The following is a 115343-nucleotide window of genomic DNA, read 5'->3' on the forward strand; positions in this document are numbered from 1 at the left end:
GCGCCACGGTGAAGCCCTGGATGACCGTGGGCAGGAGCTCCCACGAGCCCCAGGGGGCCGCGAGCTGGGACTCGCCGCGGATTTCGTCCGAGGTGGTGTTCGCCAGCCGTACAACCAGAGACGTGCGGTCGCCGGGGCGGAGGGAGAGCGACTCCGTGACGGCGGTGACGGACAGGCCGGTCGCGCGGCCCTCGGTGGCCTGGGTCCCGTTGAACGCGTCGCGCATGTTCGGGACGGCGCCCTCGACGGGCAGCTCCGGCACCTCGCCCAGCGCGACCGTGGCGACGTCCTCCACCAGCTGGTCGCCCACCGAGGTGCGGGCCGAGACGAAGTACAGGCCCTGGCCGGGGGCGGGTGTGACGGTGACGGGGAAGCGGAGGTGGCCGCCGGGTTCGAGACGGAAGGCGCGCTGGGCGGGCGTGGCGCTCCAGCCGTCCGGGACACGGATGTCCACCACGCCCTCGTGCGGCGCGTCGACGAGGTGGGACGACACCACGACCGTCACCTCGACGGTCCCCTGTGCGGCCGCCCCCTGTGCGGCCGCGACGGGTGTGACGAGACCGGGCGTGACGAGACCGGGCGTGACGGCGATCGACACCGGGAGGTAGCCGAGCGGCGCGGGCCCCTTGTTGTGCAGCCAGTAGCGGCTGTAGACGGGCTGGGCCTGCTCGGCCGTGGCGCCCAGGTCGGGGCGTGCGGGCCGCGGCGGGGCGGGGGCGAGGTAGGTGGCGACCTCGGCCCCGGCCAGGTCGAGCGTGGTCACCGGGTCGCCGGGCCGTTCCAGCAGGTCGGCGTGGATGAGGCCGCCGAGGTCCAGTACCGGAGACTTGATCGTGGCCCGCGAACCGAGCCCGGTCGACTCCACGAGCCGGATGGTGACGCCGTCGGTGGGCGCCAGAGCGCCGGTGGGGGACAGGCCGTGGGCGTGCGGGTTGCCGGTGGCTTTGATGGTGCCGAGCAGGACGTCCCGGGCGGGCTCCACCCGCAGGAGCGAGTGCACCTGGGGCAACGTCCCGTCGGCGGCCGGTGCGACCTCTCGCGCCAGCATCGGCGTGATGAACTCCTGTCCCGCCGCCGGCAGGCGCAGCGCCCGCCAGTCGCCGTCCCCGCCGGCCAGCGCGTACGAGAACTCGTGCGTCCAGTGCTGCACCTGGAACCCCGCCCCATCAGGCCCGGTACGCCGAGGCGGATCCAGCCAGACCCCCGACGGCCACCCGGTACAGGACCGCATGAGCGACAGATGCAACGCCCCACCGGAATCCACCGCGAACCCCGGCAAACCATACGTGAGCAGCGCGACCGTACGAGACTCCAGCACCTCCTCGCCCACCGGGCAAACGGCGGAGATCACGGCATCCGCCAGATCCGCGACCAGCTCCTCCACCGGTCCGGCGACGATGAGCGCGGGCAGCGCGCGTACGTCACGCAGGTCGGCGCTGGGCTGCCACACCTCGGCCAGCGGTCGTTCGGCGGGTACCCAGACCAGCGGCGCCCCCGACTTGAGCGCGTCGAGGAAGGCCGGGTCGCTGCGGTCGAGGAGCTCGGCGGCCAGCGGGTTGGTGTCCGGGCCGCCCAGGATGATGCGTACGTCCGGCAGGTTCGAGTCGACGTCCAGCCAGCCGTACCGGGAGCCGGAGGCGGACGAGGTCGTGGCGGTCACACCCGCGCGGGCCAGCGCCACCACCAGCGAACGGGCCCCGGGCGCGTCCTCCAGAGTGGGCACCACCACCTCGGCGACCCCCAGCGCCCGCGCGCCCGCCTCACCCAGGTCCACCCTGGCCGTGGCCGACAGTCCGAACCAGGTGTTGGCCGGGTTGTCGAGCGTCCACGGGTGCTCGGCGGTGTCGACCTCGGGCTGCGCGAACCCGCGCCCCACCACGGCGCCCGCCACGTCGGAGACCGGTAGCGCGCCCGCCACCTGCGCCGGGAAGCGGACCCGGAGCAGCCGGTCGGCGCCGGTGTAGTCGAGCACGCGGGTGGTGAACTCGACCCGGTCCGAGCCGGTCCAGAGCGTGACGATCTGCTCATAGGACACCTCGCCCACCTGGCCGGTGATGGTCAGGCGCTGTCCGAGGGGACTCTGCGAGGCGTGTACGGCCACTGCGGCGGCCTCGCCGGAGCCGGTGGCGTGACCGGTCGGCAGCAGGTGCCACGGCCCTTCGCCCATGTCCGGGTGCGTGGGGTATTCGTCGTACAGCCGCAGCTCGTTCCCGAGCCCCGACAGCAGCTCGCGGCCCGAGGCGCGATCGAACACCGACTCCAGACCGCCGCCGCGCGCCGGATCGGCGACGACCCGCCACCGGTCATTCGAGATGGCGGTCCCGGGCAGCGGCTGCCAGGTGTCGGCCACCCCCTCGACGATCCGGTACGTTCGCCAGCCCATCGACGGCACGTCCTTGGCCAGGAAGACCAGCGTGCCGTCCTCCTCGATCGCCGGGATCTCGCCTTCCACCCGCTCACCGGGCGCCAGCCGTACCCGCACCAGCCCGTCACGCGCGAACGGCAGCGTGTTGGTGACCACGACGCTGCGGCCGTCGAGCGAGATCTGGCCGAGCAGCGCGTCCAGCGCGCGGTCGCGGGCGCCGGCGGCCAGGTCGTGCGCCTCGCGCCAGCCCGTCAGCAGGTCGATGTAGACCTGGTCCGACTCGGAGCCGGTGATCCCGTCGTGATGCGCCCCGTACGCCAGCTGCCGCCACACCTTGTCCAGCGCGGTGTGCGGATAACCGCCCAGCCCCAGCAGCGACGCGAACGCCGACAGCCGCTCGGCGTCGAGCGCCGCCACCTCGGCCGCGCGCTGGGCCTGCTTGGTGTCGATGTACGAGACGTCTTTGCCGGTGTAGATGGGGTTCATATCCCGGGTCTGCGGGCTAAATGCCGATATTTCCCCGCGCACCGCGTCGAGGAAGTCCCGTGGCGTGCCGCAGACGAACCGGGGCCAGATGTAACGGGCCGCCCAGGTCCGGTGGATGTCGGTGACCCACTTGTTCGGCGGGGTGTAGTCGGTGCCGACGGGCAGCAGGATGTTCCGGGTCGCGGCCACCGGCTTGAGCGAGCGATAGAGCTCGTACGTCGCCCGCGTCGCCTCCTCCAGCGACGGCGAGGAGTCCATCCACCAGCCCGCCGAGTAGTGGGCGGGCATGTAGTGCGTCAGCACGCCCTGTCCCGACGGCGAGATCCACTCGAACTCGCTCGGGAACTGCATCAGGGAGGCGTCGTTCTTGGCCTCCCTGAAGTTCTTGCTGATCGGCCCCCACTGGTGGAAGGGCCCCCGGGCCCACGCGCTGCCGGTCAGCCCGGCCGCCGCCAGGTATCCGGGGAACTGCGGGTCGTGCCCGAACACGTCGAGCTGCCAGGCCGTACGCGGGTCGCCGCCGAGGATGTCGCGCTGGTAGCCGATGCCGTACACGATGTTGCGGATGGTGCTCTCGGCGCCGGTCAGGTTCGTGTTCGGCTCGTTGTACGTCCCGCCGAGAAGCTCCACCCGGCCCTCGTCGAGCAGCGCGCGCAGGTCGGCGCGGCGCTCGGGGTGGGTGTCGAAGAACGGCTTGAGATAGTCGATCTCGGCCAGCACGAACCGGTAGTCGGGATCGCGCAACGCCAGCTCGATATGCGCCTCGACCAGCGCGAACGCGTTGTGCTCCCACAGCGGCCGGGTCGTTGCGTCGACCGAGAGCAGCTCCCAGGGGCTGGTGTAGGCGGCCTGCGTGTTCCACCAGACAGGGTCGTAGTGGAAGTGCGACACCATGTACATCGTCCAGCCCGGCTCCTCGGCCGTGACCTCGACGTCGAGCGCCGCCTCGCCGAAGGTGACGGTGCAGGGCACCACGCTCCCGTACGGCACGCTGACCTCCAGCGGCACCTCGACGGTGACCGGGCCCACTCCCGGCGGCACGCTCACGGGCGCCGCGCAGGACACCCCGGGTCCGCGAACGTCGAGCGGCGTCTCCTGCCCATCCGGCTCCAGCGTGACCTTGAGCACCTGGTGCGGACGCTCCGCCGTGCCGACGAACAGGTCGGTCGACTCTGCGGACAGCAAGTGAGCAGGCAAGACGACTCCTTAGTGGGCACATAGGCGGTGACGTCACCATATGCCGTTCCAAGATCCATGACAACGATGTCATCACCGCTCCCAGCGAACTCATGGATCTCATGGAAGGATTGGCAGACATGAGCGCAGTGAAACTCGACGGCAAGGCGACCGCGGCCAGGATCAAGGCCGACCTCACGACGCGGGTGACCGCGCTCAGAGAGCGTGGCATCACCCCCGGTCTCGGCACCGTGCTGGTCGGCGACGACCCCGGCAGCCAGATCTATGTGGCGGGCAAGCACCGCGACTGTGCCGAGGTCGGCATCGCCTCCATTCGCGTGGACCTCCCGGCCGACGCCACCCAGGCCGAGGTCGAGGCGGCCATCGACGAGCTCAACGCCTCGCCGGAGTGCACCGGCTACATCGTCCAGCTCCCGCTGCCCCGTCACCTCGACACGATGGCGCTGCTGGAGCGCATGGACCCGGCCAAGGACGCCGACGGCCTGCACCCGGTCAACCTGGGCCGCCTGGTCCACATGGTCGACGCGCCGCTGCCCTGCACGCCGCACGGCATCGTGCTGCTCCTCCAGGAGTACGGCGTGCCGATCAAGGGCGCCGAGGTGGCCGTGGTCGGACGCGGCATCACGGTGGGCCGCTCGCTCGGCCTGCTACTGACCCGGCGCAGCGAGAACGCCACGGTCACCCTCTGCCACACCGGCACCCGCGACTTGGCCGCGCACGTCCGCCACGCCGACATCGTGGTGGCCGCCGCCGGGGTGCCCGGCCTCATCACCCCGGCCATGGTCAAGCCGGGCGCGGCCGTGCTCGACGTGGGCGTCTCGCGGGTGGACGGCAAGATCGCCGGCGACGTGGCGGCCGAGGTGGCGGAGGTGGCGGGCTTCCTGACCCCCAACCCCGGCGGCGTCGGCCCGATGACCCGCGCCCTCCTGCTCTCCAACGTGGTCGAGGCCGCCGAACGCGCCTGACCGGCGTTCTTCTTGCGGCCTTCTTACGGCTGGAAGTCGGGGTCCACGGCGACGGTCACCTCAAGCAGCAGGGGCTCCTCGCGGTCCACGAGCGTGGGCATCACCTCGTCGAGCACCGCCGCGAGCTCCTCCGCCGTGTCCACCCGCCTGGCCGCGCAGCCCAGCGACCGGGCCATCCCGCCCACGCTGACCTCGGTGAACGCGGGCCACGGTGCCTTGCCGCCCGCCTTGTCGGCCAGCCGGTCCATGATCGCGTACCGGCCGTTGGCGAGGACCACGAACAGCGCGCCCACCCGGTAGTGGGCCGCGCTCCACAGCGCGTGCACCCCGTACAGCGCCGACCCGTCGCCCACCACCGCGACCACCGGCCGGTCGGGCAGCGACATCCGCAGGCCGACCGCCGCGGGCACGCCGAACCCCAGCCCGCCCATGGCGGCCGACACGAAGCCCAGCGGGTTACGGGCCGGAACCAACCGGTGCAGGTCCGGGCGCGACGACGGCGTCTCCTCGACGAGCACCGCATCGGCGGGCAGCCGCCTGGCGAGCTGGTGCAGGACGTGCGCGGCTCGCAGAACCTCCCCTTCCGGGGGCAACTCGGGCCCATCGGGCGCGGGCCGCGGCGGAGCGGGCCTGGCGGGCACGAGTACGGCCAGCCGCTCACAGACGGCGGCCGGGGCGGCGAGATAGGCCAGGTCGGCCGGACTGCGGTGCGCTTCGGCCGGGTCATCGGTGACCAGCGCGACAGTGGTACCGGGCTCGACCAACGGACCGGAGTCGAACGGGTACTGACGGAAGACCGGGGCACCCACGGCGAGCACCACGTCGTGCGCCACCAGCGCCGCGCGCAGCCGGCCGCGATCGGCGGGCAGCACCCCGGCGTACTGCGGATGGTCCTGCGGGAAGCCCGCCATGGCGCCGAACGACTCCTGCCAGACCGGACACCCCAGCCGCTCAGCAAGCGCCACTACCGCCGCCCACCCCGCCTCCCGAACACCTGCGCCCGCGACGATCGCCGGAGAGCGGGCCTCGGACAGCAGCGCGGCCAGGGGTGCGAGCGATTCGTCCGACACGGCCGCCGGCCGCAGCAGCCGCGTCGGCGCCGCGATCGTCTCGTCCTCGAACGGCGCCGCCCAGTCGTCCAACGGCACCACCACCAGCGCGGGCCCCCGGAACGTGACCGCCTCGTGGTAGGCCCGCGCCACGGCACCCGGCACATCCTGCGCCCGCACCGGTTGGTCGACCCACACCGGATAGTCCCCGGCCAGCCCCGCCAGCCGCCCGGTCAGGAACGGCTCCAACGCCAAATGGCGACGATCCTGCTGCCCGACCAGGATCACCAGCGGCACCTGATTGGCCCGCGCGGTGGCGATCGCACCGACCGCGTTGCCCAGGCCCGCCGCGGTGTGCAGCACGGCCAGCGCCGGCGCCCCGTGCCCGATCGCCCACCCGGTGGCCATGCCGACCACCGACCCTTCATGCAGGGCCAGCACGAACCGCAGGTCGTTGGGCAACCCGGTCAGCAGCGCGACCTCGGTCGAGCCCGGATTGCAGAAGATCGTGGTCAGCCCGAACCGCCGCAGCACCTCGAACGTGGCCTCTCGAACCGTGCTCACCGCGCTCACCGTGCCCGCCTGAGTCCGCCCACCGTGTGTCTCACAGCGCCCGGCCGAGCCTGCTCCCCGCCCATGATCACCGTGAGTGACGACGATAGCACGATCACCCGTTATCCCAGGTAGACCGTCGTTCTCGTCCTCCCGGAGGGGTGTCTCTGCCTTTCTCCTCCGGAGGGGGCGCCCTCCCTGGGGACCCCAGCCATGACAGACCGTCTTCCTCTCCCCCGAAGGGGGTATCCCTCTCCAAGGACCCCAACCACCACGGATCGTCACAAGGATCGAGACGGTCGTGTGACGGACCCCCAGGGGGCCATTACCGGCGCCGGTAGCGGTCCGTAGCCTCCTTCGTGGCGCGGATCGCGGCGTCGGCCGTGTCGTACGTCCGCTGCGCCAACCCGACGAAGATGCAGTCGACGATCAGGAGCTGGCTGATCCGGCTGGCCAGCGCCCCAGGCCGGAACGCGGTCTCCCGACCCGCCGACACCAGCGTGTAGTCGGCCAGCCCGGCCAGCGACGACCGCGGATTGTTGGTGATCGCGACCACCAGCGCCCCCGCCTCCGCGGCTGTGCGGGCCGGGTCCAGTACGTCCGGCGTCTCGCCGCCGCAGCTGATCGCCACCACCACGTCGCCCGCCCGCAGCAGGGCCGCACTGGTCAGCGCCAGGTGGGCGTCGCTGAAGGGGTGGCTGGACAGGCCGATCCGCAGCAGCTTCTGGGACATGTCGGCCGCCACGAGCCCGGAGGCCGCCACGCCGTACACGTCCACCCGCCGGGCCCTCGCGATGGCCGTGACGACTTCCCCGAGCGGCTCGGGGTCGAGTTGGGCCGCCGTGTCGGCCAGCGCTTCCGACTCGGCCCGCGCCACCTTGGCGATGACGTCGGTGAGCGGGTCGTCGGGGCCGAGGTCACCGGGCACCAGCCGTTCGGGCTCCTTGGCCACGGCGGCGGCCAGGGCGAAGCGCATCTGCGAGTAGCCGGCGAAACCGAGCGCCCTGGCAGTGCGTACGATCGTCGCCTCGCTCGTCCCGGACACCCCGCTGAACTCGGTGATCGTGCTTCGAACGACCACGCCGGGGTCGGCGAGGATGATGCGCGCGATGGCCTGCGCGGCCGGCGTCAGAGACGGCAGCACCGCACGGACGGCGGCCACGGGGTTGGCCGGCTCGTTCATCCGCCCGCCCAGACCGTCGACAGACGCAGGTGGCCCGGTCACCGGGTCAGCCATTCGGCCGCCGCCTGCGCCGAGACGCGCGAGATGCCGTGCGTGACCAGGTGCGCCGCCCCGTCGGGCGTGCCAGGAATGCCGGTGTCCACGACGATCACCTCCGGCCGCACCTGTACGGCCCGCGCCACCGTCTCCCGTACCCACGGATAACGGGCGGCGTCGTGCACCACGAGCACGACCGGCCGATCGTCGAACGGCGGCAGCTCACCCTCCGGCTCCATCTGGATCCGCGTGGTCCCCGGCAGCAGCGTGCTGAGCGCCGCCGTGATGCCGGTCGGCGTCGAGGGGTCCACCGCCTTGTTGAAGCGCGTGTTGACCTCCACGACTAGCGGCGGCCGGGTCAAGGTGGCCGTCCCCGTCACGGTCAGCGCGGCCTTGGCGGCCTCCAGGCCCACGCCCTCGTCGACGTCGGCACGGGCCTTGTCGCGCAGCGCCGACTGCCGGGCGTACCAGTCGGACAGCGCGAGGACCCGGGCGGCGGCCTCAGCCAGGCGCTCCTCCGGGAGCGCGCCCGCATGAACGGCGGCCACGATCGCGTCGCGGATGTCGTGCAGGCTCCGCTCGGTCGACAGGCCCACGCAGATGGCGTCGACACCCGCGCCGAGCGCGCGGACCGCGATCTCCCCGGGCTCGAACATCGCGGCCACCGCCCGCATCTCGATCGCGTCGGTGACCAGCATCCCGTCGAAGCCGAGCTCGCCCCTGAGGAGCTCGGTCATGACGGTACGGCTGAGCGTCGCGGGCATCGACGGGTCGAGAGCGGGGACGAGTAGATGGCCCGACATGACCGAGCGCACCCCGGCCGCGATCGCGGCTCTGAACGGCGGCAGGTCCCGCTCGTCGATCAGTTCGCGCGAGGCGTGTACGGTCGGCAGCGCCAGGTGTGAGTCCGTGACCGTGTCACCGTGGCCGGGGAAGTGCTTGGCGCAGGCGGCGACCCCGGCACCCTGTACCCCGTTGACGTAGGCCACGGTGTGGCGGGAGACCAGGTCGGCGGTCGGGCCGAACGAGCGTACGCCGATCACCGGGTTGGCGGGGTTGGCGTTGACGTCGGCGGACGGCGCGTAGTTGAGCGTGATGTCGGCTTCGGCGAGCATCCGGCCGATCTGGCGGCCCACGCGCTCCGTCAGGGCCACGTCGTCCACCACGCCGAGCGCCCGGTTGCCCGGGAAGGAACTGCCGGAGGCGACCTCCAGACGGGTGACCGCCCCGCCCTCCTCGTCGATCGCGACGACGGCGCCCGGGTTCTCGGCGCGAAACCGCTGGACGAGCTGCTGCCCGGGGTTGTTGCGGGCGAACAGCACCAGGCCGCCGAGTCCTTCGCCGAGCGCCCTGAGCAACCAGTCGGGAGCCGACGTGCCTTCGTAGCCTGGCTGGAGCACTGTCATCGCTAGTCGGTACAGGTCAGGGGACATGCGGCATTTTCCTTCACGATTGTTGAATTGAAGGTAATTTTCTGTCATCGTCGCCCTCGACACAACCACTTCCGAGAGGCCAAACCCCCCATGCCCAGCCGAAGGACGTTACTGAAGGGCCTCGCCCTCGCCGCTGCCGCCTCCGTCGTACCGCTTCCCGCCTTCGCCGCAGACTACGTCCCACCGCTGCGTCAGATGCGCGGCATGTGGATCGCCTCCGTGGTCAACATCAACTGGCCCTCCAAGACCGGGCTGACCGTCGAACAGCAGAAGGCCGAATACCTCGCCTGGCTGGACCTGGCCGTGCAGCGCAAGCTGAACTCCGTCTTCGTGCAGATCAGGCCGACCGCCGACGCGTTCTGGCCGTCGCCGTTCGAACCGTGGTCGCAATGGCTGACCGGCACCCAGGGGCAGGACCCCGGCTACGACCCGCTGGGCTTCATCGTCGAAGAGACGCACAAGCGCGGGCTGGCCTTCCACGCCTGGTTCAACCCGTACCGGGTCTCGATGCAGGCCGACCCGGCCAAGCTGCACCCCGACCACCCGGGACGCAAGCACCCCGACTGGATCCTGCCGTTCGGCGGCAAGCTCTACTACAACCCCGGCATGCCCGAGGTGCGGAAGTTCTGCCAGGACGCGATCATGGACGCGGTCACCCGGTACGACATCGACGGCCTGCACTTCGACGACTACTTCTACCCGACGAACACCACGGCCTTCGACGACAGCGCCACCTTCGCCCAGTACGGAGCCGGCTTCCCGGACCTGGCCACCTGGCGGCGCAACAACGTCGACCTCATGGTCTCGGAGATGCAGCAGCGCGTGCGCGCGGTCAAGCCGGAGATCGCCTGGGGCATCAGCCCGTCGGGCATCTGGCGCAACAAGGCCAGCGACCCGCTCGGCTCCGAGACCAGCGGCGGTCAGTCGTACGACAGCCTGCACGCCGACACCAGGGGCTGGGTGAAGAAGGGCTGGCTCGACTACATCGCCCCCCAGCTCTACTGGTACATCGGGCAGCCCCCGGCCGACTACGCCAAGCTCGTCCCGTGGTGGTCCGACGTGGCGAACGGCACCGGCACGCTGCTCTGGATCGGCCAGGCCGCCTACAAGGCGGGCGACCCCGCCCAGACCGCGCCCGAATGGCAGAACCCGGCCGAGCTGTCCAAGCACCTCACGCTCAACCGGGACAATCCACCGGTCAGCGGTGACATCTGGTACAACGCCAACGACCTGCGGGCCGACCGGATCGGCTCGATCAGCACGGCCGTGAACGACCACTACACCCGGCCCGCCCTGGCCCCGGTGCTGACCAGGCTGGCGGGTGGCGAGGCGCCGCACCGGCCGGTGCTGGCGTACGCGCTGCGGAAACACGGCGGGGTGGAGGTACGCGCGGTCGCGACGGATCGGCACGAGCCCTTCCAGTTCGCCATCTTCCGGTTCCCCGGCAAGGCCGCGTCCGGTGCGTTCGCCGACGCCCGCAACCTGGTCGCGGTGCTGCCGGGCGACCGGCAGGTGCACTGGGTGGACCCGGAGGGCAAGCGTGGGGATCACTACTACGTGGTCGCCGTCGACCGGGCCAACCGGACCAGCAAGCCGAGCAACGGGTTCCGGGTGCTCTGAGTGCGGTGATTCCCCGGGGGGTTGTCAAGACGACCGACTCGATCTCTGTGACGGTCCATGGTGGCTGGTGTCCCTTGGGAGGGATGCCCCCTTCGGGGGAGGAGAAGCAGGCGGTCCGTGGCGGCTGGTGTCCTTCTGGTGGGATACCCCCTTCGGGGGGGCGGGTGATGACGGTCCGTCGTGGTCGGGGTCTCTAGGTGGGGCACCCCCCTTCGGGGGAGCGGAAGATGACGGTCCTTTGGAAGGAGTGCGATGCGGGTTCTCGGTCTCATCTCAGGCACGTCCCATGACGGGATAGACAGTGCGGTCGTGGACTGGTCGCTGGACGGCGGTGTGCTGACCGGCATGCTGGTCCACACCGGTGAGCGGCCGTACGAGCCTGGCCTGAGAGCCCGTATCGTGGCCGCGCTGCCGCCCAGCAAGATCGACCTAGGCGAGGTGTGCGCCCTGGACACGCTCATCGGCCAGGCGTTCGCCGAGGCGGCGGCCGAGGGGCCGGCGGCCGACTTGATCTGCTCCCACGGGCAGACGCTCTTCCACTGGGTGGAGGGCGGCCGGGTGCTCGGCACCCTGCAGCTGGGCCAGCCCGCCTGGATCGCCGAGCGCACCGGGCTGCCCGTGGTGTCGGACGTGCGGGTGCGCGACGTGGCCGCCGGCGGGCAGGGGGCGCCGCTCGTCTCCTACCTCGACCTGCTGCTCATGGCCGGGCTGCCGGGGCGTACCGGGGCGTTGAACCTGGGCGGGATCGCCAACCTGACCGTGCGGGAGCCGGCCATCGCCTACGACACCGGGCCCGCGTGCGCGCTCATCGACGCCGCCGCGCCCCCGTACGACAAGGACGGGGTGCTCGGCGCGGCCGGGACGGTCGACGCGGCGCTGCTGGCGGAGCTGCTCGCCGAGCCGTACTACGCGAAGGAGCCGCCGAAATCCACCGGAAAAGAGCTCTTCACGCCCGGGTACGTCAAGGCGGACCTCCCGCAGGCCGACCTCGTCGCCACACTGACCGCACTCACCGCGGAGACCGTGGCGGCCGAGATCCGGCGGCATGGGCTCGACACCGTGATCGTCTCCGGCGGCGGTGTGCGCAATCCCACACTCATGGGCATGCTGCGCGCACGCGTGCCGGACACGCGGCTCGTGACCAGCGACGAGCTCGGCGTGCCCGCCGACGCGAAGGAGGCGATCGCCTTCTCGTTGTTCGGCTGGCTCACCGCGCACGGTCTGCCGTCGACCGTGCCCAGTTGCACGGGCGCCTCAGGGGCGCGCGTTCTGGGCACGGTGACGCCGGGCTCCGGTCCGCTCGCGCTGCCGGAACCCCTCGCCGTGGCGCCGGTCGCGATCCGTTTCCTCTAGTGGGCCGCGCTCAGCGGCCCACCACAGGTAGCGGGGTCTGCACCTATGAAGCCCTGCGTCCGGCCGCCGTCGGTTGCTGTTGCTCGGCCGACGTCCCCGACCGCTGTGGTGGCACCACAGGAGTCGGGCGCACCAGGCCCAGCGCGACGACCTCGTTGGCCAGCCGCGTGCGCCGGTTGGTGCCCTCGGGAATCCGGAACTTCTGGTACAGCCGCAGCAGGTGTTGCTTGACCGCGGCTTCGGTCACGACAAGGTCGTCGGCGATCTCACGTGCGGTCGCCGGGGCGACGAACGCCTCATCCGACAGCGCCGGCCTGCAGAGCGAGGTCAGCACATCGACCTCGCGCCTGGTCAGCTCGGGCGCAGCGGCCCTGCGCAGTTCGACCTCGGGGGTGAAGTCCTCACGGGGGACTCCGCCGATGCGACCGCGCGCCGCGCCGAAGGAGACGACGTCGCCGTCGTCCAGCACCCTCCGGGCGATCGGCCTGCCGTTCACCCGTGTGCCGTTGCGGGACAGGCCCAGATCAACGACGTACAGGTAGGGTCCTCGCCTGACGAACTCGGCATGGAGTCGAGACACACTCGGGTCGGTCAGCCGGATGTCCGCGCCCCGGCCCCTCCCCACCGTCGTGATCTCGGGGCGCAACGGGACCACCTCGCCGGTGTCCTCGATGCGTATGAACGGCCCCTCCACGGCAGTTCCTCCCCAGGTAGCCCGCCGTAACTATTACTACAGCTCCGGCTTACCCAAACGAGGGGATGCGGAATCGCCTTTGCCATAAGGAGAATCCAGCGTGAAATTGGTCTGGACCTTCGCGGACGGTTTTGCCTGCTCACGGGTAGACTTCGGGCGGAGATATGCGGAGGAAACACTCATGGCGGACAAGCCCACGAAAGGCCTGGCCGATGTCGTAGCCGCGTCCACAGCGCTCAGCGACATTGACGGGAAGGCCGGTCGTCTCTTCTATCGCGGATACGACATCCACGATCTGGCCGGCCGCGCGACGTTCGAAGAGACCGCTCACCTGCTGCAGTGCGGCAAGCTTCCCAACCGGGACGAGTTGGACAGGTACGGCGATGAGCTGGTGCGGGGCCGCGAGCTCGGCGCGCTCGTCTCCGCGAACATCCCGGAGATCGCCGAGAAGCAGAAACCGATGGAGGCCCTGCGCTCCCTGGTCTCCCTCTCCGCGGCGGACGATCCGGACAAGGACTCCATCGCCCCCGAAGCGAACTTGCGCAAGGCCGCTCGCCTGACCGCGCAGCAGCCCTTGCTGGTCGCCCGCTACCACGCCGCCCGCAACGGCGCCGAGATCCCGGAGCCCGACCCGGCGATGAGCATCGCGGCGAACTTCCTCCTGCAGGTCACCGGACGCGTTCCGGCCCAGCGCGAGGTCGAGCTCTTCGACACCTGTCTGGTGCTGCACGCCGACCACACCATGAACGCCTCGACGTTCGCCGCCCGCGTCTGCGCCGCGACCCTGTCGGACATGCACTCGGCCATCGTCGCCGCCATCGGGACGCTCAAGGGCCCCCTGCACGGCGGCGCGAACGAGCAGGTCATGAAGACCCTCGAATCGATCTCGCCCACCGGGGTGGCGCAGGCCGTACGGGAGAAGCTGGCCGCCGGCGAGAAGATCATGGGCTTCGGCCACCGCGTCTACAAGACCGAGGACCCGCGGGCCACGCACCTGCGCAGGATGTCGCAGGAACTCGCCGAATCCACCGGCGACGACACCTATTATCGGATGTCCAAGGAGATGGAGGAGGTCGTCTTCGAGATGAAGGGCCTCTATCCCAATGTCGACTTCTACGCGGCATCGGTCTATCACTATCTCGGCATTCCGACGGACCTGTTCACACCGGTCTTCTCGATCAGCCGCATGGCCGGCTGGACGGCGCACGTGATCGAGCAGCATGCCGACAACAGACTGATCCGCCCCGACAGTGAGTACATCGGTGAGCGTGACCAGAAGTGGAAGCCGATCGAGGAGAGATGAGCCTGGACCGGAGAGAGCGGGGCACGATGCCAACGGAGGTCCGCAGCGAATGCGACCATAAGCAGGCACGTTGAGTCGTTCTGGAGAAAGTTGGGGGCCGTACCCGCTGGTTCTGGCGGGTGCGGTCGTCGGCGTTGCGCTGATTTTCCTCGTGGACCCGCGGTGGGGCGGGTTCGCGTTGGGCGCCGCCGTCATGGTGGCCGCCGCGCTCCGTTTCGCCGGGTACGGCGGGCTCGCCGTACGCAGCAAGAGGACGGACGTCATCACGCTCGGGGCGTTCGGATTCGTGCTCGTCCTTACCTCGCTGATCTTGGCGAACGACGAGCTCAAGGGAATGATCATGTCCCTGCTGGCCCGGTGACCCCACCTGCGCCAACCCGGTCGACGCAGGGCCGCCTTCGGGCGGCCCTTTCCGTTTCTTAGAACATCGTTCTCTAGAACATCTCTTGGCCCTCACAGAGCGTGACGGAGTTGATCAGATGGGTAAGAGTCCCTGGTAAGAGTCATAGGTGGCCCAGGGGGTTCGGATGCGATTGCGTCTTTTGAGTGGGGTGGGGCTGATCGCGGTCACGGCGGTCGTGTGCGGCTGTGGCTCGGAGCCGGTCGCCAAGCCGGTGAACAACGCGGCCAACACCGCGGCCAAGCTGAAGCAGGCCAAGGCCGCGCAGCTGGCGCTGGCGGCCAAGGTGAAGGCCAACGAGCTGGGGCAGATCCCGGTGCTGATGTTCCACCGGGTGATCAAGAACCCGGCGACCACCGACGACCGGACTCCCGAGCAGTTCAGGGGAGATCTCGAACGGCTGGTCAAGGACGGGTACGTGCCGATCACCGCCGCCGAGTACGTCACCGGCAAGATCGACATCCCGGCGGGCAAGCACGCCGTCGTGCTGACCTTCGACGACTCCTCGCCCTCACAGCTCACACTGGACGAGATGGGCAACCTGGCGCCGGACACCGCCATCGGCATCCTGCGTGACGTGGCGGCGAAGAACCCCGGCTTCCGGCCGGTGGCCACGATGTACGTCACGCGCGACATGTTCGGCAAGACCGTGCGCGACGAGCAGGCTCAGATGCTGCTCTGGCTCAAGGACAACGGGTTCGACATCGGCAACCACACCCGCGACCACATCAACCTGCGGGGCCGGTCGGAGAAGGAGGTCGAGGAGCAGATCGCGACCATCCAGACGATGGTCAGCTCCCTGGCCTTCGTCAAGCCGGTGACCATCGCCCTGCCGTACGGCAACCAGCCCCACAACAAGAAGTGGGCCATGCACGGCAAGCTCGGCGACGTCACCTATGACCACAAGGGTGTCTTCCTGGCCGGTTACACGCCCGCGCCCGCGCCGTTCAGCAAGTCCTTCGACCCGCTGGGCATCCCGCGTATCAGGGCGATGGACAAGAAGGGCGACTGCAAGCAGTTCTGCTCGGTGGCCTGGCTCGACTGGCTGAAGAACAACCCGGACATGCGCTACACCTCGGACGGCGACCCGTTGACCGTGGCCTTCCCCAAGTTCAAGAACCCGTTCCTGCGGACGTCCTTCAGCTCACGGGCTCTCGCGTACTGAAGGTGATGTCGGCCCGGCGCAGGCGCTCGATCAGCGGGCGGCCCATCGCGGAGGCGGTGGTGACCTGGCCCGCGATCTCGGGCACGTCGTCGAAGGCCAGGCAGAGCGCCGCCTCGCCGAGCATCTTGGCCGTCTCGTCGTAACCGGGGTCGCCGCCCGCGACCTCGGTGACGACCCGCCGGCCGCCGCCTTCGCCGAGGATGGTGACCTTGAACCAGTTGCGGGCCCGCTGCTCGGGGGTGGGCCCGTCGCCGGGCTTGACGCGGCTCGCCATCCAGTTGCGTACCGGGGGGATCTGCGCGAGCGCCGCCATCGTCCCCGCTCCCGCCGCCACCGCGAGGGCGGCGGGCAGGGTCTTGACGGCGTAGTACTGGCGGTAGGTGAAGTCGGGTCCGTAGCGGTCGAGCAGGCGGGCCGAGCGGCCGACGATCAGCGGGTCCAGGCTCGGCATCGGCAGTGCCCAACCGCCGACATAGCGCAGGCCGCCGGGCAGTGAGCTGACCCGGCGACCGGGCGGCAGCGGCTCGGCCGCGCGCCGCCGGGCTGCCGCCTCCAGGAGTTGCAGCGGGCGCGAGACGATCGTCATCCCGGAGGCCAACGTGCCGCCCGACGCCCGCATCTCGCTCCTGAGGAACCCGCTGACCTTGAGCGGCACGTGCTCCGGAAGCCGGTCGACCGTGAAGAGCACGCCCAGGTCGTAAGGGATGGAGTCGAAACCGCAGGCGTGCACCAGCTTGGCGCCCGTCGTGGTGGCCCGCCGGTGGTGGCGGACGTACATCCGGTCCACGAATTCGGCCTCGCCGGTCAGGTCCAGATAGTGAGTGCCCGCCTCGGCGCAGGCGGCCACGAGTGGCTCGCCGTACCGGAGGTAGGGACCGACGGTCGTGACGAGAACGCGGGTCGAGCGGGCGATCGCGGCCAGCGAGCCGCGGTCGGTGGCGTCGGCGATCAGGATCGGGACGTCGAGGCCGAGTCGTTCCAGCTTGGCCCGGTCGCGCCCGGCCAGTGCCCAGCGCACCTCGGGGCCGGCCGTCTTGGCGAGGTAGGCCGCGGTGAGCGCGCCGGTGAAGCCGCTCGCGCCGAACAGCACGATGTCGTACAAACGGGTCATAATCCCGAGCCCCCTCGGTGCTGCTCGTAGTTTCGCCCTATTCTGGGGTAATTCGGCGTTTCTCCTCACCCTGGTGATGACCGGTGGCCATACTGCTCCTGGCGACAAACCGTGACGTCACGAACGGTTAACGGTTCCCTGAGAGCTTACTGAGCGTCGTAAAGTTTGCGTCGTTGGGCTTTGTTTGAACGTGGGGAAGATGAATGCCGCAGATCTCGCCGCTGGTCGCCGGCGACCCCGGCCAGCTGGGGTCGTTCCGGCTGGTCGGCCGGGTTGGGGAAGGCGGCCAGGGCATCGTCTACCTGGGCGTCACCGATGAGGGTGAGCAGGCTGCGATCAAGCTGCTGCATGTCAAGTTCAGCGGGGACACGATCGCTAGGTCGCGGTTCGCCAGGGAGCTGAAGGCCGCGCAGCGGGTGGCGTCGTTCTGCACGGCCCGGGTGATCGAGGCCGATCTCGACGGTGACACGCCCTACATCGCCAGCGAGTACATCGACGGGCGCGCCCTCAGGGACATCGTCGAAGCCGACGGCCCGCTGCGGGGGACGGCGCTCGACCGGCTGGCGATCGGGACGGCGACCGCGCTGACCGCGATCCACCACGCCTCGATCGTGCACCGCGACTTCAAGCCCGACAACGTGCTGATCGCCGCCGACGGGCCGCGCGTGGTCGACTTCGGCATCGCCAGGATCATCGACTCGAGCGGCACCATCACCAGCCGGGCCATCGGTACGCCCGCCTACATGGCCCCCGAGCAGATCGCCGGGGACGATGTCGGTCCTTATACTGACGTGTTCGCCTGGGGAGCGGTGATCGCGTTCGCGGCGACCGGGGAGACCGTGTTCGAGGGCAACTCGATCGCGGTGGTGCTCAACCGGATCCTCAACCATGAGGTCGACGTGTCCATGCTGCCCGAGCCGCTACGCGGCGTGGTGCGGTCGGCGCTGTCGAAGTCGCCCGATGAGCGCCCCTCGGCCGACCAGATCCTGCTGCGGCTGCTCGGCCAGCCCGAGACGGTCGGCGCCTCCACGGCCGTGCTGACCCGGGGCGTACAGGTGGCCAGCGACGACACCACCCCGTTCATCAGGGTGTCGTCCGGGACGATCGGCACGGGCTCACCGTCCAAGGCGCAGCTCATGCATCCGCCGGAGCAGTCCTCCGTGACCGGCGGCGAGCCGATCCCTTGGGCGACCGGCTCCACGCCGCCACCGCCCCGAATCCTGGACGAGCGGCCGACCGTGGCCACCCCCGAATCCGGCCCGCCCGCGCCACGCGGCCGGCGCCGCGCGGGGTGGGTCGCGCTGACTGTGGCGATCCTGCTGATCGCCGCCGCCTCGATCGTGGCCGTGCAGAACAACTGGCTCCAGCTCGCGCTCGGCGAGGAGCAGCCCTCGCCGCATCCCGCCCCGCCGGACTCCTTCGCCTCGGTCGTCGACAAGGTGGCGCAGACGAAGAAGATCGTGATCGGCGTGAAGGGCGACCTGCCCGGCGTCTCCCTGGAAGGTGGCGGCGGCTTCGAGGGCTTCGACATCGAGCTGGCCAAGCTCGTCGCGGAGCAGCTCGGCGCCAAGCAGACCCAGTTCGTCAGGATTCCCAAGTCCGAGAGGCCGAAGGCGCTGGACGACGGCACCGTGGACCTGGTGATCGCCACCTACTCCATCGACAAGAGCGGCGTCGAGTTCGCCGGCCCGTACTACGTGGCCCACCACGACCTCCTGGTCCGCGACGGCGACCCGATCGAGTCGATCGACGACCTCAAGGGCAAGAAGATCTGCGCCCCCGACAGTCCGTCCGTTCGCAATGTTCAGGCCCGCGTGAAGGTGGAGCTCGTCACGGTGAGCAACTACGCGCAGTGCATGGACCTGCTCAGGAGCGGCGAGGTCGCCGCGGTGCCGGGCGAGGACCTCATCCTGGCCGGCTTCGCCAGCCGCGAGAACCAGCGCTTCAAGATCCTCGGCGCCAAGCTCAACGACGAGCGCTACGCCATCGGGATCAAGCACGGAGACGCCAAGACCTGCAAGGCGGCCAACGGGATCATCGCCTCGCTCTACCGCAAGGGCGTCGTCAAGAGCCTGCTGGCTCGGCATTTCGCCAACGTGGACTTCACTCCCGAGCAGGAAACACCCTCGATGGTCTCCTGCGGATGACGAACGGGTAGCATCCGAAAGTCAATGATTCATCCTGCGAGTTAGGGGAAGGCCATGGCCACGCCCGTCAAGGTGACCGTCACCGGAGCCGCCGGTCAGATCGGCTACGCACTGCTGTTCCGCATCGCGTCGGGGCAGCTGCTCGGCCCGAACGTCCCGGTCAAGCTCAGTCTGCTGGAGATCCCGCAGGCGGTGAAGGCAGCCGAGGGCACCGCCATGGAGCTCGATGACTGCGCCTTCCCGCTGCTGTCGGGCATCGAGATCACCGACGACCCGAACGTCGCGTTCGCGGGCGCCAACGTCGCCCTGCTCGTCGGCGCCATGCCGCGCAAGGCCGGGATGGAGCGCGGTGACCTGCTCGGCGCCAACGGCGGCATCTTCGGCCCGCAGGGCAAGGCGATCAACGAGCACGCGGCCGACGACATCAAGGTCCTGGTCGTCGGCAACCCGGCCAACACCAACGCGCTGATCGCCCAGCAGAACGCGCCCGACGTGCCGGCCGACCGCTTCACCGCGATGACCCGCCTCGACCACAACCGCGCGCTGTCCCAGCTCGCCGCGAAGCTGCAGGTCCCGGTCACCGAGATCAAGAACATGACCATCTGGGGCAACCACTCCGCCACCCAGTACCCGGACCTCTACCACGCCGAGGTCGGCGGCAAGATCGCGGCCGAGCAGGTGGAGTCGGAGTGGCTGCGCGACACCTTCATCCCGACGGTGGCCAAGCGCGGCGCCGCCATCATCGAGGCCCGTGGCGCCTCGTCCGCCGCCTCCGCGGCCAACGCCGCGATCGACCACGTCTACGACTGGGTCAACGGCACCGACTGGACCTCGGCCGCCGTCGTCTCTGACGGGTCTTATGGCGTGCCCGAGGGCCTCATCTCGTCGTTCCCGGTGCGGGCGGCGGGGGGCCGGTTCGAGATCATCCAGGGTCTGGAGATCGACGCCTTCTCCCGCGAGCGCATCGACGCCAGCGTCCGCGAGCTCACCGAGGAGCGCGACGCGGTGGCCTCGCTCGGCCTGATCTGATCCGTCTCCGACAAGGCGCGCGTCCGTTTCCGGGCGCGCGTCTTTTGGTTATATGTACGATTTGCGGCCTATTTCCCTTTTGTGTGACTAGGGGCACATAGTGATTTGCGCGGGGGGATTCGGCGGGGAGGTGGCGAACAGCACCCCCGCCGCCGCCGCGAGGCTACCCAGCACGACGAGGACGCCGAAGACTATCTTCGTGACCCTTGGTGAAAAGCTCCTCACATTTCGATATCACAGCACATATCGGGACTTCCTATACCTATTTCCCGGAAAGCGCTCCCCAAGCGTCAGAGACGATGTCCCGCAGGGAGGGGCGCTCGGCCTTCCAGCCCAGCTCGCGCCGGATCTTCTCGGACGAGGCGACCAGCACGGCCGGGTCGCCCGCCCGGCGCGGCCCGATAACGGCGGGGATGTCGTGGCCGGTGACCTCGCGGCAGACCGAGATCACCTCCTGGACGGAGAAGCCGGCGCCGCTGCCCAGGTTGAAGATCTTGTGCTCCCCGGGGGTGAGCGCCTCCAGTGCCAGGAGGTGGGCGACCGCCAGATCGGCCACATGGACGTAGTCGCGCACGCACGTACCGTCGGCGGTCGGGTAGTCGGTGCCGAACACGCTGACCGACTCACGCTCGCCGGTGGCCACCTTGAGGACGTTCGGGATGAGATGGGTCTCAATGGTGTGCCGCTCGCGGAAGCGGCCGTACGCGCCGGCCACGTTGAAGTAACGCAGGCTCACCGCCCCGAGTCCGTGCAGGCCCGCGTAGGCGGTCAGGGCGGTGTCGACGGCCAGCTTCGAGGCGCCGTACGGATTCGTGGGCCGTGTCGGATCGCTCTCCAGGATGGGGGAGCGCTCGGGCTCGCCGTACGTGGCCGCGGTCGAGGAGAACACGATCCCGCGCACGCCCCGCACCCGCATCGCGTCGAGCAGCGCCAGCGTGCCACCGAGGTTGTGCGACCAGTAGAGGCCGGGCTTCTCCACCGACTCGCCGACCAGTGACTTGGCCGCGAAGTGCAGCACCGCCTCCACGCCCGCCAGGGCGTCGTGGGCCTCGGTGATGGACCCGTGGACGAACCGCGCCCCCTCGGGCACGGCGTCCTCATGGCCGGTCGACAGGTCGTCGAGCACGGTCACCTCGTGCCCCGCCTCGACGAGCTGCGCCGCGACGACGCTGCCCACGTATCCGGCACCTCCGGTGACCAGCAATCTCATGTTTGCTCCTGTGGCTATATGTTTAATTTTGTCGGGCTGGGTGTTCAGCATACGCGGGAAACGTGCCGAGTACGCTGCCAACCACCATGTTTGACACCCTCGCGGCCAATATCGCGCTGGTCCTTCTGTTCATCCTCGTCGGCGGCTTCTTCGCCGCCGCCGAGATGGCGATGGTCTCCCTGCGGGAGAGCCAGGTGCGCAAGCTCGCTCAGAAGGGGCGCCGCGGCGAGCGGGTCGCCAAGCTCGCCCAGGACCCCAACCGCTTCCTGTCCGCCGTGCAGATCGGGGTGACCGTCGCCACGATGCTGTCGGCCGCGTTCGGCGCCGACCGGCTCGGCATGCAGTTCGTGCCCGTGCTCGAACGCTGGAATGTGCCCCACGCCGTCGCTCCCGTACTCGCGCTGGTGCTGGTGACGCTGGCCATCTCGTACGTCTCTCTCGTGCTCGGCGAGCTGGCGCCCAAACGCCTGGCCCTGCAGCGGGCCGAGGGGCTCTCACTGGTCGTGGCGCCCTTCCTCGACCGCGTCGCCATGCTGTCGCGCCCGATCATCTGGGCGCTGTCGAAGTCGACCGACGGCGTGGTCAAGCTGCTCGGCGGCAACCCGCAGGCCGACCGGGAGGAGGTCACCACCGAGGAACTGCGCGACATGGTCGTCGGGCACACCGACCTGACCGCCGACGAGCGCAAGCTGATCGCGGAGGTGTTCGCCGCCGGTAAGCGCCAGCTCCGCGAGGTCATGTTGCCCCGCACCGAGGTGGAGTTCATGGAGGCCGACACCACACTGGCGGAGGCGGCGGTGCTGGCCTCGGGGCTGCCGCACTCGCGCTTCCCCGTCTACCGCGAGTCGTACGACGAGGTCATCGGATTCGTGCACGTCAGGGACCTGCTCGACCCGGTGCTCACCGGGCGGATCGAGCCGATCAGCGAGCTGGTGCCGATCCGGCCGGTCAAATTCGTACCGGCCTCCAAGCGCCTGCTCACCACGCTGTCGGAGATGCGCGACGAGGGTCACCACCTGGCCATCGTGGTCGACGAGTACGGCGGGACGGCCGGCATCGTCACCCTGGAGGACCTGGTCGAAGAGCTCATCGGCGACATCAGGGACGAGTACGACGTCGAAGGCGACACCGTGGTCCTCCCGGCGGGCGAGATGGAGATCGACGGCCTGACGAACCTCAACGACTTCGCCGCCCAGACCGGCATCCGGCTGGCCGACGGGCCGTACGAGACGCTGGGCGGGTTCGTGATGTCCATGCTCGGCCACGTGGCCGCCTGCGGGGAGATGGTGGAAGTGCCCGGGTTCGAGCTGACCGTCATCGAGCTCGACGGACGCCGTATCGCCAGAGTGAGGGTGCAGCGCCGTCCGGCCGTCGAGTCGCCGCCCGAGCTGGATTCCTGACACAATTGGCTGCTATGGCCAGACCTCGTGTCCTCTCCGGCATCCAGCCCACCGCAGGCTCCTTCCACCTGGGCAACTACCTGGGTGCGGTCCGCCAATGGGTGACGCTGCAGGAGACTCATGACGCCTTCTACTGCGTCGTCGATCTCCACGCGATCACGGTGCCGACCGAGCCCGCCGCCCTGCGCCGCCGCACCCGCGTGGCGGCCGCGCAGCTGTTCGCCGCCGGGCTCGATCCCGAGCGCTCGACCGTGTTCGTCCAGTCGCACGTGCGCGAGCACAGCGAGCTGGCCTGGATCCTCATCTGCCTGACGGGCATGGGCGAGGCGGCCAGGATGACGCAGTTCAAGGACAAGTCCGCCAAGTTCGGGGAGAACGCGGCCAGCGTCGGACTCTTCACCTACCCGGTGCTCCAGGCCGCCGACATCCTGCTCTACCAGGCCAACAGCGTGCCGGTCGGCGCCGACCAGAAGCAGCACCTGGAGCTCACCCGCGACCTCGGCCAGCGCTTCAACCACCGCTTCGGCGACACCTTCACCCTCCCCGAGCCGTACATCCTCAAGGAGGTCGAGAAGATCACCGACCTCCAGGACCCGACGGCCAAGATGTCCAAGTCCTCCTCCAGCCCGGCCGGCATCCTCGACGTCCTGGAGCAGCCGGGGCCGCTGCGCAAGAAGGTCATGCGCGCCGTCACGGACACCGGCTCGGAGGTCCTGTTCGACGAGGACGGCAAGCCCGGCATCTCCAACCTGCTCCGCATCCTGTCCGCGCTCACGGCCACGCCGATCCCCGACCTGGTCGCGCGTTACGAGGGTCAGGGCTACGGGACGTTCAAGAAGGACGTGGCGGAGGCCGTCGTGGAGGCGTTCACGCCCATCCGGGAGCGCACGGAGAAGCTGCTGGCCGACGAGGCGGAGCTGGACCGGCTGCTGGCCATCGGCGCCGAACGAGCCGGCGCGGTGGCCCGCCAGACCATGGCCGAGGTCCGCGACCGGGTCGGCTTCCTGCCGCGCCTCTGACCACCTCTGACATGCGCGAACGCCGGACTGGACCTTCGGCAGATTTAACGGCGGTGCTTCGGCAGATCTAAAGGCAAAGGCTCGGCAGACTTAAAGTCATTGCTTCGGCAGATCTAAAGGCCGGGCTAGGGTGGACCCATGAGGGAAGCGGTCGACTACCTGCCCCGGCGAGCGGCTTCTCTGGTGTACGACGCACTTGAGGACACCCGTGTAGTCGTCGTCAATGGTGCTCGCCAGGTTGGTAAGAGCACCCTTGCCGAGCGGGTGCTGCGCCATGTCCCAGGTAGCGTCGCCCGCTTCTTGGACGATCCCGTCACTCGCCTGGCGGCGAATGAGGATCCAGTCCGTTTCGTGAGTCATGACGGCTTGATGCTCATTGATGAGGTGCAGCGGGTTCCCGATCTCTGGCTCGCCATCAAGCACGTGGTGGATCGTGACCCGCGCCCTGGACGATTCCTGCTCACCGGATCCGCGCGCCTCCTCGCACTGCGCAGCCTTCCTGACTCGCTGCCCGGCAGGTCGGAGACCATCGAGCTCTGGCCGCTCTCGCAGGGGGAGATCGACGGCCACGAGGACGGCTTCGTCGACGCGGCGTTCGCGATGGGGGAAGATCTGCGCGCCGAATCGATCGGTCTACGCCGGAAGGACTATCTCGCTCTGGCCGCTCGCGGCGGATACCCAGAAGCGATCAAGCGGACGACCCCTCGGCGGCGTGAGCGGTTTTTCGACGGCTATCTTGCGGACCTGATCGCCCGGGACGTGAAACAGGTCGCCGAAATCGAGCGTGCGTCCGACATGCGGAGGTTGGTCGCCTTGCTGGCGGCTCAGACCGGAGGGCTGCTCAATATGAGCCGGCTCGCGAGCGAGCTGGGCCTGTCGAGCCCGACCGTTCGCAGCTATGTGGAGATTCTGGAGACCATCTTCGTGGTCCGCCTCGTGCCGGGCTGGTCGTCGAACGCGACCACGAGAGCCGTGGCCACGCCCAAGGTGATCTTCGTCGACCCTGGCATGGCTGGCTACCTCACCAGCGGAAGCGTCGCCGATGCCATCCATGGCGGACTCCTCGAGAACTTCGTGCTGAGTGAGATAACCAAGCAGCTGACCTGGGCCGGGACATCGGCTCGCCTCTATCACTATCGCGACCGGGACCAGTACGAGGTGGACGGGATCCTCGAGAACAACGCGGGTGAGATCGTCGCCATCGAGGTCAAGGCGGCGGAGACCGTTCGCGCCGACGACTTTCGCGGACTGCGGCTCCTCAAGCGTCGCTTGGGCGATCGCATGCTGGCGGGATTCGTTCTCTACTGCGGGCCTGAGTCGTTGAGTTTCGGCGACGGGCTCTCCTGCCTCCCGGTCTCCGCGCTTTGGACGACGCGTTCTCCGGCGGCGGCGCCGCTTTCCGGCGATCAGTAGTCAAGGGGGTCACCAGGGGTAGACGCCGCCTTCCTCGCTCTCGCTGAGGAAGGCGCCGGTCGTGGGCATGGTGGTGGCCTGGCGGGCGATGTGGGTGCCGCCCTCGTCCGCGGTCAGGACGCCTCGGTGGTCGTTGAGGTCGGTGGCGCAGAAGCCCGGTGAGACCGCGTTGACCTTGATCGGAGTGTCGCGCAGCTCGTTCGCGTACATCAGGGTGATCGCGTTCAGGGCCGCCAGGTTCGGCAGAGCACCGCTGAGGCTGGGATCGGCGGTCCCAGGCGTGGGCCGACGCTTCCAGGCGTGGGTCGGGGCGCCCAGGCGTGCGCCAGGTCAGTGACTAGCGGAAGCGGCGGCGGCCCACGGCCAGGAGGACCTCCCGGAGGGCGTCCGCCGCCTTGCGTACCGTTTCCTCCGGGACGCCCGCCATCACCTCTTCGTGGGCCTTCCCCGAGACCTCCAGGGCGGTGTTGGCCAGGCGCAGGCCCTCGGGGGTGAGCTGGACCCAGCGGCTGCGCGCGTCGCCCTCGTTCGCCGCCCGCTCCACGTAGCCCGATGCCGTGAGGCGCTGCAGGACGTTGCTCGTGCCGCCCGAGGTGAGGTAGAGGCCCTTGGACAACTCGCTGGGCTTGAGCCGGTGCGGGGGGCCGGTGCGGGCCAGGGCGGCGAGGACGTCGAACTCGGCGTACGTCAGGCCCAGGTCCGCCAGTTCGGCCTTGATCGCCGTCTCGAAGAGCATGTTGAGGCGGGACATGCGCTTGCTCAGTTCGAGGTCGGCGATGAGCGATGACGACAGGCCGGAGTTCTGCCAGCGGGGGACCATCGCGTCGACGTCATCGTGCTTCATGGATCGAGGATACTTGGCGGTATATTGCTTTCTGAAAAGCTTCTTACTAAGCTTTTTGGCATGGCAATCACTTTGATCAAGAACGGGATCGTCGTTGACACCGAGCCGGAGCCCGTCGTGCTCGGGCGGGTGGACGTGCGGGTCGAGGGCGGCCGGATCGCCGAGGTGGGGCCGGACCTGCCCGAGGTGCCGGGGGCGGAGGTCGTCGACGCGACCGGGATGATCGTGCTGCCGGGGTTCGTCGACAGCCACCGGCACACCTGGCAGGCCGGGATCAGGGCGATCGCGCCGGACATCACGTTCGGCGGATATCTGCAGCGCGTCCTGGGCGAGCTGGCCCCTGTCCACCGGCCCGAGGACGTCTACGCGGGCAACCTGGCCGGCGCGCTGGAGTGCCTGGACGCCGGGATCACCACGCTGCTCGACTGGTCGCACGTGCAGTTCACGCCCGAGCACACCGACTCGGCCGTACGGGCGCTGCGCGAGTCGGGCATCAGGGCGATCTTCGGCTACTGCCACGGCGGGCCACGGGAGAACCTGCACAAGGAGGGGCACCGGGTCCATGACGAGCACTTCGGCACGACCGGCTTGGTGACCATGGCGATCGCCGCTCTCGGGCCGGAGATCGTCAGTGAGGAGGACGCGCTGGCGGAGTGGCGGCTGGCCCGAGAGCTCGATCTGCCCGTCACCGCGCATCTCGGCGGGCACAGCAGGGAGAGCTCCACCAAGGGGCTCGCGTTCCTGAAGGCCAACGGGCTGCTGGCGCCGCGCACGACGTACGTGCACGCCAACCACTACAGCGACGACCAGCTCAAGCTCATCGCCGACAGCGGCGGCGGCGTGTCCGTGTCGCCGATCGACGAGATGACCCTCGGCATCGGCTACCCGATCAGCGGGCGGGCGCGGGCCGCCGGGATCCCTACCTCGCTCAGCGTCGACAGCGTGACGTGCGCGCCCGGTGACATGTTCAGCCTGATGCGGACCGCGTTCGCGCTGGAGCGGGGCCGCCCGGACGGGCAAGGGATGGGGTTCCGCGTCCGTGACGCGCTGCGGATGGCCACCATCGAGGGCGCCGAGGTGGTGGGGCTCGGTGACACCGTCGGCTCGCTGCGGGTCGGCAAGCAGGCCGACCTCGTGCTGCTGCGTACCGGCACGCTGGGCATGGCGGCCGCGCACGACCCGATCGGGGCGGTGGTGCTCAACGCCGACACCAGCGCCGTCGACACCGTCCTGGTCGGTGGACGGGTGGTCAAGCGGGGCGGCAGGCTGCTGCACCACGACGTCACGGAGGTGCTCGCCAGGCTCGCGGAGTCCGCCCGCGCCGTCACCAGCGCATAGCCCCCAGGTGCGGGGCTCCGTGGTAGAAGAGCGGTAGCCAGGGCAGGTGCATGGCGACGGCGGGGCACCTCGGAAGGCGGCGCGCGGCGGTGTTGGCGAAGTTGATGGCACGCGTCGAGTCGGCCAAGGCCCGGAGTGGCCGCGTCCTCGAGTCCTGGCGGGTGCGCCGCCTCTGGATCGACCACCTGATGAGGACCGTGCAGCGCTACCAGCTGCGGTTCGGCGACCGGCTGGCCGGCGCGGTGACCTACTTCGCGTTCCTGTCGTTCTTCCCGCTGGTCGCGCTCGCGTACGCGCTGTTCGGCTACGTCCTGTCGTACGACCAGAACGCCATCAGCACGCTCGAGTCGGCGATCAAGGACCAGTTGCCCGGACTCGCCGACCAGATCGACCTCCAGGCCATCGCCCAGGCCAGGGCGACCGCCGGGATCATCGGCCTGGCCGGTCTGCTCTACGCGGGGCTGGGCGCCGTGGACGCGCTGCGCGGGGCGCTGTGGGAGATGTCGATGACCACGGCCCCGCCGCCGAACTTCTTCGTTGCCAAGCTGCGCGACCTGATCTCCCTGCTCCTGCTCGGCGTGACCATGATCGTGTCGGTGTTGGTCGGCGGGGCCGCCACGCAGGCCACGACCGGGGTCGCGGTGACTCTCGGGCTGGGCAGCGCGCCGGTGACGACCGGCACGCTCTGGCTGGTGGGCCTGCTGGCCAGCGTGGCCGCCGACTGGGTGCTGTTCCTGATCGTGCTGGGCTGGGTGGGCCGCGCCACCCAGCCCTTCCGGGTGCTGGCCAGGGGGGCGCTGCTCGGTGCCATCGGGTTCGGGCTGCTCAAGCAGGTCGCGTCGCTGCTGCTGGGGCAGACGCTGAGCAACCCGATCTACGGCGCGTTCGCCGTCATGGTGGGGCTGCTGGTCTGGATCAACTTCTCCGCCAGGTTCGTCCTGTACGTCGCCGCCTGGACCGCCACAGCCGGGCTCTGCCCGCCGCCCGCACCCTCGCCCATCCCGTCGAACACGCCCATGCCGTCGACCTCGCCCATCCCCTCGAACGAGGTCACCTGATCTCAGCGTCGTGAGTCGCGCCGGGGGCCTCAGCGTCGCGGGCTACGCCGGGGCCTCAGCGTCGTGAGCTGCGCCGGCGGCGGATGCCGTAGCCCAGCCAGGTCAGGCCGAACAGCAGCCCGCCCCCGATCACGATCGAGCCCACCGTACGGCTGGTGTCCGTCTGCTTCGACGCGGCCGAGTCGAGCAGCGGCGCCGTGGCCGGCGGACCGGTGACGACCGGTGAGGTGGTCACCTGCTGCGCGGGCAGCTCGACCGGCAGTGGATCGACGAGCTTGCCGACCGCCGTGACCTTGCCCCGGGCGGCGAAGCCCCAGTCGAGCAGGCTCGCCACCTCCTCCCAGAAGTACCCCTCATGCCGCATGATGGTCACGATGATCGTGTGGCCGCCACGTGTCGCGGCGCCGACGAAGCTGGCCTGGGCCTTGGACGTCCAGCCGTTCTTGACGCCGATCATGCCCTGGTAGCGCCACAGTAGTTTGTTGTGGTTGCTGATCTCGTAGTAGTTCTTGGGCGCCGGAAACTTGGCAACCTTTGTACCGATATATCGCCGGAAGTCGGGGTTGCCGAGGCCGGCTCGTGCGATGAGTGCCAGGTCGTACGCCGAGCTGCTCTGCCCCGGTTTGTCCAGCCCGCTGGGCGTCTTGGCCACCGTGTCGTTCGCCTGCAGGCGCTTGGCCTCGGCGTTCATGTCGCGCATGGTCTTGGACAGGCTGCCGTTCGTCTCGGCCAGGGCCATCGCCGCGTCGTTGCCCGACGACATCAGCAACGCCTTGAACAGGTCGTCGACCTTGTAGAGCGGCTTGGTCGTCAGGCCGACGGCGGTGCCCTCCTGGTCGACCGCGTTCCGGCTGGGCTTGACCTTGAGGTTCTTGTCCAGCTTGGGGATGAGCGTGAGCGCGGTGAGCGTCTTGAGCGTGCTGGCCGGCAGGTAGTGCCCGTGCGGGTCCTTGGCCGCGAGCACGTCGCCGGTCTCCAGATCGGCAATGACGTACGAGGTGGCCTTGGACTTCGGCGGTGCCTTGATGCCGGCGGGCCTCACCAAACCGTGACTGCCCAGCAGATCCCCACCGACGGGCTTCGGCGTCGGGGTGGTCGGGGAAGGAGTCGGTGTGGCATGGGCGGTCCCCGTGAGCGCGACCGTCGCGAGGAGTGCCGTGAGGAGTGCCGAGACGGGCACCGGTTTCATCAGCATGGCGGTCTCAGCGTAGCTTCGTGTCATTGCACATGTGCCGACACATCCCCTGATGATCGGCACCTGATACTAGAGAAGTGGTCATGTCGCGAAAGATCGCCGGATTCCTCATCGTGCTCGGCGTGTTCATGGTGTTCGAGTGGATCAACCTCGGGTTTAACCTGGCAGACGGCCATCCCACGAGCTTCTATGTGGTGCACGGCATCCTGATCGCGGTCAATCTCATACTCGCGATCGTCTTGGCCGTCATCGGCTGGAAGGGGCTCCGCAAAGCGCGCGGCGAGTGAGCCGGTGCAACTCGTCGGCCTCCTCGCGGGAGTCGCCGATCGTGGTGAAGCCGAGCTTGCCGTGTTCGGGGAGCGCCCCGAGCAGGTGGAAGACGTTTCCCGTACGACGGGTGTGATCGAAGCCGAGACCGAGCGCCTCGACCATCCGCACCACCTGGCCGGGGGAGCTGCCGCGCAGGCAGCCGGCCGCGCAGTTGTCGGTCGCGGTGTAGTACTTGGGCTGGTCACCGGCCATGAGCAGCCCGGTCCCCGGATCGTAGGAGGCGCCGGTGGTCAGCACCGCGGCGCCGAAGGGATGTGTGGTGCCGCCGATCCGCAGGTTGACCTCGCACAGCAGCGCCGCGTACCCGGCGTCGGTCTCCAGCGCGAAGAAGTCCATGCCGAACAGTCCCACCACGCCCCGCTCCGCCATCACGCGGGCGATCCGCTCGGCCGACGCGCCCACCTCGGCCCGGTACTCCGGCGCAGCGGGGAACGTACAGCCCTGGTAGACGTCCTGGTTGGCGCCGCCGAGCACCTGGTCGTGGGTGGCCACGACGCTGTACCGGCCGCCGGGCGTGATGCGGGCCAGCGCGCTGGGATAGTGCAGCGGGCGGTGTTCGATGAACTCCTCCACGACCGCGCCGCGTTCGCGGATCTTCGCGGTGAAGCTCTTCCAGGTCTCGCCGTACGCGGAGAAGCTCGTCCCCGGCAGATCGCCCTTGGGCACGATGGCGTTGCCGAGACCCGAGTAGCCGTCGTTCAGCTTGACCATCACCCGCTGGCCCGGCAGCGCCTCGATCGCGTCCTCGATCTCGGCCAGGGAGTGCAGATCTCCGAACCCGCGGGCCATCGGCACGCCGGCCTCCTGGCCGATCTCGCGGGAGCCGCTCTTGGAGCCGTAATAGGCGAGCGACGTGGCCGGGCCGTACACGGGAATGCCCAGCAGCGCGGCGAACTCCTCCTCCAGCTCGCTCAGCACGAACGGCACCATCCACGCGTCGCCGTCGATCGCCGCACGTACCTGCTCGACCATCTCGGGCCGCGAGAGCAGGGTCCTGGTCAGCGGCTGCGAGTGCGGGTCGTCGAGAGTGATCAGCCGCAGCCGTTTGGCGGCGTCATCCGGATCAGGCAGGAAGCCGAAATAGTAGGCGATGATGTCCGGATCGATGGGCGCGGAGGAGAGGTAGATCACTTTGACGCCGGGCTCGCGGAGCGTGAGGAGGAGGAAGAGCAGGCGCTCCTCGTAACATCTCGCACCGGTGATGCGGCGCAGCTCGTCCTGCGGAAGAGAGAGCGAGGGTACGACCACCAGGGTCCCCTCGCTCGGCTCGAAGATGCTCAACCCGGCATACTTCTCCCCGAACGGGATTTTAGTGATCATATTGCGAGTGAAACACGCATTCTACGCGAAAGCATCCATCGTCGGAGTGTCATGACCATGACGGGAGGTGACAGGATTGGAAAGCGCAGACCACGTTTGGAAGTCGTGTCCACGGGTCACCATCTAATGATCCCTTGTGACTATTTTCCGGGTCATCTGCGCGCTCACTCAGGGTAACGACCTGCGGTTACGGGCATGCAGCCGCCTGGCTTTCGGGGTTTCTGTCGGCGCGAAGCCACACGCAAGAGATAAAGTTGGAACATCGCCTTCGGGTTCATGGCCACCGCCGTGTTTCCGCAGTGGGTTGTCCTCAGGAGGGGATCACAACCCCGTGCTGACGATCTCTGGCACCGAAACCTGTGGGTGCGGCATTTTCGCCGGACGGCTGCTCTGACCGGACAGCCGGCCGCTGCGAGGCCAAAGGACGATTTACGGCGCTATAAGCCGTGTGACTTCAGGCAGTCGACGATCACATGGCAATTGGACGGGACGGTGACTCATGCGGGGACGTGAGCTTCGGGGGGAACTCGACGCGTTCCTGACGGAGACCGATCAGGAGTTGGTGGCATTCCGCCGCGACTTGCACATGCACCCTGAGCTGGCCTTCGCTGAATATCGCACGACTCAGCGCATCGCCGAGCGGCTCACCGCCGCCGGTCTGGTGCCGTCGGTGCTGCCACGCGGCACCGGCCTGATCTGCGACGTGGGCAGCGGAGACGGCCCCACGGTCGCGCTGCGCGCCGACATCGACGCGCTGCCGCTGCACGACGAGAAAGACGTGCCCTACCGCTCGACCGTCCCGGGCGCCTGCCACGCGTGCGGCCACGACGTGCACACCACGATCCTGCTCGGCACCTCGATCTTCCTCGCCCAGCAGGCCGCCGCGGGCCTGCTGCCCGGCCGGGTCCGCCTGATCTTCCAGCCCGCCGAGGAACTGCCCGGCGGCGCGCTCGAGGTCATGGCGCACGGCGGCATCAGCGGCGTGGAGCGCATCTTCGGCCTCCACTGCGACCCGCGCGTCGACCTCGGCCACGTCGGGCTCAAGCCCGGCCCGATCACCTCCGCCTGCGACAAGCTGGCCATCAGGGTGTCGGGCCCCGGCGGCCACACGGCCCGCCCGCACCTCACCGCCGACCTGGTCTTCGCCCTCGCCAAGATCCTCACCGAACTGCCCGCCGCGCTCTCGCGCCGGGTGGACCCGCGCTCCTCGCTCAGCCTGGTCTGGGGCAAGGTCCAGGCCGGTTCCGCGGCCAACGCGATCCCCGACGACGGCGTGGCCGAGGGGACCGTGCGCTGCCTCGACGAGAACGCCTGGCACGCGGCCCCCGACCTGATCAAGTCGCTGCTGGAGTCGGTCGCCGGCGCTTACGGGATCGACGCGACGATGGAATACACGCGCGGGGTGCCGCCCGTGGTCAACGACGAGATGAGCGTCGACATGCTGGCCGAGGCGGTCGAGCGGGCGCTGGGGCCGGGCGCGGTGGTGCCCACGCAGCAGTCGCTCGGCGGCGAGGACTTCGCCTGGTACCTCGAGTCGATCCCGGGGGCGCTGGCCCGGCTGGGCACGCGCTCGCCGGGCGGCGTGACGTACGACATCCACCAGGGAACCTTCGACATCGACGAGGCGGCGATCGGCATGGGCGTCCGCCTCATGGCCGCGACCGCCCTGACCGCGCTCTGGGAACCCGTCGTCGATTCCGTGCTCGCCTGAGTTTCACGGTCGGCAAGGGCCCGCCCCACCTGAGCGTCGGCACGGGCCCGCCCCACCGTACGTGCTTGATTTTCCTTTACGGGAAGCATGGGCCAGCCCCACCCTTCAGGGCGGGGCTGGCCTCTGTCCAGGGAAACGCTCCTCCGGCTTACGGGGTTGAGCGCCGTGACGTGCGCATTCTTGACCCCGGCCGCCCTATGGCCGGACCACCGGCAGGATCAGGGATGACCTGGCCGGGTTGACGGTGAACTTCGAGCCCTCCGGGTACCGGAGCGTGTAGTCGCGGTCGGTTGACGTGATGATCAGGCCGATCTTGTGGCCCTGGTCGAATCGGTAGTCCTTTGGTTGGAAGTCCCAGTTGAAGGTGTATTCCTGGGACGGTTTGACGCTCTCTGTCCGTGACGGGTCGTGGCGGTTTTTGATGTCCAGCCAGCCCCTTGAGACGATCTTGTAGGGCGTTGTGGCCGTGCCCAGCTTGCGCAATGTCGTGCAGCCCGTGTCGCCTGGGACGCCTTCCCCGTAGCAGAGGGTTTCGCCTGTTGGGACCAGGGTTCCGTCCGCTCTGGTGCCTGTGCCGTAGTCGACCAGCAGGGCCGTGAGGTAAGGGCTGGAGCCGCTCTCGCGGGCCGCTCGCAGCGAGATCGTCGGTGTGCCGGAGATCCGGACGGCGGCCGGCAGCTCCGGCGTCAGGTAGGCCAGGCGGTTGGGATCCGCGGCCGGGGCCGCCTCCACCAACTGTTCGGCGGTGCGGGTCTTCTGGTCGACGAAGGACTCGCGGGCCGCGTACTGCGGGAAGACATTCAGCTTCGAGCCGGAGCCGAGGTGCAGGGCCACTGGCTTGGTGGCCGGAAGTGGCCACGATGCGTGAGTGCCCCACTCGCCGGGGGCGATTTCGACGTCCGCCTGCGGCTCACGCATGATGCCGCTGTCGATGCCGTACAGCCAGTAGTCGAACCAGCCGTGCAGTTGCCGCAGCCACTCGACGGTGCGCAGGTTGAAGGGGTTCATGTGGGTGCCCTGGTGCAGCCAGATCTTGCGGGGCACGTGGCGCTTGGACAGGGCGTACCACCACTGGGCGAACTGCTTGGTCTTGACGTTCCAGTCGTTGAGGCCGTGCACGACGAAGACGCTGGCCTTCACCTTGTCGACGTCGTTGAGGTAGTTGCGGGCGTTCCAGAAGCGGCTGTAGTCGCCGCTCACCCGGTCCTGCCTCGCCGTCAGGTAGTCCATGACGGGCCCGCAGACCTGCTGCCCGTCGGCGCGGGTGAGCACGTACTTGGCCAGCACGTCCGCGTCCTCGCCCTGGAAGCCGCCCGCCGCCAGCACGCCGCCGTTGGCCCGGTAGTAGTCGTACCAGGAGGAGATCGCGGCGATGGGCACGATCGTCTTCAGCCCCTTGACGCCGGTCGAGGCGACCGCGTTGGGCAGTGTGCCGTTGTAGGAGACGCCGATCATGCCCACGTTCCCGGTCGACCAGGTGGCCGAGACGGGCGCGCCCTCCAGGGTGAACCCCTTCGCGCGGCCGTTCAGCCAGTCGATCGCGGCCTTCGGGCCGGCCGTCTCGTTGCGGTCGCCGGTGGTGGGGCAGCCGGTGGCGCGGCCGCTGCCCAGGTTCTCCACCAGCGCGATCGCGTAGCCGCGGGGCAGGAAGTAGTTGTCGTAGTAGCCGTCGAACGGCTCGGCCGCCAGCTTGTTCGCGTACGAGCGCAGGGTCGGCAGCGGGTTGCCGTTCTCGTCCACGTCCACCACGTGGTTCGGCACGTCGTTGCCGCCCGCGTAGTAGGGGCTGGCCTCCATGATGACCGGAACCTTCAGGCCCTCGTCGGTCTCCTTCGGGCGCAGGATGTCCACGGCGACGCGGTCCGGCAGGCCGTCGCTGTCGCTGTCGGTTCCGGCGACCTCGACGTACACCGTCTGCTTGACGGCGTCGGCGCGGGAGAAGACGGGCTGGGTGGCGTTGTTCTCGATCTTGATGGCTGGGGCGGCCGGTGTATCTGCTGAGGCGGGTGCCGCGCCCATGGCCGCGATGAGGACCGCGGCCATGGGCATGATCATGGCCTTCCAAAGATGCATGTAGGGCTCCAGGATGAAAATCCACCGTTGATCAGGAATCTCTGCCATGATCGACCTGACGGCAAGGGCCCCCCGGTGTCCAAAGTTGGGTAAAGCTTCCCGAGCCGGTCCCCAACCCGCATCCGCAGATTCAGGTCACGGACACGAGTGATGTCGATAACGGAGCGGTTGCGACCCTGTGTGCCGGTTTTGTCCGCCCTGGTCAACCAACTATCTTCCGTGCAGGGTTGCCGTACATTTCTTCGCGCCTGCGACGAAGTTTGACGGCGGGGAAATGGAAAGGAGTCGCCTTGCTCAGCAAGCGATTCGGCAGGATGGCGGCCGGTTCGATAGCGGGGGCCATGCTGATGGCGGCCGCGGCCTGTGGCGGCAGCGGCGGCACGGGAAGCGACGCCACGTCCAGCGCGGCGCCGACCTCCGGGGCCAGCAGCGAGGCGCCGAAGTCCGGCGCCCTCAAGGTCGGCCTCGCTTTCGACGTCGGCGGCCGTGGCGACAAGTCCTTCAATGACGCCGCCTACGCGGGCCTGGAGAAGGCCAAGACGGAGCTCAAGGCCGACATCAAGGAGCTGAGCCCCGCGGCCGACGGCTCCAACCGCGGCGAGCTCCTCCGCCAGCTGGCCGACGCGGGCTACAACCCGATCATCGGCGTCGGCTTCGCCTACGGTGACGACATCAAGAAGACGGCCGAGGAATACCCGGAGATCCAGTTCGCGGTCGTCGACTCCGCCTCGAACGCGGCCAACGTCACCGGCCTGCTGTTCGCCGAGGAGCAGGGCTCCTACCTGGCGGGCGTCGCCGCGGCGACCAAGGCCAAGAGCGGCCACGTCGGCTTCGTCGGCGGTGTCGAGAACGACCTGATCAAGAAGTTCCAGGCGGGCTTCGAGGCCGGTGTGAAGTCGGTCAAGAAGGACGCCAAGATCGACATCAAGTACCTCAGCCCCGACGGTGACTTCAGCGGCTTCAAGGCCCCCGACAAGGGCAAGGTCGCGGCCGAGAAGATGTACCAGGACGGCGCGGAGATCGTCTACCACGCCGCCGGCGACTCGGGCCTGGGCGTGTTCCAGGCGGCGGCCGCGGCCAAGAAGAAGGCCATCGGCGTCGACTCCGACCAGCGCCAGACGGTCAAGGAGACCGACCTGCAGTCGGTCATCATGACCTCGATGCTCAAGCGCGTGGACGTCGGCGTGTTCGAGTTCGTCAAGGCGTTCCAGGGTGGCGCCAAGGGTGGCAGCAACACCATCTACGACCTCAAGGTCGACGGCGTGGGCCTGGCCACCACCGGTGGCGAGATCGACGACATCAAGGACAAGCTGGACGCTGCCAAGCAGGACATCATCGACGGCAAAATCACGGTTCCGTCCAAGCCGTAATTGAGGTAGGAACGTTGACCGAGGGCCCGGAGTCCAGACCGACCCCGGGCCTTCGGCCTATCCGCTCTTGGAGACACCAGTGAGCGGAGCGATTGAGGAGCGGTGAGCGATCTGTGAACGCCGACACCCTCGCCGCGGTGCAACCCGCCGTCGAGCTGGAGGGCATCACCAAACGCTTCCCCGGCGTCGTCGCCAACCATGACATCCGCATCACCGTCCAACCTGGCACGGTGCACGCGATCGTGGGGGAGAACGGCGCGGGCAAGTCCACCCTGATGAAGATCCTTTACGGCATGCAGAAGCCGGACGAGGGCACGATCAAGGTGAACGGTGTGGAAGTGGCCTTCCGCACGCCGAGCGACGCCATCAACGCGGGCATCGGCATGGTCCACCAGCACTTCATGCTGGCCGACAACTTCACCGTGCTGGAGAACATCGTCCTCGGCGCCGAGCCGAAGAAGGGCGGCCGGCTCGACTCCGCCGGGGCCCGCGCGCGCATCAGCGAGCTGGCCGCCGGTCATGGCCTGCGGGTGGACCCCGACCGGCTGGTGGAAGACCTCGGCGTCGGTGACCGGCAGCGAGTGGAGATCCTCAAGGTCCTCTACCGTGGCGCGCGCATCCTGATCCTCGACGAGCCGACCGCGGTGCTCGTACCCCAGGAGGTCGACGAGCTCTTCGACAACCTGCGCGAGCTCAAGGCCGAGGGCCTGACGGTCATCTTCATCTCCCACAAGCTCGACGAGGTGCTCAGCATCGCCGACGCGATCACCGTGATCCGGCGCGGCACCACGGTCGCCAGCGTCGACCCCGGCGAGGTCACCGCGCGGCAGCTGGCCGAGCTCATGGTCGGCAGCGAGCTGCCCACGCCCGAGACGCGCGAGTCCACGGTGACCGATGAGATAGCGCTCAAGGTGTCCGGCCTGACCATGGAGGCCGACGGCTTCCGCCCGGTGCCCAAGGGCACCTCGATCCCCCTGTACGTGGCGAAACTCCGCGAGGAGGGCCGCCGGCTGCTCCTCGACGACGTGTCGTTCGAGATTCACAAGGGCGAGATCCTGGGCATCGCCGGGGTCGAGGGCAACGGCCAGTCCGAGCTGATCGAGGCCATCATGGGCATGCGGCCCGTGCACGGCGACATCTCGCTCGACGGCGCCGACATCAGCACCTGGACCACCCTCAAACGCCGCGAGTCGGGCATCGGCTACATTCCTGAGGACCGCCACCGCCAGGGTCTGCTGCTGGAGGCCTCGCTCTGGGAGAACCGGGTGCTCGGCCACCAGACCAGACCGCCCGCGCGCAAGGGCATCTGGGTCAACCGACGCTCGTCCAGGGCCGACACCGAACGCATCGTCAAGGAATACGACGTCCGTACACCGAGCGTCGACACGCTGGCGCTGGCCCTGTCGGGCGGCAACCAGCAGAAGTTGATCGTCGGGCGTGAGATGAGCAGCCAGCCGAAGTTCCTCATCGCCGCCCACCCCACCCGCGGCGTCGACGTGGGCGCCCAGGCCGCGATCTGGGACCACCTGCGTAACGCCAGGGCGGCGGGCTTGGCCGTACTCCTGATCTCGGCCGACCTCGACGAGCTCATCGGCCTGTCCGACACGCTGCGGGTGATCTACGGCGGGCGGCTCGTCGCCCACCTCGACCCGTCCGACGTCACCCCCGAGCGGTTGGGCGGCTACATGACCGGCGCCATCACCAGCACTGAGGAGACGTGATGCCCGCCGGGCTCTACCGGGCGCTACTGACCGTCGCCGGCGCCATCGCCGCCATCATCCTGGCGATCCTGATCTCCAGCGTCGCGATCATCGCGGCGGGGGCCAGCCCCGAGGCCGCGTTCGCCGCCTTCTTCGACTTCGGCGAGACCGAGCGGGCGGTGGTCAACGGCATCACGACCATGCTCAACCGGGCCGTGCCGCTGTACATCGCGGGCCTGGCCGTGGCCGTCGGCTTCCGCATGAACCTCTTCAACATCGGCGTCGAGGGCCAATATCGCATCGCGGCCATCTGCGCCGCGTACGTCGGCTCCACGTTCGTGGCGCCCGCCTGGATCCAGATCCCGGTGATCATCGTGGTGGCGATGGTCGTCGGCGGCTTCTACGCGCTGATCCCCGCCGTGATGAAGGTGACGAGGGGGGTGAACGAGGTCATCTCCACGATCATGCTGAACTACATCGCGATCAACCTGGCCGCCTTCCTCGTCCGCGGTCCCTTCACGGGGGAGCGCGCCAAAGGCGTGCTCACCACCACGACGCCCGCGCTGCCCGAGTCGGCCTGGTTCCCCAACCTCAACGTCCTGTTCGAGATGTTCGGGCTGCCCGCGCCCCGAGGTGGCGGTCTGTGGGGCTTCCTCCTGGTGGCCGTCCTGCTGGGCATCGGGCTCTGGGTGCTGCTGGAGCGGACCCGGTTCGGCTTCGAGGTCAAGGCCAGCGGCCTCAACGCCTCGGCCGCGCTGGCCTCCGGCGTCAGCCCGAAGAAGATGGTCATCTCCGCGATGGTGCTCTCCGGCGCGATCGCCGGGCTGATCGGCATGCCGGAGATCCTCGGCGACAAGCACTCCTTCGGCTCCAACTTCACTCCGGGCCTGGGCTTCCTGGGCATCGCCGTGGCGCTGCTCGGCCGGAACAAACCCGGTGGCATCGCCATCGCGGCGCTGCTGTTCGGCTTCCTGGACCATGCGCAGGGCCCGCTGCAGTTCGCCAATGTACCGCCGTCGGTCATCATGATCATGCAGGGCACGATCGTGCTGCTGGTGGTCATCGCCAACGAGATCACCAGCAGGATCGCGCTGCGGCGCGAGGAACGGCGGGCCGCTCAGCAGCTCGGCAGGAACACTCCCGTTGAGGTGACAGCATGACGAAGGTCAGCCGATACCACTTGGCGCTCATCGGCGTGGCCGTGCTCATCCTGGTCATGTCGCTGGTCCGCGTCATCTCCGGGCAGGACGACATCACCTCGTCCGGCACGTTCAACGCCGCCCTGATGCTGTCGGTGCCGATCGGCCTGGCCGGGCTCGGCGGCCTGTGGGCCGAGCGGGCGGGCGTGGTCAACATCGGCCTCGAAGGCATGATGGTGCTCGGCACCTGGTTCGCCGGCTGGGCCGGATACCAGTGGGGCTTCATGGCCGCGCTGGTCGCCGGGCTGATCGCCGGCGCGCTCGGCGGACTGATCCACGCGGTCGCGACCGTGACGTTCGGCGTCGACCACATCATCAGCGGCGTCGCCATCAACCTGCTCGGCCCCGGCATCACCCGCTTCCTGTCCGAGGTCCTCTACGGGGAGGGCACCCGCGCGGCCGCGGCGGGCGCGGGCATCACCACCTCGCCGGCCATGTCGTCGGAGGCGCCCGAGGTCAATCTGCCGCTGTTCGCGGCGGGTCCCGACTGGCTCGGCAGCCTGGAGCGCACCCACTGGTTCCTGGTCTCCGACGTCGCGGGCATCCTGCGCGGGCTCACCCACGAGGTGAACGTGCTGGTCATCCTGGCCGTGCTGCTGCTCCCGCTGACGTTCTTCGTGCTCTGGCGTACGGCGTTCGGCGTGCGGCTGCGCTCGGCGGGCGAGAACCCGTGGGCGGCCGAGTCGCTGGGCGTGAACGTCTACCTGATCAAGTACGTGGCCGTCGTCATCTCCGGCGCGTTCGCCGGGCTCGGCGGCGTGTTCCTGGTCTTCATCTCCACCAAGTACGTCGAGGGCCAGACGGCGGGCCGCGGGTTCATCGGTCTGGCCGCCATGATCTTCGGCAACTGGCGGCCCGGGGGGCTGGCCGCTGGCGCCTCGCTGTTCGGCTACGCCAGCGGCCTGCAACTGCGCAGCTCCGGGGCCGTGACGGCGTTCTTCCTGTTCGGCGCCATCCTGCTGCTCATCTACATCGGCACCAAGGTGCGCGCGCTGTTGTCGTCCGGCCAGCCGGCGGAGATGGTCACCAGGGGCGCCAGGGAGTACAACCTGATCGCGGCGGCCGCCGCCGGCACGATCGTACTGATCTGGCTGTGGCTGACCGTCGACAAGTTGCCGAACGAATTCGTCTTCATCACACCACACGTGCTCACGCTGCTCGTGCTCCTGGTGGCTTCGCAGCGACTGCGGATGCCCAAGGCCGACGGCGTGCGCTATCGCCGGGGGGAACAGCATTGAACGTCGACTGGGACGGCCTGCGCACGGAGGCCGTCGAGGCCATGCACAACGCGTACGCGCCCTACTCCAAGTTTCCCGTCGGCGCGGCGGCGCTCGTTGACGACGGCCGCGTCATCACCGGCTGCAACGTTGAGAACGCCTCCTACGGTCTGGGCCTGTGCGCCGAGTGCGGCCTGGTCTCGGCGCTGCACTCCTCGGGCGGCGGTCGGCTGGTGGCCTTCACCTGCGTGGACGGCCACGGGGAGCTGCTGATGCCGTGCGGGCGCTGCCGGCAGCTGCTCTTCGAGTTCGGCGGCGAGGAGTTGCTGGTCGAGACCGTGGACGGGCCGAAGCGGATGGCCGAGATCCTGCCCTACGCCTTCGGCCCCGACGACCTGTCGAGGTCGGCCTGATGGCCATGGACGTCATCGAGGTCATCGTCGCCAAGCGGGATGGTGGCGAGCTGACGGCCGCCCAGATCGACTGGGTGATCGACGCCTACACCCGCGGCGAGGTGGCCGACGAGCAGATGTCCGCGCTGGCCATGGCCATCCTGCTGAACGGCATGAACCGGCGCGAGATCGCCGGCTGGACGCAGGCGATGATCCGCTCGGGCGAGCGGATGGACTGGTCCGCGCTGGACCGGCCCACCGCCGACAAGCACTCCACCGGCGGCGTCGGCGACAAGATCACGCTGCCGCTCGCCCCGCTGGTGGCCGCGTGCGGTGCCTATGTCCCGCAGCTGTCGGGCCGCGGCCTCGGCCACACGGGCGGCACGCTGGACAAACTGGAGTCGATCCCCGGCTGGCGGGCCTCGCTGTCCAACGACGAGATGCTCTCGGTGCTGCGCTCGGCGGGCGCGGTCGTCTGCGCCGCCGGCTCGGGTCTCGCTCCCGCCGACAAGAAGCTGTACGCCCTGCGCGACGTCACCGGAACGGTCGAGTCGATCCCGCTCATCGCTTCGTCGATCATGTCGAAGAAGATCGCCGAGGGCACCGGGTCACTGGTGCTCGACGTCAAGGTGGGCTCGGGCGCGTTCATGAAGACGCCGGAGCGGGCCCGCGAGCTGGCCGAGACGATGGTCGCGCTGGGCACCGACGCGGGCGTGCGCACGGTCGCCCTGCTCACCGCCATGGACCGCCCCCTGGGCCGCGCCGTGGGCAACGCCCTGGAGGTCGAGGAGTCGGTCGAGGTCCTGGCGGGCGGCGGGCCGCCGGACGTCGTGGAGCTGACCGTACGGCTGGCGCGGGAGATGCTGGAGGCGGCCGGGATCTCCGGTCCTGACCCGGCGCGGGCGCTGGCGGACGGCTCGGCCATGGACGCCTGGCGCCGGATGATCACCGCCCAGGGCGGCGACCCGGACGCGATCCTGCCCAGGGCGGCCGAGACCATGGTGGTCGAGGCGCCTGACTCGGGGGTCCTGTCACGCCTGGACGCCTATGCCGTCGGGCTGGCGGCCTGGCGGTTGGGGGCGGGGCGGGCTCGTAAGGAGGATCCGGTGTCGTTCGGGGCGGGCATCGTGCTGCATGCCAAGCCGGGTGACCTCGTACGTGAGGGGCAGCCGCTGATGACGCTGCACGCGGACGAGACGGGTCGCTTCGAGCGGGCCCTGGCGGCGCTGCAGGGTGGCTACGAGGTCGGGACGGGCAGCGCCGAGGTGCTGCCTCTGGTGCTCGACCGGATTACGGCCCAGTAGGGGCGTCGGGGGACTTCAGCGTACGAGGACGGGTGCGTCGGCGAAGATGTCGGCGAGGACGGCGCGCTGCGTGGGCAGGGCCTCCTTGTGGCGCGCTCTCCCCGCCTCGGTGATGCAGACGAAGACGCCACGGCGGTCCTGGTCGCACACCCCGCGCGAGACCAGCTGAGCCTTCTCCAGCCGCGCCACGACCCTGGACAGCGCGCTCTGGCTCAGGTGAACCTCGTCACAGAGCTCCTGGATCCGGAGCTTCTTGTCGTGATGGACGATCCGGTCCAGCACCTCGAACTCGCTCGGCCCCAGGCCGTGCTTGTCACCCAGCTCGCGTTCCAGCGAGCACATCGCCTTGGCGTGCTTCGCCAGGACGTAGTGCCAGGTCCCGACCACGAACTCCTCGTCCATGTCGCGGAGGTTACCACTTCGCTAAAACTGATGCAACGGAATTAAATGCGTTTGCATTAGATGCGGATGCATGTAGTGTACTGACTCATGTCCTCTCACTCATCCCGTTGGGGCGCGCTCGCCGTGCTCTGTGCAGTGATCTTCCTTGACGCCCTTGACGTGTCGATGGTCGGCGTGGCGCTGCCCGCCATCCAGCACGACCTGGGCCTTTCTACCTCTTCTCTGCAGTGGGTTGTCAGCGGCTACGTGCTCGGTTATGGCGGTCTTCTGTTGCTGGGCGGCAGGACCGCCGACTTGCTCGGGCGACGCAGGGTGTTCCTGGTCGCGCTGGGTGTCTTCGCCGTGGCGTCGTTGCTCGGTGGTCTGGTGGACGACGGCGCTCTGCTGATCGCGGCCAGGTTCATCAAGGGGGTGGGCGCCGCCTTCACCGCGCCGGCCGCCCTTTCGATCATCACCACCACGTTTCCCGAGGGGCCTGAGCGCAACAAGGCGCTCAGCATCTTCACCGCGTGTGGCGCCAGTGGCTACTCGCTCGGACTGGTGCTGTCCGGCCTGCTGACCGAGATCGGCTGGCGGTGGACGCTGCTGATGCCGGTGCCGGTCGCGATCATCGCGCTGGTCGCGGCGCTCAGGGTGCTGCCGCGTGGCGAGGAGGAGCGGGCCGAAGGCGGCCACGACCTGATCGGCGCCGTGCTGATCACCGCCTCGATGCTGCTGCTCGTCTTCACCGTCGTCCAGGCGCCCGAGGCCGGCTGGACCTCGCTGCGCACGATCGGCTCGCTGGTCGCCGTCGCCGCGCTGCTCGGCCTGTTCGTCTTCGCCGAACTGCGGATGAAGCACCCGCTGGTCCGGCTGGGCATCCTGCGCTCCGGCTCGCTCGTCCGGGCGAACCTGGGGCTGCTCATCCTGATGGGCTCGTACGTGGCCTTCCAGTTCGTGGCCATGCAGTACTTCCAGAACCTGCTCGGCTGGTCGGCCCTGGGCACCGCGCTGGCGTTCCTGCCCGCCGGGGTGCTCGTCGCGATCACCTCGACCAAGATGGGCGACTTCGCCGACAGGTTCGGCACCACCAAGCTGACCATCATCGGCGCGGCGGCGCTGGCCGGTGGCTACGCGATGTTCCTGGGCATCGACGAGCACCCCAGCCTGGGCGGCCTGGTCATTCCCGGCATGCTGCTGCTGGGCATCGCGTTCGCGCTGTCCTTCGCGCCGCTGAACATCCAGGCCACCAACGGCGTGCACGACGACGAGCAGGGGCTGGCCTCCGGGCTGCTCAACACCTCCGGCCAGGTGGGTGGCGCGATCGTGCTCGCGGTGGTCTCGGCGGTGCTGACCTCGAACGGCACCACCCTGTCGATCGAGTCGCTCCGCTCAGCGATCGTGGTGTCGCTGGTGCTGGCGCTGGTCGGGGTGGCCATCTCGGCCACCGGGCTGCGGGTACGCAAGCCGGTGGCGGCCCCGCAGGAAGAGGCGAAGGTGTACGAGACGGTCTGACGTCCGATTCGTTGGCAGGGCCCCGCGCGGACCGCGCGGGGCCTTCTCGCTCTTTGTGCTTCCCACGCGTCGGCTATGGGTAGCCCATGTTCGTGCCACTGGCGCGCCGCGCCGCTTGTGATCCTCTGAACTGGGGAATCAATCTGCTATGCGCCCGCCACCCGCGCTCGGGCATCCGTCGCGACGCCGCCCGGCCCACGCCGCCGCTCTCGCTTGTCTGCTCGTACTGACGGCGTGCGGTACGGCCTCGCCAGGCGGCGCCGGGAGCGGCGCGACCACGAGCGCGTCAGCCGAGCCCACCGTCCCACCCAGGGTCGCCACCCCATCGACGTCACGCGGTCGGACCTCCACGTCCACGTCCACCTCCTCGTCCTCCTCCTCCATCTCTGTCGACACGGGCACGCGGAAGGCGGCGCCGACGAGCACGGTCGAGGTGGACGTACAGCACAACATCGGCGACCCGGCGGTCGTGCAGGGCGTCCGCTACGCCGCCCACGACACCTACGACCGCGTGGTGATCGACCTCAAGGGCTCCATACCCGGCTACAACGTCAAATGGGTGGACAAGCTACTGCAGGACGGCTCTGGCGAGGACTTCGACCTCCCCGGCGGCGCGTACCTCCAGCTGATCCTCGCGCCCGCCGACGCCCACGACGCCAAGGGCAGGCCCACCTGGAAGGGCGGCCCCATCTTCCCGGCCAACCTCGGCAACGTGACGCATGTGGTCAAGACCGGCGACTTCGAGGGGCGCGTCGGAGTCGGCCTCGTGCTCAACCATCAGGCGGCGTTCGAGCTGAAGGAGCAGTCCGATCCCGACCGGCTCGTCATCGACGTGGCACACTGACCTGGTGGTTAGAAAGATCGAAGCGGCAACCCGCGTCCCGGTGCCCGGCGGCAAGCTCATCGACGAGCACGTAGGCCGCGTCAACAGCGGCGACGAGGCGATCTCCATCGCCCACATGGTCGCCCCGCCCGGCTGGGACGAGCCCGCACAAACGCCCTCGTTCACCGAATACACCGTCGTCCTGCGCGGCAGGCTCCTGGTGGAACACGCCAACGGCACGACCGAGGTCACGGCGGGCCAGTCCATCGTCACGGACCCGGGCGAGAAGATCCGCTACAGCACCGGCCCGGACGGTGCCGAGTACATCGCCGTCTGCCTGCCCGCCTTCTCCCCGGACGGGGCCAACCGCGCCGAGGATTGACCGATCAGCGCGGATCACTCTCGGTTGATTGCCATCTCTAATCGCCACAGCCTGGCTTGGCTCGATGTTCACGGCGTTTTCGCAGCTCACATGGTGTGACGTGCTTTCGGGTCGAGCGAGGGCGCCCCTGGGCTTTCACCTTGCGTATACGGAGCGCTGATGCACTGAGCGCTGTCCGCCCGACGCTCTGCTCCACGCTGGGCATCCTGCTCGCCATCACCGCCTGGAACGAGTACTTCTGGTCGGCTATGGTGCTGCAGCGCTCCAACGCGGTGGTCCAGCTCGGCCTGCGCAGCTTCATGGGCACCGAAGGCAACGACTGGGGGCGCTGAAGGCCACCGCGGGGCTGGCCTGCCTGCCAGTGCTGGTGCTCTACCTGGTGCTGCAGCGGCACATCGTGAACGCGTTCGTCAGGTCGGGTCTGAAGTGATCAGGCGGTGACCTCGGTGCTCGGCGGCAGGCAGGACAGGAACGCCTCGACCAGCGGGCCATGGTCGGCCCGCCACACCGCGTACAGGGCGAGGATGGGCACCGGGTCGTAGAGCGGCAGCGAGACGACCCGCGGGCCGCCGGCCGCGCCGACGGACACCCGGCCACGCCCGCTGCGGCACCAGGTAGAGCACGAGCCAGGCGCACGCTACCTCGGCAGGGGCAGCAGGCGATGAACGCCCGGCGTCCTACGAGCGGCAAGTGTTGATCAAGAGCGTTGTAAGCCGATGTCTCTATTAATGGGCTGAAAAGTAATGGGCTGAAAAGCATGCGATGTGGGAGCTCACCGCACGCCGGGGCGCCCAAAGGGATCTGGAGGCTCCGCGATGACACGTCCGACCGCCGCTCGCGCGTACGTGCTCGGCTTAGCCATCGCCGCTGTGCTGCTCGCCGGATGTAGACCCCAGGCGGAAACGGCCAGAAGCGGCGGAACCCAGACGACGGGCAGCTGCTCGCTCACAGTGGAAGAGCTCTCCAAGGCCACCTCGCTGAGCTGGGAGCTGAAGGAGAAAAGGGACGACCACCCGCTGGAGACCCTCGAATCGGTCAAGGCGAGCGTGTGTCTCTATACTGCGGCGGACGCTCCGCAGGCGGGGTCGGATCCGCTGGTGCTGAGGACCGACACCGTCGGCGGGAAGGACGTCGCCGCCGTTCGTCAGGAATTCACCGAGTCGTGCACCGGGTACGACGGCCAGGTGCGCGAATCGTCGGCCGCCAAAGGCGCGATCGTGTGCGACCGTGACGGCGCCGTGGCGGAGGGGCTGGTGGAGAGCGTTGACCGGCTGGTGAGCGTCTATTTCGTGAACGCCGACAAGACCACCGCCATCAAGCTCACCAAGAAGTTCGACGCCATCCTCAGAGCCGTGGGGTGACCGGCGACACGGGCCGATGTCGGCCCAGTTGGAGCCGGGAGTTCGTCGGCGGAAGGCGCATATCATGGGCGGATGAGGCCCACGCTTGACGAGATCCAACGGGCGCCCAAGGTGCTGCTGCATGACCACCTCGACGGCGGCCTGCGGGCCGAGACCATCGTCGGGCTGGCGCGCGACTCCGGCTACGGCGAACTGCCCACGACCGACGCCGACAACCTTCGCGAGTGGTTCGAGGAGGCGGCCAATTCAGGCTCGCTCGAACGCTACCTGGAGACCTTCCAGCACACCGTCGGCGTCATGCAGACGCGCGAGGCACTGACCCGCGTCGCCGCCGAGTGCGCGGAGGATCTGGCGGCCGACGGGGTCGTCTACGCCGAGGTGCGCTTCGCGCCCGAGCAGCACACCACCACGGGGCTCAGCCTCGATCAGGTGGTCGAAGCGGTGCTGGACGGGTTCAGGCAGGGCTCCGAGGGGCGCGGGATCAAGGTTGGCACGCTGCTGACCGCGATGCGGCATCAGGCGCGGTCGATGGAGATCGCCGAGCTGGCCGTGCGTTATCGGGATGGCGGGGTGGTGGGGTTCGACATCGCCGGGGCCGAGGCGGGCTACCCGCCCACCAGGCACCTCGACGCGTTCGAATACCTGCAGCGGGAGAACGCGCACTTCACCATCCACGCGGGCGAGGGCTTCGGGCTGCCGTCGATCTGGCAGGCCATCCAGTGGTGCGGCGCCGATCGGCTCGGCCACGGGGTGCGGATCATCGACGACATCTCGGTGTCGGACGACGGCTCCGCCAAGCTGGGCCGCCTGGCCGCGTACGTCCGCGACAAGCGCATCCCCCTGGAGATGTGCCCCACCTCCAACCTGCAGACCGGAGCCGCCGACTCCATCGCCGACCACCCGATCGGGCTGCTGCGCCGCCTGCACTTCAGGGTGACGGTCAACACCGACAACCGGCTGATGAGCCGCACCAACGTGTCGCTGGAGTTCGACAAGCTGGTGGAGGCGTTCGGCTATGGCTGGGATGATCTGCAGTGGTTCACGGTCAATGCGATGAAGTCGGCGTTCATCCCGTTCGATGAGCGGCTGGCGCTGATCAACGGTGTGATCAAGCCCGGATTCGCGCGGATGAAGTGGCAGCCGTGAAAGAGACCTACCGTTCCAAGACCGCCTTCGTGCTCGGCTGGGTGTGGCTGGCGTTCGTCGCCTTCAACATCTGGGATCTGACCGCCCGCTACAACGGCAAGCCCTCGCTGGTGGCGGGTGCCGTGCTGGGCGCGCTGACCGCCGTGGTCTACCTGGTCGCGCTCCGCCCCGCGACCGTGGTGACCGAGGAGGGGCTGGTGGGGCGCAACCCGCTCCGCTCGACGTTCGTGCCGTGGGCCTCGGTGAACGACGTGGTGGTCTCCCACACCATCAACGTCCGCTACGGCGCCGAGCAGGTGTTGCGCCTGTGGACGCCGATGAGCACGGCGCGCGAGCGGGCCAGGGCGCAGCGCCGGGCCACGCCCAGGCAGGAACGCGGTCGCTTCAAGACCGAGCCCACGCTGAGCAAGGCGGAGCAGGCGGCCGCGGAGGCGTTCGCCGGGAAGACGCACGCCGACTGGGTGGGGCAGCAGATCACCGAGCGGGCGGAGTCGGCCAAGCGCCGCGACGTGCAGGCCCCGCCCGCCCGCGCCAGCTGGGCGATCGACTCGTTCGCGGTGCTGGCCGCGGCGATCGCGCTCGTGGTGATGGCGGTCGTGATCGGCTAACGGTGGTGATCGGCTGACCCGGTCGAGCCACGGTCGTGATGGGGTGAGCCGTCGAGCCACGGTCGTGCTGGGGTGACCGGCCGAGGTTGTTGACCCTGACACCGTGTCAGGCCCTACACCTGGAGGGGTCATGTTCAGTATTGGAGACTTCGCCAGGCTCGGGCTCGTGTCCGTGCGCATGCTGCGCCACTACGACGCGATCGGACTGCTGCGCCCCGCGCACGTGGACCCGGCCACCGGCTACCGCTCATACCAGGCGGCGCAGCTGTCCAGGCTCAACCGCATCGTCGCGATCAAGGACCTCGGCTTCACGCTGGAGCAGGTCAGGGCGATCCTCGACGACAAGGTCAGCACGGAAGAACTGCACGGCATGGTACGCCTGCGCCGCGCCCAGTTGGAGGCGCGGATCAGCGCCGACCTGGCCAGGCTGCGCGGTGTCGAGGCGAGGCTCCGGACCATCGAGACGGAGGGGCACATGCAGACGGATGAGGTCGTGCTCAAGGAGATCGCCGCGACCAGGGTCGCCGAACTCAGCGCGCGGGCCGCCAGCTACGAGGGCGAGGACATCGGGCCGGTCATCAAGCCGCTGTTCGTCGAGCTCTGCGGGCGGCTGGAGGCGGCGCGGGTGACCATCGCGGGTCCCGGCATCGCGTACTACATCCCCGAGGACGACGGCGCGGTGATGGTGCACGTCGCGTTCCCCTTCACGGCGGAAGAGAAGGACGAGTACGACGTCCAGTTCGTCACTTTGCCGCGCATCGAGACGGCGGCGACGATCATCCATCATGGCCCGATGGAGGAGGTGGGCCCGACGTTCCAGGCGCTGGCGCACTGGATCGAGGCGAACGGCTACCGGTCGAGCGGCCTGGCCAGGGAGATCTCCCTGCACTGCCCGGACGACCTGGCCGAATGGGTGACGGAGCTCCAGATCGAGGTGTCCCCGGCCTAGTGGAGAAGGACATAACAATGCCGAACATCATTGACCACCCCGACCGCCCCTACGTGGGGGTCCGCGGGACCATCAGCATGACCACCTTCGGTCTGGTGGCCGACCGCATCGGCGAGCTGATCGGCTGGCTGGCCGAGCGTGGCGTGGCACCCGCCGGGGCGCCGTTCCTCAGGTACCTCGCCATCGACATGCCGGCCGACCGGCTGGAGGTCGAGGCGGGCGTGCCGGTCGCGGCCCCGGTGGCGGGTGAGGGGGACATCTTCGCGGCTCACCTCCCGGCCGGGCGCTACGCGACGGTACGCCACCACGGCCACCCCGACCAGCTCAGAGGCGTCATCGAGAACCTCCTGACCTGGGGCTCCGAGCAGGGCCTCAAGTGGGACATGACGCGGGACGGCGACACCGAGCTGTGGGGCTGCCGCCTGGAGCTCTACCAGACGGATCCCCGAGTCGAGTCCGACCTCAACAACTGGGACACCGACCTGGAGCTCCGCCTGACCTGAGCGCTTCAGGGCGTGGGGGCGCCTAGAGGCCGAGTGCGGCGCCGACGTCCGCTTTCAGGGCGTCGAGCTCTCGTACGGCCAGCGCTCGGGCATCCCCCACCGGGCCGGCCACCGGAACGACCACCTCCAGGTAGCACTTGAGCTTGGGCTCGGTCCCCGAAGGCCGGACCACCACCCGGGCGTCACCGGACAGCACGTACCGCAGCCCGTCGGTGGGCGGCAGCCCGCCGTCACCCAGGCTCAGGTCGTCAGCCCGTTCGACCGCCCGGCCGCCCAGCGCGGCCGGGGGGTCGGCGCGCAGCCGGGCCATGGCATCGGAGATGAGCGACAGGTCCTCGACCCGGACGGACAGCTGCGCGGTGGCGTGCAGCCCGTAGCGCCGGGCCTGCTCGTCGAGCAGGTCGAGCAGGGTCCGCCCGGCGCGCTTGGCCGCCGCGGCGATGCCGGCCACGGTCAGCGCGGCGCCGATGCCGTCCTTGTCGTGGACGGGCAGCCCGGCGTCGGAGCCGACGCTGTAGCCGATCGCCTCCTCGTAGCCGAAGACCAGCCCGGGGCCCGCTTTGATGATCCACTTGAAGCCGGTCAGCGTCTCGCCGTAGCGGACGCCGTGGGCGGCGGCGATCTTGCTCAGCAGCGTCGAGGAGACGATCGTGGTGGCCACCAGGCGATCGCCGGACGTGTGCGTGATGACGTGCTCGGCCAGCAGGCCGCCCACCTCGTCGCCGGTCAGCATGCGCCAGGAGCCGTCGCCCAGCGGCACGGCCACGGCACATCGGTCGGCGTCGGGGTCATTCGCCAGGACGAGATCGGCGTTGATCTTCCTGGCCAGCGCCACGGCCAGGTCGATCGCGCCGGGTTCCTCCGGGTTGGGGAACGCCACCGTCGGGAAGGCCGGGTCGGGGTTGCGCTGCTCCTCGACGGCCATCGGGGTCTCGAACCCGGCGGCCAGGAATGCCCCGGTCAGCGTGCCCGACCCGACGCCGTGCAGCGGCGTGTAGGCGATCCGCAGCTCGCGGGCGTCGCCGAGCGGCAGCGCGGTCACCGCGTCGATGTAGTCGTCGATGATGCTCTCGCCCAGCTCGGTCAGCGTGCCGGGCGTGTTGAGCGGCAACCGGTCGACGCGGCCCACCGCCTCGATGGCGGCGGAGATCTCGGCGTCGATCGGCGGCACGATCTGGGAGCCGTCGCCCCAGTAGACCTTGTAGCCGTTGTCACGGGGCGGGTTGTGGCTGGCGGTGACCATCACACCGGCGTCGGCGCCGAGGTGGCGGACGGCGAAGGCGAGAATGGGCGTCGGCAGCGGGCAGGGCAGCAGCGAGGCGTGCAGCCCGGCGCCGGTCAGCACGGCCGCGGTGTCCCGGGCGAACACGTCGGACTTGTGGCGGGCGTCGTAGCCGATGACGACGTGCCTGCCGGGGCCGAGCACCTGGGCCAGACCGGCCGCGGCCCGCATGACGGTCACCCGGTTCATCCGATTGGGGCCCGCGCCCAGCTCACCGCGCAGACCGGCCGTACCGAACTCGAGCCCGGCACCGAAGCGGTCGCGCAGCGCCTCGACGTCGCCGGAGTCGAGCAGGGCGGACAGCTCGGCCCGGGTCTCAGGATCAGGATCCTGCGCCAGCCAGAGACGGGCCGCCTGGACCATGTCGGCGGCTGTGCGAGCAGCGGTGGTCACAGACGGTCCACGATCTTGGCCAGCAGGGTGCCCATGCGGGCGGCCGTCGCGCGGCCGACCTGGAGGACCTCCTCGTGGTTGAGCGGCTCGTCCGCCAGCCCCGCCCCCGGGTTGGTGACCAGGGAGACGCCCAGCACCTCGAGACCGGCCTCGCGGGCCGCGATGGCCTCCAGGACGGTGGACATGCCGATCATGTCGCCGCCCAGCGTGCGCAGCATGCGGATCTCGGCGGGCGTCTCGTAGGTGGGGCCGCGGAAGGCCACGTAGACGCCCTCGGCGATGGTCGGGTCCACCTCCTGTACGAGCGCGCGCAGCCGCCGCGAGTAGACCTCAGTGAGGTCGATGAACGTGGTGCCGGTGATCGGGTTGGCCCCGGTCATGTTGATGTGGTCGCTGATCAGCACCGGGTCGCCGACCTGCTGCGTCTCGGGGCGCAGCCCGCCGGCCGCGTTGGTCAGCACGATCGTGCCGACCCCCGCGGCGGCCGCGGTGCGTACGCCGTGAACGACGGAGTCGACGCCCCGCCCCTCGTAGAGGTGGCTCCGACCGAGGAAGACGAGCGCGTGCCGCCCACCGGGGGTGCGGAGGACGCGGATCTTGCCGCCGTGCCCGGCCACGGCCGGAGCGGAGAAGCCGGGCAGGTCGGTGAAGGGGATCTCCGTGACCGTCTCGCCGATCGCGTCCGCGGCCGGCACCCAGCCGGACCCCATGACGAGGGCGACGTCGAAGGTGCCGAGGCCGCAGGCGCTCTTCAGCGCCTCGGCGGCGGCTCTGGCCAGGGTGTACGGGTTGTTGGTCACCATGCACCTCCAGCGTGGATGCCTCGTCCGTCCGGGTAGCGAGGAAATGTAGAACGGTCGGGCACGATGGTCTCCTGGTTTTGTCGGTGACAGTCGGTAGTTTGATCGGCGTGTCCCGTTACCGCCTCCAGCCGTCGCCTGGCCAAGAGAGAGCGTTGCTGGAGCACTGCGCGCATGCCCGATTCGTCTGGAATCTGGCGGTGGAGCAGCACGCCCATTGGAAGGCAGGCCGCGTGTCCGCTCCGGGGTTCGCCGAGCACTGCCGCCAGTTGACCGAAGCGAGGGCGGCCTTCGAGTGGCTGCGTGCCGGGTCGATCATCGTGCAGCAGCAGGCGTTGAAAGACTTCGCCCAAGCGATGGCGAATTTCTTCGGCAAGACGCACCGCCGCCCGACCTGGCGCAGGCGCGGCCGCGATGAGGGTTTTCGGATCGTCGCGGTGAAGACGAGTGAGGTGCGTCGCCTGTCGCGGCGGGTGGGCGAGTTGCGGGTGCCGAAGATCGGCTGGGTCCGCTTTCGCTGGTCGCGGGCTGTGCCGGAGGGGGTGAAGTCCTACCGGGTCACCCGTGATGCGCTGGGCCGCTGGCATGTCGCGTTCGCCGTGATCCCTGACCCGATCCCAGCACCAGGGACGGGCGCCGTGGTAGGCGTGGACCGGGGCGTGACGGTGGCGGCGGCCTTGTCCACCGGCGAACTGCTGACTGTGCCAGCCCTGCGCGAGGCAGAGCAGACGCGCCTGCGGCGACTGCGGCGCAAGCTGGCCAAGGCGAAGCGCGGATCCAACCGGCGCGGCAGGGTCAAGCAGGCGATCGCCCGATTGAGAGCCCGCGAGAGCGACCGACGCAAGGATTGGGTGGAAAAGACCAGCACCGACCTGGCCCGCCGCTTCGATGTGATCGCAGTGGAAGACCTGAAGATTGCCGCCATGACGAGGTCGGCAAAGGGCAGCATGCAGGAGCTCGGCCGCAACGTCCGGCAGAAAGCCGGGCTGAATCGGGGCATTCTCGCCAACGGGTGGGGTGCTCTGGTGAAGCGGCTGGAGCAGAAGGCTCCGAGCCGCGTCCGAAAGGTTAACCCGCGCTACACGTCGCAGACCTGCAACGGCTGTGGGCATCGCGCGGCGGAATCGAGAGAGAGCCAATCTCGCTTCCGCTGTGTCGCCTGCGGTTGGCGGGACAACGCCGACGTGAACGCGGCCAAGAACGTCCGAGATACCGCCGCAGGGCATGCGGTGGCTGCGCGGGGAGGTTTGCCGCTGGGCGAACCTGCGAACCGTGAACCTCAGCGTGACCTCCTCCTCGTGGAGTAGACACCGTTGGAATCCCCCACTTTCAAGCGGGGGAGGATGCCAAGTCAGTAGTTTAGGAGGAGCCTGTCGAGCACTCGTACCCCGAACTGGAGCGCGTCCACCGGCACCCGCTCGTCCACGCCGTGGAACATCGACGCGAAGTCCATGTCCCCGGGCAGTCGCAGCGGCACGAACCCGAACCCGCGTACGCCCAGGTCGGCGAAGAAGGTCTTGTTGTCGGTGCCGCCGGACATGCAGTACGGCACGGCCCGCGCGGTGGGGTCCTCGGCCTTCAGCGCCGCGATCATCGACTCGACCAGGGCGCCGTCGAACGTGGTCTCCAGCGCGATGTCGTGGTGCACGAACTCGCGGCGGACGTTCGACCCGATCAGCGAGTCGATCGTCTTGAAGAACTCGTCCTCGTGGCCCGGCAGGAAGCGGCCGTCGATCACGGCGGTGGCCTGGCCGGGGATGACGTTCGACTTGTAGCCGGCGTTGAGCTGGGTCGGGTTGGCGGTGTGGCTCAGCGTCGCGCCGACGAAGCGGACCAGCGGCCCGATCTTGTCCAAAATAGGCGCCGGGTCGTCCTCGTCGAAGGGCAGGCCGAAGGCATCCGCGACCTCGGTGAGGAACTGGCGGACCGTCGGGGTGAGGGTGATCGGCCACTCGTGGGCGCCGACCCTGGCCACGGCCTTGGCCACCTCGGTGACCGCGTTGTCGGTGTTGAGCATCGAGCCGTGCCCGGCGGTGCCGTCGGCGATGAGCTTCATCCAGCCGAGGCCCTTCTGCGCGGTCTCGATCAGGTAGAGCCGCAGGGACGGGTCCACCTCCAGGGAGTAGCCGCCGACCTCGCTGATCGCCTCGGTGACGCCCTCGAACAGCTCCGGGTGGTGCGCGGTGAGGTGCTTGGCGCCGTAGTTGCCGCCCGCCTCCTCGTCGGCGACCCAGGCGAAGACGAGGTCGCGGCGCGGCTTGCGGCCCTCGCGGGTGAGCTGGCGGAGTACGGCCAGCATCATCGCGTCCATGTCCTTCATGTCCACCGCGCCCCGGCCCCAGATGTAGCCGTCGCGTACCTCGCCGCCGAACGGGTCGACGGACCAGTCGGCCGCGTTGGCGGGCACCACGTCCAGGTGGCCGTGGACCAGGAGCGCGGGCAGCGACGGGTCGGTGCCTTCGACGCGGGTGATGACGTTGCCCCGGCCCGGCTCGCTCTCGATGTAGGTGGCATCGATGCCGACCTCGTCCAGCCTGGCCATGACGGCCTCGGCGGCGGCCCGCTCGCCGGGGCCGGTGCCGTCCCCGTAGTTGCTGCTGTCGACGCGGATGAGTTCGGCGCAGAGTTCGGCGACTTCGTTCTCGGCGGGCGTCATGGTGTCCTCTCCAGGGTGAGCAGGCCGGATTTGTGGAGGTGACCGCGTTTGTAGGCGCGGGTGATGAGGGTGACGTCCATGTCGGTGACCTCGTCGAGCGGGCCGACGACACCCGTCAGGAAACGGTAGAGGTCGGCCTCATGGGCCACCGCGACCTGGACGATCAGGGAATGGGTGCCCGAGGTGGCCGCGCAGTAACGCACGCTGGGGTGCGCGGCGAGCCGCTGGCCGACCAGGTCGAGCCCGTGCGGCCGTACCTTGAGCCAGAGCTTGCCCTCCACCTCCAGGCCGAGCAGCGCGGGCTCGACCTCGGCCCGCAGCAGCAGGAGCCGCCGTTCGAGCAGCGAGGACACTCGCCTGCGGGCGGTCGGCACCGAGATGTCGAGCCGCTCGGCGATCGCCGTGAACGCGATCCTGCCGTCACCGGCCAGCAGCTCGGCGATCTCCTGCTCCAGAGGCGAAAGACCGTCCTCGTCGGGAAGGAGTTCGAAGACCGGGGGCGGACGCAGCTGGGCCGTCTCCTGCTCGCTGAGGTAGGGCGCGTGCCACTCGGCGACCGTCCTGAAGGTGTGCAGGACGACCTGGGTCTGTGTCTGCAGCACCCCGTCGATCTCGCTGATCTCCGCGGTGAGGATGTCGTGCAGCTCCTCCCGCGACCGGGCGACCAGCTCGCAGGCGAGGTCGGCCGCCCCGGTCAGCGAGTAGACCGAGCGCGTGTCGGGCCGGTCGGCCAGCGCCTTGGCGACCTGCGCCGCCGTACCCGGACGAACCTGGACATGCAGGTGCACGGGCCGGCCGTGGCCCGAGCGCAGGTCGTCATAGATCGCGGTGACGCGCACCATCCCGTCGGCGATCAGGCGCTGTAACCGGCGCGCGACCGTGCGCTCGTGCTCGCCGACGGCCCTGCCGATCTCGCCCCACGACGCGCGGGGGCTGATCTGGAGGGCGGCGACCAGGCGCCGGTCGAGAACATCCACGGGGAGCCGTCTCTATGTCGGGTTTGTAAATATGTTGCCAGAAATTTGACTGTTTCGGTCGTCCGAATGCACAGTAGGCCATCATCGCAGTTGTCAGCAAAGGAGCCCCCCGTGGCGACCTCCCCAGTGGCGCCATCGCCACTCGGCATCCCCAAAAGCCGTGTCCGACAGCTCATGGCGGCCAGCATCGGCAACGTCGTCGAGTGGTTCGACTGGTACACCTACAGCTTCCTGACCGTCTACTTCGCCGACCAGATCTTCCCCAAGTCCGGCACGAACAGTCTGGTCCCGGTGCTGAGCGCCTTCGCGGTGTTCGCGGTCGGCTTCTTCATGCGCCCGCTGGGCGGCCTGGTGGTGGGCGCGTTCGCCGACCGGTTCGGCCGCAAGTCTGCGATGACCTTCACGATCATCCTGATGGGTGGCGGCTCGCTGCTGCTGGCGATCACGCCGACCTACGAGGCGGCGGGTGTGCTCGCGCCGATCATCCTGACGCTGGCGCGGTTGATCCAGGGCCTCTCGGTCGGCGGTGAGTTCGCCGCGGCGACCACGTTCCTGGTCGAGTCGGCCCCTCCCGGGCGTCGCGGGTTGTTCTCGAGCTTCCAGTACGTCAGCACCACCATCGGCCAGCTCTTCGCCTCCGGCCTGGCCGCCCTGCTGGCCGCCAACCTCGCCGAAGCCGACATGAGCTCCTACGGCTGGCGCATCCCGTTCGTGGTGGGCGCGGTGATCAGCCTCGTGGGCCTGTGGATCCGCAAGGGCGCCGAGGAGACCAGCGCCGTGGTCAGCGAGATCCAGGAGGGCAAGACCGAGCGTCCGGGCATGTTCGAGTTCCTGGTCCGCTACCCGACCAAGGCCGCCATGATCGTCGGCATCACCGTGGCGGGCACGGTCGCCTACTACACCTGGACGACCTTCCTGCCGACCTACGCCCAGCAGAACGTGGGCTTCGACAAGGGTCAGTCGCTCACGGTCAGCACGATCGCGCTGGTCTTCTTCATGATCCTGCAGCCGCTGCTCGGCATGCTGTCGGACCGGGTCGGGCGCCGGCCCATGCTGATCACCTTCGGCCTGGCGTTCACGATCCTGCCGGTGCCGCTGCTCGGCATGCTGACGAACTCCTTCTCCAGCCTGCTGCTCATCCAGTGCCTCGGCATGATCTTCCTCGGCTGCTTCACCTCGGTCTCGGCCGCGGTCAACTCCGAGTTGTTCCCGACTCGGGTGCGGGCGGCGGGGGCGGGCTTCCCGTACTCGCTGACCGTCGCCATCTTCGGCGGCACCGCGCCGCTCATCGGCACGGCGCTGAAGGACGCGGGTAACTCGGGGCTCTTCCCGTGGTACATGTCGGCGCTCGCCCTGGTCTCCACACTGGTGTACGTCTTCGCGCTGAAGGAGACCAAGGACCAGCCGCTCAGCTAGTCGCCGATCGATTTGCAGGGGCGTCCCCGCAGCTCCTTGACGTAGTCGTCGGGGGCGCCCGCCCGCTCGGCGGCGTCGGCCAGGATGCCCAGGTAGCGGGCGGAGGGCAGGCCGCCCTCGTAGCCGTCGAGCACGTAGAACCAGGCCACCTGCTCGCCGTCGAGGGTCTGCACCCGCAGCCGCACCTTGTGGTAGAGGCCGCGGACCGCGCCCTCCCACTGGTCGAGCGAGTTGGCGTCCCACTCGGGCACGTCATAGAGGACGACGAAGACGTGCTCGTCGGGGTCTTCGACGATGGTGGAGAGCGCGCCCTCCCAGCCGAAGTAGTCGCCGCCGAACGTCAGGCGCCAACCCTGCAGCCAGCCCACGCCCCGGATCGGGGAATGAGGGGCGCGCATGGCCATCTGCTCGGGGTCCATGTTGCTGCCGTAGGCCGCGTATACAGGCACAGCAGATAAGAGTAGCGCGCGACCGGCCGCCCCGTTCGTCGTCAGCGCGCGCCATGCGGGACAATAGGCACGTGACGAGGATCGTGATCATCGGTGGCGGGCCAGGCGGCTACGAGGCGGCTCTGGTGGCGGCGCAGCTAGGCGCGCAGGTCACCATGGTCGAACAGGACGGGCCTGGCGGCGCCTGCGTGCTGACCGACTGCGTGCCGTCCAAGACGCTCATCGCCACCTCCGTGCGTAAACAGGCCCTGCTCGACGCGCCCTCGCTGGGCGTCGGATTCACCGGCGGGCTCGATGGCGACGTCGGCGTGGCGAGCGTCGATCTGCCGCTGGTCAACAAGCGGGTCAAGGAGCTGGCGCAGGCCCAGTCGGCCGACATCGAGACCCGGGTCGCCGCCGAGGGCGTCGAGATCATCAAGGCCCGCGGGCGGCTGGTCGACCCGCAGCTGGTCAAGGCGGGCGACCGCGCGATCAAGGCCGACGTGGTCATCGTGGCGACCGGCGCGACGCCGCGCATCCTGCCGGGGGCCGAGCCCGACGGCGAGCGCGTCCTGACCTGGCGCCAGCTTTATGACCTCGACGCGCTGCCCGAGCACCTGATCGTGGTCGGCTCCGGGGTGACGGGCGCCGAGTTCGCGGGCGCCTACCGCTCGCTGGGCGCCGAGGTCACGCTGGTCTCCAGCCGCGTCCGGATGATGCCCAACGAGGACGCCGACGGCGCCGAGGTGCTCGAAGAGGTCTACCGGCGCCGCGGCATGAACGTCATGGGCCGCTCGCGTGCCGCCTCCGTCAAGCGGACCGCCGACGGCGTCGTGGTCACGCTCGAAGACGGCCGCACGGCCGAGGGCTCCCACGCGCTGATGACGGTCGGCATGGTGCCCAACACGGGCGGCATCGGCCTGGAGGAGGCCGGGGTCCAGCTCGACAGGAACGGCTTCATCAAGGTCGACAAGGTCTCCCGCACCTCCGCGCCGGGCGTCTACGCTGCGGGTGACTGCACCGGCGTGCTCATGCTCGCCTCGGTCGCCGCCATGCAGGGCCGCATCGGGGTCTGGCACGCGCTGGGCGAGGCGGTCCAGCCGCTCCGGCTGGCCACGGTGGCCTCCAACATCTTCACCGATCCGGAGATCGCCGCGGTCGGCGTGGCACAGCGCTCGATCGAGGCCGGCGAGATCGAGGCCAACGTGGTCAAGCTGCCGCTGGCCACCAACGCCCGCGCCAAGATGCAGGGGTTCAACGACGGCTTCGTCAAGCTGTTCTGCCGTCCGCACACCGGCATCGTGCTGGGCGGGGTCGTGGTGGCGCCGCGGGCCTCCGAGCTGATCCTGGCGCTCTCGGTGGCGGTGCAGCAGCGGCTCACGGTGGATCAGCTGGCCCACACCTTCGCGGTTTATCCGTCTTTGTCGGGATCCATCACCGAGGCAGCCCGGCGGTTGATGCAGCCTGAGGCGCAGATCGGGATCTGACCGAGCTTCGACGGCTTCCACGAAAACGGGCGCGCCCCCCGAAGGGAACGCGCCCGGTCATTCGCTGGTCGCTTTACCAGTCGCCGCCGCCGAAGTCGCCACCACCGAAGTCGCCGCCGCCGCCGAAGTCGCCCCAGCCGCCGCCACCTCCGCCGCCGAAGTCGCCGCCACCACTGAAGTCGCCACCGCCACCGCCGTCGGAGAAGCCCTCGGTGTAACCGGCGCCGTAGCCGCCGAAACCGCCGCCGAGCATGCTGCCCATCATGGTGCCGATGAACATGCCGGTCATGATGTCGCCGAAGCCGCCGTAGTAGCCGTAGGCGTAAGGCTGGTAGGCCGGGCCCGCGTCGTAGTAGGGACGCCGCTGGCCGTCGACCATGACCTCGCGCATCTGCGGGTCGAAGCCGCGCTCCACGGCCTCGGCGTCGCTCGCGCAGGCGGGTACGTCGCGCACCGCGCCACCGGGCGGTGCCCAGCGCACATCACGTACGGACGGGCCGTGCTGCGGGTTGAAGAAGCAGGGCGCCCGCCGCTCGGGGATCGGCTGGTTGTTGACCTTGGCCTTCACCACGGCCAGCGCGTAGCGGCCGTCCTCCAGCGTCTGGGTCACCTCGCGGACCTGGTCGGCCCGCTGCACCGCCGCGAGCTGCGTCTTGGCCTTCTCGTAGGAGTCGAGCGCCTGCTGCCACTCGGTGATGTGCTGCCCGCTCTGGCCGGAGAGCGCGACGTCGGTGTCCAGCGCGGTGATCTCCTCGCCGAGCTTGGTGACGTCCTCCTCCACGGTCTGCTTGACCGCGGCCAGGTCCTTGGCGTCCTGGATGGCCTGCTTCTTCTTCTTGTTCTTGGAGTAGACGAAGTAGCCGCCGCCGCCGACCACGACGAGCGCGCCCAGGGCGATCAGCGCGCCGCTGCCGCCGCCACTGCCGCCCACCGGGCCGGAGTCGAGCGCGGCCTTCTTGCCCTGGGAGGCGAGGTTGATGCGCTCGACAAAGTCATTCATGCCGGACACGACGTCGTCGTGGTTACGCACCGCGAGCTGGGACAGCCGGTTGGTGAGACCGGGCTTGCCGAAGTTGGACTCCGCGAACAGGGAGTTGCCGTCGAGCACCGCCACGGTGACCTGGCCCCCACCCTTCGCGGCCGCGGTGGCCTCGCCAAGGGAGGTGACGTACTGCTTGGCGTTGGCCGCCGTCAACGTGCCGTCGGGCAGAGCCGCGACGTAGATGTCACTCTTGGAACCCTTCAACGTGTCGCGGATCTCGGACTGCTGGTCCGAGGTCAGCGGCGATCCCGACTGCACGAATAGCGGATCCTTCTTGTCCTTCCAATAGGACACAACGCTCGATGCGTCAGGGGGTGCGGCCGCCGCGTTGGCGGCAGGGGACAGCGCAAGGACGACGAAAAGACCGGCGATCAGAGCCGCGATCGCGGCCCCTGCTCGGCGCAGCGAATGGGTCATTGGCAGCAAGCCTCCTTCGCCCAGGATGACGAACGGGCACTCGACAAAGTTCCTCTACAGCGCACGTTACCCGTATGGAGTCGGTCGAGCGCGGGGCGTGGTCAAGGATCTTCGAGACTCCGGCACGATCAAGCGAGAGGTCGAGCGACGTCGAGCGACGTCAAGCGACGTCAAGCGACGTCAAGCGACGTCAAGCGACGTGAAACATCGTCAGGCGTCCTTGATCTCGCAGATCGTGGCGCCCGACGTGACGGTCTGCCCGACCGCGGCGGTCAGGCCCGTGACGGTGCCCGCCTTGTGCGCGGTCAGTGGCTGCTCCATCTTCATGGCCTCCAGCACCACGATCGCGTCGCCCTCGGCCACCGTGTCGCCGTCGGCCGCGACGATCTTGACGATGGTGCCCTGCATCGGGCTGACCAGCGCGTCGCCGCCCGCCGCGGGCTTGTTCGCGCCGCCGCGTCTGGGCTTCCTGGCCGCGGGCGGCGCGGAGCCTCTGGCGGTCGTACCGAGGCCGGAGGGGAGGACCACTTCGAGGCGCTTGCCGCCGACCTCGACCGTCACCGACTCCCGGGCGGCGGGCTCGTCGGCGGAGCCGTCGCCCGAGTAGGGCGGGATCGTGTTGTCGAACTCGGTCTCGATCCACCGGGTGTGGACGGCGAACGGCTCGGCGGTGAAGGCCGGGTCCGACACGACCGCGCGGTGGAAGGGCAGCACGGTCGGCATGCCGTCGATCTCGAACTCGGCCAGTGCCCGGCGCGAGCGCTCCAGCGCCTCCGTACGCGTACGGCCGGTCACGATCAGCTTGGCCACGAGCGAGTCGAACGTCTGCGGCACGGTCATCCCGGCCTCGAACCCCGAGTCGAGCCGCACCCCGGGACCCGACGGCGGCCGCATGACGGTGAGGGTGCCCGGAGCGGGCAGGAAGTTGCGGCCGGCGTCCTCGGCGTTGACCCGGAACTCGATCGAGTGGCCGCGCGGCCGCGGGTCGGCGTAGCCGAGTGTCCCGCCGTCGGCGATGCGGAACATCTCACGGACCAGGTCGAGGCCCGAGACCTCCTCGCTGACCGGATGCTCGACCTGCAGACGGGTGTTGACCTCCAGGAAGGAGATCGTGCCGTCCTGGCCGACGAGGAACTCGCAGGTGCCCGCGCCGACGTAGCCGGCCTCGCGCAGGATCGCCTTGGAGCTGGTGTAGAGGATCTCGACCTGCGACTCGGACAGGAACGGCGCGGGTGCCTCCTCCACCAGCTTCTGGTGGCGGCGCTGGAGCGAGCAGTCGCGGGTGCCGACCACGACCACGTTGCCGTCGTGGTCGGCCAGGCACTGGGTCTCGACGTGCCGCGGGCGGTCGAGGTAGCGCTCCACGAAGCACTCGCCGCGGCCGAACGCGGCGGTCGCCTCGCGTACGGCCGAGTCGTAGAGCTCGGCGACCTCCTCCAGCCGGCGGGCGACCTTGATGCCCCGGCCGCCGCCGCCATAGGCGGCCTTGATCGCGATGGGCAGCCCGTGCTCCTCGGCGAAGGCGACCACCTCGGCCGCCCCAGACACCGGGTCCTTGGTGCCGGCGACCAGCGGCGCGCCGACCTTCTGCGCGATGTGCCTGGCCTGGACCTTGTCGCCGAGCGCGGCGATGGCGGCGGGCGGCGGCCCGATCCAGATCAGGCCCGCGTCGATGACGGCCTGGGCGAAGCCGGCGTTCTCGGCCAGGAAGCCGTAGCCGGGGTGCACGGCGTCGGCGCCGGAGCGCCGGGCGATCTCCAGCAGCTTGCCGATGTCGAGGTAGGTCTCGGCGGGGGACCGGCCGCCCAGCGCGTACGCCTCGTCGGCGATCTTCGCGTGCAGGGAGTCGAGGTCCTGGTCGGCGTAGACGGCCACACTGCCGATCCCGGCGTCCTTGCATGCCCGTGCGATCCGGACGGCGATCTCACCCCGATTGGCGATCAGAACCTTCTGCACTGACCTAAGTCCTTCCGACGCCCTTCCTCGACAAGGCCCGTCTTCCACAAGCACTGAACGGAGTGTAGGTGCTCGTTGTCGGCCGATCCTCAGCGACCCAAGTACGCCCCGCCGTTCACATGGAGCACCTGCCCCGTCAGGTGCCGCGCACCCGGAGTGGCGAGGAACAGAACAGTGTCGGCCACGTCAGATGGGGTGCCGGGGCGGCCGTTGCGGGTGTTCTCGACGCGGGCCCTGATGCCCTCCTCGGTCAGGCGGCCGCGGAAGAACTCGGTGTCGACCACCAGGCCGGGGGAGACCACGTTGGCGGTGACACCTCGGGGGCCGAGCTGGGCGGCCAGGTCGGCGGTCCACGCCTCGACGGCCGCCTTGGCCGCGCCGTACGAGCCGGAGCCCGTACCGCGGGCGGCGATCGAGCCGATCGTGATGATCCGCCCGCCCTTGGCGAAGCGCGGCAGCAGCGCGGTCGTGACGAGCACGGCGGACAGCAGGTTGGCGTTGAGGTTGGCCAGCCATCCCTCGGCCACGTCCAGCAGGTCGTCGGACTGCCGCCGGTCGAGGTTGGTGTTGCCGCCCGCGTTGTTGACCAGGACGTCGACGCGCTCGGGCAGGCGGCCGGCCGCCTCCCTCACGGCGGCGGGGTTCGCGGCGTCGAAGGGCAGGAAGTCGGCGCCGAGCCGGGACGCGGCCTCCTTCAGCACATGCTCGCGACGCCCGGTGATCGTGACCCGGTCGCCCGCGGAGACGAACGCCGCCGCGACCGCGTAGCCGATCCCGGTGCCACCGCCGGTGACCACAACCTCGCGCATGGCCGGCTGCTCCTTAGATCCGAATATTCCTCTGGAAGACCATAGCCGCTCGGCATAACAGGAGCGAGGTGTGAGTGACGCGTCTATGTTGAGGGCGCTTTCAGTCGATCCAGGAGGTATGCATGAGCCAGAGCCTGCTCGGTGGCGACCCCGCGGAAATGCAGCAGATGGCCACCCAATTCACCCAGCAGTCCGAGGCGGTGCGCACCACGATGACCGCGCTGGACCGCGAGGCCGCCAAGGTCGGCACCGCTTGGACGGGTCCGGGAGCCGAGCGCTTCCAAGGGGCCTGGCAGAACTACCGGACGGCCTTCCAGCGCATGACGGAAGAGCTCCAGGAGGCCTCCCGGGTGATCAACACCTACCGGGGCAACATCGAGTCCGCGACCCGCTGAGTCTCGCGGAGGGGCCCCGGCCTGAACGCCGGGGCTTCTTTCGTTCAGGGGCGACCAGGACATTCAAGGACGACCAGGGTGTTCAGGGGCGACCAGGGCTTCTTTCGTTCAGGTCGGCAGGCTACGCTCTTCCGCCATGATCGGACGGACTCTCGCGGCGGGCGTGCTCGCCCTGCAGCTCACCTCGGCCCCCGCCCTCGCCGCGGTGCCGGCGGAGAGGTCAGCGCCCGTCGAGTGCAAGCCGCGCAAGGGGACGACGCAGTTGCCCGGCACCGAGCCGTGGGCACAGCGAAGGCTCGACATCAAGAACGTGTGGCGCCTCACCCGGGGCGCGGGCGTGAAGGTCGCCGTCGTCGACAGCGGCGTCGACTACCAGCACCCGCAGATCCAGATCTCCAAGTTCATCGACATCACCCACACCGGCTACCGCGACTGCGTGGGGCACGGCACCGCCGTCGCGGGCATCATCGCCGGCCGCTACCTCGCGGGGGTCCCCTTCCACGGCGTCGCCCCCGAAGCCCAGCTCATCTCGGTGAAGCAGAGCAACAGCGAGGAGGGTGAGGTCGCCGATCTGGTCAAGGGGATCAAGGAGGCGGTGGACCGCAAGGCGGATGTGATCAACGTCTCGGTGCGGGCCGCCGACCATCCCGACCTGAGGGCGGTCATCCAGTACGCGCTGGACAGGGACATCGTGGTCGTGGCCGCCGCCGGCAACATCACCAAGGAGGACGGGCCGCCCGAGCCCGCCTACCCCGCGGCCTACGACGGCGTGCTCGCCGTCGGCTCCGCCAACAGCAACGGCCAGCGCGCCGACTCCTCCAACACGGCCACGCCGGTCGGCGTGCTCGGGCCGGGCGTGGACATCACCGCCCCGTGGACGGGCAAGAGCTACATGCGCGGCCTGGAGGGCACCAGCTTCGCCGCGCCGTACGTGGCCGGGGTCGCCGCGCTCGTCCGCGCCCGCTTCCCCAAGCTCGACCAGGAGCAGGTACGCCACCGCATCACCGCCACGGCCGACGGCTCGGTGGGCACGGGCACCGGAGCCGGGATGGTCAACCCGCTGCTCGCCGTCACCGCGACGCTGTCCTTCGACCCGGCCGGCGCCCCGGTGGTCGCCGCGCCCCCGCCCTCGCCGCTGCCCGCCGACGTGGTGGCCAAGGTCCCGGCGCCCGACGAGCACGCGACGAACGTCTCTCTCCTGGTGACGGTCGGCGCTCTGGCCATCGCCGCGGTAGGGGCGGCCTGCGTGCTGCTCGTCCCGCTGGGTCGACGGCGCGGATGGCGTCCCGGTCGTCCGGCGGCCTGATGTCCTGACGGTTAAATGTCAGGTTGCGTCCGAAACTACTGATGCAAAAGTGACAGGTTTGGTTGAATGTACTGCAGATCGCGTTTTGAGGTGAAGGGAAAGAAATGCACCCTCTGCAGCCGGGTGATCCAGAGCGTTTAGGAGCTCACACCCTCTTTGGACGGCTGGACGAGGGCCCGCGCGGAGTCGCGTACCTCGGCAAGGAGTCCGAGGACGGACCCACCCGAGTGATCAAGCTGCTCCCGGCCGTTCCGGACGCGGGGCCGCAGGACGCCGAGCGGTACAAGGGCGTCCAGCGCATTTCGAGTGTGTACGTCGCCAGGACCCTGGACGCCGGCATGCACGGCGAGCAGCCGTACATCGTGCGCGAGCACATCGAGGGCCGCAGCCTGGCCGAAACGGTGGCGGCCGAAGGCCCGCTCGACGGCGACACCCTGGAGCGGGTGGCCGTGGGCGTGCTGACCGCCCTGACCGCCGTCCACCTCGCCGGGGTCACGCATCGCGGGCTCACCCCGCACAACGTACTTCTCGCCGCCGACGGCCCGCGTGTGACGGACATCGACCTCGGCGAGGCCGCCGGCGAGCTGGGTTACCGCTCGCCCGAGCAGCTCAGCGGCCTGGGTTACGGTCCTTACGCCGACGTGTTCGCCTGGGCCGCGACGATCGTCTTCGCCGCGACCGGGCAGCCGCCCTTCGGGCACGACGCCCAGGCGGTGCTCAACGAGGAGCCCGAGGTCGGCGCGCTCGCCGAGCCGCTGCGCCGGGTGGTCCTCTCCGCGCTGTCCAAGGACGTAACCCAGCGGCCGACCACGTACACGGCGCTGCTGCAGCTCCTGGGGGACAAGAGTGGCGGGGCCGCCGCGCCGCGGGTAGGCGTTGTCGCCACCGTGTCGCCGCCGGAGCCGATCCCGGCACCGCAGGACGAGCTCTTCCCGCCGCAGACCATCCAGCTTCCGCCGCTGCAGGTGCCGGTCGAGCACCAGCAGCCGCTGGAAGGGGTGCCGGTCCCGCAGCAGACGTGGGGCCCGCCGCCCGTGCCGCAGCAGGGAGCCACGTGGGAAGGGGCGCCCGGCGGGCAGCCGCCTGCCCAGGTGTGGCAGGTACCGGCCCAGGGCGGCGCCGCCGCCCCCCGGCGCAAGTCGTTCCCCATCGGGCTCGCCGCGGCCGTCATGGCCGTCATGCTGCTGTCCGGTGTGGGGCTGTGGGGCGCCGGCCACTACGCCAAGCTGGAGCCCGTCTCCAACTCCGCGTCGGAGGCCACGAAGAGCGGTGGCACCCTCGCGATCGGCGGTGGCGGCGGTGACTCCTCCACGCAGCAACAGCAGCAGCAGCCCGGCCAGCCCGATCCTCAGCCGTCACAGGCCGATGTGACGGTGCCTTGGGCGTCGGCCAGCCCCGACCCGACCGACGTGGTCCCGCTGGTGCTGCCGACCGACTATCCCTCGCAGGCGCCCACGGCTCCGGAGTTCAGCACGGTCCCGACGCCGCAGCCGATCCTCACGCAGCCGGTGACCCAGCCGACGGTGACGCAGCCCGCCACCCAGCCGACCGCGACGCAGCCCGCCGCGACCGAGCGCAAGAGCAGGAAGCGCCACACGCCGACGCCGACCCCGACCGAGTCGAAGCAGGAGCCGACGCCGACGCCGACGCCGACGAAGACCAAGGAGCCGGAGCCGACGCCGGAGCCGAGCAAGACCAAGGAGCCGGAGCCGGAGCCGACGAGGACGACTGAGGCGCCGAAGCCGACGCCGACGAAGACCACTCAGAAGCCGACGCCGAAGCCGACCACTCAGTCGCCCAAGCCGACGCCGACGAAGACCACGGCCAAGCCGACGCCCACCAAGACCACCGCCAAGCCGACGCCGACGCCGCCCAAGACGAACCCCTACACGCCGACGCAGGTGTGCGGATCCGGGTTCAGCGTGCAGCGCAGCAATTCGTTCGCGGGCGGGGTGACCTACCAGCTCTACAACAGCGGCAGCGGTGAGAACTGCGTGGTCACGATGAAGACCACGAACGTGGGTGTGAAGAGCCAGGTCAGCGCCACCCTCGACGTGCAGGGCGGGGGGAGCAGGACCGACTCCGGCAGCTACGACTACTACGCGGGCCCGGTCAAGCTTCCCGCCAAGGGCAAGTGCGTGAAGTTCTCGGGCAGCACCGCCTCGGGCAGCACCAGCGCCCCGTACGGCAACTGCGGCTGAGACAGCGCGAAAAGCGGGGCCGGTGAGGATCACTCCTCACCGGCCCCGCCGCTTTCCCAGGGTCAGTCCTCCCAGGCGCGCTGGGTGCGGCGCATCCCTTCGAGCCGTTCGCCGGTCTCGCGGGCGTAGGCGTCCTGTAACTCGTCCAGGTCGCGCTTGAAGGTGCCCAGCAGATCCTGCTCGCCGGGCACCGTCCCGAGCCCGAGCAGGTCGCGGGCCTGCCGCTCGTGGTCCTCCTGAGCCGCGCGTACGGCCTCGACCACGTCACGCCCCAGCTCCTCCGGGTCCAGCCGCATGGCCCGGTGGGTGATCCGCACGTCGACCAGCCTGCTGTCGGCGTCCACACGCGCGGAGACCGTTCCGCCACGGCTCTCGCCCGAGCCGCTCAGCTGACGTAGCTCCCGCGTGGCCTGTTCGAGCTCGCGCATCGTCCGTTCGCTGGCCTGTACGAGCCGGTCGAGCTCCACGAGGCGGGGGTCACTGGAATCCATGCGCCCCACGCCACCGGCAGCAGGTTAACGAATGCCAATCGGGAGCCGTCCAGTCGTCTAACTGATCATTAAGAGTGCCATGAGAGTGGGGAGACCAGACCCGACATCAGGAAGAATTCGTACATATGACGATGAAAGCGGCTACGCCGGGACAGGAGATCTACGTCACCTCCACGGCCATCGGTCACCTGCGCGACCGGGTGGACGACGAGCTGAAGGTGGCCATGTCCTTCGTCAGGAGCCTGGTCGGCACGGTCGGGGTCGAGTCCCCGGGCTTCGGCGTACTCGGGGAGATGGTGCTGGGCGGCACCTATGACGGCATGTGCCGGTGGGCCGACAGCACGCTGGGCGAGGCGGAGAAGACGATCGACAGCTGGTCGGGGGCGCTCGCGCAGGGTGAGCGCAACTGGCGCGCCGCCGAGAAGGCCAGCGCCGTGAGGTACCGCAAATGAGCGAATACGGGAACCTGCGGCACCCCGCCTACAACCCGCCCTCCACCGCGAACTCCGGTTACTCGCCCTACAGGTATCCCGGCTACAACGCGCCCAACACACCGGGCTACAACGCCTACAAGCCGCCCACCTTCGGCCCGCCTCCGCAGATGCCGGAGCCGATCGGGCCCAAGGTGCTGGAGTCGATCAAGAAGCTGGGCCGGATGTCGGCTTGGCTGGTCCCCGCCGTGATCGTCGCGGGTACGGCCATCGCCAACGAGCCGGGCATGGCGCAGGCGGCCGCGAACTGGAAGAACGGCATCTCCAACCGGCTCGACGACGGGGTCAAGCAACTGCTGCCCCAGCTCGTCGCCACGTCGCGGAGCGGCTGGATCGCCCTCGACCAGCAGGAGTTCGAACGGGTCGTGTGGATCTTCCACCGGGAGATCGGCGCGCTGCGCGGTGTGCTCGGCGACGTCGGCGGCATGGTCGACGAGGTGGCGGCGGGGTACCGGAGCTACTGGGTCAAGCTGGCCACGCTGGGCGTGACGACGGCCACTCTGCTTCTGTTCGCCAAGCAGCTGCAGGCATTTCCCCACACCAAGCTGTATGGCGGCCTGCTGGAGAAGTTCATCGCCTCAGGCACCAACGGCGCGGTGGCCGTGCTGACCTTGACACTGGTGTCGGGCCTGCGCGGGGCGGGCGACATCATGTCCACCGTGATCAAGAAGGAGCACCAGTTCGGCTACATCAAGCCGGGCGGCGCCGCCGCGATCGACTTCGAGCAGGCGACCATCAACGCCGCGAAGTTCCCGCCGTTCCAGGCCCCGGCCAAGCCCGGTCAGCTGCCTCCGGGCGCCGACAAGTTCGACTGGGTGGAGCCCAACCAGGAGACCACTTAGTAGGCGAGGTACCCGCCGCCCCTCGCCATTGAGGCGAGGCCCCGGTGCTGGGCGAGCGATCCGTACTCCTTGTACGTGTACAGGACCCCGGCGATGATGTTGTCCACCGGCTCCAGGATCTGCTTGTGTCCCGGCAGGCTGTTGGCGTTGAATACGGGCGGGATGGTCTGCATCAGTCCCTGCGACGGTATGCCGTTCTTGGCGTTGATGTCCCAGTTGTTGATGGCGCTCGGGTTGCCGCTGGACTCGTGGTAGATGATGGTCCAGATCTGCTGGATGTCGTTGGGGTCGTCTGGGTCGAGTTCCTGGATCTTCTCCAGCAGCCCTCTGGCCCGCAGCGTGTCGGCCATCTCCGGTGACTTGATGATCCGGAGGGCCTCTTTGATCCACCCCACCACTTCGGCCTTGGGCGCCGGCGCGTTGCCGGCCGAGGAGACGCCGCCGCTGTAGGCGTAGCCGGCGCCGCCGCTCGCACCGCCGCCGTCGCTGCCGCCGGCGGCGGCCGCCGACTCCAGCGAGGTGCGCTTGTCCTCGAACGGCGTCCTGACCCACTCGACCTTGTGGTCGCCCGGCTCGAAGTCGGCCCCGTCCGGCTGGGGGACCTTGGTGAAGAAGCCGAACTCGCCGTCCTCGCCGAGCTCCTTGGCCAGCGCCTTCTTGGCGTCCTCCAGGTCGCCTTCGGCCTTCTCGACCAGCTTCTCGGCCTTCGTGACGTTGCCGCTGACGATCGTCGTCTTGGCCAGAGCGTCCTCGGCGTCCTGGGCGGTGGCCTTCGGGTTCAGCTTCGCGTACTGGGTCTTGTACTCCGCCGCGCGTTCGACCGCGTCCTGGCAGAGGGCGTTCACCTTGCCGTGGGCGTCCTCCAGCGAGGTGGCCGCCTTGTCGAGAGCGTCGGCGCAGGCCGACAGCGCGTCATTGAGACCGGTGCTCGCCCGCGGGTAGGCGGCCATGTGCTTGGTGAAGGCGTCGGCCGAGCCGCCCTGCCAGGCCTTGTCCACCTCGCCGACGGACTTGGTCAGGGAGTTGGTCGACCTGGCGACGTGACCGGCGGCCGTCCGCCACGCGTTCGCGGTGCTCCTGATCGCCTGCGGATTGCCGGTCACCTTGGCGAGGAGCGCGGCCAGCCGGCCACCCCCGGGCAGATCGCCGACGCCGCTCATCCGCCGGAGGCCTTCGAGGCCTTGCGCAGATTGGTCTCCACCTGGTCGATCGCCTTCTCGACGTTGTTCAGCCGGCTCTTGCCCGCCTGCAGTTCGTCCTTGAGCGCCCGCCAGACCTTGTCGACGTCCGTGGCCAGGCCACCGGAGTCCTTGAGATCACCGAAGGTCTTCGACGAGGTCCCCCCGGTCGGCGCGGCGGACTTGGTGCCCTCGAACGCGTCGTCCAGGTCGAACATGTTCGCCACCTTGCGGGCCCGTCTCCCACATTCTTCGAGCGCCTGGTAGTGCACATCGACCCAGCCGCTCATGGGACCCCCAGACGTATTGCTGCGAAGTGCACGAAACATGAGCATAGTGGACAGTTATCGGGGATGTCCCTGAGGAAGGAGAAACTATTGGGGCAGCAAGACGGCTACTCCGCGCAGTGGACAAAAATCCGTCGCGGGGCCGAAAAGGCGCGGGAGGAGGCCGAGCACGTGCGCGAGGTGCGTGAGGAGCTGCGCCAGGTGTTCGCCGCCGAAGGCCGGCCCATGGGTGACGACCAGTACGGCGCGGAGTTCGAGAAGAGCTTCCCCAACCGGACGAAGGCCATCTTCAAGGGCTTCGACAACTACATCGACGAGTTGGAAGGTACCCGGGACGGGATGCACGTCACCGCCAACACGTACGAGGCAGCCGAAAACGACACTCGAGGCTGACGTTCGTGCTGCTCGATGGGATACCTGTGCCCGCTTGGGTCCGTCCGTGGGCGGGCTGGGTGCTGGGGACGGACTGGCCCAAAGGCGATGAGGGTGGTCTGTTCCGGCTCGCCGACGCGCTGGTGAAGGCGGCCCGGGGGGTGGCCGCCGGGGCCGACGGGGACGGCATCCGGCTGTACGCCGACGGGTGGGACGGGCCCGCGCTGCGGGCGTTCACCCGCAAGGTGTCCCAGGAGGTGGGCGGTCGCCAGGCGGCTCTGGTGCGGTCCCTGGTGGACCTGGCGTTCGCGTGCAACGAGCTGGGCGTGCAGCTCCAGTTCACCAAGCGGATGATGCGGCTGGCCGTACTGCTGCTGGTGGTGCAGCTGGCGTGGCTGACGTGGGCGCTGGTGTCGCCCGCGGGCGGCCTGGCGCTGCGGCTGATCGGCGTACGCGCGCAGGCGGCGCGGTGGACGGTACGCCAGTTCGCCCGCCGGCTGATGATCAACATCGCGCTGTTCGGCGGGTTGCTCGGCGGGATGGACCTCCTGGTCCAGCTGACGCAGTCGCGCCGCGAGGGGGTGGACTGGCGGCAGGTGGGGACGTCGGCGGCCACCGGAGCGCTGACCGGCGGGTTGCTGACCGGGCTGGCGTGGGCGTTCCCGACGCGCTCACTGTGGATGCTGATGGGCCAGTCAGGGGTGGCGAACGCGGGCGCCGTGCTGGGCACGGAGCTGTGGAGCGGTGACGGGTCGGTCGATTGGACGCTGGTGCTGAAGGGCCTGTCGTCGGGCGTGGCGGGCGGCGCCGACGCGCATTGGGCGAGCTGGAGCCCGGGCGGCGGCCACCCCGGGCCCAGGGGGCTGGACGAGCACGCGCGCTTCGACGATCCGGGCGACCACGGCCCACGGAACGGCACGGGGCCGGACGACGCGGACGGGAACGGGCGGACGAGGCTGGCCGACGCCGGCGATACCCGTGCCCTGGCCGACGGTGAGCAAGCCCGGCCGCGCCCGTACGAGGAGCGGAACATCTTCCGGCGCAGCGTCGACCAGCTGATCAACTGGGCGCGCCCGGCCGAGACCGGACCCGTCCGGCTCAGGGACCACGCGACGTTCGCCGAGAGCGCCCGTCGCGGGGTGGTCGCGCGCGAACCGCTGGCCGGCGCGGGCGGCGAGACGGTGAAGGTGGAGAAGGTCCGGCTGGCCGACGGCAGCCACGCCGTCGACAAGGAGTTCTCCGGGACGGATCGGCGGGACCGCGACCATCTCAGCTCACGGCTCGGCCGCGCGATCGGCGCCGACGTCGCCGCGACCCACATCGTCGGCGAGCGACGACTGCTGATCGACTGGGTCGACGGCAAGCAGGTGCCGGTCCAGCACGGGCCCGACGGCAAGTGGCATCTGTCGCGGCTGCACAACACCCGCGAGGGGATCCTCCTCGGCCTGCTCGACGCGCTGACCGGCAACCACGACCGCTTCTCCCCGAAACGCGCCCACCAGGACTTCCTGGAGGGCGTCGACGGCAGGGTCAAGGGCTACGACGGGGACAAGGCCTTCTCCGGGCTGTTACCCGACACGAACAGCCCCTTCAGCCGCCACTTCTTCCGGGACAAGGGCGAATCGGCCGACTGGGCGCCCAACCCGCTCAGCAAGGCCGACATCGAGGCGCTCCGGCCACGCGTGGAGGCGCTGCGGCAGGAGTTCCGGGCGCTCGGGCACACGGACTGGTACAGCAGCGTCGAGTTCGCCTTCGAGAAGATCGCGAAGAACGCCAGCGGCACGGTCTCGGTGCTGGACGCGCCCCCCGGGTCCGTGATCGTGGAGCCGCGGGCGGCCTGCCCGACGTTCGGGGAGCGGCCTCGGACGTTCGAGGGAGCCGCCCCGCCGCGTGCAGTGGAGCCTTTGCCGCAGAACGCTTCCGGCGAGATGAGGGCGCACCCGGCACGCAGCCAGGAGCTCGACCCGGATTATCGGACGCCGCTCCTGCCGATCCACGGCGACAGCGTCACCAGCGGAGTGATGGCCAATGTCATCGACCCGAGGCAGGCGGTCAGGGCGAGCGAGTGGGCCCACCTCAGGAGCAGAGCGACTGCCCACCTGATCGAGAACCGCGTGGGGTACCCGGATCTCGACGCCAGTGCCCGCGTAGAAGCACGCCGCTTCGCGATCCGGGGTGACGGTGGCCAGGTTCGGCGGGTCACCGAGTTCACGGTCACGATCCGGTACGTCGCCAAGGAAGGCATGACGGCCGAGCAGGTGACGCGGCTCAAGTCCAACGCCCTCGACGGCATGGACCTGTACTACAACCACCAGCACCGGCTTTCCGACGGCAGTCAGTTGCATGTCCGGCTCAAATTCGAGGAGGTGCGCACCGCACGGCCCGGCGACCCCGGCGTGGTGACCTTCCGCGCCGGCGGCCATCCCGACATAGTGAACTGGTGCGCCAACACCGACGCGCACCTCCACGCCCACGAGCTCGGACACCATCTCGGGCTGCCGGACGAGTACCGCGACCACCGGACTCAAGGTCGCAGGACGCTCACCGACCAGGGCCTCGAACCAGGCGCCAACCTGATGGGTGACGCGTCCCGCGTGCGCTCGGCCGCCGAAAGCGTCCTGATAGATCACGCGGGCCACGAGGTCCCGCCACGGGCAACGCTGCTCGACCACCACCTGGCTCACTTCTCTGACCTGCTGCCCCGCTCCGACCGCTTCGCCGAGGGCGACGCGGGGTTCCGGCAGCCGGCCGACGAATGGACCCGGCCGGTCCACACCCCCGAGACGCTGCGCCTTCCCCGGTACCTGCGCGACCTGCTCGTCCAGTTCCCCCATCGAGGCGGTGACCTGCTCGACCACGTGCAGGTGCTGGATCGCGCCCACTCCCTGTTCGGCGATCGGGTCACCCAGCGCCACATCGCCTACACCGGCGCGCTCTTCGACGCCGCCCACTCGCTCTACGGCGCCGTCATGGACGCCCCGACCGTACGAGACCTGCGCCGCCTGCACGGCCTGGTCAAGTTCCTCGGCAGGGGGCCGGACTCGGGGTTGCCCGACGCGGCGTGGCTCAAGGCGGAGACCGAGGCGGTCCTGGGCCACAACCAGGTCGCTCCGAGGACCGTCGAGGGCCTGTCGAGGCTCGCGGAATGGTTCGCCTACACCGGCGGACAGCCGCATCCCGGCGAGGCAGGAGCACCGGCCCTGCGCAGGGCGGCCGGAGAGTTCCTCGGCGAGCCCCCGAGCGAGGCCGCCGTCCGCCGCGCCTCGGCCGTGTTCAGCTACGCGGCGGAGCACTCGCCCGTACTGGCCAGCGGATCCGTGGACTTCGTCCGCGTCACCACCGAACTGCGGACCCTGCAGGCGGGGGAATGGCACGGCCTCGCGTTCGACGGTGCGGACTTCGCCCGGCTCGTGGAACGGCTGCACGACGACCCAGGACCCGGGCAGCCCGCCGGGCCGCCCAAGGCTCTTGGGGAGTTCCCGCATACGGGCTCGCACAAGAAGGGGGAGACACGGGACGCGCGAAGGGTGGGCGAGGCGGTCACCGACTGGGGGGCCACACCGCACGGGGGGAAGCCGTACACCTTCCGTCCGGCCGATCTGGTGGCCGCGCGCAAGCGGGCCCTGCCGGTGAACATGGGGGCACGTGACCCGGGGGTCGCGGCCATCGAGCGTCGCGACATGACTGTCAAGGCACGTGACGGAGTGATGCGGCCCGTCACGGAGTACACCGTCAGGTTCGCCTTCCGTTCCGATATGTCGCGGGCGGACTTGGGCTACTTCGGCAGGCGCGTGCGGGCGGCTCTCAGCCGGTTCGTCGACGGCGGGTACGTGCTGCCGGACGGCTCGGTGCTGCTCGTCGGGGCGGAGTTCGTGCCTTCAGAACATCGGGGTGTGACGATCGGACACCGCGACGAGGCACCTGGCAGTAGGCCGTTCGACTTCCCCTACGAGGCGTCACACGTCGAGCTGGCGCTCAAGGTCCTCGATCAGCTGGGCGTGGACGACGTGCTCGGCCCACCGCGGACGGCCGAGGCCGCCTCGACCGAACCGGTTCCCCAGCCGGACGTCGTAGCCGCGCGCGAGCGGGCGGCATGGGACGCGCGAAGGGCGGGCGAGGCGGTCACCGACTGGGGGGCCACGCCGCACGGGGGGAAGCCGCACACCTTCCGTCCGGCCGATCTGGTGGCCGCGCGCAGGCAGGTCCAGCCGGTGAACATGGGGGCACGTGACCCGGGGGTCGCGGCCATCGAGCGTCGCGACATGACTGTCAAGGCACGTGACGGAGTGATGCGGCCCGTCACGGAGTACACCGTCAGGTTCGCCTACCGTTCCGATATGTCGCCGCTGGGCCACCTTGGCACGCGCGTGCGGGCAGGTCTCGACCGGTTCGTCAACGGCAGACACGTGCTGCCGGACGGCTCGGTGCTGCTCGTCCGGGCGGAGTTCGTGCCTTCAGAACACCGGGGTGTGACGATCGGACACCGCGACGAGGCACCTGGCAGTAGGCCGTTCGACTTCCCCTACGAGGCGTCACACGTCGAGCTGGCGCTCAAGGTCCTCGATCAGCTGGGCGTGGACGACGTGCTCGGCCCACCGTAGACGGCCGAGGCTGCCTCGACCGAACCGGGCGTGGGACGGTTCGGCCCGTTCTGGGTCACTGCGATTCTGGGGGCGTTAGGCGGCTCAGCCCGTTATGGGTGACCGCGTACAGATCGCTGGACAGGGCGAGCGGGACGTCCCCCAGCCGGGTCCCGCCGACCTGCTCGCCGTCCGGCAGGCGCCACAGCCGTACGGTGCCGTCGTCGCAGCCCACGGCCAGCACATCGGGTCCGTCGGGTCCGTCGGGTCCGTCGGGACTGAGGAAGCGCAGGCACCGGACCGTGCCTGGGTTGCCGCCGAGCACGACGACGTCCTCGCCCGTCTCGGCGTCGCGCACCGGCACCTGCCCGTCATAGCTGCCGGCGGCGAGTACGGCCCGGCCGCCGACCGTGCCGAACGCCAGCGCGTACACCGGCAGCGGATGCCCGTGCACCACCGACAGCGGCCGGCCCGTCGCCGCGTCCCAGGTCCTGACCGCCCGGTCGTACCCGCTGGACGCGATCACGGCCCGGCCGCCGACCCGGCCCGTGGCCAGGCACGTAATGCCCGCCGTATGGCCGATCAGGCGGCGTAGCGGCCGGCCCGAGACCGCGTCCCAGGTCCTGACCGTGCCGTCCATGCCGCCCGAGACCAGCAGGTCGCCGTCGAGGGCGAGGGCGAGCACCTGACCGGTGTGCGGGGTCGGCACCGCGACCACGCCGTCCACCGGATGATGCACGCGGACGGTGCCACTGTCGGTGCCGCAGACCAGGTTGCCGCCGTCGAACGCCAGACCCGTGACCCCGCCGTCCCCGGAGGCGGCCGCGGCCGCCTCGGGTAGGAGGCCGCCGTCCCCGGAGGCGGCGGCCGTCTCGGGCAGGAAGCCGCCGTCGGCCAGCCGCCAGAACCACGGCGTGCCGCCAGGGGACCCGGCGGCCACGAGCGCCCCGTCGCTGGCGACCGAGGTTGCGACGGCGCCGGTGAGCTCCCGCGACAGGGTGCCATCGGCCGTCCAGACACGCACCCCATCACCCGCGGTAACCAGCCACTCCGACACGGCACCGGTCGCGGCGGCGGCCCGCCCTTCGGGTGTGAGGGTGGATGGTGTGGTGGCCACCTGCCCTTCCGGCGTGATGGCCGGTTCTTCAGACACGGCACCGGCTCCGACGGTGGCCCGCTCTTCAGGCGTGGCGGTGGTGGCCGGTTCTTCGGGTGCGGTGGGTGCTGGTGGGTTCGATGCGACGGCGATGGCGCTGGCCCATTGGCCTGAGTGCCAGGTGGCCAAGAGTGTTCCGGTACGCGGATCGTGGACGGCGACCTGGCCGTCCAGCGCGCAGGACGCCAGCGCCGGGCGCCCCGCCACGCTGAGGAAGGTCAGCCCGGTCACGCTCGCCTCGTGCCCCTCCAGTGCGCGGAGCTCCTGACCGGTGCCCGCGTCCCAGATCCGGATCAACCGGTCAGAGCCCGCCGACGCGACAAGGCTGTCAGCGGCGGCGACCGCGCTCACCCAGCCCGGGTGGCCGGGCAGCGAGTGCAGGGTGCGGCCGTCCGACAGGTCGGTGAGCCGCACGGCCCCGTCGTCGGAGCCGGTGACCAGCAGCGTGCCATCGACGCACACCGCGTTGATCGCGCCCTCGTGCCGCTCCGGCAGCTCGCCCAGCGACCCCGCCGCGTCCCAGACGCGCAGCACGCAGTCGGCGCCGCCGGTGTAGATCAGCCCGCCGGACGCGGCCAGCGCCAGGACCGGGCCGTCGTGGCCGGTCGTGGCGTGGAGCTGCTGCCCGGTGCCGGTGGCCCAGACCCTGATGACCAGGTCGTCGCCACCGGTCGCGACGATCTCCCGGCCACCGGCCGTGCCGAGCGCGACCGCCCGGGTGGGCGCGTCGGTGACGGTGGCGCTGCCCAGGTCCTCGCCGTACGGCAGGCCGTACAGGCTGAAAGTGCGCCCGGGACGGGACAGCGCGTACGCCGGCCGCCCGCCCACGGTCCCGAAGGCGGCGGCGGCCGGTTCGCCGGGGTCCGGCGGCGGCAGCGCGCGGTCCAGGGTGGAGCGGTGGGCCAGCCTCGGCAATTCGTTCGCCGTCTCCCGGACGGCACCGTCGCCGACCTGGTACACCAGCGCGTCGAGTATCCGCAGGACCGGCTCCAGCCCCAGCTCGCCACCATCACGCCACCCGAACAGCAACGACCCGCCCGGCACACCGTCCGGACCTCCTGCGCCGTCATCCACGCCTCCGGCGGACCCCGCGACCTCGGCGGTGACCCCAATGGCGACCACCGTCAGTTCGCGCAGCGTGGAGCCCGGTAGCGGCGTAGGCGCCGCCACGTGCGGGAAGCGCGCCGAGCGCAGGCCGTCCACGAGCCACGGCCACACGGCCCGGTCCAGTTCGGCGGTCCAGGCCCGGACCCCGCCCGCGCGCGCGTGCTCAAGCCGGGCCCGACCGTCAGCCCAGACCGTCAGCTCCACAGTGCCGGGGAAGGACGTGCCGGTCAGCCGGTAGCGCACATGTGACACGGGGGACAACCTACGGCGTGTCCAGGAAGGCCGTCTGGATCAGGCGCGCGCCCGACCTCCGGTCCACGTAGAAGCCGCGCCCCTGCGGAAGCGGCTGCGGGCGCACATTGCCGAACAGCGCGCCCTCGTCCTTGTTGCCCGACATGATCAGCGCCGGGCTGGCCATCTCCTTGAGCCGCTGGACGGCCGGGTCGAACATGGACCGGCTCGCGCCACCCATCTGGCGGGAGATGATCAGGTGCAGACCGATGTCGCGGGCCTGCGGCAGCAGCTCGGCCAGGGGCGCCAGCGGGTTGTTCGAGGTGGCGACGAGGTCGTAGTCGTCCACGATGATGTACAGGTCGGAGCCCTGCCACCAGCTGCGCTCCCTGAGCTGCTCGGGCGTGAGGTCGGCCGGGGGCAGCCGCTTGAGCAGCGCGGTACGGGCGTCCTGGATCAGCTCGGCCGCCGCGGTGCTGGAGGCCGCGTACCCGATGCGGTGGTCGGTGACCGCGGTGTCGAGCAGGGCGCGCCGGTAGTCGAGCACGATCATCATGCATTCCTTGGGCGTCTTCCTGGCGACCAGGCCCTCCATGATGAGCTTGAGCACGTTCGACTTGCCGCACTCGGTGTCGCCGAACACGATGAAGTGCGGGTCCACGTCGAAGTCGATCGCGACCGGCGCCAGGGCGGCCTCGTCGATGCCGATGGCGATCCGGTTCGGCCCGGTGAGGGCGGGGTCGGGCAGCGCCGTGGCGGGCAGCAGCGACGGCAGCAGCCGCACGGGGCGGGCGGCGGGACCCTGCCAGGAGGCCCGTACGACCTCCACCAGCGACCGCACGCCGGCGGACAGGTCGTCGGCGCCGCGCACCCCGTCGATGCGCGGCAGCGCGGACAGGAAGTGCATGCCCTCCTTGGTCAGTCCGCGTCCGGGCACTCCTTCCGGTACGGCCAGCGCCGCCTTGCGGCTGACCTCCGACTCGTAGGCGTCACCGAGCTTGAACTCCAGCCGGGTCCCGAACAGGTCCCTGATCCCCGCGCGGAACTCCGACCACTTGTTGGTGGAGGCGACGATGTGGATGCCGTAGCCGAGCCCTCGGGCCGCGATGTCGGTGATGACCCCTTCCAGCGCCTCGAACTCCTGGCGGATGGTCAGCCAGCCGTCGATCAGCAGGAAGATGTCCCCCCAGCCGTCGCCCTCGTACTCTCCGGCGGCGACGAGACGGCGGTAGGTGGCGATCGAGTCGATGCCGCTCGCGGCGAAGTCGCGCTCGCGCTGCTGGAGGACGGCGGCGATCTCGGCGACGGTCCGGCGTACCCGGTCGGCGTCCATGCGGGTGGCCACGCCGCCGACGTGCGGCAGGCCGTCCAGGGCGGCCAGCGCGCCACCGCCGAAGTCCAGGCAGTAGAACTGCACCTCGCGCGGCGTGTGCGTGAGCGCCATGCTGGTCACCAGCGTGCGCAGCACGTTGCTCTTGCCGCTCTGGGTGCCGCCCGCGACGCCGACGTGGCCGGCCGCGCCCGACAGGTCCAGCCAGTACGGGTCGCGACGCTGCTCGAACGGCTTGTCGATGATGCCCACGACCCCGGCGAGGCGGCCCCGGCCGTCCCAGCCGGGCGTGGACAGGCCCAGCTCCGGAGTCACCGACAGCGGAGGCAGCAGGTGCGCGAGGGTCGGCGACTCGCCGAGCGGCGGCAGCCAGATCCGGTGCGCGGCGGGGCCCTGACCGGCCAGACGCTGTACGACGATGTCCAGCAGGCTGCTCCGCGGCCCTCGCTCGTCGTCCGGCTTGGCGACCTCCTTGGCCGGCTCCTCCACGATCGGGAGCGGCGCGTAGGCCGGGCCGTACTCGACGACCTGGCGGATCGTCTTGTCATCGCCTTCGGCTGCCGCGCTGCGGGGGTCGCTCTGGTAGGGACCGGAGACGTACGCGGCCTTGAACCGGGTCATGCCGGTGGTGTCGAACTTGAGGAAGCCGTTGCCCGGCGCGGACGGCAGCTCGTAGGCGTCGGCCACACCGAGCACGACGCGGCTCTCCATGGCCGAGAACGTCCGCAGGCCGATCCGGTAGGACAGGTGCGTGTCCAGGCCGCGCAGCCGCCCCTCCTCCAGCCGCTGGGAGGCCAGCAGCAGGTGCACACCGAGGGAGCGGCCGAGCCGGCCGATCATCACGAACAGCTCGATGAACTCCGGCTTGGCCGACAGCAGTTCGCTGAACTCGTCCAGCACGACGAAGAGCGTCGGCATCGGCGCCAGCGCGGCGCCCTGCTCGCGGGCCCGCTCGTAGTCGCGCAGCGAGGCGTAGTTGCCGGCCGAGCGCAGCAGCTCCTGGCGGCGCACCATCTCGCCGTGCAGCGCGTCGTACATGCGGTCGACCAGCGGGAGCTCGTCCTCCAGGTTGGTGATGACCGCCGAGACGTGGGTGAGCGTGTCGAGCCCGAGGAAGGTGGCGCCGCCCTTGAAGTCGACCAGGACGAAGTTCAGAATCTCCGACGAATGGGTGACGGCCAGGCCGAGCACCAGCGTACGCAGCAGCTCGCTCTTGCCGGAGCCGGTCGCGCCGATGACCAGGCCGTGCGGCCCCATGCCGCCCTGCGCCGACTCCTTGATGTCCAGCTCGACCATCCGGCCGTCGGCGCCCAGGCCGATCGGCACCCGCAGCCGGTTGCGGCCCGCCCGTGGCCGCCAGGTCAGCGCCGGGTCCAGCCGCATGGGGTCGCCGATGCCGAGCAGGTCGGTCAGCGTGGTGTTGACCGCCAGCACGTCCTCGACCTCGCCGCCGCTGGTGGCCGAGGCGCGCAGCGGCGCGAGCTGTCTGGCCAGGCCCTCCACCCGCAGGTAGTCGAGCTTGTCGGGGTTGCCGAGGCGGGTCTTGTTCTCCTTGCCGGCGTGGTCCAGCTTGATCATGTGGAAGCCGTCCGGCTGGATCTCCAGCCGCAGCGTGGCCTTCTCCTCCACCGGCCCCGTGGCCCCGGACAGGTCGATCACCGTGACGCCCTGGATGGCGTCCGTACCGAGCTGTGAGTCGTGCGGCACGTGCCCGCCGTCGACGATGAGCACGTGGTACGGCAGGGAGTCCGCGGGCGAGCCGGGCCGGAACCTGGCCCGCTCCTTGAGCTCGGCGCCCACCAGGCGGTCCAGCTCGCTCATGTTCTCGGCCATCAGCCGCACCGGTCCGGCGGCGTCGACCTCGTCGGGGTGCAGCGCGTGGGGCAGCCACTTGACCCAGTCCCAGTGGCCCATCCACTCCTGGCCGGCGCACACCATGATCCGCAGGTCGTCCGGCGAGTGGAACACCGCCATCTGGGCGATCATGGCCCGCACCAGCTCCCGCATGGCCGCCGGGTCGCCGCTGAGCTTGATGCGCGCGAACGAGCCCAGCGCCACGGCCACGGGCAGCTCCGACACCGTCGCGTGTGCCCTGACGAACCTGCGCAGCGCGCCGGCCGACAGCGCGTCCAGGTCCTCCACCGGCTTGGAGTCCGGGGGGATGAGCTGGATGGCCAGCTTCTGTACGCCGGTGCCGAGCCGTACCGTGCTGAAGTCGTCGTCGCGCGGCCGGCGTTCCCACAGGCGGGGGCCCATCGCGATCCACCAGAGCGCGTCGGGCTCGGGGCCGCTCCACTCCAGCGCCTCGCGCTGCTGCTTGGCCGCCCGCCTGACCTTCTTGCGCACCTGCGACAGGTAGCGGAAGTAGTCACGGCGGGCCCCGTTGAGCTTGTGCTTGCGCTCGCCCGACTGGCGGCCCATCTGTCCGAGCGTCATGCCGAGCATGGAGACCGCGAACATGCCGCTCGCCACGTACATGATCGGGTTGGAGTTGCCGCCCGCGGTGAACATCAGGGCCATCGCCGCGGCACCCGCCACCATGGGCAGGTACGTGAGCACCAGCATGAAGCCCTGCCCCTGGACCTCGGGGATCTCAGGGGGCGATTCGAGCAGGATCTCCCCGCGTGGCGGCTTGGGGCTGGGACGGCGTTCGGGTCGCCGGACAACGACAATGCTCACCGTGGGATGGTCCTCCGTATCGGTTGCTGACCTTCTTACCAGAAGCGACCCGATATGTTCTCTCTTGTCCATGATGCTCGTGGGACGGAGTCCAGCCATGGGATCGATGGTCCACGGACCGGCCGTTCAGGGGCCGTATCCGCAGGGTCCCCCGCGCCTGCCAGGCCCGCCGCACCTGCAGGGTCCCCCGCATCCGCAGGGACCCATGCAGGTGAGCTCGCTCGCCCAGGTGCACGTGCCGCTGCCCGCGCTGTGCCACGTGACGATCGTGGGACCGCGGCGCAAGGCCGACCTGGCGCTGCCCGCCGACATCCCGCTGCCGCACGTACTGCCCGGCCTGCTGCGCGCCCTGGACGAGTTGGGCGGCGAGTCCGCCGCCGCGCCCGGCTGGACGCTGCAGCGGCTCGGCGGCTCCCCGCTCGACCTGGGCCAGAGCCTCGGCGCGCTGGGCATTCTCGACGGCGAGGTGCTCTACCTGAGGCCGCGCGAGGCGATCCTGCCGCCCGCGCTGTACGACGACGTGGCCGACGTGGTCGCGACCGGAGTCAAGAATTCGTCCGGCACCTGGGAGACCAGGCACACCCGGCTGATGGGCGCGAGCGGCGCGCTCGGGGTGCTGGTCCTGGGCGCGATCGCCCTGGCGCTGTCCGGAGCGCCCGCGCTGGTCGTCACGGTGGTGGCCGGGCTGATGGCGCTCGTGGTCGTGGCCACCGGCGCGGCCCTGTCGAGAGCGGTGGGCGACTCCCTGGCGGGTGCCCTGATCGGGCACGGGGCGCTGCCGTACGGCTTCATCGCGGGCCTGTTCGCGCCGGCCAGCGGCGGCGTCCTGACCGGTGTCGGCGCTCCCCACCTGCTGGCCGCGCTCGCCTGCACCGCGCTGGTGGCCACCATCGCGGGCGCGCTGATCTCTGACGGCGTGCCGGGATTCCTCGGTACGGCCGTCGCCACGACGTTCGGGGCGATAGGCGCGGCCGTGGTCATGGTGTGGGGACCGCCACCCGCCGGAGTGGCCGCGGTGACGGTGTCGATCCTGCTGGCGTTGAGCCCGCTGGTCCCCACGCTGTCGTTCCGCCTGGCCAAGGTGCCGCTCCCGGCCATGCCCACCACCGCGGAGGAGCTGCGGGCCGACAACCAGCGCCTGAACAGCGCGGCCATCCAGGAGCGGACGGTCATCGCCCAGCGCTACGCCACCGGCATGATCATCGCGGTCGGTCTGGTGGCGCTGGTCTCCGAGGTCCTGCTGGCCACCTACGGCGGCTGGATCGCCTCCCTCATGACCGGGACGCTCGGGCTGACGCTGATGATGCGGGCCCGGGTCTTCCGTGGGGTACGCCAGCGGCTGTGGCTGATCACCGTCGGTCTGACCGCGTTCGGCCTGCTCGCGCTGACCCTCGGCCCGAAGTCCGGCGTCATCGGCGCCGTGGCCGTGGCGATCGGCATGCTGTGGCTGGCACTGACCGCCGTCGGCATCGGCCTCTGGCTGCCCACGGGCAAGCCGTCGCCGTTCTGGGGCCGCGCGGCGGACATCGTGGACGTCATCCTGATCGTCGAGCTCTTCCCGCTCGCGCTGGGCGTTCTCGAGGTCTATTCCTGGGTGCGCGGTTTGTCCGGGTGATAGGTTGCTGCGCGATTTAACAGTGTTGTGAGAGTGGAGTGAAGATGCAGGAGTTTGGGGACTTCGCGAACATTGACATCGAGAAGCTTCTCAAGGGCGCGGACGAGCAGTTCGCGCGCATCGAAGAGCTCCAGAAGAACATGACCGACCTCGTCGGGCGGGCCCAGGACGACGACGGCCTGGTCACGATCGAGTACGGCAGCGAGGGGCTGCGCGAGCTCCAGCTGCACCCCAAGGCGATGCGGCTGAGCTCGGGCGAGCTTTCCGAGCTCATCAAGGAGCAGCTCCAGGCCGCGACGGCGGACCTGCAGCACCAGGTCACCGAGGCCATGGGCCAGGCGTTCGGCGACGAGGACAACCCGATGAAGTACGTCGAGGACCCCGACGCCGCCCTGAACAAGATCAAGGAGGCCGAGTCCGCCTACAACCGGACGTTCGAGGACGTCATGGGCGAGCTCGACCGCATCCGCCGCCGCTTGGACCTCTAGGCGTCCTTCTTCATGCCCAGGGGCTGGCCGTCCTTGTCGAACGTCGGCAGGTTGGGGATGTAGACCTGCTCGAACGCCGGCGTCGACTTGGGATCCGTGGGCGTGACGGCCTTGCTCATGTTCTCCGAGGCGCTCTGGCCCATGTACATGCCCGCCGCCGAGGCGATGCCCGCGGCCGCCATGTAGACGCCTTTGCTCTTGCCCACGATCGACTTCAGCACGGCGAGCGCCGCGACGCTCGAAGCGGTGGCGGTGAGGTCCGTCGCCACCGCCGTGGGTGGGAAGAGCTTGCCCGCGGCGCTGAGGCCGGAGAGGGCGACCAGGATCGAAGCCACCGAGGCACTGGCCACGGCCCCTTGGAAGGAATGTCCGGCGAGTTGGTCGAGTGCCTGCGCGAGCCCTTCGTAGGCCTGTGAGCTGTTCTTCGCCTCCTTGGTGAACTTCTTCACCGCGGAGTCGACGTCCGGACGCGCCATTTTCTCCCAGTCGTCGGAGTCGATGGTGTCGAGGGCGGTGTCGATGGACGCGGCCGCGTCGTTGACCGTCGTGGTCATGTCGCGGGTGTGTCTGGCCGCGCCACGGATGTCACTGGGGCTGGAGAGGATCGTGCCGATGAGCGCCCCGGCGAACCTGCTGATCGTTTGGATCGCGGGGTTCGATGGCAGGCCCGCGGCGATGACGCATTCGGCTATCGCTGTGGTGTAGAGGGTCGTGCCTTGGTCGTAAAAGTCCATGTCGTCCCCGAGGTCATCTCTTCACGGTGCTCTTGTCGTTGGCGTCACGGACGACGTTGGCTCCCTCTCGGAGCTGCGTGTCCCAGACGCCCAGCTGGTTCTTGGCGCTCTTGAGGTAGTCGGCGGCCGACGAGCGGGCCGAGCTGTACGCGGAGCCGAACGACATCGCGCCCACCAGGCCGAACCCCGGGAAGCCGATGTCGATGTTCCGGGCGGTGTTCTCCGCGGCGCCCATGTGGTCGCCCGGGGTGTCGCCGTCGCCGCCTTCGCTGGGGCCGATCTTCTTGCCGAGCTTCTCCATGACCTCGGGGCGGGCCTTGCGCCAGCCGCCGCCGAGCCCGCTTCCGATGAGCTTCTCGTCCGGTGTGGTGCCGCCGGTGTCCTTGTCGCCGGTCTTGCCGTCCTTGCCGTCGGACTTGCCGTCGCCCTGGCCGCCTCCGCCACCGCCGCCTCCGGAGGAGTCGGGGGAGGGGACGGATGGCGTGTCGCCGCCTCCAGCGCCTGGGGTCTCAGCGCTGGGCGTTTCCGGGGTCGGGGTAGCCGGCATGTCGGTGCTCGGCGTTTCGGGGGTGGGCGTTTCGGTGCTCGGCGTCTCGGGAGTGGGTGTTTCCGGCGTTTCCGGGAGGCTGGAGCTGGGGTCTTCGGCGCCGCCGTCGGCCGGTGGGTCCGTCGAGGGAGTCTCGGGGACGGTCGTGTCGTCCTGGCCGCCGGTCTGGCTGGGGTCGGTCTGGCCCGGGTCGCTCTGGCCAGGATCGGTCTGGCCGGGATCGGTCTGGCTCGGGTCGGTCTGGCCGTTCGGGTCGGTTTGCGGGTCCGCGGGGTCTTGCTGGCCGTTCGGGTCCGTCTGGCCTTGGGGGTCGGTCTCGGAGCCGGAGGGGTCCTGCTGGCCGTCGGAGCTGCCGGGGTCGCTCTGCTGGGGGTCCGAGGTGTCGCCCTGGTCGCCGGTGTCCGTGCCGTCTTGGTCGCTCGGGTCGTCCGAGTTCCCGGTGTCGTCCTGGTTCTGCGGGGCGTCCGGGTCCTCGGTCGCGTCGTCCGAGCCGTCAGGGTTGTCCGGGTCGCCATTCTCATCGGCGTCGGAGGGCTCCCACGCCGGGTCACCTTCGGCGGCCTGCGGATCGACCGAGCCGGGCTCGCCGTCGGTCACGTCGTCCACCGACTCGGGCCCGAAGCTCAGCTGGTCGGACTGGATCTCGGCCACCGTCGGATCCCCCTGACCGTCGGCCGGCCCCACCTGATCCGGCGGGATCTGGTCGTTGGCGGGCCCTACCTGGTCGGGTGGGATCGACGGATCGTCAACGGGACCCGCCTGATCCGGCCGCGGAGAGTCGCCGCCACCCGCGACAAGGACGGTCGTATTGCCGTCGACGGAGCCCGGAGGCGCGCCGCCCACCTGAACCTCGCCCGGCCCGTCCTGCGGCGGGGGAGAGCTCCAGTTGAGCAGGCTGTCGATGCTCGGCCGCCCCATACTCCCGAATTCGGCCACCCTGTCGCCCTCCCAGCAATCAACACAGAAGCGGCAAAAGCGTAGCCGTGAGGCTGCTGGGCCGTACAGGTTGTGAGCTTTACGTCCAGCCACGACCGCAGGCCAGCGGCCGGAGTCAGAAATCGCCGAGCCGCCTACCAGCGCGTTTACCTGAAAGTCGCCTAACGGTGATCTAGCCGTTATGTTAAGTATCTGTTATTTCTGGGGCAGATGGGGGCTAGCATGCCATTTGATGTTGTTTGCGGGGGTACCCGGGTTGACCGGACCTACGGCGCCGCCGTACAGAACCAGACCTTGTTGACCTGGAGGTCCAATGGCAACACTTATGGGTACCGCGCCCACGAAGCTCATCAAGGCCGCGGGCCAGTGCGAGACCACTGCCCAGTACATCGAGGGCATGCGCCAGCGGGTGCAGACCATCAAGGGTGACCTGATGGCCGCGGGCTGGAAGGGCGGCGCCTCCCAGCAGTTCGGCAAGGCGCTCGACGCGTGGGATGTCGACTTCCAGCAAGTCATCAAGATCCTCGAGAGCATCTACGACAAGCTGAACATGGGTGCCGGCGTGTACTCCAACGCCGCGCAGCAGAACATGGACATCTCCAGCGGGCTCAACTCCGCGGGCGCCGGCGGTCGAATCGACTCGCTGATCAACGCGTCGAGTTAAGAAGCCCCCAAAGCACGTAGGTAGGACGGAGACATCATGGCCGACACGTTCACTCCAGAGGACTACACCTACGCCCACTTCCCCAACATGGAAGCGGCGTACGAGCAGCTGAAGTCGATCGTCACCGAGCTGGACCGGGTGACGGACGATCTCTACAACGACGTCAGGACCACCCTCGGCACCGACTGGGAGGGCGAGGCGAAGACGTTCTTCGACGGCAAGAAGGCCCAGTGGGACGCCCTTGAGGTGGAGATGGGCAAGCAGCTGTTCGAAGCGGCCAAGGCCGTCAGCATCGCCAAGGGCAACTACGAGAACGCTGAGCGGCGCAACATCAGCATCTGGACCGACTAGAAGTCCGTTGCGGCGATCGTGCCTCCCTCGGCCGGTGCCTCGAAGCGCCGGCCGGGTTCCTTTTTCCAAGGGGGATGGGGATGACCCAGAAGGACGCAATGGAGGGGCAAGACCCTCTGTACATCGATCCTGATCTGTTCGACTCGGGACCGGGGCGGGAGCATTCCCCCACCCAGATGCGGGCGATCGCCGAAGAGCTCAAGTCGTACCTCGGCGGTATGACGGGACCTGGCTCGGCCGAGGGCTACACCAACGGCTCCGTGAACGGCCTCCTGGACCACTGTCAGCTGTCCGAGGCGCAGATCGGCACGTGGCACGACGCCAGTGCCTTCAGCCAGACTGTCGGCGCCAACAGCGGCGGCAAGAAGTTCGCTCAGGTTTATAAGGAATTCGTCGACGCCTACAAGGACGTGATCGCCGCCGTCGAGGCGAGCGCCGCCAACCATGGCGCCGGTGACAAGGCCAATGAGGGCAAGGGCTGATGGCCGAGGGCAAGGGCGGCCGGCAGGTCGTCGTCATCCTGTCGTTCGACAAGATGCCAGAGGGCGGGACGGTGAACGCATCCAAGGACGAGATCCTGACGATGCTGAACAACACCCAGCCCAGCCAGATCGAGGATGCCGGGTTCGCGTACGACAAGGCGTCGAGCGCGATCGAGTCGGCTGTCAACGCGCTGGAAGAGCACGCGGGCAAGATCCTCACTGTGTGGAAGGGCCCTGACGCCAGCAAGGCGCGCCACGCGCTGCAGATGCTGCACGCCTCCGGCGGCGAGCTGTCCACCAAGCTGGAGATGATGGGCTCCGCCCTGCGCCAGTACGCGGGCTACCTCCCCGAGACGATCGCCAAGGTCGAGGGCATCTCGACGAACAAGAGCTCCGGGAACGACGTCCCGAGCTCCGAGATCATGGTGGACGAGGCCGCCAACGCGAAGGCCGCGAAGGCCGCCGCGGACCGCGAAGCCCAGAAAGCGATGCAGGAGCTCAACAAGAAGATCGTTGATCTCTACAACGTGCAGGTCCCGCACGACGTGTCCTACGAACTGCCCGCCGTCTCGATTCCGGGTGGTACGGGTACGTACCGCGACCCCGGATACCCGACCGGCAAGGGCATCAACGCCGGCGGGAGCGGGAACGGGTCGTCGGACGGCTACGGCGGTTCTTCCGGAGGTACGGGCTCTACGGGCGGCGGTACGGGCTCCGACGGCTCGCGCGGCGGCAGCACGGGCGGCACGGGCACCGGCGACCACAGCGGCTCCGACTCGGGCGGCAAGCCTGGCTCGGACACCGGCAACGGTCAGAACGGTAACGGCCAGAACGGCAGCGACCAGAACGGTAACGGCACCGGAGACCAGAGCGGTAACGGCACCGGCGACCAGAGCGGCACCACGCCGGGCGACGGCACCGGCAGCCAGGACCCCTCGCAGACCGGCGACTCCGGCAAGCAGGACCAGACGGTCCCGCCGGTGCTCGGCCAGGACGACAAGACCAGCAGCGACAACCCCAAGGGCGGCCTGGACCCGAACGGGACGGAAGTGTCGTCCTACTCGCCGACCACGCCGGTCATCACCCCGACCGGCATCGGCCCGACCGGCAATCCGGTGAGCACCATCGCCCCCAACCCGGTGGGTGTCCTCTCACCCACTGGCACGCCGCCCAGCGTCCCCTCGGTGCTCGGCTCGCCGAACGGCGCCATGGGCGCCCCGGGCCAAGGCCTCGCGGCGGGCATGCGGACTTCGGCCAACGGCATGTCCGGCATGCCGTTCATGCCGATGTCCGGTGCGGGCGCGGGCCAGGACCAGGGGGACTTCGAGCGGATGACCTGGCTCCCCGCGGACAAGGACGACTGGAACTCAGCGCACGACGTGACCGACCCGGTCATCTGCTGATCGCGCTACAGGGAGTGGGATGGGCGACTCGAATTCCAGCCAGGCGGCTCAGCTGGCGCAGTTGCAGAACGGCGGCCAGCTGCCGTCGATGTCGTCCGGCGTCTCGTTCAAGACCAGCGCGCTCGACACCAACAGCCAGTCGATAGACGCACACGCTGGGGTCATCTCCCAGCTAGAGGGCAAGACGGAAAACCTGCGCGTTCAGTGGCCGCACTTCGGCGTGATCGGCATGGGCGTCAGCAGCGTCCACGACAAGGCGATCGAACGGCAGGCGGACGCGCTGGCCAAGGGGCGCAAGGCGCTGGAGAGCTGGAAAACCGCGCTCAAGGAGGCCGCCAAGAACTACCAGGCGGCCGAGGATGCCAACGGCGACGGGGTCAAGAACATCGGCTTCGACCCGAACAGCCTCGGCGGCGGGCCCAATGGCCTCGGCAATCTTGGGAACCTCGGCAACTCCGGCCTGCCGGACACCGGCGCCGGACTGCCTGACATGTCCGGCGGAGGCAAGCCGCCAGGGATCGACACCGGTCTACCCAAGACGGATCTTCCGTCGACGGATCTCCCGAAGACCGATCTGCCGAAGACCGATCTGCCGTCGAGCGACCTTCCTTCGACGAACCTGCCCAACACGAACCTGCCGTCGTCTCCTGTGGGGAACCAGCCCGACATGAAAGTGCCGAGTATCGACTCGGCGCTCAACGGCCAGCCGCAGATGCCCGACCAGAAGATGCCCGACGTCGACAGCAAGCTCCCCGACGGCACGCAGCTGTCCCAGTTCGACCCCAATTCGCTGAACACCCCGCAGGTCAAGAACCCCGACCTCAGCACCCTGTCGCCGGACCTGAACGGTTCCGCCACCAGGACCGGCACCGGCTCGGGCATCGGCAGTGGCGGCGGCACCGGTACCGGGTTCGGCACGGGCATCGGGGGAGGAGCGGGTGCGGGCGCGGGTGCCGTACCGGCGGGCCTGCGAGGCGTGAACGGTACGAACGGCATGCCCATGATGCCGATGATGCCGATGAGCGGCGCCGGGACCGGTGGCGACAAGGAGAACGAGCGCCAGAACGCGCTGCTCGGCGAGGACGAGGGCGTCTGGGGCGGCGACGATGAGATCGCGCCCGAAGTGATTGGGCGGGATTCCAGGTGAGTTACGAGTCGGACGCGTCGCTCTACAAGCTGGCGGCGAGCACGGCCTCCGCCGCGGCCGTCGCGATCCTGCAGCCTTGGGCCTTCTACGTCGCCGCCGGCATCGGCGTGCTGGTGTCGAACCCCGGCGCGATGTCGGACGCCGCCAAAGCCTGGCAGAGCATCGACCACGCCGGCCTGATGTCCGAGCTGGACGAGCTGGCCGACGGGCTGGACCACCTCAAGAATCAGCTGAAGACCTCGGGCAAGTGGGATGGCGCGGCCTTCGACACCTTCGAGGGCATCCACACAGCCTTCAAGAATGGCGTCAAGTCCCTCAAGGACACCCGTAACGACACCGGGGACGCCGTCAACTCGGCGGCCAAGGCTTACCACTACGGCGCCCTCGTGGCCCTGGCGGTGGGCACCAGCATGTTCATCATGGGCATGTGGAAGCTGGCCATGGGCGCCACCCCGTGGACCAAGATCATGGCCGAGGGGCTGGCGGCCGTGCGGGGCTCCATCACGCTGCAGGCGGTCAAGAAGCTGCTCGTCAAGCAGGGCTTGATCGTCGCGGGCCTGGGCGGAGTCCTCTACATGTCCGCCCAGCAGACCGAGATGACCGGGAAGCTCTTCCCCATGCTGGAGGCTTCCATCCCGACAGAGATGACCGCGATGAAGTCAGGTGGCATGCCGCCCTTCTCCGACGCCGGCATGACGTACGACGAGAAGATGGGCGGCCTCTCCGTGAAGATGGACGACTCCCTGACCGGGAAGCTGCCCGGCGGCTCCGGCAGCCCCGGCAGGACGGCCGAGGCCTGACTCTCACTCGTCCAGCGGGATCCGCAGCACCTGGCCGGGCTTCAGCTTGCGCGGGTCGTCGCCGATGATGTCCCGGTTGGCGTTGTAGATCTCCTGCCACCGGTTCGGGTCCCCGTACACCTTCTGGGCGATGTCGTACAGCGAGCCGTTGTCGACCGGCCAATAGCCGACCCTCGCCGTGCCGACCCGTGCGGGCGGGGTCGCGTGGCCGTTGGCGACGGGCACATTCGACTGGGGCAGCTCGCCGAAGTCGTGGTTGGTCTGCAGGGGCCGCCACACCCGGAAGAAGGACGTCGGGATGCCACTCCAGAACTGCTTGTGCATGTTGCCCGGTTTCCCGGCGACCCTGGCTCCGGGCAGCTTGTGCTTGATCTGCTCGTAGGCCCAGTTACGCATCCCGACGAAGCCGCCGAAGGCCATGCCGGACTCGCCGACGGCGGCGCCTGTCTTGGTCAGGGTCGCCGCCCAGCTCGCCGCGGTACCGCCCTGGAGGATCCCCTTGCCGAAGAATCCGCCTATGGGGGCGAAGGTGCCCACCAGCGTGGCGCCCGTGGTGATGCGGGCCGCCTGGGTGAAGGTCAGGGGGGCGAGGTTGAAGAGGCTGTGGCCGCTGATGCCCTGGGCCACCATCTGCGTGCCGATGACGCCCGCGTACACGCTGCCGGAGGTCTTGGCGTACGCCTTGAAGTTCGCCGCACCGAACTTCTCGGCGTAGGCCGAGTACTTCTCGAACTTCGCGACCTGCAGTTCCGTCTTCGTCATGGCCGTGGCGGTGCGCGTCGCGCTGCCGAGCTTGGCCACCCACTTCAGCCGGCCGACCACGGGCAGGACTTTGAGGGCGCCAGCGCAGATCCTGAGGACGGATGCGAACCTGGTGAGGACCTGGGCCGCCAGAAGCACGATCTTCGTCGTGCGCATGTAGGCGGCCCCCGCGGCCAGCCATCCGCCCCACATGCCGGCCGCCCACCGAAGGGCGTAGAAGGCGACATACCAGATGATCGCCGTCTCGAGCAGCTCGATGATGGCCTTCCTGGTGTGGGCGGCCGAGTCGGCGACCATCCTGAGGATGTTGGCGATCTCCGTGCAGCTCTTCATGAGCGCGACGCGGTTGTCGTGCCTCAGTACGAGGCCCCAGACCTTCCTGAAGTCGTCGGCGGCCTTGCCCTTCCACTCCTTCACGATCTTGTCGAGGTAACCTTCGTGCTGGCCGTGGGCGCGCGCGTCGAGGACCTCGAAGACCTTGTTCAGGTTGGTGGCGAGGTTGTCGTGCGCCGCGGCGGCGGCCTTGAGGCGTCCTTCGGTCTCGTCGCCGCCGATGAGCGTGGGGAGCGCGCGCCACATGGACCTGATCGTGTCGAGCAGCGGGGCGGGGTTGAGCAGCGAGCCCCACTTGATCTCGAAGTGCCAGGCCGTCCAGTCCCATTCGAGCGGGTTGATGCTGCCGTGTTGGCTCATCTGGGGCCTCCGACGTCGCTGGCCTGGTGCGCGGCCTTGTAGTTGTACGCCGAGACCTCAAGGGCCGTGGTGATGAACTCCAGGGCCTGGGCCAGGTCGCCGAGGTAGCCGTAGACCGACTCGTACCGCTTGTCCTTGTGCTCGTTCTCCGCGGTGCCGTCGACGTACGCGGCGCCCAGCTCGTCGGCGCCGGGCGCGAGGCCGAAGTCGCTCTTGCTCAGCTTCGCGGGCGCGAAGGCGATCATGGCGTTGCGGACGATCGGGGCCTGCTGGGCGCAGGTCTCCATAGCCTTCTTCAGGTCGGGCGGTATGACCTCATATCCCTCGGCCTTGTCCCCCATGAGCCCCCCACGTATCACAAAGTACTAACTGCACCTTTGATACTAATGTTTACAAGTATTTGCGTCCAGGAAACCCCCTGTTTAGGAGCCGGTGGGGCTCCTGTTCAGGAGCCTGTTGGGCGGATGATCGGGGTGTCCGAGACCGGCGTCCTGGCGGCCGCAGGGTCGAGCGTCGGCCCCTCGGGGATGAGGCGCAGGAGGTGGGCGGGCAGCGGGGCCACGTTCGAGGCGTCGTAACCCAGCTTGGTCAGCACGTCGGGCGTGGCCAGCCGGTATTTCTTCCCCTGGTCGGTGACCAGGTAGAACTGCTGCACGTTGGAGAGCTGGTTCTCGCCGGGCAGCAGCCCCGCCAGGGCGGCCGCGCCCGGGGGCAGCAACACCTGGTCGAACTTCTCCGGATTGCCACTTGACGCCGGTGTCGGAATGCCGATCCGGCTGCCGACCGTGAGCGTGCCCTTCACGGACCCCTTCACGGTGTTGGCGTAGACCATGCACAGCGGTACCGAGCCGGCGGGCACCTGGAAGCGCGGCATCGTCGCCGGCATGCCGCCGCCGGTGATCCGCTGGGCCGAGACCTTCGCCGCGTTGGCGTTCGCCGCGTCGATCGCGATCTCCCGTACGTGCTGCTTGCCGTACGCCGTCTGGCTGGCCGGATCCTGGATCAGCAGCGTGGCCTGCGTCTGGGTGATCGGCGCGAGGCCGTCGGCGAGCATGACGTACCAGCGCGCGGGGGCGCCCGCGACCGCCGCGACCTTGAAGACCTGCCCGACCTTGAACGTCGTACCGCCGGGGCCCTGGATGTTGCGGCCGCGCTGGGGGATCGGCGGCGCGGCGAAGTCCGACCCCTCGGCGATGGCGTTGATCCACGAGATCGGCACCCGCCGGGGCGTCTGGTCGGTGAGCCGGTCCACGTTCCGCACGGCCATGCGCTGGTTGCCCCAGAGCGCCCAGTTCTGCCGTCCGTCGTTGACGACCAGCGCGTCGTTCCCGGCGGGTCTGCCGCCGACGTCGGTCCCGCCCACCAGCGTCACGTACGACTTGCGCCCCCCGGAGGGGTCGGTCGCCTCCACCACGCAGGCGGACCAGGGTGACTTGATGAGCCGCTCGGGCTTGGGCAGCGAGTCGGGAGCGCCCACGATGCCCACCTGCCCGCCGCGCGCGAACCCGGCCAGCGACTCCGCGGACACCGTCTTGACCTTGATGGCGTCGCTGTCCAGCAGGAGCCGGGCGGAGACGTAGTTGGCCACGGGGAGCAGCCGGCCGGTCTGCTGGCTGTAGACGTAGGCGGCGCCGGTCTCCTCCTCGACGATGAGCTGACCGGCGTCTCTCAGGTTGGTCGCGCCGCCCGGCTTGAGCATGCCCCAGATGCCGAACCCCGCGATGATGAGAACGCCGACCATGATCCCGGCGAACGTCGCCACGTTGTGCCGCCGCATCGGCGACTCGGGCAGGTCTGGCTCGCCCTGCAACAGGGCCATACCCAGGCGCTGGGTCATGAGCCGATGTGCCTGGTAGAGATCCTTGCGGGTCTGCATCCCACTCCGTTCCGGTCCGGCCTGAGGACAGCATAGAAGTGTTGCCTATGGGGGTAGTGGGGGTTATGTCGCAAATGAGGCCATGAGATCGTGATATGCGAGTAAACTTCGTTACCCGTAGTGTTCGGGGAGGGTGCTGTGTCAGATCCCGATAAGTTGAGTCCGCCGCCGGCCCAGGGCTGGCGTCTGGAGTCGGATTGGGCCGGGCTCGATCCCGACCGCGAGGGCGTCACGTACAGCGCCAGCAAGCTCAAGAAGCTCGCCGAGCAGCTCACGGATGAGTTCGCCAAGTTCGTCGGGGACAAGCCCGGGTCGGTCAACGACCTGGACATGAAGGCCAACCTCCTCAGCCTGAAGATGGCCGTCGAGCAGATCAAGCGATGGGAAGGCGGGCAGACCTTCGTCGCCACGGTCCAGAACGGCCACAAAGAGTTCACCGAGGCTTATCGCGAGATCGCCGAGAAGACGCGGATCGCCATCGAACTGATCAACGCGGGCGCGGGCAACTACGAGCGCGTGGACATCGCCAACGTCGGCACGAAGGACGTGTAGGAGCCCTCATGGCCGAGGACAAGAAGCTCAAGATCCAGAAAAAGACGCACATGATCAAGACGTCGTGCCCGCCTCTTGAGGTGGACGACGACGGCAGGAGCGTCGCCGAGATCAAGAACTTCATCAAGTCGCTGGACCCGTCGGCCGTCAAGCAGGCGGGCAACGCCTACCTCGACGCCTGCTCGACCCTGGCCGGCGCCCAGAAGGTCATTGAGCAGATCAACGTCGAGATGGCCAAGTGCTGGGGAGGCAAGGCGTCGGTCGAGGCGCAGGAGGCCCTCCGGGTGCTGCACGCGACGGTCCGCGAGGTGTCGGACAAGCTCAACTGGATGGGCCGCCCGCTGCAGTCCCTCGGTGACAGGCTGGTCGAGCATCAGGAGTTCATGGACCAGACGGGCTTGGCCTGGAGCGACAACACGTTCACCTTCGACGACTCCAGCCCCGGCGTGTATCGCACCATGGACAAGGGCAAGGAATGGGGCTCCCAGGACGAACTCGCCGGCCAGCACCTGCGCCTGCTGAACGACGACCTCACCCAGACCTACCAGCAACTGCCGGACTCCTTCCACAAAGAGATCCCGGACATCAAGGACCCCACAGCCGTACCCCCTCCCGTCACGCCCCTGAACACGGACTTCTCCAACCCCGGAGGCACCCGCGGATTGGGAGACGGCTACAACGGCCCGGGCGGCTACAACGGCACGGGTGACAACGGCAGCCAGGGCGGCATCGACTCTGACAGCTCGAACCGGAACGGCGTCGACACCCCCACCACGCCCAAGCCCTCGACCGACACACAGACCCCCGACCCGACCGGCAACGGCACCACAGACCCGACCAAGGGCACCACGGATCCAGGGGCGACGGATCCGACAAAGGGTGCGAGTGTCCCCACGGGCAGCGTCACGGACCCCACCAAGGGGATGACGGACCCGACGAAGGGCATGACGGACCCCACGTCCGGCCTGACCGACCCCACCAAGGGCCTGTCCACCCCCACCTCCACCAAGCTGGAGGACTTCCAGCGCCCCTCGGACTGGAACCAGACCAACACCCCCATCCCCAACTCCCACGCCAACCCCACGAGCACCGGCCCGAACGTCAACTCCCCGAGTTCCCCGAACTCCTTCTCCCCTTCATCCGGCCCCGTCACGAGCGCCCGAGGCGACAGCGGCATGGTCTCGGGCCTGTCGAACACCGCGGGCATGCCCAAGGCAGGCACCGGCGGGAACGGGATGGGCGGCATGCCGTTCATGCCCATGGGCGGCGCCGGCGCCGGTGCCCAGGAGAGCACCAATGAGGGCAGCACCTGGTTGACCGAGGACGACGACGTGTGGGGCGGCGAAACCGACGGCGTAGTCACCGACCGCATCGGCTGACCCTCACAAAGGGCTCGCCATCGGCGCTTCGCGCTCCTGGAAGCTCGGCGCCCTCCCCGGAGGCTTCGGCTCCTTCCCCGCGAGGGCAAGCCCTCGCGCTCCCTCGCTTCGCCACGGCCAAACCATGGAAGCCAGGGTGGGAGGCCATGGCGGCCCTGCCGACCGGATGGTGGCCGCTACTGCAACGCTCGTGCCAGTGACGGCGCCAGACTGGCTGCGTGACCGCCGCCGGTGACGGAGAACGGCTTACTGGGTAGTGACAGCGAACCCCAGACTGTTCCGCCGGTCGCCCGCGCGATGCGGAGTTCGCTGCCAAACACCGTCGCCGGGACCGACGAGCGGGCCAATGAGGGCGGCACCTGGTTGAGCGAGGACGACAACGTGGGGCCGGCGAGACCGACGCCGTCGTCAGCGACCGCAACGGCTGACAGCTTCCGTGGCGAGACGACGCAGGGCGGCATCGTAAGCGACTGGAATGGCCGACAGTTTCCGTGGCGAGGCAGCGGAGGGTGCCGACAGTGCCTGGATCGGCTGATGAGTTAGTGGCGAGATAGTGGGGGCGGCGTCATCAACGACTGGATCAGCTGACGACTTCGCGGGCGGCCAGGTCACGCGTACGCAGCACCAGCCTCTTGTCCAGTACAGCGGACAACCCCACGGTCCCGAGCGCGGCGACCCCGAGCCCGGCCCCGATCCAGGCCACCACCGGATATCCGAACCCCGCCCCGATCGCCAGCCCGCCCACCCACGGCCCCACGGTGATCCCGACGTTGAACGCCGAGAAGTTGGTGGCGGCGGCCAGCGTCGGAGCATCCTTGCCCACGGTGAACACCCGCGTGTTCAAGGCCGGATTCGTGGAAAACCCGAACGCCCCCAGCAGGAAGATCAGCCCGATGGCCATCCCCGGCATCCCGGCGAACATTCCCAAACCTGCCGAGATAACAACAACTCCCGCTACACCCACGTACAACGTCGTAAAAGGCTGCGCGTCAGCATGACGTCCGCCCAGGCCGATGCCGATCAGCGACCCCACCCCGTACAACGCCAGCACCGCGGGAACCCACCCCGCCGCCAGCCCGGTGGTGTCGACGAGCATCGCACCGAGATAGCTGAACGTGACCAGCACCGCGCCGGTCGCCAGCGCCGTCGTCCCGTATGAGAGCCAGAGCCGCGAGTTGAGCATGTTCCGCAGCTCCTGCCCCAGTTGCGGCACGCTCCCCGGCTCGGGCCGCCCGCCGGGAATGGTGGCCACCACTCCGATCGCCGCCAAGCCCGACAGCACTGTGACCGCCCAGAACGCCGCCCGCCATCCGAACTGCTGCCCGATGACCGTCCCCGCGGGCAGCCCCACGATGGTGGCCACGGTAAGTCCGCCCGCCACGATGCTCATGGCCTTGCCCCGCGCCCCTTCCGGAACGAGCCCCACGGCTGTCACCGCGGCCACCGCCCAGAAGCCCGCGTACACGAACGCTCCCACCACCCGCGTCCCGAACAGCACCCCATAGCTCGGCGTCACCGCCCCTACGACATGAGTAAGGGCAAAGATCGCCAGAAACGTCAGCAGCGCCGTACGACGCGGCCACCGCAAGGTCACCACGGCCAGCACCGGCGACCCCACCAGCATCCCGAGCGCGAACCCGGAGATCAGCAACCCCGCCTGGGGGACGGATACCCCCAGGTCGGCCGCCATTTCGGGCAACAGCCCGGCGAGCAAGAGCTCGGAAGTGCCCTGGGCGAATATCGACAACCCCAGGATGTACACGGCCAACGGCATAGGAACTCTTCCTGGTTTTGGATGGAACAGTGCAAAATCAAGAGACGCGAAACGACGCGTGCTCGTCTGGAGCGGTGGGCCCCTGTCCGGCCTGCTCGCGCGCGGCCGCGTCAGGCTGCTCGCGCGCAGCTGCGTCAAGCTGCTCGCGTGGGGCGTGTCCAGGGTGCCGGCTGCTCGGGTGGAGCGGTCCGGGCGTCAGAAAAGCGCGTCGAGCGTGATCTTCGCGACCGACTCCAACGCCGCCCGATCCGAATCCCCGCGCGCCATCACCCGCATGCCACTGATCGCCGCGACCACGAAATGCGCCAGCGCGACCGGATCCTTACCGGCTGGCAACTCGCCCCGGCTCTGCCCGAGCTCAAACGCCGCCCGAAGCGCCGCCAGCCGCCGCTCACCGTCCCGCCGAAGCTGCTCGGCCACCGCCGGATCTCGCGGCGCCAACTCCACCAGCGAGTTGACCACCAGGCACCCGACCGGATCGCTGGTCTCAACATCGACGGCCTGCCACAACAGAGTCCGCACCTTCTCCCGAACCGGAAGATCGCCTTCGAGCAACTCGATCAGCCAGGCGGTCTTGCTGTCCATGTAGTGCCGCAGGGCCTTGTCGAACAGATCATGCTTGCTCTTGAACGTGTTGTAGATGCTGCTCCGCCCCAGCCCGGTGGCCTCGCACAGGTCCTGGGTCGAGGTTCCTTCATAGCCCGCGCTCCAGAATGCCCGCATGGCCGCCTCGATCGCCCGCTCCTCCTCAAACTCCCTCGGTCGCGCCATACCGCGACGGTAGCACGTTTTGGACAGATCAGTGCAATATGGCCTCCGGCCCGGTCTTTGCGCCCGTCCCCCTCACGGATCCCGAAGCCAGACGCACCACGGACCCGAGTGCCCACCGAGAATGGCCAGCTCCGCAAGCACCGCTCCCACGAACAGTGCTTCCGGCCGCTCCCGCGAACAGCGCTCCCGCGAACAGCGCTCCCGCGAACAGCGCTCCCGCGAACAGCGCTCCCGCGAACAGCGCTCTAGCGAACAGCGCTCTAGCGAACAGCGCCCTCGCGAACAGCGCCCTCGCGAACAGCGCCCTCGCGAACACCGTCTCTGCCAGGACTCCCTCGAACGGCGCCCTTCGCAAGCGTCGCCCCAGCGCCCCGGGGACCCCACCGCATCGTCGTAGCCCTACAGCCGCTCCACCGAGCGGGCCCCGAAGTCCGCATTGTCACCACGACCAGTGCTCCTGGGGCGGTGCTGGGCACGGCGCTTCTGCGGAGGGGGAGGGCAGGTGCAGGGTGGAAGGCGCCCGTTTCCCGAGGTCTCAGGTGGTGGGGAGCGCCCGTTTCCCGAGGTCTCCGGTGGTGCGGAGCACCCGTTCCTCGCGGTCTCAGGTGGTGGAGGGCACTCGTGCCCCAAGGCTCCAAGTGGTGGGGGCACCCAGACACCGAGGTGTTTGGCGCTCAGCCGGAGATCCGGTCAGCCTGGTTCTACGGTGGGCCGGTGTCCGAGATGGCCGCTTGGATGGGGGTTGTGTTGCCCATGGTGATCAGCAGGCCGCGTCCTGGTGGGCCTCCGACGGCGCCGCGCGGCAGGCGGACCGTGAACAGGTCGCCGTCGGCCGGGCTCTGCACTGACAGGAGTACGCCGGTGCGCGACTTGCGGGTTTCGGCGACGAAGCCTCGATAGGCCGTCGCCAGGTCGCCTGTCGCGCCCGCGATGATGAGGCCGTGATCTCCGTCTCGGCCTGAACGGAGGACTTCTTCCAGGACCGTCCCAAGGGGGGAGTCCGGGTTGATCAGCTCGGCGTCGTCCACGATCACCACGTAGCGTTCACGGTCGGCGAGCAGTTCCTGTAGTCCCGCTCCGTCGCCGCCGAGGATGGCGAGGGCGCCCTCCAGCGTACGTAGCGGGCTACGCCGGGGAGCGATGGCGATTACCGGCGTGCCATACGAGATGAGCGATCTGGCGGCCGTGACCAGCACCGAGGAGCGACCGGAGCGGGCCGGTCCAGCGACGACGGCGCCGGGGCCGTGGGCGAGGAGGTCCAGGCCCATCGGAGCCAGGGCGTCGCCGCCTGCGCCGATCAGGGCCCACAGCGGCGATGGATGGGTGAAGTTCGGTTCCAGGTCCATGGCCTGGCCGGCGGTGATACGCATGGGAAGCGCGTCGACCCGAAGCGGCGGCTCTCCCTCCCAGAGCCACGCGCCGCGTCCCAGCCGAGTCGATCGACCTCTTCCGCCCGACCCCGCTGGCAGATCGCCCCGGAAGCCGACACCCGACGTTCCGTCTGAGGCGCCACTTGCCATGCCACCTGGAATGTTGTCGTCCGAGGTGCCACCCGGAATGTTGTCGTACGAGGTGCTGCCTGGCGTGCTATCTGAGGTGCCGCCTGGCGTGCCACCCGAGGTGCCACTTGGCGCGTCACCTGTGGCGCCGCCCGCGACGTTGCCAGCTGACGCGCCCGCGTTGCCCGTTGCACCGCCTGACAAGCTGTTCGGGACGCCGTCCGGGAGGTCGCCGTGTGGGGAGCCCGCGCTGGCCGACATCCCCCTCGATGTGCCCCCTGATGGGCCGTCTGGGGCGCCCACCAGGGCCCCGCGGAGGCTTGTCGCAGATGTCGCAGAGGCGGGCTGGGGGGTGGCTCTCCCGGGTGAAGCCGTGGACGCGTACGTCGGGACGCTGCGGAGCGGGGCCGCGGCGCGGGCGAGAGACTGGAGGGCGGCTACCTGGGCTGGGCCCGACGGGTCGTGGGTCAAGAGGGCGATTTGGCTCTCGATGATGCCGTGTTCGCCGATCGAGAGGGCGCGGCCGGCGGGCATCGACGCGGGCAGGCCCTTCATCGGCAGACCGGCCAGCCCGTAGTCGGCCGGGTCCGCCAGACGGAGGAGGAGGCGGTCGTCGAAGACCGTGGAGACCTGGCCGAGTAGGCACGAACGGTCACCCGTCACCACCGCCCGCAGGCCCACCGCCGGACCCTCTCTGAGGAGTTGCAGGAGCGCCTCCGTGAGGCGGCCGTAGTCGTAGCCCTCGAAGGCCGCCACGTAGCCCTCCCAGCGGTCGACCATGAGCACCAGCCAGGGGAGGCGGTGGCCCGCCTGGCGGTATTCGGCCAGTGAGGCGTGTCCGGCCTCGGCGAGCAGTTGCTGGCGGCGGCCCACCTCGGCGCGGAGGCGGGACAGCAGGCGTTCGACGCGGTCGAGTTGGTCGCGGGTGACGACCGCGCCACAGTGCGGCATGGCCATCAGCGGGAGCAGCGCGCCCGATCCGCAGTCGATGGCGTGCAGGTGGACATCGGCGGGGGAGGCTTGTGCGGCGATGGCGCCCGCGATCGTCCGTAGCGCGGTGGATCTGCCGCTGCGGGCCGCTCCCGCGATGAGCAGGTGGCCGCCCTGGGCCAGGTCCAGCGCGAGCGGGCGCCGATCCTGCGCCCAGGGCCGATCGATCATCCCGAAGGCCAGCGGACCGACTTCGGCGAATGTCCCCGATCCGGTGGACGTTTTCAGCGGCCCAGCCGTCAAGGCAGTGGTGACCTCGTCGAGGGTCACGGCCGAGGGCAGCGGCTCCAGCCAAGGGCTTGGTTGCTCCGGTACGCCGGTCAGGCGCGCGGCCTCGATGAGCGCGTCGGCGAGGACGGTGAGGTCGGTGATCGTCGACCCCTCCGGCGGCTCCGGAAGCGGCGGCAGCGCCCTGCCCAAGGACCGCCAGTCCACGTCGACCACCCGCAGTTGACCGCCCGCGCCCGCCAAGCCGCCCGCCAAGCCGCCCGCCAAGCCGCCTGCCAGGCCGCCCACGCCCGCCAAGCTACCGCCGCTCGTCAGACCGCCGCCCGCGCCCGCCAAGGGGCCTGGGCCGAGGGTCGAACCCGGGCCGAGCATCGCACCTGGGCCGAGTGTCGCGCCCGCGCCTGTCGGGTCGGCTCTGAGCGAGGCGCTTGCCACCGGGCTGCGCCCGCCCACCCGGGCCGTCTGTACGGCCGCCGCCGCGCCCACCCCTGACTTCACGTAGCACCGGCCAGGCGTCGACTTGGAGATGTGCGCCGCGTCCGGCAGGTCGATGACGTCGGAGGATTCGGCGGGCTCGGTGACCCGCAGCGCGATCCGCAGCGAGGTGTTGGCCTGGATGTCGGCCGTGACCACGCCCGCCGGCCGCTGGGTGGCCAGGATCAGGTGGATGCCGAGCGAACGGCCCCTGCGGGCGATGTCGACCAGCCCGTTGACGAAGTCGGGCAGCTCCGCCACCAGGGCGGCGAACTCGTCGATGATCAGCACGAGCCTGGGCAGCGGCTCGCCGGTGTAGTCGTCGATGTCCTTGGCGCCCGCGGCCAGCAGCAGGCGTTCGCGGCGCCGGATCTCGGCGGCCAGGGAGTCGAGGGCCCGCTGCGTCAGGTGCCCGTCGAGGTCGCTGACCATGCCGACCGTGTGCGGCAGCCGTACACACTCCTTGAACGCGGCCCCGCCCTTGTAGTCGACCAGCACGAACGTCAGCTGGTCCGGCCGGTTGGCCACCGCCAGCGAGCAGATGAGCGTCTGCAGCAGCTCTGACTTGCCCGCGCCCGTGGTGCCGGCGATCAGGCCGTGCGGACCGTCCACGCGCAGGTCGACCGAGAACGGGCCGTCGGGGCCGATGCCGATGACCGCCTTCGTGGAGCCGTGGCCGTGCCAGCGGGTGGCGAGGTCGTGGCCGGAGGGGGCGGGCAGGCGCAGGAGGTCGAGGAGGCGGACCGCCTCGGGGAGGTGGCCGGCCGGGTCGTCCCTGCTCACGTCGCGGATCGGGCCGAGCGCCCTGGCCACGCGGTCGCACCACGACGGTGAGACCAGGTCGGCCAGAACCGGGCCGATGACCTCCAGGCCGCCGCCGAGGAGGCGCACCTGACCGTCGGCGGCGCACGCGGCGACGGTGGCGCACTCCTCGGGGAGCAGGCGCTGGTCGTCGTCGATGGCGAGGGTGAAGACGCCCGAGCGGGGGCCCTGGCGCAGGATCTGCGGCATGCCGGGCAGGCCACGCAGGACCTGGGCGCCGTCGAGCACGACCAGGACGTCGTAGGGGCGTACGTCATAGGAGGTCAGAGCCGGGGTCTCCGGGCCGCCCAGGTCGTCCCAGCCGGTGGGGATCTTGCCGAGCTCTGGGATGGCGGTGTTCTGGCGTTCGTCGATGAGGGCGGCCAGTTCGGCGACGCGGTGGGCGGCGGACTCCGGGTCGGTGCCGACCAGGGCCACGCAGTCCTCGCCGCCGCGCGGGGCGCAGTGCGGCAGCCAGCGGACCCAGCCCCAGCGGCGCTCGCCGTCGGCGTGCGCGGACAGGACCACGATGGCCAGGTCACGGGGGCTGTGCAGGGTCGCCGCCTGGCCGATCAGCCAGCCGGCCAGGCCGGTCGCGGTGTCGCGCGGGCCGGTGACGCCCGCCACGCCGAGCCTGCGCATGGCCAGGGCGACCGGCACGGACCGGCAGATCGGCGGGGAGATCGCGCCGCCCTTCTCCTCGGACAGCTCCAGGTTGGCCGGCAGGTCGGCCAGCCCGACCCTGAGCCGCAGCGCGTCGGGATCGTGGATGCGGCGCTCCCACAGCCGCCGGCGCGGGCCGGTGGCGGTGAGCAGCACCTGCGCCGGGTCGGGCGCGTCGGATCGGCGGATCAGCTCGTCCTCGGCCCTGGCCTGCTCGACCGCCAGCTCGTACGCCTCCAGCCGCTCCTTGTATTTCTTGGTGGCCTTCCGGTGCTGCTTCTTGCCGTGGCGGCGATCGCTCCACCACTGCCCGATCATGATGAGGGGGGTCATCAGGGCGATGAGCAGGTAGTAGGGCTGGCGCATGACGTAGGCCAGCGTGACGCCCATCACCGCGGGCAGGAGCGCGGCCAGCAACTGCAGGCGCATCCCCTCGGCACGGCTGGGCTCCAGGGGGCGTTCGAAGGTGCGCTCGGGCTCCGGCCTGCGCAGCCGCGGCGGCCGGTTGTAGGCGACGCCGCCCTCTGGGAGAGGCGCCAGGTGCGCGTCCTGCGGCTCGATCGCGGTCAGCGTGAACACCGAGGAACCACAGGTCAGCAGCGCGTGCTCGGCCCAGTCGGCAGCTTCGGTGAGAGTCTGGGCGGCCAGCTCGGGCGGCTCGTAGTGGACGGGCTCCGCCTCCGCCGCCTCGCGCTCGGCGACCCGGGCGGTGAGCTCGGCGACCTCGTCGGCCCACCGGCCCTTGAGCTTGAGTCGCTGCGCCTGCTGGGGCGCGCGGTGCCGGGCCGGCTCGACCGTGATCGCGTCGGGGGTCACGCGCAGGATGGCGGCCTCGGGGGCGAGGGACGGGTCGGCGACGGTCATCGCGCACATCGGGTCGGATCCGATGACGTGCACACCCAGGCCCAGGCGGTGTACGGCGCCCGCAGCCGGACCGCCCACCACCCGCACCTCGGCCACACCGCCGGGCTCCTCGATGATCGTGGCGCGGGCGAGATGGGCGTCGAGGGTGACCTTGTCGCCGTCGCGCAGCACCGCCCCGGCCAGGGCACGCGGGTCGAGCGGCCGCCCGTTGCGCCAGAGCACGGCGCCCGCCCGGCCGAACCCATCGCCCGCCCGGCCAATCCCGTCGCGAGACCTGCCGATCCCGTCGCCCCGATCCCGGATGGACGCGGGGCCGACGTCACCCGGACCAAGATTGGACGCGCCGCCGACGCCACGCGGACCAGACTCGGACGCGCGGCCGAGGCCACGTCCATCAGGGCTGCGGGCGCCCGGGATGTCAGGTGAGTGGGGAGCGTCGAACCGGCTGGTCTCGGACGATCCGCCGGACCGGGTGTGCCGCGCCGAGGGGCGGGCGCCGGGCTCGGTCGCCGACATGCCGTAGGGGGCTCGCGCCCTGGGCAGGCGGACGACCTCGGCCAGCGGCGCCTGACCACTGAGGGCTTCACTCACCCTCGCCACCGTGGCGCCGTTGTCACCCTCGATCACAACGTCACGATCGCCTTGCTCGCCGAGCACGGTGAGCATGATCCGCATGTGCCGTCTCCTCGATCGGGCCTGGGCGCAAAGGTAACGCCAGAACAAAGGGTAGGTCCCGAGGTTGTCGGCAATGGCATGGATGGGCCGACCTGTGGATAACCGCGGACGGTAATTACGGCCTGTGGAAAGCGGCTGATTCGGCTGCCCATTTAGGGTCCAGGAGCCATCGCGCGTTAAGGGAGGGAATGATGTGAGAAAAGGGACGCAAGGGATCGCCCCACGTCAGCAACCTTTAGTTCGCCAAAAAACCCTGCTCTGTCCCGTCATTGCGGCGCTTATCCTGAAAAACCACCCAGGTCAACTCACTGTAAACAATAGGCATTGATTATTTCTTGTTGACACCACGCCACCTGCGAAACGAGCATGGTTCCTCGCATTCCAGCCCCGCCCCCACCGGCGGGTGCACATAATGGCGTGAATTCGACAATTCACAATGGGAGCCCCCCACCCATGAGGACCAGTGAAAAGCCTGCCGTCAACACGGCGGGGTTGTCCGGCCCTGCCTCGCGCAAGCTCCCCGTGCCACCCCGCGAACGCAAACCCGCCCTGGCCGCTCTCGCCGTGCTCCTGATCCTCGGCGGCGCGCTCGCCACGACGCTGCTCGTGCTGCGCAGCGGCGACCGCGTCTCGGCGATCAGGGTCACCCAGCAGATCGGCGCCGGCCAGCAGTTCACCCCGGCCGCGCTCGAAGAGGTGCAGATCGCCAACACCGGCCTCGACTACGTCTCCTGGTCACAGAGGTTCGAGGTGGTCAAGAGCTTCGCGGCCGTCACGATCGTGCCCGGCACCCTGCTGACCCACAACATGGGCGTCAGAGCCAGCAGCGAGCTGGTGCCCGGCAAGGCCAAGGTGGGCCTCTCCCTGAAACCGGGACAGTTCCCAGCGGGCCTGGACAGAAGCCATCGAGTCCAGATCGTGTACGTCCCCGGCCGCACCGACCAGGCGGAAAGCCGCGTACTCGCACAGAGCGCCCTCGTCGAGAGCGTCAGCGACGGCGGCAGAGCCGGCGGATCCATCCTGATCACCGTGATCGTCGACGCCCCGGCGGCGAAGACCATCGTCCAATACGCCTCCAGTGGCGAGATCGCCGTGGCCGACCTGCCCGGAGTAAGTTGACGTGGCGCTGATCGTACTGGCCGCCGACAAGGGCGCGCCTGGTGTGACCACTGCCGCGACGGCCCTCGCGGCGGTGTGGCCGCGTCCCGTACTCCTCGCCGAATGTGACCCCGCAGGGGGCGACCTCGCCTACCGGCTGCCCGCGGCCGACGGCGGCGTGCTCAACCCGGGCAAGGGCCTGCTCACGCTGGCCGCGACCGCCCGGCGCGGCCTGGAGCCCGCGCAGATCCACCAGCACACCCAGAAGATCGTCGGCGGCCTCGACGTGCTGGCCGGGCTCACCCACGGCGAGCAGGCGGCCGGGCTCACCTGGCTGTGGGGTCCGCTGGGCAGGGCGCTGGCCGCCATCCCCAACGCCGACGTGATCGCCGACTGCGGCCGGCTCGGCGGCCATCCGCAGCTCGGCGACCTGATGGCGCAGGCCGAGCAGGTCGTGCTGCTCACCAGGGCCACCCTCGACCACGTCGCCCACCTGCGCGAACGCCTGTCCATCACCAAGGCCCACGGCGTGGCCGTGATAGCCGACCCGCGCAACTACCGTTCCTCGATCGACGACGTACGCAGGATTGTCGGTCCGAGCGTCAAGTTCGTCCACGGTCTCGCGCACGACCCCAAGGGCGCTGAGCTGCTGCGCGGCCAGTGGGGCGGGCGCCTCGACCGCTGCCTGCTCATCCGCACGGCGCGCGATCTCGCGGGACGGTTGGTGAGCAATCTATGAATTTCGGCATGGCATTCAACCTCGCGAGAGGTCCGCTACGTACAACCGGGAGTACGACACGCGTCCTCGCGAAAGTGAGCAGCCCGTGATCGATCACTCCCTGGTCAAGCGCTTCCGCCAAGAAGTCGGCGACCGCCTGGCCCACCAGCGCCGCCTCGACCAGGTCAACGGCCTGGTGTCGATGACCGGCGAAGACGAGCGCCAGTTCGCCAGGGCGCTGATCTCCCAGGTCCTGGAGGAGCACGCGCGCAGCGAGATCGGCCTGGGCCGCACTCCTCCCACGGTCGAGGAGGAGGAGGCGCTGGCGGCCGGGATCCACGCCGCGCTGTTCGGCGTGGGCCGCCTCCAGCCGCTGCTCGACGACACCGAGGTCGAGAACATCGACATCAACGGCTGCGACCGCGTCTTCGTCAGCTACGCCGACGGCCAGGAGCTCATGCGGGAGCCGGTCGCCGAGTCCGACGACGAGCTCATCGAGCTGATCCAGATCCTGGCGGCCTACTCGGGACTGTCGAGCAGGCCCTTCGACACCGCCAACCCGCAGCTCGACCTGCGCCTGCCCGACGGCTCGCGGCTGAGCGCCGTCATGGACGTCACGCTCAGGCCGGCCGTCTCGATCCGCCGCGCCCGTCTGGGCAAGGTGTTCATGTCGGACCTCGTGGGCAACGGCACGTTGAGCCCGGAGGTGGGCAGGTTCCTCAGCGCGGTGGTCGGCGCCCGCAAGAACATCATGATCGCCGGCTCCACGAACGCCGGTAAGACGACCCTGCTCAGGGCCCTGGCCAACGAGATCCAGCCGCACGAGCGCCTGATCACCGTCGAACGCGCCCTGGAGCTCGGCCTCGACCAGTTCCCCGAGCTCCACCCCAACGTCGTCGCCTTCGAACAGCGCCTGCCCAACTCCGAGGGCCAGGGCGAGATCAGCATGGCCGAGCTGGTCAGGAGATCGCTCCGGATGAACCCCAGCCGGGTGATCGTCGGCGAGGTGCTCGGCGACGAGATCGTCACGATGCTCAACGCGATGACCCAGGGCAACGACGGCTCCCTGTCCACCATCCACGCCAACTCCAGCATGGAGGTGTTCAACCGCATCTCCACCTACGCCCTGCAGGCCCGCGAGCGGCTGCCGATCGACGCCACCCACATGCTCATCGCGGGCGCGATCGACTTCGTGGTCTTCGTCGAGAAGCGCAACGACTACAGCCGCGGCGGTACGTTGCGGCGCTACGTCTCCAGCATCCGCGAGGTCAACGGCTGCGACGGCCGCGTCCTGTCGAGCGAGGTGTTCATCCCGGGCCCCGACGGCGCCGCCCTGCCCCACGCCCCCGTCTCCTGCCTGGAGGAGCTCGCCGCCCACGGATACAACCCCGGAGGCTGGCTGTGATCGACCTCGATCCTCTCGCCCTGCTCGCCGGCGCGCTCGTCGGCGGCGGACTGTTCCTGTTCTTCCTCTCCCTGTACGGCATGCGCGTCCGGCCCGCCCGCCCCAAGCGCGAGCTGCTCAAGACGCTCACCACCCGCACCGCGATCGCCGCCGTGGCCGCCACCCTGGTGCTGGTCGTGACCGGCTGGGCGGTCGCGGCGGTGGGCACGGTGCTGCTGGTGTTCGCCTGGCGCGGCCTGTCGGGCGGCGCCGCAGAGGAACGAGCCGCGATGCGCCGCCTCGAAGGGCTGGCCGCCTGGACGGAGTCGCTACGCGACACGATCGCCGGCGCGGCCGGGCTCGAACAGGCCATCCCGTCGTCGATCAGGGCCGCCGCGCCCACGCTCAAACCGCACCTGCGCGCCCTGGTCGACCGCCTGCACACCCGCATGGCGCTGCCGGAGGCGCTCGCGCTCTTCGCCGACGAGCTCGACGACCCCTCGGCCGACCTGGTGGTGGCCGCGCTGATACTCAACTCCAAGCTGCGCGGACCCGGCCTGCGCGACGTGCTCGGGGCGCTGGCCGTCTCCGCCCGCGAGGAGCTCGACATGCGCCGCCGCGTCGAGGCCGAACGCCGGGCCACCAGGCGCAGCGTCCAGATCGTGGTGATCACCGCGCTGGTCTTCGCCGGGCTGCTCGTCGTCTTCAACCCCTCCTACGTCAGCGAATACCGCGGCCTCCTCGGTCAGGCCGTGCTGGCGGTCGTGGCGGGGCTGTTCGGCGCCGGATTCGCCTGGATGCGGCGACTGGCCCGGTTCGACAAGCCCACCCGCCTGCTCGTAGGAGGCGGCAATGGATAGCAAGCCCACTCGCCTGCTCGTCGGAGACGGTCATGGATAGGGCGGCAATGGAGAGAGGGGGCGGTCATGGTTGAGGGTGTGCTGGCCGGCTGCGTGCTGGGGCTCGGCCTGTTCCTGCTGCTCCGGGCGCTGTTCCCGGCCCGCCCCGGCCTCGTGTCGCGGCTGCTGGCGATCGAGGCCGTCCGCGAGGACGCCGACGCGCCGCGCATCCAGCTGGCCCTGCCCGACGAGGAGGTCTCCGCCTTCCGCCGCGGCCTGGGCGTCCGGCTGGCCCGCCTCTACCACGCGCGGGGGTGGGAGGTCCGGTCGGTCAAGGCCGACCTGGCGCTGGTCGGGCGGTCGTTCGAGGGCTACCTGGCCACGAAGGCGTTGCTCGCGTCGGCCGGGCTGCTGGCGTTCCCGGTGCTGCTCGGCTGGCTGGTGCTGATGGAGTGGGGCACATCCCTGACCATCCCGTTCTGGTCGGCCGTACTCGTGTCGCTGGTCTTCTTCTTCCTGCCCGACGTTCAGGTACGGCGCGACGCGGCGGCCAAGCGGCGTGACTTCCGGCACGTCGTCGGCGCCTTCCTCGACCTGGTCTCGATGAACCTCGCGGGCGGCCGCGGCGTGCCCGAGGCGCTGATGATGGCGGTCTCGGTCAGCGGTGACCAGCCCAACTGGGCGATGTCGCGCATCCGCGAGGCGCTGGCCGGCGCCAGGATCGTCGGCATCACCCCCTGGCAGGCGCTCGGCCAGCTCGGCGAGGAGATCAACGTCGACGAGCTGCGCGACCTGTCCGCCGCGCTCGGCCTGGTCGCCGACGACGGCGCCAAGGTACGCGCTTCCCTGACCGCGAGGGCCGCCACGCTGCGTCGCCGCGAGCTGGCCGAGATCGAGGGCCGCGCCGGTGAGCGCTCCCAGTCGATGCTCGTCGCCCAGCTGCTGCTCTGCGCGGGCTTCGTGATCTTTCTCAGTTATCCCGCCGCTATGAAGATGTTGGGGTCCTAATGAATCATCCCTGGGTCATCTACCTGCAGGCATGCCTCAGCGTGCGTATCCAGCGCGCCCGCAACGCCCCCAGCCGGGGCGCCTCGGCGGTCGAGTGGGTGATCATCTCCGCGATCATCGCCGGCGTCGCCCTCGGCCTGGCCACGCTGATCAAGCAGCTGGTCGAGGGGAAGCAGAACGACCTCCAAACCAGCTTCGGCCAGACCGGCGGGCGCACGTGACAGGTGCCCGGCGCCCGCGCGGGCAGCCTCGGCGACCGAGCCGACCTCCGGGGCGGCGCCGCCGGGCACGACGCGACCGCGGCGCCTCCGTGATCGAGCTCGCCCTGCTGATGCCGGTCATCCTGGCGGTCGTGCTGCTCATCGTGCAGGTGGCGCTCTGGTTCCACGGCCGTCAGGTGGCCGAGGCGGCCGCCAAGGAAGGCGCCAGGGTGGCCAGGTCGGCCCCCTTCGACTCGGGCGACTGGGAGGGCGCGGCCTCCACCAAGGCCACCGACATCGTCCGGGCCATCGGGCCCCGCCTGCTCTCCAACGCCGCGGTCACGACCGCGGAGAAGGAGCCCGACGAGCGCTTCGTCACCGTGACCGGCAGCGCCGTACAGGTCATCCCGCTCCTGCCGGAGCTCACGTTCACGATCACGGCCACCTCGGGCGGTCCCGTCGAGTGCTTCCGCCCGGACGACGGGGGTGACGACTGCGGATGAACCAGAACCGGGTGCGGACGAACCAGAACCGGCTGTGGACGAGCCAGCACCGGCGGCGGATGAGCCAGAACCGGTGGCGTGAGCGCGGCTCGATGGCCGTGGAGACGGTCATGCTGGCGCCCATCTTCTTGCTGTTCCTGATGTTCCTGGCGGGGGCGGGCCGGCTGGTCGAGGCGCAGGGCGAGGTCAACGGCGCGGCACGGGACGCGGCGCGGGCCGCCTCGGTGCGGCGGTCGTTCGGCGACGCGGGCGACGCGGCCGACAGGAGCGTCAAGGCCGCGCTCGACGGGCGGTGCCAGAGCCCGGCGGTGTCCCTCGGCGGCTCCAAGTGGAAGGAGGGCGGCCAGGTGCAGGCCGCGGTCACCTGCGAGCTGGACCTGAGCTTCCTGGGGTTCTCCGGCACCAAGCGGATGACCGGCACCTCGGTGGTGCCCCTGGAGCAGTTCAGGAGGACCGAATGAGCCGCCGTGTCCCTGGAACGGTTCAGGAGCGGCGAATGAGCCGCCGCGACCGCGTGAGCGACCGCGGGACGATGTCGGTCTTCACCGTGCTGTTCTCCGTGGCGGTGTTCCTGCTGGCGGGGCTGCTCGTCGACGGCGGCGGGGCGATCAACGCGCGGCTGCGGGCCGCCGACGTCGCCGAGCAGGCCGCGCGGGCGGGCGCCGACCAGATCGACGCCGACCACCTCCACGAGACGGGCGAGATCCGGCTGCTCGGCGACGGCCAAGTGTGCGACCGGGCCGACGAGGTGATCGCGGCGGCGGGCAGCGCCGACGTGACCAGGGGAACCTGCACCGTCGCGCAGGGACAGGACGGCGTGACCGTCTCCGTGAAGGTGCGGTGGACGGCCTTCTTCCTGCAGGCCATCGGCTTCCCCGGCACCGAGATGGAGGGCGAGGCCACGGCCGGGCCGCAGGCCAGGTGAGCCAGACCGATTCCGCTCACTCGATGGATCAGAACACCACCACGCAGGACCCTGAACACGGAGAAGGGAGAGGCGATGCCGACGCGAGACCCAGCGCGTCCAGCGGGCCGGCCGCGCGGGCCCGGGCAGGCGCCCGTGCGCATCCCGGCCAGGCGGAGCGTGGGCGACGTGCTGGCCGGCCTCGGCGCGCTCGCGGTGCTCGTGGCGATCGTCGGCGGTGTGCCGTACGCGCTGCTCACGTTCGTCGGGCCGCCGATCTCTCCCGAACTGCTCGATCTCGACGTGCTCAACAGCCGCGTGGGGCCGAGCACGATCATGGCCGTCCTGGTGCTGTTCGTGTGGCTGGCCTGGCTGCAGTTCTTCTCGTGCGTGATCGTCGAGGTCTACGCGGGCGTACGCAGGGTGGGCATGCCCGCCAGGGTGCCGCTCTCCGGCGGGTCCCAGGCGCTGGCCAACAAGCTCGTCTCGGCCGTACTCGTGCTGTTCACCGCCGGGGCCATGGTCGTGCCCATCATCAAGCTGGCGGCGCCGCCGCCCACCGCGCCGCCCATGACGACGGTCGCCTACTCCGCGCCGATCGTGGAGCAGCCGGTGCAGGCGCAGGCCACCAAGAAGGTGTACGTGGTCCAGCCGCCCCACGGCCGCCACCACGAGAGCCTGTGGGAGATCGCCGAGAAGTGCCTGGGCGACGGGCGCCGATATCCGGAGATCTACCGGCTCAACCAGCACAAGGAGCAGCCCGACGGCACCCGCCTGCGGATGGCCGACCTGATCAGGCCGGGCTGGGTGCTCGACATGCCCGACGACGCGCGCCACGCGCATGTCGTACCCGTGAACCAGGCGCGGGCCCAGACGCTGAAGCAGCACCCGGCGGGGTCGCACAGCGAACACCGGCGAGTCGCCGACGAGGCGCGCCAGACCTCCAGCGTCAAGCAGGGCCCGGCGCACGCGCGACACGAGACCGGAGCCGAGCAGCCCGTGGTGCAGAGCCCAGGAGTCGACCTGACCGACTACCTGGCCGCCGCGTCGCTGGCCGCGGCCGGTCTGCTGGTCGTGCTGGCCAGGCGGCGGCGCGAGCAGTTGTGGCGGCGCGCGTTCGGCCGCCGCATCGTCCGGCCGCGCGACGACGCGGCCCAGGCCGAGGTAGCGCTGAGGTTGGGCGCCGACGCGCCGGGCACTCGCATCCTCGACATCGGGCTCAGGCTGCTCGGCGCCGAGCTGGCCACGCAGGGCCGTACGCCGCCGACCGTCTACGCCGCCCACCTGTCGCCACGCAACCTCGACCTGTGGATCCACCCGCCTGACGGCGACGCGCCCGCGCCGTGGATCGCCCAGGACGGCGGCCAGGTGTGGCGGCTGGCCGCGCACGAGGGCCGCCTGCTGGAGGAGCAGCCCGGCGGCGCCCCGTACCCCGGGTTGGTCTCGCTCGGCGCCGACGAGAGCGGCCGGGTGCTGATCGACCTGGAGGCGGCGCAGGGCCTGATCAACATCCGCGGCCCGCAGACCACCGCGGCGCTCGCGGCGCTGGCCGTGGAGCTGGCGACCAACCGCTGGTCCGACCGGATGCGCATCACGCTCGTCGGCTTCGGCGACGAGCTGACGGCGATCGCGCCCGATCGGATCAGGGCCGTGGGCAGCCTGGCCGAGGTGCTGCCCGAGCTGGAGGCGACCGCCGCCCCGCGCCAGGAGGTGCTCACCGGGCGCGTCACCGGCAGCCCGCGCGACGCCCACTACCTGTTGTCCGCCGTGGCCCCCACCCATGAGGAGGCGCGCCGCCTGGCGCTGCTCGCCCGCAAGGACACCGCCGGATACGTGGTGACGGGCGACGTGCCGCACGCCACCTGGACCCTGGAGATCACCGAGGACGGCAAGGCGAAGATCGCGGAGCTGGGCTTCGAGGTGACCGCGCAACTGCTGCCGCGCCGCCACTACCAGGCGCTGATCGACCTCTTCCGTACGGCGGAGCAGCTCGACGGCGAGGCGGTGCCCGAGGCGGAGCCGCTGGAGGAGCTGGCGCCGCCCGCGGTGGAGGTCAGGATGCTCGGCCCCATCGAGATCGTCGGCCGCGACCCGCTCGAAGAGGGGCGGATGGCGCTGGCCACCGAGCTGCTGGTCTACCTGGCCACGCATCCCGGCGGCGTGCATCCCGTCGTGCTGGGCGGCGTCCTGTGGCCGCGTGGCGTGCAGCCCATGGTCAGGGACGCCACGATCGCCAGGGTCGTCGACTGGCTGGGCCGCGAGCACCTGCACGTCGACGAGGCGGGCAGGCTGCGGCTGGGGCCCGCGGTACGCACCGACTGGGCGCTCTTCCGCGAGCTGGTCCGCCGCTCGCACGGCGATCCCACGGCGCGGACCGTACTCCTGGAGAAGGCGCTCGGCCTGGTCAGAGGCCCGCTGCTGAGCGGGCGGCCGCTCGGGAGATACGCGTGGCTGGCGGGCGACGACCTTGAGTACGACGTCGCGGCCGGCGTCGCCGACGCCGCCCACCGGCTGTGCGAGCTGCGGCTGGCGCACGGCGAGCCGGACGCCGCGGTCGCGGCCGTACGCGCGGCCCTGCTGCTGGCCACCGACGACGAGGGGCTCTGGCGCGACCTGCTGCGGGCCACGCACGCCACCGGGGACATGCTGCGGCTCCGGACGGTCGTCGAGGGGCTGACCAGGCGCTCGTCCTCCCACCCCTATGGCGGCGGGATGGCGCCCGAGACCGAGGCGCTGATCGACGAGCTGCTGCCGTCGTGGCGCATCCACATAGTGAGGGAGTCGACGGCATGAGGCGGATGGCGGTAATGCTGGCGCTCCTGCTCGCGGCGGGCTGTGGCCCGCCCGACCGGCCGTACACCCCCGGCGACGTGCCGACCCCCGTCACCGGCGAGACCACCGCGGCGCCCGCTCCCACGTCCACCCAGGGCAAGACGGTCGATGTCGGCGACGAGCTGAAGGTCAAGGTGGAGAAGGGACCGTCGGCCGGCGCGCTGCAGCGGCTCTTCGCCGACTACTACGTGGAGCGGTGGAAGGCGGTCGTCACCGGCGACACCGGCTACCTGCGTCATGTCGAGCCGTCGGTGATTCCGCAGGCCGGCGAATGGGTACGCGGGTTCGCCGACCGGCAGGAGTCGGCGCGCGGCGTCGCGCGTCTCTCCAGACTGCGGATCACGTCGGTCATGGGCAAGGGTGCCCAGGTCGACACCTGCGTGGACGAGCGGGGCGTACGCCTCGTCTCCACGCCCACCGGCAAGGCGGTCGCGCCCCAGCCCGACTGGGTGCGCGCTCCTTACCTCCAAACCGTGCTCGCGCATCGCGGCGACGACGGTGTGTGGCGGATCAGGGAATTCCGCCAGGACA

At 69.8% G+C, this 115343-nt stretch carries 96 protein-coding genes (2 of these 96 only partly in view); 61 read left to right on the top strand and 35 right to left on the bottom strand.

Annotated elements, in window-relative coordinates:
• Nucleotides 1-4048 carry the 5' portion of a glycoside hydrolase family 38 C-terminal domain-containing protein gene (locus ACIBO2_RS00265; protein ID WP_397294591.1) on the bottom strand. Its footprint begins 140 nt before the window's first position, so 4048 of the gene's 4188 nt are visible here — the first part of the coding sequence; it begins with the start codon at nt 4046-4048; its stop codon lies beyond the left edge, outside the window.
• A 119-nt stretch (nt 4049-4167) separates the two neighbouring features.
• Here ACIBO2_RS00265 and ACIBO2_RS00270 point away from each other — a divergent pair, with 119 nt between their 5' ends.
• Nucleotides 4168-5013 (top strand): bifunctional methylenetetrahydrofolate dehydrogenase/methenyltetrahydrofolate cyclohydrolase, encoded by an 846-nt coding sequence (locus ACIBO2_RS00270; protein ID WP_357948558.1) that lies wholly within the window; start codon nt 4168-4170, stop codon nt 5011-5013.
• A gap of 23 nt (nt 5014-5036) precedes the next feature.
• Here ACIBO2_RS00270 and ACIBO2_RS00275 read toward each other — a convergent pair whose 3' ends face one another.
• The 3 genes from ACIBO2_RS00275 to ACIBO2_RS00285 form a co-directional block, all read right to left on the bottom strand.
• The gene (locus ACIBO2_RS00275; protein ID WP_397294592.1) at nt 5037-6626 is read right to left on the bottom strand and encodes a thiamine pyrophosphate-dependent enzyme; all 1590 of its coding nucleotides are present in this window, start codon (nt 6624-6626) and stop codon (nt 5037-5039) included.
• Between the two features lie 313 nt (nt 6627-6939).
• The gene (locus tag ACIBO2_RS00280) at nt 6940-7851 is read right to left on the bottom strand and encodes a MurR/RpiR family transcriptional regulator (protein WP_358548726.1); all 912 of its coding nucleotides are present in this window, start codon (nt 7849-7851) and stop codon (nt 6940-6942) included.
• A complete protein-coding gene (locus ACIBO2_RS00285) occupies nt 7836-9239 on the bottom strand; it encodes a glycoside hydrolase family 3 N-terminal domain-containing protein (RefSeq protein WP_358548723.1) in 1404 nt (467 codons plus the stop codon). The genes ACIBO2_RS00280 and ACIBO2_RS00285 overlap by 16 nt, the downstream gene beginning before the upstream one ends.
• Nucleotides 9240-9356: 117 nt before the next feature.
• On the opposite strand from ACIBO2_RS00285, the gene ACIBO2_RS00290 reads away from it, so the two are divergent.
• Both ACIBO2_RS00290 and ACIBO2_RS00295 read left to right on the top strand, forming a co-directional pair.
• The gene (locus ACIBO2_RS00290; protein WP_358548721.1) at nt 9357-10886 is read left to right on the top strand and encodes a family 10 glycosylhydrolase; all 1530 of its coding nucleotides are present in this window, start codon (nt 9357-9359) and stop codon (nt 10884-10886) included.
• A gap of 252 nt (nt 10887-11138) precedes the next feature.
• A complete protein-coding gene (locus ACIBO2_RS00295) occupies nt 11139-12239 on the top strand; it encodes an anhydro-N-acetylmuramic acid kinase (RefSeq protein ID WP_358548719.1) in 1101 nt (366 codons plus the stop codon).
• Between the two features lie 43 nt (nt 12240-12282).
• On the opposite strand, the gene ACIBO2_RS00300 is transcribed toward ACIBO2_RS00295, so the two are convergent.
• Nucleotides 12283-12933: an FHA domain-containing protein gene (locus ACIBO2_RS00300; RefSeq protein WP_219531308.1), complete on the bottom strand. Its 651-nt coding sequence runs from the start codon at nt 12931-12933 to the stop codon at nt 12283-12285.
• Between the two features lie 181 nt (nt 12934-13114).
• Here ACIBO2_RS00300 and ACIBO2_RS00305 point away from each other — a divergent pair, with 181 nt between their 5' ends.
• The 3 genes from ACIBO2_RS00305 to ACIBO2_RS00315 all read left to right on the top strand — a co-directional run bounded on the left by ACIBO2_RS00305 (nt 13115) and on the right by ACIBO2_RS00315 (nt 15801).
• On the top strand, nt 13115-14236 hold the full coding sequence (locus tag ACIBO2_RS00305; RefSeq protein WP_358548716.1) for a citrate/2-methylcitrate synthase: 1122 nt from the start codon (nt 13115-13117) through the stop codon (nt 14234-14236).
• Between the two features lie 70 nt (nt 14237-14306).
• Nucleotides 14307-14597: a DUF3017 domain-containing protein gene (locus tag ACIBO2_RS00310; protein ID WP_358431610.1), complete on the top strand. Its 291-nt coding sequence runs from the start codon at nt 14307-14309 to the stop codon at nt 14595-14597.
• Between the two features lie 166 nt (nt 14598-14763).
• Complete coding sequence (locus ACIBO2_RS00315) at nt 14764-15801, top strand: polysaccharide deacetylase family protein (RefSeq protein ID WP_358548713.1); 1038 nt, start codon at nt 14764-14766, stop codon at nt 15799-15801.
• Here ACIBO2_RS00315 and ACIBO2_RS00320 read toward each other — a convergent pair.
• A complete protein-coding gene (locus ACIBO2_RS00320) occupies nt 15776-16912 on the bottom strand; it encodes a saccharopine dehydrogenase NADP-binding domain-containing protein (protein ID WP_358548710.1) in 1137 nt (378 codons plus the stop codon). The two genes, ACIBO2_RS00315 and ACIBO2_RS00320, sit on opposite strands and share 26 nt — an antisense overlap.
• A gap of 203 nt (nt 16913-17115) precedes the next feature.
• Here ACIBO2_RS00320 and ACIBO2_RS00325 point away from each other — a divergent pair, with 203 nt between their 5' ends.
• Both ACIBO2_RS00325 and ACIBO2_RS00330 read left to right on the top strand, forming a co-directional pair.
• Nucleotides 17116-19059, top strand: a complete 1944-nt coding sequence (locus ACIBO2_RS00325; protein ID WP_358548707.1) for a protein kinase — start codon at nt 17116-17118, stop codon at nt 19057-19059.
• Between the two features lie 54 nt (nt 19060-19113).
• The gene (locus tag ACIBO2_RS00330; protein WP_358548705.1) at nt 19114-20088 is read left to right on the top strand and encodes a malate dehydrogenase; all 975 of its coding nucleotides are present in this window, start codon (nt 19114-19116) and stop codon (nt 20086-20088) included.
• 262 nt (nt 20089-20350) lie between these two features.
• On the opposite strand, the gene galE is transcribed toward ACIBO2_RS00330, so the two are convergent.
• Entirely contained in the window at nt 20351-21298 is a 948-nt protein-coding gene (gene galE, locus ACIBO2_RS00335; RefSeq protein ID WP_358548702.1) for a UDP-glucose 4-epimerase GalE, read from the bottom strand.
• Nucleotides 21299-21384: 86 nt separating this feature from the next.
• On the opposite strand from galE, the gene ACIBO2_RS00340 reads away from it, so the two are divergent.
• The 3 genes from ACIBO2_RS00340 to ACIBO2_RS00350 all read left to right on the top strand — a co-directional run bounded on the left by ACIBO2_RS00340 (nt 21385) and on the right by ACIBO2_RS00350 (nt 25130).
• Complete coding sequence (locus tag ACIBO2_RS00340; RefSeq protein WP_358548699.1) at nt 21385-22698, top strand: hemolysin family protein; 1314 nt, start codon at nt 21385-21387, stop codon at nt 22696-22698.
• A gap of 14 nt (nt 22699-22712) precedes the next feature.
• Nucleotides 22713-23717 (top strand): tryptophan--tRNA ligase, encoded by a 1005-nt coding sequence (gene trpS / locus ACIBO2_RS00345; protein WP_397294593.1) that lies wholly within the window; start codon nt 22713-22715, stop codon nt 23715-23717.
• Nucleotides 23718-23855: 138 nt separating this feature from the next.
• The gene (locus ACIBO2_RS00350; protein WP_358548693.1) at nt 23856-25130 is read left to right on the top strand and encodes an ATP-binding protein; all 1275 of its coding nucleotides are present in this window, start codon (nt 23856-23858) and stop codon (nt 25128-25130) included.
• A 9-nt stretch (nt 25131-25139) separates the two neighbouring features.
• Here ACIBO2_RS00350 and ACIBO2_RS00355 read toward each other — a convergent pair whose 3' ends face one another.
• Nucleotides 25140-25340 carry a hypothetical protein gene (locus ACIBO2_RS00355; protein WP_358548690.1) on the bottom strand — a complete coding sequence of 67 codons (201 nt, stop codon included), beginning with the start codon at nt 25338-25340 and terminating at the stop codon, nt 25140-25142.
• A gap of 127 nt (nt 25341-25467) precedes the next feature.
• On the bottom strand, nt 25468-25974 hold the full coding sequence (locus ACIBO2_RS00360; RefSeq protein ID WP_358548688.1) for a MarR family transcriptional regulator: 507 nt from the start codon (nt 25972-25974) through the stop codon (nt 25468-25470).
• Nucleotides 25975-26034: 60 nt separating this feature from the next.
• On the opposite strand from ACIBO2_RS00360, the gene ACIBO2_RS00365 reads away from it, so the two are divergent.
• Together ACIBO2_RS00365 and ACIBO2_RS00370 are read left to right on the top strand one after the other, a co-directional pair.
• On the top strand, nt 26035-27312 hold the full coding sequence (locus tag ACIBO2_RS00365; protein ID WP_397294594.1) for an amidohydrolase family protein: 1278 nt from the start codon (nt 26035-26037) through the stop codon (nt 27310-27312).
• 104 nt (nt 27313-27416) lie between these two features.
• A complete protein-coding gene (locus ACIBO2_RS00370; RefSeq protein WP_397294596.1) occupies nt 27417-28370 on the top strand; it encodes a YihY/virulence factor BrkB family protein in 954 nt (317 codons plus the stop codon).
• A 55-nt stretch (nt 28371-28425) separates the two neighbouring features.
• Here ACIBO2_RS00370 and ACIBO2_RS00375 read toward each other — a convergent pair whose 3' ends face one another.
• A complete protein-coding gene (locus ACIBO2_RS00375; protein ID WP_358548679.1) occupies nt 28426-29565 on the bottom strand; it encodes a D-alanyl-D-alanine carboxypeptidase in 1140 nt (379 codons plus the stop codon).
• Nucleotides 29566-29648: 83 nt separating this feature from the next.
• Here ACIBO2_RS00375 and ACIBO2_RS00380 point away from each other — a divergent pair, with 83 nt between their 5' ends.
• Nucleotides 29649-29852, top strand: coding sequence for an SCO4848 family membrane protein (locus ACIBO2_RS00380; RefSeq protein ID WP_357948621.1), 204 nt, complete (start codon nt 29649-29651; stop codon nt 29850-29852).
• Here the strand turns inward: ACIBO2_RS00380 and ACIBO2_RS00385 are convergent.
• Complete coding sequence (locus ACIBO2_RS00385) at nt 29812-31215, bottom strand: peptide ligase PGM1-related protein (protein WP_358548676.1); 1404 nt, start codon at nt 31213-31215, stop codon at nt 29812-29814. The two genes, ACIBO2_RS00380 and ACIBO2_RS00385, sit on opposite strands and share 41 nt — an antisense overlap.
• Nucleotides 31216-31714: 499 nt before the next feature.
• On the opposite strand from ACIBO2_RS00385, the gene ACIBO2_RS00390 reads away from it, so the two are divergent.
• Nucleotides 31715-32926 carry a M20 family metallopeptidase gene (locus ACIBO2_RS00390; RefSeq protein ID WP_358548674.1) on the top strand — a complete coding sequence of 404 codons (1212 nt, stop codon included), beginning with the start codon at nt 31715-31717 and terminating at the stop codon, nt 32924-32926.
• A gap of 195 nt (nt 32927-33121) precedes the next feature.
• On the opposite strand, the gene ACIBO2_RS00395 is transcribed toward ACIBO2_RS00390, so the two are convergent.
• Nucleotides 33122-34999, bottom strand: a complete 1878-nt coding sequence (locus ACIBO2_RS00395; RefSeq protein ID WP_397294599.1) for a Xaa-Pro dipeptidyl-peptidase — start codon at nt 34997-34999, stop codon at nt 33122-33124.
• A gap of 290 nt (nt 35000-35289) precedes the next feature.
• On the opposite strand from ACIBO2_RS00395, the gene ACIBO2_RS00400 reads away from it, so the two are divergent.
• The 6 genes from ACIBO2_RS00400 to ACIBO2_RS00425 all read left to right on the top strand — a co-directional run bounded on the left by ACIBO2_RS00400 (nt 35290) and on the right by ACIBO2_RS00425 (nt 42181).
• Nucleotides 35290-36369: a BMP family ABC transporter substrate-binding protein gene (locus ACIBO2_RS00400; RefSeq protein WP_358548669.1), complete on the top strand. Its 1080-nt coding sequence runs from the start codon at nt 35290-35292 to the stop codon at nt 36367-36369.
• A 113-nt stretch (nt 36370-36482) separates the two neighbouring features.
• Nucleotides 36483-38090 carry an ABC transporter ATP-binding protein gene (locus tag ACIBO2_RS00405; RefSeq protein ID WP_358548666.1) on the top strand — a complete coding sequence of 536 codons (1608 nt, stop codon included), beginning with the start codon at nt 36483-36485 and terminating at the stop codon, nt 38088-38090.
• Nucleotides 38090-39229 (top strand): ABC transporter permease, encoded by a 1140-nt coding sequence (locus ACIBO2_RS00410; RefSeq protein ID WP_397294601.1) that lies wholly within the window; start codon nt 38090-38092, stop codon nt 39227-39229. The genes ACIBO2_RS00405 and ACIBO2_RS00410 overlap by 1 nt, the downstream gene beginning before the upstream one ends.
• Nucleotides 39226-40506, top strand: a complete 1281-nt coding sequence (locus tag ACIBO2_RS00415; protein WP_358548660.1) for an ABC transporter permease — start codon at nt 39226-39228, stop codon at nt 40504-40506. Before ACIBO2_RS00410 ends, ACIBO2_RS00415 begins: the two co-directional genes overlap by 4 nt.
• A complete protein-coding gene (locus ACIBO2_RS00420; protein ID WP_358431638.1) occupies nt 40503-40898 on the top strand; it encodes a cytidine deaminase in 396 nt (131 codons plus the stop codon). The genes ACIBO2_RS00415 and ACIBO2_RS00420 overlap by 4 nt, the downstream gene beginning before the upstream one ends.
• Nucleotides 40899-40903: 5 nt before the next feature.
• A complete protein-coding gene (locus ACIBO2_RS00425; protein ID WP_358548861.1) occupies nt 40904-42181 on the top strand; it encodes a thymidine phosphorylase in 1278 nt (425 codons plus the stop codon).
• 15 nt (nt 42182-42196) lie between these two features.
• Here ACIBO2_RS00425 and ACIBO2_RS00430 read toward each other — a convergent pair whose 3' ends face one another.
• Nucleotides 42197-42583 carry a MarR family transcriptional regulator gene (locus ACIBO2_RS00430; RefSeq protein ID WP_357650985.1) on the bottom strand — a complete coding sequence of 129 codons (387 nt, stop codon included), beginning with the start codon at nt 42581-42583 and terminating at the stop codon, nt 42197-42199.
• 135 nt (nt 42584-42718) lie between these two features.
• On the opposite strand from ACIBO2_RS00430, the gene ACIBO2_RS00435 reads away from it, so the two are divergent.
• The 4 genes from ACIBO2_RS00435 to ACIBO2_RS00450 all read left to right on the top strand — a co-directional run bounded on the left by ACIBO2_RS00435 (nt 42719) and on the right by ACIBO2_RS00450 (nt 45614).
• Nucleotides 42719-44077, top strand: a complete 1359-nt coding sequence (locus ACIBO2_RS00435) for an MFS transporter (RefSeq protein WP_358548657.1) — start codon at nt 42719-42721, stop codon at nt 44075-44077.
• Nucleotides 44078-44225: 148 nt separating this feature from the next.
• Nucleotides 44226-44921 (top strand): hypothetical protein, encoded by a 696-nt coding sequence (locus ACIBO2_RS00440; protein ID WP_358548654.1) that lies wholly within the window; start codon nt 44226-44228, stop codon nt 44919-44921.
• A 4-nt stretch (nt 44922-44925) separates the two neighbouring features.
• The gene (locus ACIBO2_RS00445) at nt 44926-45282 is read left to right on the top strand and encodes a cupin (RefSeq protein ID WP_358548651.1); all 357 of its coding nucleotides are present in this window, start codon (nt 44926-44928) and stop codon (nt 45280-45282) included.
• Between the two features lie 140 nt (nt 45283-45422).
• Nucleotides 45423-45614, top strand: coding sequence for a hypothetical protein (locus ACIBO2_RS00450; RefSeq protein ID WP_358548649.1), 192 nt, complete (start codon nt 45423-45425; stop codon nt 45612-45614).
• 98 nt (nt 45615-45712) lie between these two features.
• Here the strand turns inward: ACIBO2_RS00450 and ACIBO2_RS00455 are convergent, their stop codons facing one another.
• The gene (locus tag ACIBO2_RS00455; RefSeq protein WP_358548647.1) at nt 45713-45871 is read right to left on the bottom strand and encodes a hypothetical protein; all 159 of its coding nucleotides are present in this window, start codon (nt 45869-45871) and stop codon (nt 45713-45715) included.
• A gap of 226 nt (nt 45872-46097) precedes the next feature.
• Between ACIBO2_RS00455 and ACIBO2_RS00460 the strand changes: the two genes are divergently transcribed.
• From ACIBO2_RS00460 to ACIBO2_RS00480, 5 genes are all read left to right on the top strand, one after another.
• A complete protein-coding gene (locus ACIBO2_RS00460) occupies nt 46098-46643 on the top strand; it encodes a hypothetical protein (protein ID WP_358548646.1) in 546 nt (181 codons plus the stop codon).
• A 72-nt stretch (nt 46644-46715) separates the two neighbouring features.
• Nucleotides 46716-47789 carry an adenosine deaminase gene (locus tag ACIBO2_RS00465; RefSeq protein ID WP_358548643.1) on the top strand — a complete coding sequence of 358 codons (1074 nt, stop codon included), beginning with the start codon at nt 46716-46718 and terminating at the stop codon, nt 47787-47789.
• Nucleotides 47786-48397 carry a PH domain-containing protein gene (locus ACIBO2_RS00470; protein WP_397294606.1) on the top strand — a complete coding sequence of 204 codons (612 nt, stop codon included), beginning with the start codon at nt 47786-47788 and terminating at the stop codon, nt 48395-48397. The genes ACIBO2_RS00465 and ACIBO2_RS00470 overlap by 4 nt, the downstream gene beginning before the upstream one ends.
• A 130-nt stretch (nt 48398-48527) precedes the next feature.
• A complete protein-coding gene (locus ACIBO2_RS00475) occupies nt 48528-49346 on the top strand; it encodes a MerR family transcriptional regulator (RefSeq protein ID WP_397294608.1) in 819 nt (272 codons plus the stop codon).
• A gap of 17 nt (nt 49347-49363) precedes the next feature.
• Nucleotides 49364-49849: a GyrI-like domain-containing protein gene (locus ACIBO2_RS00480; RefSeq protein WP_358548636.1), complete on the top strand. Its 486-nt coding sequence runs from the start codon at nt 49364-49366 to the stop codon at nt 49847-49849.
• 22 nt (nt 49850-49871) lie between these two features.
• Here ACIBO2_RS00480 and ACIBO2_RS00485 read toward each other — a convergent pair whose 3' ends face one another.
• Nucleotides 49872-51494: a phospho-sugar mutase gene (locus ACIBO2_RS00485; protein WP_397295686.1), complete on the bottom strand. Its 1623-nt coding sequence runs from the start codon at nt 51492-51494 to the stop codon at nt 49872-49874.
• 26 nt (nt 51495-51520) lie between these two features.
• Complete coding sequence (locus ACIBO2_RS00490) at nt 51521-52324, bottom strand: purine-nucleoside phosphorylase (protein WP_397295688.1); 804 nt, start codon at nt 52322-52324, stop codon at nt 51521-51523.
• Nucleotides 52325-52434: 110 nt separating this feature from the next.
• Here ACIBO2_RS00490 and ACIBO2_RS00495 point away from each other — a divergent pair, with 110 nt between their 5' ends.
• Nucleotides 52435-53631, top strand: a complete 1197-nt coding sequence (locus tag ACIBO2_RS00495; protein ID WP_397295689.1) for an RNA-guided endonuclease InsQ/TnpB family protein — start codon at nt 52435-52437, stop codon at nt 53629-53631.
• A gap of 44 nt (nt 53632-53675) precedes the next feature.
• Here ACIBO2_RS00495 and ACIBO2_RS00500 read toward each other — a convergent pair whose 3' ends face one another.
• Entirely contained in the window at nt 53676-54980 is a 1305-nt protein-coding gene (locus ACIBO2_RS00500) for a M20/M25/M40 family metallo-hydrolase (RefSeq protein WP_397294610.1), read from the bottom strand.
• On the bottom strand, nt 54977-55957 hold the full coding sequence (locus tag ACIBO2_RS00505; protein WP_358548629.1) for an Lrp/AsnC family transcriptional regulator: 981 nt from the start codon (nt 55955-55957) through the stop codon (nt 54977-54979). The genes ACIBO2_RS00500 and ACIBO2_RS00505 overlap by 4 nt, the downstream gene beginning before the upstream one ends.
• Nucleotides 55958-56068: 111 nt before the next feature.
• On the opposite strand from ACIBO2_RS00505, the gene ACIBO2_RS00510 reads away from it, so the two are divergent.
• A complete protein-coding gene (locus tag ACIBO2_RS00510) occupies nt 56069-57373 on the top strand; it encodes an MFS transporter (RefSeq protein ID WP_358548626.1) in 1305 nt (434 codons plus the stop codon).
• On the opposite strand, the gene ACIBO2_RS00515 is transcribed toward ACIBO2_RS00510, so the two are convergent.
• Nucleotides 57370-57822, bottom strand: a complete 453-nt coding sequence (locus ACIBO2_RS00515; RefSeq protein WP_358548624.1) for a gamma-glutamylcyclotransferase — start codon at nt 57820-57822, stop codon at nt 57370-57372. The genes ACIBO2_RS00510 and ACIBO2_RS00515 overlap by 4 nt on opposite strands.
• A gap of 71 nt (nt 57823-57893) precedes the next feature.
• Here ACIBO2_RS00515 and ACIBO2_RS00520 point away from each other — a divergent pair, with 71 nt between their 5' ends.
• On the top strand, nt 57894-59288 hold the full coding sequence (locus ACIBO2_RS00520) for an NAD(P)H-quinone dehydrogenase (RefSeq protein ID WP_397294613.1): 1395 nt from the start codon (nt 57894-57896) through the stop codon (nt 59286-59288).
• A gap of 73 nt (nt 59289-59361) precedes the next feature.
• On the opposite strand, the gene ACIBO2_RS00525 is transcribed toward ACIBO2_RS00520, so the two are convergent.
• The 3 genes from ACIBO2_RS00525 to ACIBO2_RS00535 all read right to left on the bottom strand — a co-directional run bounded on the left by ACIBO2_RS00525 (nt 59362) and on the right by ACIBO2_RS00535 (nt 63512).
• Entirely contained in the window at nt 59362-60747 is a 1386-nt protein-coding gene (locus ACIBO2_RS00525) for a hypothetical protein (RefSeq protein WP_358548618.1), read from the bottom strand.
• A 210-nt stretch (nt 60748-60957) separates the two neighbouring features.
• Nucleotides 60958-62703, bottom strand: a complete 1746-nt coding sequence (locus tag ACIBO2_RS00530) for a biotin carboxylase N-terminal domain-containing protein (RefSeq protein ID WP_358548615.1) — start codon at nt 62701-62703, stop codon at nt 60958-60960.
• An 89-nt stretch (nt 62704-62792) separates the two neighbouring features.
• Entirely contained in the window at nt 62793-63512 is a 720-nt protein-coding gene (locus ACIBO2_RS00535; protein ID WP_358548612.1) for an SDR family oxidoreductase, read from the bottom strand.
• Nucleotides 63513-63634: 122 nt separating this feature from the next.
• Between ACIBO2_RS00535 and ACIBO2_RS00540 the strand changes: the two genes are divergently transcribed.
• The 3 genes from ACIBO2_RS00540 (at nt 63635) to ACIBO2_RS00550 (ending at nt 67414) form a co-directional block, all read left to right on the top strand.
• Nucleotides 63635-63907, top strand: coding sequence for a WXG100 family type VII secretion target (locus tag ACIBO2_RS00540; RefSeq protein ID WP_214633406.1), 273 nt, complete (start codon nt 63635-63637; stop codon nt 63905-63907).
• 136 nt (nt 63908-64043) lie between these two features.
• Nucleotides 64044-65213: a S8 family serine peptidase gene (locus ACIBO2_RS00545; RefSeq protein ID WP_397294617.1), complete on the top strand. Its 1170-nt coding sequence runs from the start codon at nt 64044-64046 to the stop codon at nt 65211-65213.
• Nucleotides 65214-65317: 104 nt separating this feature from the next.
• Nucleotides 65318-67414: a serine/threonine protein kinase gene (locus ACIBO2_RS00550; RefSeq protein WP_397294619.1), complete on the top strand. Its 2097-nt coding sequence runs from the start codon at nt 65318-65320 to the stop codon at nt 67412-67414.
• A 62-nt stretch (nt 67415-67476) separates the two neighbouring features.
• Here the strand turns inward: ACIBO2_RS00550 and ACIBO2_RS00555 are convergent, their stop codons facing one another.
• On the bottom strand, nt 67477-67905 hold the full coding sequence (locus ACIBO2_RS00555) for a YbaB/EbfC family nucleoid-associated protein (protein WP_397294621.1): 429 nt from the start codon (nt 67903-67905) through the stop codon (nt 67477-67479).
• Nucleotides 67906-68030: 125 nt separating this feature from the next.
• Between ACIBO2_RS00555 and ACIBO2_RS00560 the strand changes: the two genes are divergently transcribed.
• Entirely contained in the window at nt 68031-68357 is a 327-nt protein-coding gene (locus ACIBO2_RS00560) for a hypothetical protein (RefSeq protein WP_397294624.1), read from the top strand.
• Entirely contained in the window at nt 68354-69238 is an 885-nt protein-coding gene (locus ACIBO2_RS00565; RefSeq protein ID WP_358548603.1) for a hypothetical protein, read from the top strand. Before ACIBO2_RS00560 ends, ACIBO2_RS00565 begins: the two co-directional genes overlap by 4 nt.
• Here the strand turns inward: ACIBO2_RS00565 and ACIBO2_RS00570 are convergent.
• Together ACIBO2_RS00570 and ACIBO2_RS00575 are read right to left on the bottom strand one after the other, a co-directional pair.
• On the bottom strand, nt 69235-70398 hold the full coding sequence (locus tag ACIBO2_RS00570) for a WXG100 family type VII secretion target (protein WP_358548600.1): 1164 nt from the start codon (nt 70396-70398) through the stop codon (nt 69235-69237). The two genes, ACIBO2_RS00565 and ACIBO2_RS00570, sit on opposite strands and share 4 nt — an antisense overlap.
• Nucleotides 70395-70706: a hypothetical protein gene (locus ACIBO2_RS00575; protein WP_357948710.1), complete on the bottom strand. Its 312-nt coding sequence runs from the start codon at nt 70704-70706 to the stop codon at nt 70395-70397. Before ACIBO2_RS00575 ends, ACIBO2_RS00570 begins: the two co-directional genes overlap by 4 nt.
• An 87-nt stretch (nt 70707-70793) precedes the next feature.
• Between ACIBO2_RS00575 and ACIBO2_RS00580 the strand changes: the two genes are divergently transcribed.
• Nucleotides 70794-71096, top strand: a complete 303-nt coding sequence (locus ACIBO2_RS00580) for a hypothetical protein (RefSeq protein ID WP_397294626.1) — start codon at nt 70794-70796, stop codon at nt 71094-71096.
• A 26-nt stretch (nt 71097-71122) separates the two neighbouring features.
• Nucleotides 71123-75676 carry a hypothetical protein gene (locus ACIBO2_RS00585; protein ID WP_397294628.1) on the top strand — a complete coding sequence of 1518 codons (4554 nt, stop codon included), beginning with the start codon at nt 71123-71125 and terminating at the stop codon, nt 75674-75676.
• Between the two features lie 55 nt (nt 75677-75731).
• Here the strand turns inward: ACIBO2_RS00585 and ACIBO2_RS00590 are convergent, their stop codons facing one another.
• Together ACIBO2_RS00590 and eccCa are read right to left on the bottom strand one after the other, a co-directional pair.
• Entirely contained in the window at nt 75732-78170 is a 2439-nt protein-coding gene (locus tag ACIBO2_RS00590; protein ID WP_397294629.1) for a WD40 repeat domain-containing protein, read from the bottom strand.
• 10 nt (nt 78171-78180) lie between these two features.
• Nucleotides 78181-82158 carry a type VII secretion protein EccCa gene (gene eccCa / locus ACIBO2_RS00595; RefSeq protein ID WP_358548588.1) on the bottom strand — a complete coding sequence of 1326 codons (3978 nt, stop codon included), beginning with the start codon at nt 82156-82158 and terminating at the stop codon, nt 78181-78183.
• 205 nt (nt 82159-82363) lie between these two features.
• Here eccCa and eccD point away from each other — a divergent pair, with 205 nt between their 5' ends.
• Both eccD and ACIBO2_RS00605 read left to right on the top strand, forming a co-directional pair.
• Complete coding sequence (gene eccD, locus ACIBO2_RS00600) at nt 82364-83773, top strand: type VII secretion integral membrane protein EccD (protein ID WP_397294632.1); 1410 nt, start codon at nt 82364-82366, stop codon at nt 83771-83773.
• A gap of 44 nt (nt 83774-83817) precedes the next feature.
• Nucleotides 83818-84261 carry a YbaB/EbfC family nucleoid-associated protein gene (locus tag ACIBO2_RS00605; RefSeq protein ID WP_358548585.1) on the top strand — a complete coding sequence of 148 codons (444 nt, stop codon included), beginning with the start codon at nt 83818-83820 and terminating at the stop codon, nt 84259-84261.
• Here the strand turns inward: ACIBO2_RS00605 and ACIBO2_RS00610 are convergent.
• The gene (locus ACIBO2_RS00610) at nt 84258-84995 is read right to left on the bottom strand and encodes a WXG100 family type VII secretion target (RefSeq protein WP_358548582.1); all 738 of its coding nucleotides are present in this window, start codon (nt 84993-84995) and stop codon (nt 84258-84260) included. The genes ACIBO2_RS00605 and ACIBO2_RS00610 overlap by 4 nt on opposite strands.
• Before the next feature lie 13 nt (nt 84996-85008).
• On the bottom strand, nt 85009-86478 hold the full coding sequence (locus ACIBO2_RS00615) for a hypothetical protein (RefSeq protein ID WP_397294635.1): 1470 nt from the start codon (nt 86476-86478) through the stop codon (nt 85009-85011).
• Between the two features lie 313 nt (nt 86479-86791).
• Here ACIBO2_RS00615 and ACIBO2_RS00620 point away from each other — a divergent pair, with 313 nt between their 5' ends.
• The 6 genes from ACIBO2_RS00620 (at nt 86792) to ACIBO2_RS00645 (ending at nt 91325) form a co-directional block, all read left to right on the top strand.
• Entirely contained in the window at nt 86792-87142 is a 351-nt protein-coding gene (locus tag ACIBO2_RS00620; RefSeq protein ID WP_358548577.1) for a WXG100 family type VII secretion target, read from the top strand.
• Between the two features lie 36 nt (nt 87143-87178).
• Nucleotides 87179-87493 (top strand): WXG100 family type VII secretion target, encoded by a 315-nt coding sequence (locus tag ACIBO2_RS00625; protein WP_225293530.1) that lies wholly within the window; start codon nt 87179-87181, stop codon nt 87491-87493.
• An 80-nt stretch (nt 87494-87573) separates the two neighbouring features.
• Nucleotides 87574-87975 (top strand): hypothetical protein, encoded by a 402-nt coding sequence (locus ACIBO2_RS00630; protein ID WP_358548575.1) that lies wholly within the window; start codon nt 87574-87576, stop codon nt 87973-87975.
• Complete coding sequence (locus ACIBO2_RS00635) at nt 87975-89378, top strand: WXG100 family type VII secretion target (protein ID WP_358548573.1); 1404 nt, start codon at nt 87975-87977, stop codon at nt 89376-89378. Before ACIBO2_RS00630 ends, ACIBO2_RS00635 begins: the two co-directional genes overlap by 1 nt.
• Before the next feature lie 19 nt (nt 89379-89397).
• Nucleotides 89398-90525, top strand: a complete 1128-nt coding sequence (locus ACIBO2_RS00640) for a type VII secretion target (RefSeq protein ID WP_358548570.1) — start codon at nt 89398-89400, stop codon at nt 90523-90525.
• The gene (locus ACIBO2_RS00645; RefSeq protein WP_358548568.1) at nt 90522-91325 is read left to right on the top strand and encodes a WXG100 family type VII secretion target; all 804 of its coding nucleotides are present in this window, start codon (nt 90522-90524) and stop codon (nt 91323-91325) included. Before ACIBO2_RS00640 ends, ACIBO2_RS00645 begins: the two co-directional genes overlap by 4 nt.
• Before the next feature lie 3 nt (nt 91326-91328).
• Here the strand turns inward: ACIBO2_RS00645 and ACIBO2_RS00650 are convergent, their stop codons facing one another.
• The 3 genes from ACIBO2_RS00650 to eccB form a co-directional block, all read right to left on the bottom strand.
• Complete coding sequence (locus tag ACIBO2_RS00650; protein ID WP_358548566.1) at nt 91329-92780, bottom strand: hypothetical protein; 1452 nt, start codon at nt 92778-92780, stop codon at nt 91329-91331.
• Nucleotides 92777-93121 carry a hypothetical protein gene (locus ACIBO2_RS00655; RefSeq protein ID WP_358548563.1) on the bottom strand — a complete coding sequence of 115 codons (345 nt, stop codon included), beginning with the start codon at nt 93119-93121 and terminating at the stop codon, nt 92777-92779. The genes ACIBO2_RS00650 and ACIBO2_RS00655 overlap by 4 nt, the downstream gene beginning before the upstream one ends.
• Nucleotides 93122-93225: 104 nt before the next feature.
• A complete protein-coding gene (gene eccB, locus ACIBO2_RS00660; protein WP_358548560.1) occupies nt 93226-94656 on the bottom strand; it encodes a type VII secretion protein EccB in 1431 nt (476 codons plus the stop codon).
• A gap of 138 nt (nt 94657-94794) precedes the next feature.
• Between eccB and ACIBO2_RS00665 the strand changes: the two genes are divergently transcribed.
• Nucleotides 94795-95208 (top strand): hypothetical protein, encoded by a 414-nt coding sequence (locus tag ACIBO2_RS00665; RefSeq protein ID WP_358548558.1) that lies wholly within the window; start codon nt 94795-94797, stop codon nt 95206-95208.
• A gap of 8 nt (nt 95209-95216) precedes the next feature.
• On the top strand, nt 95217-96587 hold the full coding sequence (locus tag ACIBO2_RS00670; protein WP_358548556.1) for a hypothetical protein: 1371 nt from the start codon (nt 95217-95219) through the stop codon (nt 96585-96587).
• A gap of 580 nt (nt 96588-97167) precedes the next feature.
• On the opposite strand, the gene ACIBO2_RS00675 is transcribed toward ACIBO2_RS00670, so the two are convergent.
• The 3 genes from ACIBO2_RS00675 to ACIBO2_RS00685 form a co-directional block, all read right to left on the bottom strand.
• Complete coding sequence (locus ACIBO2_RS00675; protein WP_358548553.1) at nt 97168-98361, bottom strand: Cmx/CmrA family chloramphenicol efflux MFS transporter; 1194 nt, start codon at nt 98359-98361, stop codon at nt 97168-97170.
• A gap of 195 nt (nt 98362-98556) precedes the next feature.
• Nucleotides 98557-99084 (bottom strand): TetR/AcrR family transcriptional regulator, encoded by a 528-nt coding sequence (locus ACIBO2_RS00680; protein WP_358548551.1) that lies wholly within the window; start codon nt 99082-99084, stop codon nt 98557-98559.
• A gap of 749 nt (nt 99085-99833) precedes the next feature.
• Nucleotides 99834-105326 (bottom strand): FtsK/SpoIIIE domain-containing protein, encoded by a 5493-nt coding sequence (locus ACIBO2_RS00685; protein ID WP_397294641.1) that lies wholly within the window; start codon nt 105324-105326, stop codon nt 99834-99836.
• 453 nt (nt 105327-105779) lie between these two features.
• Here ACIBO2_RS00685 and ACIBO2_RS00690 point away from each other — a divergent pair, with 453 nt between their 5' ends.
• From ACIBO2_RS00690 to ACIBO2_RS00740, 11 genes are all read left to right on the top strand, one after another.
• Nucleotides 105780-106445 (top strand): hypothetical protein, encoded by a 666-nt coding sequence (locus ACIBO2_RS00690; RefSeq protein ID WP_358548546.1) that lies wholly within the window; start codon nt 105780-105782, stop codon nt 106443-106445.
• A 1-nt stretch (nt 106446) separates the two neighbouring features.
• Nucleotides 106447-107163 (top strand): hypothetical protein, encoded by a 717-nt coding sequence (locus tag ACIBO2_RS00695; protein WP_357948777.1) that lies wholly within the window; start codon nt 106447-106449, stop codon nt 107161-107163.
• 85 nt (nt 107164-107248) lie between these two features.
• On the top strand, nt 107249-108547 hold the full coding sequence (locus tag ACIBO2_RS00700; RefSeq protein ID WP_363992977.1) for an ATPase, T2SS/T4P/T4SS family: 1299 nt from the start codon (nt 107249-107251) through the stop codon (nt 108545-108547).
• Entirely contained in the window at nt 108544-109386 is an 843-nt protein-coding gene (locus ACIBO2_RS00705; protein WP_358548541.1) for a type II secretion system F family protein, read from the top strand. The genes ACIBO2_RS00700 and ACIBO2_RS00705 overlap by 4 nt, the downstream gene beginning before the upstream one ends.
• A 66-nt stretch (nt 109387-109452) precedes the next feature.
• Nucleotides 109453-110373, top strand: coding sequence for a type II secretion system F family protein (locus ACIBO2_RS00710; RefSeq protein WP_358548539.1), 921 nt, complete (start codon nt 109453-109455; stop codon nt 110371-110373).
• A complete protein-coding gene (locus tag ACIBO2_RS00715) occupies nt 110373-110594 on the top strand; it encodes a hypothetical protein (protein WP_358548536.1) in 222 nt (73 codons plus the stop codon). The genes ACIBO2_RS00710 and ACIBO2_RS00715 overlap by 1 nt, the downstream gene beginning before the upstream one ends.
• An 89-nt stretch (nt 110595-110683) precedes the next feature.
• Nucleotides 110684-111076 carry a TadE/TadG family type IV pilus assembly protein gene (locus ACIBO2_RS00720; RefSeq protein WP_358548533.1) on the top strand — a complete coding sequence of 131 codons (393 nt, stop codon included), beginning with the start codon at nt 110684-110686 and terminating at the stop codon, nt 111074-111076.
• Nucleotides 111073-111537: a TadE family protein gene (locus ACIBO2_RS00725; RefSeq protein ID WP_397294646.1), complete on the top strand. Its 465-nt coding sequence runs from the start codon at nt 111073-111075 to the stop codon at nt 111535-111537. Before ACIBO2_RS00720 ends, ACIBO2_RS00725 begins: the two co-directional genes overlap by 4 nt.
• Nucleotides 111538-111572: 35 nt before the next feature.
• Entirely contained in the window at nt 111573-112001 is a 429-nt protein-coding gene (locus ACIBO2_RS00730; protein ID WP_358548528.1) for a flp pilus-assembly TadE/G-like family protein, read from the top strand.
• 75 nt (nt 112002-112076) lie between these two features.
• Nucleotides 112077-114773, top strand: coding sequence for a BTAD domain-containing putative transcriptional regulator (locus ACIBO2_RS00735; RefSeq protein WP_358548525.1), 2697 nt, complete (start codon nt 112077-112079; stop codon nt 114771-114773).
• A gap of 5 nt (nt 114774-114778) precedes the next feature.
• On the top strand, nt 114779-115343 hold the 5' portion of the coding sequence (locus ACIBO2_RS00740; RefSeq protein WP_397294648.1) for a hypothetical protein. 17 nt of this gene lie beyond the right edge of the window; only the first 565 of its 582 coding nucleotides appear in the window; the start codon lies at nt 114779-114781; the stop codon falls past the right edge of the window.

The sequence above is a fragment of the Nonomuraea sp. NPDC050022 genome, assembly GCF_044460705.1.
Taxonomy (GTDB): domain Bacteria; phylum Actinomycetota; class Actinomycetes; order Streptosporangiales; family Streptosporangiaceae; genus Nonomuraea.

What these genes read in the sequence shown, in the direction of transcription:
- ACIBO2_RS00270 (WP_357948558.1), top strand. Translation starts at nt 4,168, where the DNA reads ATGAGCGCAGTGAAACTCGACGGCAAGGCGACCGCGGCCAGGATCAAG.
- ACIBO2_RS00280 (WP_358548726.1), bottom strand. Translation starts at nt 7,851, where the DNA reads ATGGCTGACCCGGTGACCGGGCCACCTGCGTCTGTCGACGGTCTGGGC.
- ACIBO2_RS00285 (WP_358548723.1), bottom strand. Translation starts at nt 9,239, where the DNA reads ATGACAGTGCTCCAGCCAGGCTACGAAGGCACGTCGGCTCCCGACTGG.
- ACIBO2_RS00290 (WP_358548721.1), top strand. Translation starts at nt 9,357, where the DNA reads ATGCCCAGCCGAAGGACGTTACTGAAGGGCCTCGCCCTCGCCGCTGCC.
- ACIBO2_RS00295 (WP_358548719.1), top strand. Translation starts at nt 11,139, where the DNA reads ATGCGGGTTCTCGGTCTCATCTCAGGCACGTCCCATGACGGGATAGAC.
- ACIBO2_RS00305 (WP_358548716.1), top strand. Translation starts at nt 13,115, where the DNA reads ATGGCGGACAAGCCCACGAAAGGCCTGGCCGATGTCGTAGCCGCGTCC.
- ACIBO2_RS00315 (WP_358548713.1), top strand. Translation starts at nt 14,764, where the DNA reads ATGCGATTGCGTCTTTTGAGTGGGGTGGGGCTGATCGCGGTCACGGCG.
- ACIBO2_RS00320 (WP_358548710.1), bottom strand. Translation starts at nt 16,912, where the DNA reads ATGACCCGTTTGTACGACATCGTGCTGTTCGGCGCGAGCGGCTTCACC.
- ACIBO2_RS00325 (WP_358548707.1), top strand. Translation starts at nt 17,116, where the DNA reads ATGCCGCAGATCTCGCCGCTGGTCGCCGGCGACCCCGGCCAGCTGGGG.
- ACIBO2_RS00330 (WP_358548705.1), top strand. Translation starts at nt 19,114, where the DNA reads ATGGCCACGCCCGTCAAGGTGACCGTCACCGGAGCCGCCGGTCAGATC.
- galE (WP_358548702.1), bottom strand. Translation starts at nt 21,298, where the DNA reads ATGAGATTGCTGGTCACCGGAGGTGCCGGATACGTGGGCAGCGTCGTC.
- ACIBO2_RS00340 (WP_358548699.1), top strand. Translation starts at nt 21,385, where the DNA reads ATGTTTGACACCCTCGCGGCCAATATCGCGCTGGTCCTTCTGTTCATC.
- trpS (WP_397294593.1), top strand. Translation starts at nt 22,713, where the DNA reads ATGGCCAGACCTCGTGTCCTCTCCGGCATCCAGCCCACCGCAGGCTCC.
- ACIBO2_RS00350 (WP_358548693.1), top strand. Translation starts at nt 23,856, where the DNA reads ATGAGGGAAGCGGTCGACTACCTGCCCCGGCGAGCGGCTTCTCTGGTG.
- ACIBO2_RS00355 (WP_358548690.1), bottom strand. Translation starts at nt 25,340, where the DNA reads ATGTACGCGAACGAGCTGCGCGACACTCCGATCAAGGTCAACGCGGTC.
- ACIBO2_RS00360 (WP_358548688.1), bottom strand. Translation starts at nt 25,974, where the DNA reads ATGAAGCACGATGACGTCGACGCGATGGTCCCCCGCTGGCAGAACTCC.
- ACIBO2_RS00365 (WP_397294594.1), top strand. Translation starts at nt 26,035, where the DNA reads ATGGCAATCACTTTGATCAAGAACGGGATCGTCGTTGACACCGAGCCG.
- ACIBO2_RS00370 (WP_397294596.1), top strand. Translation starts at nt 27,417, where the DNA reads ATGGCACGCGTCGAGTCGGCCAAGGCCCGGAGTGGCCGCGTCCTCGAG.
- ACIBO2_RS00375 (WP_358548679.1), bottom strand. Translation starts at nt 29,565, where the DNA reads ATGCTGATGAAACCGGTGCCCGTCTCGGCACTCCTCACGGCACTCCTC.
- ACIBO2_RS00380 (WP_357948621.1), top strand. Translation starts at nt 29,649, where the DNA reads ATGTCGCGAAAGATCGCCGGATTCCTCATCGTGCTCGGCGTGTTCATG.
- ACIBO2_RS00385 (WP_358548676.1), bottom strand. Translation starts at nt 31,215, where the DNA reads ATGATCACTAAAATCCCGTTCGGGGAGAAGTATGCCGGGTTGAGCATC.
- ACIBO2_RS00390 (WP_358548674.1), top strand. Translation starts at nt 31,715, where the DNA reads ATGCGGGGACGTGAGCTTCGGGGGGAACTCGACGCGTTCCTGACGGAG.
- ACIBO2_RS00395 (WP_397294599.1), bottom strand. Translation starts at nt 34,999, where the DNA reads ATGCATCTTTGGAAGGCCATGATCATGCCCATGGCCGCGGTCCTCATC.
- ACIBO2_RS00410 (WP_397294601.1), top strand. Translation starts at nt 38,090, where the DNA reads ATGCCCGCCGGGCTCTACCGGGCGCTACTGACCGTCGCCGGCGCCATC.
- ACIBO2_RS00415 (WP_358548660.1), top strand. Translation starts at nt 39,226, where the DNA reads ATGACGAAGGTCAGCCGATACCACTTGGCGCTCATCGGCGTGGCCGTG.
- ACIBO2_RS00425 (WP_358548861.1), top strand. Translation starts at nt 40,904, where the DNA reads ATGGACGTCATCGAGGTCATCGTCGCCAAGCGGGATGGTGGCGAGCTG.
- ACIBO2_RS00430 (WP_357650985.1), bottom strand. Translation starts at nt 42,583, where the DNA reads ATGGACGAGGAGTTCGTGGTCGGGACCTGGCACTACGTCCTGGCGAAG.
- ACIBO2_RS00440 (WP_358548654.1), top strand. Translation starts at nt 44,226, where the DNA reads ATGCGCCCGCCACCCGCGCTCGGGCATCCGTCGCGACGCCGCCCGGCC.
- ACIBO2_RS00460 (WP_358548646.1), top strand. Translation starts at nt 46,098, where the DNA reads ATGACACGTCCGACCGCCGCTCGCGCGTACGTGCTCGGCTTAGCCATC.
- ACIBO2_RS00465 (WP_358548643.1), top strand. Translation starts at nt 46,716, where the DNA reads ATGAGGCCCACGCTTGACGAGATCCAACGGGCGCCCAAGGTGCTGCTG.
- ACIBO2_RS00475 (WP_397294608.1), top strand. Translation starts at nt 48,528, where the DNA reads ATGTTCAGTATTGGAGACTTCGCCAGGCTCGGGCTCGTGTCCGTGCGC.
- ACIBO2_RS00480 (WP_358548636.1), top strand. Translation starts at nt 49,364, where the DNA reads ATGCCGAACATCATTGACCACCCCGACCGCCCCTACGTGGGGGTCCGC.
- ACIBO2_RS00485 (WP_397295686.1), bottom strand. Translation starts at nt 51,494, where the DNA reads ATGGTCCAGGCGGCCCGTCTCTGGCTGGCGCAGGATCCTGATCCTGAG.
- ACIBO2_RS00500 (WP_397294610.1), bottom strand. Translation starts at nt 54,980, where the DNA reads ATGACGCCCGCCGAGAACGAAGTCGCCGAACTCTGCGCCGAACTCATC.
- ACIBO2_RS00525 (WP_358548618.1), bottom strand. Translation starts at nt 60,747, where the DNA reads ATGACCCATTCGCTGCGCCGAGCAGGGGCCGCGATCGCGGCTCTGATC.
- ACIBO2_RS00535 (WP_358548612.1), bottom strand. Translation starts at nt 63,512, where the DNA reads ATGCGCGAGGTTGTGGTCACCGGCGGTGGCACCGGGATCGGCTACGCG.
- ACIBO2_RS00540 (WP_214633406.1), top strand. Translation starts at nt 63,635, where the DNA reads ATGAGCCAGAGCCTGCTCGGTGGCGACCCCGCGGAAATGCAGCAGATG.
- ACIBO2_RS00545 (WP_397294617.1), top strand. Translation starts at nt 64,044, where the DNA reads ATGATCGGACGGACTCTCGCGGCGGGCGTGCTCGCCCTGCAGCTCACC.
- ACIBO2_RS00550 (WP_397294619.1), top strand. Translation starts at nt 65,318, where the DNA reads ATGCACCCTCTGCAGCCGGGTGATCCAGAGCGTTTAGGAGCTCACACC.
- ACIBO2_RS00555 (WP_397294621.1), bottom strand. Translation starts at nt 67,905, where the DNA reads ATGGATTCCAGTGACCCCCGCCTCGTGGAGCTCGACCGGCTCGTACAG.
- ACIBO2_RS00560 (WP_397294624.1), top strand. Translation starts at nt 68,031, where the DNA reads ATGACGATGAAAGCGGCTACGCCGGGACAGGAGATCTACGTCACCTCC.
- ACIBO2_RS00565 (WP_358548603.1), top strand. Translation starts at nt 68,354, where the DNA reads ATGAGCGAATACGGGAACCTGCGGCACCCCGCCTACAACCCGCCCTCC.
- ACIBO2_RS00570 (WP_358548600.1), bottom strand. Translation starts at nt 70,398, where the DNA reads ATGAGCGGCGTCGGCGATCTGCCCGGGGGTGGCCGGCTGGCCGCGCTC.
- ACIBO2_RS00575 (WP_357948710.1), bottom strand. Translation starts at nt 70,706, where the DNA reads ATGAGCGGCTGGGTCGATGTGCACTACCAGGCGCTCGAAGAATGTGGG.
- eccD (WP_397294632.1), top strand. Translation starts at nt 82,364, where the DNA reads ATGCAGGTGAGCTCGCTCGCCCAGGTGCACGTGCCGCTGCCCGCGCTG.
- ACIBO2_RS00605 (WP_358548585.1), top strand. Translation starts at nt 83,818, where the DNA reads ATGCAGGAGTTTGGGGACTTCGCGAACATTGACATCGAGAAGCTTCTC.
- ACIBO2_RS00610 (WP_358548582.1), bottom strand. Translation starts at nt 84,995, where the DNA reads ATGGACTTTTACGACCAAGGCACGACCCTCTACACCACAGCGATAGCC.
- ACIBO2_RS00620 (WP_358548577.1), top strand. Translation starts at nt 86,792, where the DNA reads ATGGCAACACTTATGGGTACCGCGCCCACGAAGCTCATCAAGGCCGCG.
- ACIBO2_RS00625 (WP_225293530.1), top strand. Translation starts at nt 87,179, where the DNA reads ATGGCCGACACGTTCACTCCAGAGGACTACACCTACGCCCACTTCCCC.
- ACIBO2_RS00630 (WP_358548575.1), top strand. Translation starts at nt 87,574, where the DNA reads ATGACCCAGAAGGACGCAATGGAGGGGCAAGACCCTCTGTACATCGAT.
- ACIBO2_RS00635 (WP_358548573.1), top strand. Translation starts at nt 87,975, where the DNA reads ATGGCCGAGGGCAAGGGCGGCCGGCAGGTCGTCGTCATCCTGTCGTTC.
- ACIBO2_RS00640 (WP_358548570.1), top strand. Translation starts at nt 89,398, where the DNA reads ATGGGCGACTCGAATTCCAGCCAGGCGGCTCAGCTGGCGCAGTTGCAG.
- ACIBO2_RS00650 (WP_358548566.1), bottom strand. Translation starts at nt 92,780, where the DNA reads ATGAGCCAACACGGCAGCATCAACCCGCTCGAATGGGACTGGACGGCC.
- ACIBO2_RS00655 (WP_358548563.1), bottom strand. Translation starts at nt 93,121, where the DNA reads ATGGGGGACAAGGCCGAGGGATATGAGGTCATACCGCCCGACCTGAAG.
- eccB (WP_358548560.1), bottom strand. Translation starts at nt 94,656, where the DNA reads ATGCAGACCCGCAAGGATCTCTACCAGGCACATCGGCTCATGACCCAG.
- ACIBO2_RS00670 (WP_358548556.1), top strand. Translation starts at nt 95,217, where the DNA reads ATGGCCGAGGACAAGAAGCTCAAGATCCAGAAAAAGACGCACATGATC.
- ACIBO2_RS00675 (WP_358548553.1), bottom strand. Translation starts at nt 98,361, where the DNA reads ATGCCGTTGGCCGTGTACATCCTGGGGTTGTCGATATTCGCCCAGGGC.
- ACIBO2_RS00680 (WP_358548551.1), bottom strand. Translation starts at nt 99,084, where the DNA reads ATGCGGGCATTCTGGAGCGCGGGCTATGAAGGAACCTCGACCCAGGAC.
- ACIBO2_RS00685 (WP_397294641.1), bottom strand. Translation starts at nt 105,326, where the DNA reads ATGCGGATCATGCTCACCGTGCTCGGCGAGCAAGGCGATCGTGACGTT.
- ACIBO2_RS00690 (WP_358548546.1), top strand. Translation starts at nt 105,780, where the DNA reads ATGAGGACCAGTGAAAAGCCTGCCGTCAACACGGCGGGGTTGTCCGGC.
- ACIBO2_RS00710 (WP_358548539.1), top strand. Translation starts at nt 109,453, where the DNA reads ATGGTTGAGGGTGTGCTGGCCGGCTGCGTGCTGGGGCTCGGCCTGTTC.
- ACIBO2_RS00715 (WP_358548536.1), top strand. Translation starts at nt 110,373, where the DNA reads ATGAATCATCCCTGGGTCATCTACCTGCAGGCATGCCTCAGCGTGCGT.
- ACIBO2_RS00725 (WP_397294646.1), top strand. Translation starts at nt 111,073, where the DNA reads ATGAACCAGAACCGGGTGCGGACGAACCAGAACCGGCTGTGGACGAGC.
- ACIBO2_RS00730 (WP_358548528.1), top strand. Translation starts at nt 111,573, where the DNA reads ATGAGCCGCCGCGACCGCGTGAGCGACCGCGGGACGATGTCGGTCTTC.
- ACIBO2_RS00735 (WP_358548525.1), top strand. Translation starts at nt 112,077, where the DNA reads ATGCCGACGCGAGACCCAGCGCGTCCAGCGGGCCGGCCGCGCGGGCCC.